The sequence below is a fragment of the Arthrobacter sp. NPDC058127 genome (assembly GCF_042884555.1).
Taxonomy (GTDB): domain Bacteria; phylum Actinomycetota; class Actinomycetes; order Actinomycetales; family Micrococcaceae; genus Arthrobacter.
In genome coordinates this window covers 55,749-159,845 of the sequence record NZ_JBHVTT010000012.1, presented here as the reverse complement: position 1 = coordinate 159,845, position 104,097 = coordinate 55,749, and the positions used below count along the sequence as shown (strand labels likewise).

Sequence of the window (104,097 nt, the reverse complement as noted above, 5' to 3'; positions counted from 1 at the left end):
TTCGAATCCGGACTCACGTCCTGGACCACCGGCGGGGTCAGGGCGCCCGTGGCCTCCACCGTCGCCCACACCGGCACCGGCTCCGCGCTCCTGGGCCTGGCCTCCGGCGCCGAACCCCTCGGGGACAGCAACCTCTCCCAGACCATCACCGTGCCCGCCGCCGGGACCTCCACCCTGTCCTTCTGGTACCAGCCGCACACCGCCGACGACACCTGCACCGGCACCACCTGCCGCTACGACTGGATGGAAGCCCAGGCCCGCACCACCAGCGGCACCACCCTGGCCAGCCTGTTCAAACTCAGCAGCAACTCCGGCACCTGGACCCAGCTCAGCGCGAACCTCTCCGCCTACAACGGCCAGACCATCGTGCTCTGGTTCAACGTCCACCTCGACGGCGCCAACCCGGCCGACGACACCTGGATGTACCTCGACGACGTCACCCTCACCAACACCCAGACCACCCCGACAGCGCCCGCCGCCCCCACCGGGGTCACCGCGACGGCCGGGAACGCCTCCGCGGTGGTGTCCTGGACCGCCCCGGCCAACGGCGGCTCCGGCATCACCTCCTACGCCGTCACCCCGCACGCCGGCACCACCACCCTGGCCCCGGTCACCGTCACCGGCAACCCGCCCGCCACCAGCACCAACGTCACCGGGCTGGCCAACGGCACCGCCTACACCTTCACCGTCACCGCGACCAACGCCGTCGGCACCTCCCCGGCATCGGCCGCCTCGGCAGCTGTGACCCCGACCGGAACAACCACCTCGACGATCACCAACGGCGGCTTCGAATCCGGGCTCACCGCCTGGACCACCGGCGGGGTCAGGGCACCCGCGGCCTCCACCACCGCCCACACCGGCACCGGCTCCGCGCTCCTGGGCCTCGCGTCGGGGACCGAGCCGCTCGGTGACAGCAGCCTGTCCCAGACCATCACCGTCCCCGCCACCGGGACCACCACCCTGTCCTTCTGGTACCAGCCCCACAGCGCGGAAGACCCCTGCACCGGCAATGCCTGCCCGTACGACTGGATGGAAGCCCAGGTCCGCAGCACCAGCGGCACCACCCTGGCCAGCCTGCTCAAACTCTGCAACAACAACGGCACCTGGACCCAGTTCACCGCCGACCTCACCGCCTACAAAGGCCAGACCATCACCCTCTGGTTCAACGTCCACCTCGACGGCTCCACCCCCGCCGACGACACCTGGATGTACCTCGACGACATCACCCTCACTAACGGCTGAGGCCGCCGGCATGGACGTGGTCGCGGTCGTGCCCTAGCTCTTAACGCGAGCGGCGGCCGCGGACTTGGTTCGCAGCCGCCGCTTCCCGGTGAGTCTTAGGAGTTCCTGGTGGCGGCGAACATGCGGCGGAGCGTGAAGAAGCAACCCAAGGCGCCGAATAGCAGCGCCATCAGGAAATCGCCCATGTAACTCTTCACGAAATCCGGGTTGTTCGCCAGGTTGTAGTTCATCAGGTCCCACGGCTCGGAGCTGGTGATCAAGGACAAGGGCTGGCTATTGATGTACTTGGCGGCGTCCAGCCAGACTCCAGCGACGAAAGACAAAAGCGCGGTGGCAGCGGTGATAGCCGCTATCACCCACACACCCTTTCGGCTCAGCCCGCCAGCTCCCATCACATAGAAACGGGCCGCCATCGCGGCAGCGGCGAAGGTGACGAGCGAGGACATCCAGCCAAAATTCCAGATGACGAGCCACAGAACGACGCCGATCGGGAGGGCCGGGAGGGCGAACAGGGCGCCTCGGCCCACGTTCTCGGCGGTTCGAATCGGGCGAGCGGGCGGCCACACTGTTGCCTGAGTCTGGTTGGCTTCCGGATGCCAAGGGGGAATCTGCGGGCCGGGGGCATTCGGGCAGCTCATTCCGAACTCAGGCTCGGGACGCTGTGATGCGCCGTATTCGTTGCTGCCGGGCTGGGTGTTTTCCGGCAGGTTGGTGCTCTCGGTCATGGTTCCCCCAAAATTTGGACCGGTGCGATCGTATGGGTCATCCTTGCACGCAACAGAGGAAATTCGCCAGCAACTCACGGCAAACTGCGAGAAGCGTCCGGATGCCCGGCCTCTCCGGCGTGGGGTTCAATCTCTACGTAGTAGATCGCCCCAGCGCCAGGAGCATGGAGGCGGTGTGTTGTATGACGGATCGGCCGGTATTCGTGTCCGAAGGGGTCTCGCACAGTCACTCGTTCAAGATGATCCAGCCGCGCGAGGAGGCCATCGACGTCCCTGAGCGTTGCGGGGCGGGCCTCTTCTCCCGATACATCCAATACCCAGGGCGAACCGGTGGCGCTGCTGGCGAGTTCCAGGCTCAGGGTTTCAAATATTCCAGCCAGAAGGGCATCGAGCGTTGTGGGGTAGAGACGGAGCAATCGATGCGCTTTCGGTTCGCGGCGTCGATCGTTGATCCAGGTCTGGCGGAGCCACGTGAATTCGACTCGGCCGAACGAGGACCCCAGGGTCAGTTTCCGGCCCTCCTCCAAAGTCAAGTGGAAGTTGTTGCCCGCCCGGTCAAGAATGCTGGCTGCTTCGTCAACGTACTCAAGGTCTTCGAGCATGGCAGTTTTGGACGGATAGTACGTGAAATCACCGAGCTCATCGACAACGACGTAGTCTTCCGGATCCGCGCCGGCAAGCTCGTTATCGTGTGCCGTTCCTTTGCTGGGGGCGGTGCGTTTCATGGTGAATTCAGCTCCTACGAAGGGTCAGCCCGAATAGGCGGTGCGTCCTGTCTTCATCAGACCACCAAACGGAGCGGCCGTCGTCGCTCCTTAATGGTTTCCTTACGCCAGCAGGAGCAGATTTAACGCCCGGCGTTCCCGGCCGTAACAGTCGATCTCGGCCCGCTCAGAATTACGCAACAGTGGCATGTTGTTATTACAGTAAGGATTGCCTTGCCTATCTCGTGACCGTTTCCCCCGACTCGTCGGGCCGCTCTGCATGAAGGGTAGGGCTACCCCCAACCATTCCGGTCCCGGCCGGAACCCCTGAAAGGCCCCCCATGAAATTCGGCATCAAACCCGCTACGGCCCTTGCCGCCGCCACGGCCACGCTGCTGGCACTTTCTGCGTGTAGCGGCGCACCAAGCGGTACCGCAAGCGGTGGTTCAACGGCCGGCGCGGCATCCGGCGGCGACGGCATCGTCGTATACAACGCGCAGCATGAAAACCTTACTGGCGCATGGGTGGACGCCTTCACCAAGGAGACGGGAATCAAAGTTACGCTCCGCAACGGTGATGACCTTGAAATGAGCAACCAGCTCAGTGAGGAAGGCAAGAACTCCCCGGCGGACGTCTTCCTCACGGAAAACTCCCCGGCCATGGTCCGCATCGCGAGTGCCGGCTTGCTCGCACCGGTGGACCAGGCAACCCTCAGCCAGGTCCCTGCGCAGTACCGTCCCTCTACCGGCGACTGGACGGGCATCGCGGCCCGCTCCACCGTGCTGGCCTACAACAAGACCAAGCTCAGCGCGGGCCAGCTTCCCAAGTCCTTGATGGACCTCGCGGACCCTTCGTGGAAGGGACGCATCGGCGCGTCCACGGGAGGAGCTGATTTCCAGGCCATTGTCAGCGCGATGCTTGCGCTCAAGGGAGAAGATGCCACCCAGAAATGGCTGGAGGCGGCCAAAACCAACTTCAAGTCTTACAAGGACGACACTCCGGTGCTCGCAGCGGTGAACGCCGGCGAGGTCGACGCGGGAGTTTTGTACCACTACTACTCCTTCGTGGACCAGGCCCAGACCGGCGAAAACAGCAAGAACGTTGATCTCCACTACTTCAAGAACCAGGACCCGGGTGCGTTCGTCAGCGTCTCCGGCGGCGCTGTTCTGGCGTCCAGCAAGAAGCAGGCCCAAGCCCAGGAGTTCCTGAAGTTCATCACGGGCAAAGCGGGTCAGCAGGTTCTCCAGAACGGCGACTCCTTTGAGTACACCGTTGGCTCCGACGTGCCGGCCAACTCCAAGCTTGTGCCGCTCAAGGACCTCCAGGCACCTTCGGTGGACCCCGCCAAGCTCAACAGCGAGAAGGTCACCGAGCTGATGACGAAGGTCGGGCTCCTCTAGGCCGAGGACTGCCTAGCCGCCGCAGACCGCCACCCCTGTCCCGTCGAGGGCGGGGGTGGCGGTCCGTCAGTGCCCGCTCAGGGTGTCAGCCGGCGGCTGATCGCCTCGAACATCGCGGCGGCTGCAGGGCCCGCAGCAGGATCAACCGGCAGCGCTGTTGAAGAGAATTTGACCCCCACTACCCCTGACCTCCGGTTGATGTAGACCATCTGCCCGTGGATGCCGAGGCAGTATGCCGTATCCGCATCGTCCGAGAGGAACCAGAACTGGCTGCGGTACTTGCCTCCCGGCATCCCTTCCGCATGATCGCCAGCCGCGAAGGCCGTTGCGGAATCGGGGCCGCCGGTGAAGATGTCGTCAACCCAGTCAGACTCGAGGATCCGCTCATCGTTCAGTGAGACCCCGCCGTCGCGGATCATGGCTCCGAACAGGACCATGTCCCCAAGCGTGGCGCAGATGCCGCCGTCGAACATGCCCGTACCGGCCGCATCGAGGGAGATGAAGGCGTCGTGGCGGGCACCCATCCGGGACCAGAGGACCTCAGAGGCGAGTTCTGCGAACTGCTTCCCGCTCGCGGCTTCGCAAAGCCAACCGAGCACATCCGTCTCGCAACTGCGGTATTCGAAATGGCCGCCGTGTTCACGGACCTGTTCCAAGGTCAGCAGGAACTCCTTGAGCGTGCCTGCTCCGCCGTTACGGGGCGCCCAGCCCACGGCCTCGTCCAGCTTCCGGACCTCGGAGCTGGCGTCGAGGTATTCCTCCGAGAACTTGATGCCACTGCGCATGTCCAAAATGTCCCGCACTGTGGCGCCGCCGTAGCCGCTGGCGCGGAGCTCGGGAACATAGTGCTCTATCGGCTGGGCGGTGTCGATTTTCCCTTGCGCCACTAGGACGCCGAGCACCGAGGAAACGATGGATTTGCTGACGGACATCAGCAGGTGCCTGGTATCGTGGCTCATCGCCCCGAAGTACTCCTCGACGAGAACTTCATTGCCGTGCAGGACCATCCAGGCATCAGTGCTGGTGGCCGCCAGGACTTCCTCGACGGTTCTGTCCGAGCCGTCCGGCAGGCGGACAACCACGCCCCGGAGCCCGAGGGGATCCTCAGGCATCGCCCGCTGCAGTGGGCTGGCAGAGTCCTTGGCCACGGCGCGAATCGCGGCGTTCGCGAACAGCTCATCCATGTGAAGGAAGGACCACGGCAGATTCGCTGGCTCCTGCCAGTTGTCAACGGTGACCCTGCTTTGGCCGGTGGTAATGCGTGACATGGTGTTCCTCCATCGGATCCGGCCCGGGGCCGGGTTTAGTGTGGGCCGCAGCAACTTTGGTGCGGATCGGGCATAATCATGAAAGCGAATGGCATTCTCTTTCATGATTATGCACTACAACAACAGGATGGAATTTGCGTGAGTCGCGTACTCCTTGTTATCGACGTTCAAAACGACTACTTTCCCGGAGGCGCATACCCTCTTGCCGGTTCAGATATGGCGGTTGCCGCTGCCGCATCTGTTATTGAGATCTTCCGGCAGAGCGGCGAGCCAGTGGTGCACGTCCAGCATGTGTGGGACGAACGGGAGGCGAGCTTCATGCGACCGGGGACCGCCGGCGTCGAGATCCACAACGCGGTGCGCCCGCTCCCAGAGGAAGTTGTGATCACCAAGGCGTCGCCAAATGCCTTTATTGGCACTGAACTTGGCGCCGTGCTCAAGCGGCTAGAAGCAAGTGAGCTGGTGGTGGTCGGAATGATGACAAGCATGTGCGTGGACTCCAGTGTTCGGGCAGCCGCGGAACAGGGGTTCGACGTTGTTCTGGTCCATGACGCATGCGCCGCCCCGGATCTTGAGTTTGGCGGGGTCCGGGTCCCGGGCGAGATGGTTCACTCAGCATTCGTCGCAGCCCTTGGAGACGGTTTTGCCCGGGTGGTCTCATCCCGAGACGTCATCGCCTAGCAGCAAGGACCCCCGCTCAGCCGACCTTGAAGCCCCCGTTGCTGTAAAGAATCTGGCCATTCATCCACGAGCCCTGGCCGGAAAACAGGAATCTCACCAGGTCTGCCGTGTCCTCGGCCGTGCCGAGCCGACCGGCGGGCGTCGCGCCGATGCACCGGCTGCGCGTCGCTTCGTCCATCCATCCGGTGTCGATCGGGCCCGGGTTCACCACGTTCGCACGAACGCCCCGGTCTGCCAGCTCGACGGCGGCTGCTGTGACGATCCGGTCGAGGGCTCCCTTGCTTGCACCATATGGCAGATTGTGAGCAGTGTGATCGCTCGTCAGTGCGACAATCCGGCCGCCGACGGCGCCTGGGACAGCGGGTTCCCTTAGTTGCTCCGCGAACGACTTGATGAGGAGCCAGTCGCCCGGGCGTTGACTGCGAAGTGGCGGTCCCAGCTCTCAAGGTCGGTCGTCAGGATCGAGCTGTCCACTGATTCGCAGTGCGACATGACCAAACCTGTCACCGGACCAAGGGCGCCTGCAGCCCTGATGATGAGCTCAGCCGGCACCTCTGGATCGCTCAAGACGCCCGGGACGAGTTCGACGGCGGCCCCCAACGCGCGGCATTCGCTGGCGATGGACTCGGGGTCGTCGGCATTGCCCTCCAGTCCGACGCGATCGTCGTACGGTCGCCAATAGTTGAGGGCGAGATCCCAGCCGTCGCGCGCCAAACCGACCGCGAGGCTCGCCCCGATCGAGCGCCGTCGACCGACCCCCGTCACAACCGCGACTTTCGAACGGCTCTGCATCGTCATGGTTCGATTCTAGGAAGCGGCCTTGGCCACGCGGGGAGGCACAGCCGTCACTGATCAGGAAGCAACCAGCCATCGGCGATCAGAAGCTCCCGGAGCGCGGGCCGGCTGAGCGGTTCCGGTCCGTCGTGGGCTTTGCGGCGGACCGAGACGAGCAGCTTCTTCACGCCGTCGGCGCTGATCCCCAGGCTCGCGCCGACATCGGCCATTGTCCCGCCCGAGCCGCCCAAGTACAGCGTGACGGCTTCGTGTTCGCGCGGGGTGAGGCGGATCCGCGGCCCCGGGACGTCAAAGACGCCGGCAAGCTCGGGCAGGACGAACTGCTCGCCGCGCGCCGCGGCGAGCACGGCTGTGGTGAGTACTTCGGCCCCCGCCGTCTTGGGTATGTAGGCCATGGCGCCGGCGTCGAACGCTTGACGGATCACCAGTGGCGTCGTGAGGCAACTGCACACCACCACTTGTGATCCGGTAGAGAGAATGGCCTGGATTTTGGAGCGCAACGGGATTCGGTCACCAAGGATGATGTCCAACAGGACAACATCTGACAACTGTCCCAATGAGGCTGCGAGCTCGGCCCAGGAGCCGAACCGGCCCACCACCTTCACGGTTGTGGCGTTGGCCTCAAGCCAAGAAGCCAGACTCTCCCGGAGCAGTGCGTGGTCTTCGAGGATGTCGACGTGGATCTTTGGCGCTGCCGCCTCGAACCGCCGCCGGAACAACCCCATTGGTGTTCTCCTTTATGGCCGACGACGCTAATCGTCAACCACTTTGCCGCCCCAGTTTCAAGATCCCGCCATACAGAGGAGCAAGAAATCCTCAAGATTCGGACACCTGGAAAGAAAGCAGCGGCCTGCCCTCCGGAGATCCTTGCGCCCCCGAACCCCGCACCGTAGGTTTGAGGAAGCGGACGTATACGTTCGGGGGCATCGGGTTTGAAACCGGTGGTCAGTCAGATTCAGAGAAGGAACACGGCCGTGGCAACAGGTATTGTCAAATGGTTCAACGCCGAGAAGGGTTTCGGCTTCATTGCCCCCGACGACGGTTCGGCGGACGTCTTTGCCCACTACTCGGCGATCGCCTCGAGTGGGTACCGATCACTGGACGAGAATCAGCGGGTCCAGTTTGACGTCGTGCAGGGCCCGAAAGGCCCCCAGGCGGAGAACATCCATCCCCTGTGACGTTAGGGCACTATTCCTAGGGCAGTTCTGCAAGCAGCCGGCCCCACTTGGGAGACAGTAACGGCGCTCCGGCAAGCTTGAGGCAATGCCACAGCGTCACCGCTACGGAATCCAGCACCGGCACCCCGGTGGTTTCCTCCACTTCCGCGGTGATGTTGGCGCCGTAAAGGTTCGTGCACAAGTAAATGAGCGCGTCCGGGTTCGAGGCGGCAAGTTCCAAGGACCCGGGCAGCATTTCCGCGTCCGTGACCCGGGCGAAGGATTCGTTGTTGCTGAGATCCATGTGGCGGTGGTCCACCGTTTTGATTCCTTCGCGCTCATATGACTCGATGACGGCTTGGTTCACGTCCCCGGTATAGGGCGTGAACATGCCGATCCTTTCCGTGCCGAACGTCTTGAAGGCCTCAAGGTAGGCCAACGTGGAGGTCGTGGCCGGGATCCCGGTGGCCTCCATTATTTCCCGGACCACGGCCTCGTCATGCGCGGCACCGAGCCAGGAGCCCGAGGTTCCGTTCCACGCGATGACGTCCACGTCCGCCGTCGCGAGCAATGCCGCGGTCTCCCTCATCACGGCCGAATCAAATTGTTTGTCCGAGGAATCATCCAGTGCAATGCGCGTGACCGGAATGCGCGTGAAGTGGATGGTGACGTCCTCGCGGTCACCCAGAATCCGGTAGCTCTGCGGCTCAAGGCAGGTGTTGGACGACGGCACGATCATGCCAATGCGGGTGGGGCGGTGTTCGGAAGGCATGGTTCTCCTAAGCAGAAACGGTGGCAGGAACGGACGGCGATTTTCGAGCGGACTGGGCGTCGCGGTGTGCGGCGAAGCCGTTTCGGGCAACGAAACGGCCCACGGGGCCGGGATCGTGGAAACCGCCGTCGTCGACCACCACGCGTCCGGCGGAGACGACGACGGCGGGCCAGCCGTTCAGCGTCTTCCCCTCGAAAGGCGAGAAGTCGGTTCCCATGTGGAGCGCGCCGCCGTCGACCTCGCGTTCTTCGGCGGGATCAAAGATGACCAGATCGGCGTCGAACCCTGCCGCGATGGTGCCCTTGCCGGGCACGGCGTTGATCCGCGCGGGACCGGCCGAGAAGACCTCGACGAAGTCCTCCACTGTGCTGTTGGGCGCCATCGCGGTGAACGTGACGGGCATTCGGGTCTCGACGCCGGGCAGCCCGTGCGGCATGAAGCGGACATCGTCGGTGCGCTCGCGCTTTTGTGAGAGGTCGTAGCAGGAGTGGTCCGAGGACACCGTGTGGATTGCTCCGGCCGCGAGACGTTCCTTCAGCGCGGCGACGGTTTCAGCACTGCGCATGGGCGGGCAGCAGGCATACCACTCGGGGAATTTTGAGCCGTAGACGGTGTCATCCAGCGTCAAGTAGTGCGGGCACGTCTCGGAGTAGGCCTCCTGGCCGCGTTCGCGGGCCTCAGCGACCAGATCCACCGCGCCGGGCGTCGACTGATGCACAAAGTAGACCGGCGCTCCCGTGTACTCCGCCATGGCGAGGGTCTCTTTGACGGAAGTTTCCTCGGCGAGCTCGGGCCGAGTGGAATGCAAGTGCTCAATGCCGATCCGGCCGTCCGCGGCGTGCTGTTCGGTGCAGTCGGCGATGATGGGATCGTGCTCCGCGTGGATGTATGTGAGTCCGTCCAGACGCACCATTTCGCGCATGACTTTCAGGATGGTGTCGCCGTCGGCCATGGTGGAACCGCGGTTGGTGGTGTACATCTTCACCGAACGGATGCCCTCGGCGGCGAGTTGCTCCAGCTGCCAGGGCACGGTCTCGTCCCAACTGACCACGGAGCCGTGCAGCGCGACGTCGCAGCGGGATTCGGCGGCCAAGCGCTTCTTGTTCAGGACGGCGTCCAGCGGGGATTCCTGGGCGTCACGCGGAATACCAAAGTCGATGATGGTTGTGGTGCCGCCCCACAGGGCTGCGGTTGAGGTGGTGCGGTAGTCGTCGAGGGTGCGGAAGCGCCCGGTCACCTGGGCCACATGGCAATGGCCGTCCACACCGCCGGGGATGACCAACTTACCGGACGCGTCGATGGTACGCGCGGCTGCGGGGACCGGTTCTGTGGCGTCGATGAGCTGGGTGATGCGGCCGTCGTCGACCACGACGTGTGCGGCCTGCCGGCCAAAGCTGTTGACTACGGTGCCGTGGGCGATGACGAGATCGGGGATGTTCACGGTGATCCCTACTTTCCGGCTGGAACGGCCGCTGCGACAGCATTGGCGGTAACTGAGGTGCTGGCGGCGGACTGGATGGCGGTCAGGGCGGCGTCGAGGGTTTCGGACAACCCCCGGCGGTGCTTGACGGGCGGCGGGGCAAAAGCGCCTTGGCGGTGGAAACCGGATTGCAGCGCCACAACCGCTTCGGTCATGCGGATCCCGGCGGAGATCCCGTCCACCACGGGCACGGGGATCTGTCCTTCAAGCTCGCGTGCGAGTCCCGCAAGCGGGGCACCTGCCAGAATGACGACGTCGGCGCCGTCCTCCGCGACCGCCTGGCGGCTCAGCGCCAGGAGGGTTTCCTTGAAATCCTGTTGCACCGTGCCGATGCCGTTGAGGCTCTGGTTGATGGAACGGATTGAAGCAAGCCGGCTGCCGAGCCCGAAATGCTCCACGCAGTCCCGGTACCAAGCGGTGATGCGGTCCGAAATGGCGATGATGGAGAAGCGTTGGCCCTGCAGGGCCGCGGCGCAGAGGGCGGCTTCCGTGATCCCGATGACGGGCACGTCGGTGAGCTCCTTGAGGGCGGGCATCCCGGGGTCGCCGAAGGCGGCCACGACGACACCGTCTATGCGGTCCGCCGCCGGATCGCCCCCGCAGTGCTCGGCGATGATTTCGGCGACGGCCCCGGCTGCGATGAGGGCTTCGAAGCGGGTCTCGATGTATTCGACGCCATGTCCGGCGGTCCGGACGATCAGCTCGGTGTCAGCCCCCGCCGAGCGGCGGGCTTCGGCGTCGATCAGCGCGGTGACATCCGCGCTGATGTTGGGATTGATGACTAGCAATTTCATGGTCGTTTGCCTTGCAGCTTGAGTTCTGTGGCGGGCTCGTTCTGGGGGAACTGCTCGCGGTACTTTCCAATGTGCGACGCCGATTGGGTAGCGGCGCGCTCCGCATCGCCGCTGGCGATGGCGGCGTAGAGATCGCGGTGCTCCTGGATCAGTTCCGGCAGGTCGTCCACGTGGCGGAAAAGCCAGTGCATACGGCCTTGGAGCGGTTCCAACGCGGTGCGGAGAAAATCGTTGTTGGCGATGGCCGTGATGGCATCGTGGAATTCACTGTTGGCGCGGTGCGCCTCGAGGATTGAGCCTTTCGCAAGGAAGCGATCGGCTTCATCGAGGAGCCCGGCCAGGTGCTTGAGGTCCTTGTCCGTGGCGCGGGCCGCTGCCAGGCGGCAGGCGAGGACTTCGAGTGACTGGCGGACGTCGAAGAGGTCCTCGACGTCTTTGGGGCTCAAGCCTGCCACTTCGGAACCGCGGGAGGCCCGGTCCTGGATGAGGCCTTCCTGCCGCAGCATGCGGAGGGCTTCGCGGATGGGGAGTCGCGACACGTTGAATTCGGCTGCGAGGTCCCTCTCCACCAGCCGGGTGCCGGGCGCGTAGTGACCCTCGAAGATTCGCGAACGGATGGCGTCCCGCACGGATTCCCGGAGGGGACGGTCCGTGGTGGGGGTTTCTTCTGCAATCAGCATCTTTGCTCCATTCGTGTTCTTTTGGGTCCTTGCGCCCGGCAACCCGGAGGCGTCCGGCCGTGCGGCGGTTCAGGACCGCACGGCCGGCCCGGTCAGGCGAGTTAGACCGGAAGCCGTTTGTTGTAGTTCAGGGTCAGGACGGAGACGCCCATGATCACGGCGGATCCTACAAAGTACAGCAGTGCCCAGGTGTAGGAGCCGGTGGCCCCGACAATCAGGCCTACCACAATCGGGGTGACGAACCCTGCGATGTTGCCACTGAAGTTCATGGCACCGCCCAGGACGCCAGCGTTGGTGCGGCCGCCGAGGATGGCCGGGATGGACCAGAAGAGGCCCACCCAGCGCAGGAAGAACAGGACCACCGAGAGGAGCACGACGGCGGTGATCGGGTCTGCGACGACCGTCACGCCAACCAGGCCGCCGACCACCACGACGCTGGAGATGCCCAGCAGCGTGCGCATGACCAGGTTGGCCGAGGCGCCGGCTGCGCGCCACTTGTCAGCGATGGCGCCGCCGAGGATTTCGCCGACGAAGCCTGCACCGAAGATCACGAAGGTGGACCAGCCGATGGTGTTCAGGTTGAAGTGCTTGGCCTGGGCCAGGTAGAGGGGGCCCCACGTCAGCAGCCCGTAGAACACGCCGTTGAATCCGAGCCAGCCAAAGCACATGGCCCAGAAAGAGCGGAACTTCAGGTAGGGGAGAAGTGCGCGCTTGCCCTGGACGCCGTCCTTCGTGGCCTCGGCGTCCTCCTCGGCGTGGGAGGCCTCGATGTAGTCGGCCTCGGCAGCGTTGACGGCTTTGTGGTTGCGCGGATTGTCCCGGACGTACCACCAGACCGCCAGGCCCATGAGGACGGTGGCCGCGCCGGCGATGATGAACGAGTAGCGCCAGCTGCCGGTTGAGGCGATGAGCCAGGTGATGAGGATGCCGCCCAGGCCGGCGCCGAGCGGGGCGCCTGCGTCGAGGATCGTGGCGCCGCGGCCGCGTTCCTTCTTGTGCATCCAGATGGCGTTGAGCTTGCCGCCGGCCGGCATGACGCCCGCTTCAGCGACGCCGATCCCCAGGCGGGCGATGAACATGCTGAGGAAGCCGCCGGCCAGGCCGGATGCTGCCGTTGCGGCACCCCAGCCGATGCACGACGCCGTGACGACCTTGCGGGGGCCGAACTTGTCGATGAGCAAGCCGACCGGGATCTGCATGAGGGCATAGGTCCAGAAGAATGCCGAAAGCAGGAGCCCGACGAGCTCCGGTGCGAGGTTGAATTCCTTTTGGATGATGGGCAATGCCACGGAAATGGAGCCGCGGTCGATGTAGTTGACGGCTACCAGGATCAGCAGCAGGACGAAGAGCCTCCAACGGACGCTCGTGCGTCGCTGCACGCCGTCCTTTTCTTCTGCTTTTCCTTCGACGGCATGCGCTTCTGTTTCGGTGTTTTGGAGAGACACAGTTTCTCCTTCAGGGGGAGTTTGAGGAGCGGGGAAAGTCTTGACTTGTTGAGCTGGGTGCGGGTTGCCGCGGCAGCCGGACTCGCGCCGGCGGCAACTGTAGCGGCCGGTCCTCTTTCTGGGAGGAGGGACGCTGCCGGTTCGTTGGGTCCATTTGGGATCCCGCTTTGGGATCCCAAAATCAAAATTAGATGTGACCCGGCGCACTGTCAAGAGTTTTGGTATACAAAGCGAAGAAACAGAATGTGACCGGGCGTGAAGTATGGCGGAATGTAGGCTCACTCACCCGAGCGGCGCAGGGAATGGGATACCGACACGATCCCTAGGCTTGCCCGGGTGGGGCATGGGATACCGGGGTGTTCGCGCGCGTTCCTGCCTGCCGACACGCTGTCTACCCCACGACGCGCTGTCTACCCCACGACGCGCTCCAGACCCCACGACGCGCAACTGGTTAAGCGACGAGGAGAAAGTCTGGCGACGCGGGAATACCGGTGTCGATAGGGATATCCCGGGTCACGAGGCGTTTAGGGCGTCGAGAGGCGCCCAGGATTGGGAGGGCCTAGCTCGGGTTGAGGTCGGCGAGAGCGGTCAGCGCCCGCTCGGGATGTTCCGCGATGCGGTTGAGGACGTACAGCCACCACTCGCCACCGAAGATGACGTACTCGCGCGTCCTGTAGCCGTCCCTGTGGAGCCGGTCCAGTAGATCGGTCCCCAGCCCGAGGAGCATCTCGAATTCAATCGCGTCGGTCTTCAGTGCCTCGCCGTGCCTGGCGATGAGCGTGTTGACGAGTTCGTCGTCGTGTGTCGCGAGCGAGAGTGAGTGGCCGGAGAGGATGAGCTGGCTCGCCAGGTCGAGGTAGGCGGCAGTGAGTTCGACGCTGTTGCGAGGGTAGGCGACGGACTCGGGTTCAAGGAACGCGCCTTTGACCAGCCGGACCGTACCCGGGTAACGAAGGACCCGCTCGAGGTCTCCGGGGGTGCGGTGCAGGCGGGCTTGGAGCGTGATGCCGACGCGGGGGATCTCGGCCGCGAGCTCTTCGTACAGGTCGAGGACCAAATCGGTCCGATCCGAACCTTCGGCTGAGATCATCAGCCCCGTTCCGTACGGTTCAGTGATCGCGGCAAGCTGGCGTACATGGTGGAGGGCCAGATCGCGGTCCACGAGAGCGCCGAGGTGGGACAGATCAAAAGAGATGGTGCTCGGTACGCCGCTCTTCCCGAGGGCAGCGCCCAGCTCAAGGAACACCCCTGCTTCCGAGCGTGCGAGCTCGGCGTTGCGCACGCTCTCGCCGGCGTATTCGATACTCGCGGCATGCCCGCGGGCCACCGCCGCCGCAGCTACCTCGATGGCGTCAGTCGCGGAGTCCCCGGCCGAGTATCGCCTTGCCACGCGTGAAGCCATTGTCGCCAAGGCCGGGGTGGACATGACACGTTGCTTCAGGTCTTCATCCAATGCCCACGTCCGGAGGGTATTGGCAGCACGCTCAAGATCAATCTTCGTAGTCACCCGACAAACTGTACCTGCGGAAATTGCCGGCACCTGCCTCGGGTTCACGATGCGAAATCCGGGTGCCCCTGGGTCCTCGCTACTCCTCCGGGAAACACCAGACCGTGATGCGTACGCCGTCCGGATCCGTCGTGATGCGGAGCCATAGATCCCGGCCTACGAGGGCTTCATGCCCGTCCTCGCTTGCCAACTGGTCCGCGAGTTTGCTGATGGCAACGGCCATCGCCCGGCCCCAGTGGTGGGGATCCCGGCTCGTGGCCACCGCCTCGGCGCCGTGCTGGCCGGGAACGGACACCCCTGCGGAATCCAGCTCCCTCATCTCCATGGCGCTCATCCCGCCACCACCTTCCAGTTGTCGGCCGCGTTTAGTCCCGGTCTTTGGCGTCGGCGCTCCGGGTGTGCGCCAGGATTTCCGCCAACTCGGCGAGCCGATGTGCGCGTGCCGATTCCGCCGGCGTGAACGGCTCGCCCGGCCGGGAGAACAGGAGCGGTCCGTGCCAGGCGGTCGGAATCTTGAGGAGCGTCGTGGAGGGCCCGACGGCGGCGCCCGCCTCAGCGGCCGACCCAACAGGTTCCTGGGTGACGATTTTCGCCGAGAGGAGTTCCGCAACCGCCAGCGGCAGTTCGTCGGGGTTGTCGGCGATCCGGGCAGCCAGGCTCAGGGCCTTGGTCTGGCCGTCCGCCATAGCGAGTGCCGTGGTAGGCCACACGTGCGAATCCCGGCCGCCGCCGTCGTCGAGCGCTCTCAGCAGCTCCTGCTCGCCGAGGTGGCCCGGGGCGGACAACACGAATTCGTCCAGGACGGCGCCATCCACGGGGTGGACATGGATGCTGAGGATGTTGATGTCAGTCCGAGCGAGCGATTGGGTGATGCGTTGGAGGGACCCCGGCCGGTCACGGAGCACGGTCCTCGCCCGCCAAAGCGCCGGGGCCGAATGGAGCTTCCTGCGGTGGCGGAGGGCCGGCGCGTGGATCCAGCGCCGCAGAATCCTGGCCGCGGAGGGCTCGGCGACCCAGATGACCAGGACCGTCGCGGTCACCGTCAGGAGGAGCACCTTGGCCAGGTAAGGAAGTTGCGTTTCAACCACGGCGGCGTGCACGAGAAGTTCGATGGGCAGCATCACGGCGATTTGGGCCACGGTGACCCGGGCCTTCGGAGCCTCGGGCATCTGGCCACACACTTCGCAGGAGAGCTCGGCTGTAGCGGAAGTCCTCGTGTTCGGCTTCATGGCACTATCGTGCCCGAGCCCTGTTTCAGGTGGGTTGCGTCTGCGTCACGATCTTGGGCAGCACCCATGTGGGCCAGTTCGGCGCCGACCGGACGCGCCGAACTGGCCGTAGCGCCCGAAAATTAGCGGGCGTTCTCGTTGCTCTTGTTCGCGGCGGCGAGCTCGGTCAGGAGGTCGCGGATTTCAACAAGCAGGGCGGTGTCGGCCGGCAGCGGTTCGTCCTCCGGTTCTTCGATGGAGGCGCGGCGCTTGGTCAGTTCGTTGATCTTGTTCATGGGCGCCACGAAGATGAAGTACACCACGGCGGCCGTGATCAGGAAGGTTACGAACGCCGTGATGACGGCGCCGAAGTTGACGAATGTCTTCGCGTTGTCCGGCCAGATCGAAAAGCCCAGGCCCTCGGCGTTGACCCCGCCGGCGGCGGCGATGACCGGGTTGACGATGTTGGTGGTGAAAGCCGCCACCAAGGCTGTGAACGCGGTGCCGATGACGACGGCAATGGACAGTTCGATGATGTTGCCGCGAAGAACGAAGTCCTTGAAACCTTTGAGCATGGAATATCCTCCGGTGGGTACGAGTCTCTGGCTAAATCAGAGATCAAACTACCATTCCAAAGTTTCAAACGGGTGTATCGGACCCAATTTCGCTCGGTCAGCCTAGAAGGGCACGGGTGTGGTCGTTGAGGAATATTCCGCGCGGATCGAACTCCCTCCGTACTTGGATAAAGGTGTCCAACTCCGGGTAGAGGCGTTCCAAACGGCTCCTGGTCATGAAATGGATCTTTCCCCAGTGTGCACGTGGCTCGAATTCCTGCAGCACCGCATCGGCATCACGGAAGAACTGCCAGTAGTCGGTCCCGGGTTCGGTAGTCAGGGTGATGACGGTGGTGTCGCGTCCCTGGAACTGGGACATGTAGCCCTCGTCGGCCTTCACCCAGCGAACCTCCACGGGGTATTTCTGGTCAGAGTGCTTGGTTCGGATCAGGTCCTGGACGGCCTCGACAGCGGCCAGTCCAACGTCGCTCGGCACAAAGTACTCGAGTTCATGGAACGGCGTGGTGAATCCGCCCGGGTAAATACGGTACGAACGGTCCAGCCGGGCACCTTCCGTACCCGAAATTTGCTCGTCCTGGATCTGCGCGATGTTGTACCGCTTGGTGTAGCTGCGGTTTGCCATGCTCAGGCCTGGCGCTCCAGGGAGGTCCAGGAGCTCGCACGAGCCTTCTTCCGGGCACCAGAGGAACGAGTAATGCCTGTTCGCGTCGATGTCGGACTGCCACGTTGCGGTGGTCTCGGCCCAAGTGGGGTACGTGATTTGTTCTTGCAGGTAGTAGCGGTCCTCAACCGCCAACTCCACCTCGAGGAAGATCCCGAGCGTACCCAAAGCTACCTGAGCGGCCTTGAGTTCGCGGAGCTGCCCCTCGCCGATTTCGACGATCTCGCCGTAACCATTGATCAGCTTCACCCAACGGAGGCTTGACGAGAAGCTCCCCAGATCCTTCCCGGAGCCGTGGGTGCTGGTTGAGAGTGCCCCCGCGATCTGCTGCTTATCAATGTCGCCTTGGTTGGCCAGCGCGAGGCCTTGCTCCCACAACGGATCGCCGAAGGCATTGATGGTGGTGCCGGCAAGGGCTCTGGCACGACGCCGGACAGGGTCGCTTCCGGTGATCCCCGATAGTGCGGACATGTCCATCAGGACGCCCCCCGTCTGAACCAGTGGCGAGGACGAATGCCCCGAGCCGACCGCCCGCACGGGCAAGCCTTCGCGGATCGCGAAACGAACGGCGTCGAGCGCTTCTTGTTCAGTCCTCGGCCGGACGGTGAAGGCTGGCGTGGCGCTCTGGTTCCCGCCCCAGTTGGTCCAGGTGACGTCTGTTCCGAAAGGGGCCGGCGGGGTGGCTGCGCGTGCCGAGGATGATGTGTGGGGAAGGTCCGCGGTGGTCATTGCTAAGCTCCGTTGCTTGTTTGAACGCTCATGCGCCGTGGTTGATCATGACGTGCTTGGTGCGGGAGTAATCGTCCAGGGCGTAAAGCGAGAGGTCCCTGCCGTAGCCGGATCCCTTGAATCCGCCCCACGGTACCTCGCAAGCCAACACCAAGTGCGAATTGACCCAGACGGTGCCGAAGTCGAGTTGCTTTGGGACGCTCAACGAGAGGCTTGAATCCCGTGTCCACACCGAGGCAGATAGTCCATAAGGGCTCTCATTCGCCCGTGTGATGGCCTCTTCGGTGGAACTGAAAGTCTCGACCGTGACCACTGGCCCAAAGATCTCGTGGGTGGCAACATGCGCCCCGGCCGGGACGTTGCTGATGACCGTGGGTTCGATGAAGTAACCCGGGCCTTCCAACGCAGAACCGCCGACGGCCATGTGCAGGCCAGCAGCTTTTGCCTCGACCAGCGATTCCTTGACGCGTTCGAAGTGTGGGCGGGAAATCATGGGTCCGATTTCCACGTCGTCCCCTGCCCCTGGAGCCCCGACCACCAGGGTGCTGACTTCGCGCACCAGGTGTTCCGTGAACTCGGCAGCCACCGACTCGTGCACAAGTACGCGGCATGCGGCGCCACAGTCCTGGCCGGCATTCCAGTAGCCGGCATTGCGCACCCCAGCGGCGGCCGCGCGGAGGTCGGCGTCAGGAAAGACAACAACCGGAGCCTTGCCGCCGAGTTCCAGATGGACGCGTTTGACCGACTTGGCCGCGGTTTCAGCGACGGCCTGTCCGCTGACAACGCTCCCCGTCAAGGCGACGAGGGCAACGTCAGGGTGTTCGGAAATCCGCTGTCCGACGGTCCGGCCCTGTCCCGTCACGACATTGAGGATTCCGTCCGGAATGCGTCCGGCCAGAAGCTCTGCAAGCTTGAGGGTCGAGAGCGGCGTCTGCTCGGACGGCTTGAGGACGATGCTGTTTCCGGCGGCCAGGATGGGCGCGATCTTCCAGGCAGCCATCAGGAGCGGGTAGTTCCACGGGGTGATGACGCCGACCACGCCCACGGGCTCCCTGAGGATCACCGAGGTGTGCCCGGTTGCATAGTCGCCGCCAGCCATGGACGTCAGCGTGCGGGACGCTCCGGCCATGAAACGGAAAGTGTCAATGGTGCTGGAGACATCGTCCTCCGCAACGGTTCGCGGCTTGCCGGTGTTGGCGGACTCGATGATTTCGAAGGCTTCACGATTGGCGTCAATGATGTTGGCGATCAGGTTCAGGACCTCGGACCGCTCCTTCGGTGTGGTGGCGCCCCAGGATTTCTGCGCCGCCACGGCTGCTTCAACAGCAACGTCGACGTCGGCGGCTGTGCCGGCCTTTACGGAGGCGATGACCTGTTCAGTGGTGGGGTCAACGACATCGATGAAGTGGGTGGAAGAGCCCGGAACAAACGATCCGCCAATGAAGTGCCCGCCGGGAGGCAGAGGCAGTGGCAAGATGCCTGGGACGTTGTGGGCCGCAGGGGAGTTGTTGTCTTCGCTGACGCGGCGGACGGTGAACTGTTCGGTGTCAATGAGTGTCATGATTTTTGCCTTTGTTTTCTGGCGCCGGTCGCGGCGTCGGTATGGGGAGTGCGGGCCTGGGCCCGCGGTGTGTCAGACCAAATCGCTTGCGAGTGCGCGGGCCTGAAGGGGTGCGGCCGCGGCCTTCTTCCGGAAGGTGCGTGCCGCGACATAGTAGAGCGGAGCAACCACGACGAGGCCGATAATCCAGGAGAGGTCCACGCCGCCCATGGTCGCCGCGACGGGCCCGGTGTAGATCGCTGTTGCCGAGAATGGGAGCTGGACCAGGGCACCTGCCACGTAGGAACCGATCGCTACCCAGTTGAAGCGGCCGTACACTCCGCCGTCGCGCTTGAAGAAGTCCTCAACCCTGTAATCGCCGTGCCGGAGGAGGTAGTAGTCCACCAGGTTGATGGCCGTCCAGGGAACCAGCACGTACATCAGGAAGGAGAGGAAGTTGGTGTAAAAGAGGATGAAATTGTCGCGTGCGAACAGCGAGATCAGGAGTGCGAGTGTAAAGAGGATGATTGCCGCAACGCTTCGGGTCTTGGCGCGAGGCAACCAGTTCGGCTTGAACGTCTGCCCAATAGTGAGGCTGCACAGGACGCCGCAGTAGAGATTCATGGCGTTCGACGCTGCAACGCCGAGGCAGAAGATTCCCACGACTGCCAGTGTCCATGGCTGGAGCAACGCTCCCATGCTGCCGACGATTTCGACGTTGCCAGCGTCTGCGCCCATCGTGACCGCGAGGGTTCCCACCAAGGCACCCAGGAGCATCGGGAAGAGCGTGCCTAGGACGCAGCCTGAGTAGGAGGCCCAAAACGCCGGGGCCGATCCGGTGCCTTGAGGCATGTAGCGGGAGTAGTCCGAGACGTAGGGAGCGTAGGCGAGTTGCCACAAGGCGGATACGGAGACGGTGGCCATGAAGCCAACCCAGTTGAAGTTTCCCTGGTACAGGAAGGTGGCGGGCAGCCCGTGGACGAACATGATCCAGACGAAGGCGAGCAGCAGCGCCAAACCAGCCACGATGCTTAGGAAGCGTGCGTAGGCGTGGATGAGCCGGTAGCCGAAAATCGTGGCAACAACGCTCACGACGCCGATGATGATGATTCCTGCGTCAACACTGATGTCCGGGCTGACCGCGGCCATTGCTTCGCCGCCAAAGACAAGGTTCGCGGCGAAGAATCCGACGTACATGATCACCACGATGACCACGATCAGCAGCGCCCCGAAGGAGCCGAATTGGCCGCGGGTCTGGATCATCTGCGCCACGCCCAATTGCGGTCCCTGGGCGGAGTGGAGCGCCATGAAGATGCCACCGATGACGTTTCCAAGGATGATTCCCACGATGGCGGGCACAAAGCTGAGCCCGAACACCGTTGTTGCGAGTCCGCCGGTGACGATAGTCATGATCATGATGTTGGAACCGAACCAGATAGTGAAGAGGTCCCGGGCTTTCCCGTGGCGTTCATTCAACGGGATGGGCTGAATGGTCTTGTCTTCGAGCCGGGGCACTTCGGTGGCCGCGGCGGGATTGCTTCGGGTGCTCATGATGCGGTCCAGGAGGCTGCTTGCAATTCGCGGACGGCGTTCGTCTCGGCCTTGCCGCGATTCACCATCAGCGCGAGAAGGTCGAAGACGAGGGTCGCCGCGGCTACCGTGGTGATGTCTGCGTGGTCGTAGGCCGGAGCGACCTCGACGACGTCTGCTCCGACGATGTTGATGCCGTTCAGGCCGCGGAGCAGTGCCAGAAGTTCGCGCGAGTGGAGCCCGCCCATCTCGGGAGTGCCGGTGCCCGGCGCGTAGGACGGGTCCAGGACGTCGATGTCGATGGAGACGTAGACCGGGGTGTCGCCGAGTCGCTCCTTGACCCGTTGGATGGCTGCTGGAACACCGATGACATCCAGATCCGAGCAGCGGATGATTTGGAATCCGAATTCGTGGTCGCGGAGGAAATCGTTGCGATCGTAGACCGGCCCGCGGATGCCGACGTGCATGGACCTATCTTCCACAAGGAGGCCTTCTTCAAAAGCCCGCCGGAAGATGGTTCCGTGGGTGACCGGCTGGTCGAAGTAAGTGTCCCAGGTGTCCAGATGGGCGTCGAAGTGCAGCAACGCGACCGGCCCGTGGACCTTGTTCAAGGCCCTGAGCATCGGGAGGGCGATAGTGTGGTCGCCACCGATCGAGATGAGCTTCTTGTCCTCGCCGATCAGGGGGAGTGCCTGCTCTTCGATTTCGCGGACGGCCCGGGTGATGTCGTAAGGCGTGCAGGCGATGTCGCCAGCGTCGACAACCTGGACTTCGTATACAGGCTCGACGTCCAGTTCGGGGTGGTAGCCGGGGCGCAGCAGCCGGGAGGCTTCGCGGACTGCGGCAGGACCGAACCGGGCGCCTGGCCGGTAGGACGTTCCGCCGTCGAACGGCACGCCGACAATCGCAATGTCGTAGTCCGGAACGCGGTCGATTTGGGGGAGCCTGGCGAAGGTGCCGAGGCCTGCATACCGGGGGACTTTTGTTGCGTCGACGGGACCGATGGGCTTGTGCGTTGTCATTCCGGGATCCTTTGTGCAGTGCTGCCGAGCTGCGATGCCCGCAGCGTTTCGGTGTTGGGAGGGGTGCTCGCCTTTGAGCGGGAAGTAGGTAATCCAATTCTTAGTGACGTGTATCACGGCGTATAGCGGTAGATTGACTACAAATGGCCGAGGCCCTTATACGTTTGTCTAAGGGCCTCTGAGTTGGCCGGAAACCAAGGCGCTGGGAGCATATTTCATGGCGATCACTGTGGCTGAGCTCGTGGCGGAACCCCAGCTCGGGCTCACACTTTTGGCCGGATATACAGGCAGGGACAACCGAATCACCTGGGCACACACTTCTGACCTGCCGAGGCTGTGGGAATGGGTCACCGGCGGCGAACTGATGATGACCAACGGCCTGTCCATCCCGGCCGACGCCCAAGGCCAGGTTGCGCTCGCCGAGGCGCTCGTCGATGCAGGTGCCAGCGCCCTGGCCATCGGGGAAAAGATGCATGCCCCGGATTTGTTGCCCGAGTTTCTGGCGGCATGCGAACTGCTGCCGCTGCCGCTGATTAGCATTCCGTATCCGTTGCCCTTCATCGCCATCGCGCGAACGGTAGCTGAGGCTTCCTTGCTGGAGGAATCGCGGCGCCTGCGGCAGACGGCCCGGGTTTATGACCTGCTCCGTACGGCGGGAACATCCGAGGACCATTGGCAGGGCCTTATCCAAGGCCTTGAGGCCGAGCTCGATGCGGATCTGTTCGTCGTGGACCGGCGCTGCCTTCATCCCTGGCATCCGGATGCTGAGCCGCTGCCGGACTTCCTGAAGGCGGAACTGGCGCCCTTGACAGGGCATATACCCATGACCGGGAAGAAGTTCCAATGGCATCGGCTGCGGGACCGGCATGTGTTGATGATGGACATCCCCACTCACTCCAATGCGGTGCTAGTGGTGCTGCCGAAAAGCGATCCGCACCCTGACGCCGTCGTGCTTCTGCATGCGGCGACGGTGCTGGGGTTGGAACTCTCACGGTCGGCCCTGTCCCTGGAAAGCCGGCATCGCCTGGCGGGCGAATTCCTCCTGCAGGCGTTCGATGGACGTCTCGGGATCGCGGAACTGGAGATCAGGCTCACTGCTTTTGATATTTCGGCGCAGAGTTTTGTGGTGGTTTCGATGGGGGCCGACGACGGCGGGCGGCTGGCGGATATTCACGTCGAACTGTGGCGCCACGGACTTCAAGCCGCTTGCCTGAGGCGTTTCAATACACTTCATGTGGCGATATCAGCAGCGGTGGCCGATGACGTTTTGATCCACTGCGCGGGGCCCGGGGTTCGGATTGGTGTCAGCTCGCCTACGTCTGCCGGGGGCGTCCAACGTGCGCTCCAGGAATCGTTGTGGGCGCTCGGTTCAGCGAAAGGCAATGCCGTAAACCTGTCCCGTTACGCCGAGGGGCCCTCGTGGCTGGGGCTTACCAGTTTCGAGGAGGGGACGGCGTTGGTTCAGCAGCTGCTCGGCCCGATCTTCACGTATGAACAGAGCCAGGAAGGCGATCTCATCGTGACTTTGAAGACCTACCTGGACACCCAGAGGTCGTGGCAAAAGACTGCCGCTGCGCTTTTCGCCCATCGCCAAACCATCATTTACCGCATCCGGAAAATCAGCGAGTTGACGGGGCTCGACATGACCGAAACGTCCACGCTGGCCCAGCTTTGGTTTGCGCTCCAGATTCATGAGGCCATGCACAAGTAAGCCCCGCCCCGGAGAGGACGACGCCCTCGCTCGCTGGGTGAAGCGAGCGACGGCGGCCTTCTCCTTTAGTCCATCGGGCACGGCCAGGGTGCCTTGCTGTTGATTTGCGAGGTGGCTGTTATTGTCCGCTCCGGGCACCCGCGCGGATGGACACGTCTGCGGCATACTGGTCCGACTGGAGCTCGTCCTGGAACCTCGCGTAACGGGCCAGGTGGGCTGGACGGCGGCGCAGGAAGAACCACGCGACGCCGAGCATGATGAACCAGGCCGGCGTGAAGAGCAATGCCGTCAGCGTGTCCGGCTGGGTGGTCAGCGTCCAGAGCACAAAGGCGAAGAACGCGAAGACCACCCACACCATGGGCAGTCCGCCGGGCATCTTGAACGTGGACGCGACGTGCAGCTGCGGGCGACGACGACGGAATGCGATGTAGCTGGCAAGGATGATGGACCAGACGAAGACGAAGCAGACGGCGGACACGGTGGTGACCATGTCGAAGGCCTTGCCGACGTCCTGTCCCGCGTACATCAGGACGACGCCGGAGAGCAGCAGCACGCAGGAGAGGAACAGGGCGTTGCGGGGAACCTTCCGTCGGGACAGGCCGCTGAACAGGGCCGGGGCGTCGCCCTCCTGGGCCAGGCCGTACACCATGCGCGAGGTGGAATAGATACCGGAGTTGGCCGAGGACATGGCCGAGCTCAGCACCACCAAGTTGACCACGGTGGCGGCTGCGCCGAGGCCGGCCAAGGAGAACATGGCGATGAATGGGCTGTGGCCGGCGGCGAACTGGGTCCAAGGAGTGACGGACATCAGGATGATGAGGGCGCCCACGTAGAAGAGGAGCACGCGCACCGGGATAGAGTTGATCGCCCTGGGCAGGTTCTTCTCCGGGTCTTTGGCTTCTGCCGCAGTGGTGCCGACAAGCTCAATGCCCACGAACGCGAAGACCGCGATCTGGAAGCCGGCCACGAAGCCCATGAATTCGTGTGGGAAGAAGCCGCCGTGGCTCCAGAGGTTGGTGAGGCTTGCTGGTCCGGCCTCGGACTGGAACCCGCTGAAAATCATGAACAGTCCCACAACGATCAGTGCCGCAATCGCGATGATTTTGATGAGAGCGAACCAGAATTCTGTCTCGCCGAAGGCCTTCACCGTGGTCAGGTTCAACAGCAGCAGGATCGCGATGGTGGCCAGGCCCGGAATCCACAGCGGGAGGCTCGGCCAGAGTTCCTTTGAGTAGCCCGCGATCGCAATGACGTCCGCGATACCGGTGATTACCCAGCAGAACCAGTATGTCCAACCCGTGAAGAAACCTGCCCACGGACCGAGGAGGTCAGCGGCAAAGTCGCTGAAGGATTTGTAGTGCAAGTTGGACAGCAGCAGTTCGCCCATGGCGCGCATGACGAAGAACAGCATGAAGCCGATGATCATGTACACGAAGATCACGGACGGCCCGGCTGCGGAGATGGTCTTTCCGGAGCCCATGAACAGGCCTGTGCCGATGGCCCCGCCGATTGCAATCAGCTGGATGTGCCGGTTGCTGAGCTGCCGATCAAGATGCGGTGTTTCACTAGCTATGGCGGGCGGTTGATGAATCGTCATGAGGAACTCCATCGTTCAAGTGGCATCACGGTGCCACGATGATTCGGGGTTCCTCCCCGCTCTGTATGGGACCTGAGAGATTCCGCGGCCTCGTGCTTTCGCATGGTTCCGCTTTGCACCGTCGGTGAGCCCGGGTTCCCGGACTGCTTTCCAGAGTTGCCTTGCCGCGGCGGTACATGGGCCTGAGAGTTTCCTGGGGAGGATTTGCTCCTACGGCGACTGCAGAATGTACTGGCAGGACTCTCCCGCCGCAGATCATCAGCGTATTCAGTTTGGGTGAATCGCGGTCTTGGGGCCGGCTTGTACCGTCCGTGGCCGGCTCCTTCAGGGCGGCCACCCGACCCAGTGTGGGATAGCTCACTAAGGAATGTCAACTCCGGCTTTGCTTCGTTTGTCCCCGCTTGATGCCGTTTGTCGATCACTATTTCCGATACCGGATGCGATGTTGCCCCGGCGCTGGCGTTGTGTGTATGGTGTGAGCCGAATCACCCAAATCTGAATATGCCTTTCGAACCGTGGCGGGAGAGTCCTCCCAGTCATCAACCGGGCAGGCGCCGTAGGAGCAAATCCTCCCCAGGAATCTCTCAGGCCCCCGTACCGCCGCGGCGAGGCAACTCTGGAAAGCAGCCTGGCTTCGGTCCGGCTCACCGACGGTGCAAGCGGAACACAACGTGACAATGCGTTCTGCGGAATCTCTCAGGTCCGATACAGAGCGGGGAGGAACCCAAATCGAAGCCGTGCCATTGTGGCCGGCCCTACCTTGGAGTTCCCTTTGACTATTCATTCAACCCCCACCGCTTTTGCAGACCGGCATATCGGCTCACGACGGCAAACCGATGTTGACATCATGCTCAAGGCCGTCGGCTACGACTCCGTTGATGGCCTGGTAGACACCGCGGTTCCCAATGACATCCGCCAGGACAAGCCCCTCACCTTGGCCAACGCCCTGAGCGAGGTGGAGGTCCTGGCCGAGCTGCGCAAGCTGGCGGCCAAGAACAAAACGGCCGTGCAGATGATCGGGCAGGGCTACTACGACACCGTCACTCCGCCGGTGATCCGCCGCAACATCCTCGAATCCCCGGCCTGGTACACGGCCTACACCCCGTACCAGCCGGAAATTTCCCAGGGCCGCCTCGAGGCGCTGCTGAACTTCCAGACCATGGTCCAGGACCTCGTGGGCCTGCCCATCGCCAACGCCTCCCTGCTGGACGAAGCGACCGCCGTCGCCGAAGCGGTCCTGATGATGCGCCGCGCGAACAAGAACAAGACGGCCCATGACGGCAAGACCGTCCTCGACGCCGATTGCCTGCCGCAGACCATCGCGATCGTGAAGGGCCGCGCCGAGGCGCTGGGCTTCGAGGTGGAGATAGCGGACCTGTCCGCCGGCCTGCCCGAGGGCGAGATCAACGGCATCGTGCTGCAGCAGCCGGGCGTTTCCGGCCGGGTGTTCGACCACTCCGCCGTGATCGCCGCCGCCAAGGAACGCGGCGCGCTCGTCACCGTCGCAGCCGACCTCCTGGCCCTGACGCTGATCACGCCTCCGGGGGAGCAGGGTGCCGACATCGCTGTCGGTTCCACCCAGCGTTTCGGTGTTCCGTTGTTCTTCGGCGGCCCGCACGCCGCGTACATGGCGGTCCAGAAGGGCCTCGAGCGTTCCATGCCGGGCCGCTTGGTGGGCGTTTCCAAGGACGACGCCGGCACTCCCGCCTACCGCCTCGCCCTCCAGACCCGCGAGCAGCACATCCGCCGCGAGAAGGCGACGTCCAACATCTGCACCGCGCAGGCACTGTTGGCCATCGTGTCCTCGATGTACGCCGTCTACCACGGCCCCGACGGCCTGAAGGCGATTGCCGAGACCGCCCACCACCACGCCCGCACCCTGGCAGCGTCCCTCAAGGCCGCGGGCCTTGAGGTCCTGCACGGCAGCTTCTTCGACACCGTCACCGTGCGAGTTCCCGGGCAAGCTAAACAGGTCCTTGCCGCCGCCGCGGCCAAAGGGATAAATCTGCGTGCTATCGACCGCGATTTGGTCGGTGTGTCAGTCGATGAAACGACTACTGACCGGACTATCGCTGATGTCATGTACTGCTTTTCGATAGTGGCCGCTTATGGCGCGGAAATAGCCGGCACGACTGAGGGTTTCGCGCTGGAGGCCGCCGTCGGGCGTTCTTCGGACTACCTGCAGCACCCGGTGTTCAACACGCACCGTTCCGAAACCCAGCTGCTGCGCTACATCCGCAGGCTTTCGGACCGTGACCTGGCTCTGGACCGCACCATGATCCCGCTGGGTTCGTGCACCATGAAGCTGAACGCGACCGCCGAGATGGAGGCCATCTCCTGGCCGGAATTCGCCTCGATCCACCCCTTCGCCCCGGATTCCCAGACCGAGGGCTGGCGCGAACTGATCGAAGATCTGGAAGCCGACCTGACGGAGATCACCGGTTACGACCAGGTCTCCATCCAGCCCAACGCCGGTTCCCAGGGCGAGCTCGCGGGCCTGCTGGCCATCCGCGGCTACCACCACTCCCGCGGCGAGGCCCAGCGCAACGTCTGCCTCATCCCGGCGTCCGCCCACGGCACCAACGCGGCCTCGGCGGTGCTGGCCGGCATGAAGGTGGTCGTGGTGGCCACCGCGGCGGACGGCACGATCGACCACGCGGACCTGCAGGCCAAGATCGACGCCAACAAGGATGTCCTTTCGGCGATCATGATCACCTACCCGTCCACGCACGGCGTGTACGACGCCGACGTGCGCGAGATCTGCGACTCGGTGCACGCGGCCGGAGGCCAGGTGTACGTTGACGGCGCGAACCTCAACGCGCTCGTGGGCCTGGCCCAGCCGGGCAAGTTCGGAGGCGACGTGTCGCACCTGAACCTGCACAAGACCTTCTGCATCCCGCACGGCGGCGGCGGACCCGGTGTCGGCCCGGTCGCGGCCAAGGCACACCTGGCACCCTTCATGCCGGGCGACGCCAACAAGGCGGCCCATGAAGACGGCGCTTCTTTGCCAGGGACTGGCGTTGCGATTTCAGCTTCGCGGTACGGTTCGGCCGGTGTGTTGCCGATTTCCTGGGCCTATGTGAAGCTCATGGGCGGCGAAGGCCTGACCGAGGCCACCAAGTCCGCGCTGCTTGCCGCGAACTACATCGCCTCGCGCCTGAACGAGTACTTCCCGGTCCTTTACACGGGTGAGGGCGGACTCGTGGCCCACGAGTGCATCCTGGACCTGCGCGAACTGACCGCCCGGACCGGCGTCACCGCGGAGGATGTGGCCAAGCGCCTCATCGACTACGGCTTCCACGCTCCCACCCTGGCGTTCCCGGTCGCGGGCACCCTGATGGTGGAGCCCACGGAGTCCGAGGACCTCGGGGAGATCGATCGCTTCATCGAAGCCATGATCACCATCCGCAAGGAAATCGACCAGGTCGCGCACGGCGACTTCACGGTGGAGAACAGCCCGCTGCGCCACGCACCGCACACCGCGGCCGCCGTCGTGAGCTCCGATTGGGACCGTGAGTACTCCCGCGAGCAGGCCGTCTTCCCGGTCCACCACCTCAAGCAGGACAAGTACTTCCCGCCCGTCGGCCGCATCGACGGCGCCGCAGGCGACCGGAACCTGATCTGCTCCTGCCCTCCCCTCGAAGAGTTCGAGGAAACCACCGAAACGTTCGAAATCTAAGGACTGACGCAATGACTGAGAACTACACAGCTCTTTACGAGCAGCACAAAATCGCCGGGGCGTCCTTCACTGACTTCGGTGGCTGGCAGATGCCCCTGAAATACGACTCGGAACTCGCCGAACACCACGCCGTCCGCAACGCCGCCGGCCTGTTCGACCTTTCCCACATGGGCGAAGTCTGGGTCACCGGCCCGGAAGCCGCGGCCTTCCTGGACTACGCGCTGGTGGGCAAGATCTCCGCCATGTCTGTGGGCAAGGCCAAGTACTCGCTGATCTGCCAGGAAGACGGCGGCATCATCGATGACCTCATCACCTACCGCCGCCCGTCTTCCGAAGACGGCAGCGACAGGTTCCTCGTGGTCCCGAACGCCGGCAACGCCAAGGTCGTTGCCGAGGCGCTGGCGCAGCGTGCAGCCAACTTCGATGTCGTCGTCGAGGACGCCTCCGCGGCAACCTCGCTGATCGCCGTCCAGGGCCCCAAAGCGGAAGACATCCTCCTGCGTTTGGTTCCGGCCGGACAGCACGCGCTGGTCACCGGGCTCAAGTACTACGCCGCGGTCGAGGTGCCCTTCACCTTTGCCGGGAACACGACCGATCTGCTGCTCGCCCGCACCGGTTACACGGGCGAGGACGGCTTCGAAATCTTCGTGGACAACGACGCCGCTGCCGCCCTGTGGCAGGCAATCGCTGAAGTCGCCGAGGACGGCGAGCTGATCCCCGCCGGCCTGGCCTCGCGTGACTCCCTGCGCCTCGAAGCCGGGATGCCGCTCTACGGCAACGAGCTCTCCCGCGAAGGCAACCCCTTCTCGGCAGGGCTGGGCCCCGTTGTGTCGCTCGCCAAGGAAAGCGACTTCGTAGGCAAGGAGGCGCTGACGGTGATCAAGGCGGCCGGCGTCGGAACGACACTCGGCCAAAAACTCGTGGGACTCAAAGGACTTGGCCGCCGCGCCGCCCGCGCCCACTATTCGGTGCTCAAGAACGGGACGCTGATCGGCGAAGTCACCTCAGGCCAGCCAAGCCCCACGCTCGGCTACCCGATCGCCCTGGCGTATGTGGACGTCGAACACGCCGAACCAGGCACAATCGTCGACATCGACCTGCGAGGGAAGCCGGAAACCTTTGAAGTCGTTGCACTGCCTTTCTACAACCGCGCCAAGTAGTCCACCCGGAAATCCCCAACCGAACACCAAGTTTTGTGAACTAGAAGAGAGAAGGAAATGAGATGAGCAAAGTAGCTGCCGAGTTGAAGTATTCGGCTGAACACGAGTGGGTTGCCTCGGATGGGGCTGGGCCTGAGGGGATTGGAATTTCAGCGGTTGCTGCGGATGCCCTCGGCGACATCGTGTATGTTGATCTGCCGGAGGTCGGTTCCGCTCTGACTGCGGGGGAGACCTGCGGCGAGGTCGAGTCCACCAAGTCCGTCTCGGACCTGTACTCCCCGGTGACGGGCGAGGTCACGGAAGTAAACTCCGCCGTCGTCGACGATCCTGCGCTGATCAACAACGATCCGTACGGTGCGGGCTGGCTCTTCAAAGTGGCCGTGATCGAACATGGCCCGCTGCTTTCCGCGGAGGAATACGCTTCCAAGAACGGTGGCGAGCTGTGAGCGCCGCGAACGGAACGGCTGTGTTCGAGCAGGTCGTTTCGCCGTCCCTGGACGCGGTGTTGTCCGAGCTGGATCCGGAGATCGCGGCGAAGATCGACGACGAGCTGAACCGTCAGCGTTCGGGCCTGGAAATGATCGCGTCCGAGAACCACACTGCCGTGGCCGTGATGCAGGCCCAGGGCTCGGTGCTGACCAACAAGTATGCCGAGGGCTACCCGGGCAAGCGCTACTACGGCGGCTGCGAGCATGTGGACGTCATCGAGCAGCTCGCGATCGACCGCGTGAAGGCCCTGTTCGGTGCCGGGTACGCGAACGTGCAGCCGCACTCCGGTGCCCAGGCGAACGCTTCGGTGATGCACGCCCTCATCAAGCCGGGCGACACGATCATGGGCCTGAACCTGGCCCACGGCGGGCACCTGACCCACGGCATGCGGATCAACTTCTCCGGCCGCCTGTACAACGTCATCCCGTACCAGGTCCGCGAAGAGGACCACCGGATCGACATGGCCGAGGTGGAGCGCCTGGCCCTGGAGCACAAGCCGGCGCTGATCGTGGCCGGCTGGTCCGCCTATGCGCGGCAGCTGGACTTCGCCGGGTTCCGCCGCATCGCCGACCTTGTGGGCGCGTACCTCATGGTGGACATGGCGCACTTCGCCGGCCTCGTGGCCGCCGGCCTGCACCCGTCCCCGGTCCCGCACGCGCACGTCACGACGTCCACGACGCACAAGACCCTCGCCGGTCCGCGCGGCGGCATCATCCTCTCCAACGACGCTGACATCGCCAAGAAGATCAACTCCGCGGTCTTCCCGGGCCAGCAGGGTGGACCGTTGGAGCACGTGATCGCCGGCAAGGCCGTGGCGTTCAAGATCGCCGGTTCGGAAGAGTTCAAGGAACGCCAGGAGCGCGTGCTGGCCGGTGCCCGGATCCTCGCCGAGCGCCTCGTCCAGCCCGACGTCACCGCCAAGGGCATCAACGTGATCTCCGGCGGCACCGACGTGCACCTGGTGCTCGTGGACCTGCGCAACTGCGAACTCAACGGCCAGGAAGCCGAGGACCGCCTCGCTGCGATCGAGATCACCGTCAACCGCAACGCGGTCCCGTTCGACCCGCGCCCGCCGATGGTGACCTCCGGTCTGCGGATCGGCACCCCGGCACTGGCCACGCGCGGTTTCGGTGAAGCGGCGTTCCGTGAAGTTGCGGACATCATCGCCGAGGCACTGATCGCCGACGCCGACGCCGACCTCTCCGGCCTGCGGCACCGCGTCGACGCCCTGGCCGCCGCGCACCCGCTCTACCCGGGCGTCGCGAACCTCGCGTAGTCCGGGATCGGATCGGCAACGCCCGTCGGGTCCGACCTCCTCGGCATGCTCGGTCGCGTAGACGCCCGCTGAGCGGACGTTTTCGCGACCGAATGGGCCCACGCCGTCCGGGTTCCCTGACCGAGCTTGCGAGGTTAGGGGGACGGCGGGGACGCACGCTTCCGGATACCGGGCCCGAAGGGGCCGTGTCCCTCACCTTCTCCACGGAACGCAACACGATTGACAGTTCGCTCTGGTGACGGCTACATGGCGGGTGAGTGGGTTCCGGAAGCGTGCGTCAAAGCGACGAAGGAGCAGCACGCGGAGGAATGCGGTCACCCGCCACCCATCCCCAACCACAACTAACTAAGGAAACCGCCATGGGCGGCCTCGCCGTCAACGTCGTCGAATGCTCACGCCCAAGGTCTACCATTCAACGGAAGGCGATCGGGCTGCCTGGAGCCTCCCGGCGTAGGCTCGTAGCGGATGCCAGTGCCGCCGTCGGGCAGTATTAGTTGAGCAGTACGGCGCTCAAGAGAAGCAAAGAGGCAGGCAATCCATTGAACGCCCTGGCAGAGATGTTCAGGATCGGTCCCGGCAACAAGGACCATCACCCGGCTGTGCGCTGCGCCGTGGGCGTCTTCCTGCCATTGATCACCCTCGTGTTGTTCGGACGACTGGACCTTGTGGTCTTCGCCAGCTTTGCGGCGTTCACGAATATCTATGGCCGTAACGAGCCCCACAGCCACCGTTTTCGAAGCCAACTCAGGGCCGGTTCGCTGCTGCTGGGCATCATCCTGCTCGCCACCCTGACGGCCAGGGCCGCGCAGGGCTTGGACGCGTACGTGTGGATCCTTACGCTCGGCACCACGTTGGTTGCTGCTCTTTGCTCCGTGGTGACTGCGCTGTGGAGGCTTCGCCCGGCAGGTTCCCTCTTCCATATTTTTGCTTTCGCCGCGATCGCCTCCGTTCCCCAGCAGCCGCCGCTTTGGGAAGGGATGCTGGCCGCCGTCTTGACTGCGGTGTTGGCGTTGCTGATCGGAATGTCGGCACGGGTGGTCCCGAGCCACCGGACGCCCTGGAAGCGACCGCCGGCGCAACGCTTGTTGCCTCAGGAAGTCCGGGCGGCCTGGCTGGAAGGCTTGGGCTACTTCGTGGCTGCCGGGCTGGCTGGAACGCTTGCTACCTTGGCCGGGCAGTGGCTCGGGTTCGGACACGGCTATTGGGCCATGGTGGCGGCAGTGGTTCCCTTGGTGGGGCGCAGTACAAGGCATCGGGTGCAACGGGGAATCCAGAGGATCGTGGGGACCCTGCTGGGGTTGCTGGTGTTGGCCGGAATCCTCTGGCTCGGCCCGGCGCCATGGCAGATGGTGTTGGTGATTGCCGTATGCCAGTTCGGGGCTGAGCTCTTCATTGCGCGCCAATATCTCGTGGCACAGATATTCGTCACCCCGCTCGCGCTCATTTCCACTCTGCTGGTTGCCAACGTCCCGCCCGGGCTCTTGCTGCGGGACCGCATCGTCGAGACGGTGATCGGGGCCGCCGTCGGCGTCGCGGTGGTTCTGGCGCCTGCGGCATGGTCCCGGGTCAGGGAACGGGGCGCCTGGAGCTAAGCGAACGACGGCGCTCGTTGTGGTTCAACCCGACGATGTCACCGGGTGCCGATCGTCAGAATGACCAATTGGCATGCATCCGAAACCTGCCAAGCTGGCTCAATGCGCACACTTCTAAAGGGCGGCCGGGTCATCGACCCCGGCACCGGACACGACAACATCAGCGATCTCCTCATCGAGGACGGCCGCATAGCCGCGGCAGGGGCCCAGCTGTCCCGCGCCGAGACCGAAAGGGCCACGGTCATCGACGTCAGCGGATGCATTGTCGGTCCGGGCTTCGTCGACCTCCACAGCCATGTTCATTCCGTCGCCGGGCAGCGCCTGCAGGCGATGGACGGAGTCACGACGGCACTTGACCTCGAAGCTGGGCTGGCCCCGGTCGCTGCGGCGATGGCCAATGCCGCGCGCGAGGGCCGCCCCCTCAACTACGGCTTTTCGGCCTCCTGGGCGCAGGCGCGCGCCTTTGCTCATCTAGGCGAGGCACCGGTCGCCGATGTGCACAACGCCCTCGGCTTACTCGCCAAACCAGAGTGGCAGCGCAGTTCGACCCCGCGTGAGTTGAGCACCTGGCTCGCGCAGCTCGAGACAGAGATCGCAGACGGCGCTCTCGGAATCGGCATCCTGCTCGGCTATGCGCCGCGCACCGATCCGGCGGAGTTCCTTGCGGTCGCCCGTCTCGCCGCCGCAGCGAAGGCTCCCACATTCACCCATGTGCGTGAATTGATCGAGGCGGACCCGACGACACCGATCGACGGCTCTGCGGAGATCATGATTGCCGCCGCCGAAACCGGCGCGGCCATGCACCACTGTCACGTCAACAGCACCTCCCGCCGCCACATTGACCGTGTGCTCGGCATGCTCGAACGCTCTCAGGCCGAGGGAAACCGCGTCACCGTGGAGACCTACCCCTACGGTGCGGGCAGCACCGCGATCGGCGCATTCTTCCTCGATCCGCAGCGCCTCGGCGCCTGGGGCATCAAGCCGAGCGACATCACGATCGTCACCACCGGTGAACGGGTCGCGGATGCCGCGCGCCTGAGAGAGATTCGCCGCACCGACCCGGCCGCCGCGTGCGTAGTCGCGTTCCTCGACGAAGAGGATCCGAGCGACCGGGCCCTCCTTCAGAGCGCCCTCGCCTTTCCCGATGCCATCGTCGCGAGCGATGCCATGCCCGTCACGTGGGCCCGCGAAGTTCGCGAATCACTCCAGTGGCCGCTACCGGCCGGGGGCGCCACCCACCCCCGCACGGCAGGAACGTTTGCCCGGTCGATTCGCATGATGGTGCGTGAGACCGGCGCCTGGAGCTGGCTGGAGGCATTCCGGCGCTGTTCCTACTTGCCGGCGCGCGTTCTCGATGATGCAGCGTCCGGCGCACGGGCCAAGGGCCACATTGGTATCGGTGCGGACGCCGACATCGTCGTGATCGAGCCGGAGCGCTTCTCCGACACCGCAAGTTACTTCGATTCCACCCGTCCCTCCGTCGGTGTGCGCCATCTCTTCGTCGGCGGTACAGCCGTCGTGCGGGGCGGCCTCATGCTGACGGACGCGTTCCCCGGCCGCGCACTCAAGGGAGACCCCCGATGACCGGAACCTACTTTGCTCGGGATGCACGCGACCCGACGCATCTTGCGGCGAGCAGGCCACTTTGTGCGATCGAACCAAGCTGCACACAAGTCTCGTCGTTTGCTACCAGTTTTTAGTGCGGCGGCAGCGAATAGGCTCAGCGAATTCGCATTCTCAACGAGGAGGAACTTTCATGGTGGAATCACTGTCACAGATCGGTGCTTGGGTCGAGGAAAAGCTGCCCGACCTCATCGCCAAATACCAAGTGCCCGCCGCATCCGTGGCGATTCTCAGTGATGGCGACGTGGTCCGGACCGCGGCAGGCATCTTGAACAAAGCGAGCGGCGTAGAGGCCACCACCGACTCGGTCTTCCAGATCGGTTCCATCACCAAGGTCTGGACCACCTCGCTTGTCATGCAGCTTGTCGACGAGGGACTCGTCGACCTCGACGCACCTGTCCGCCGCTACGTCAAGGACTTCGTCATCGCCGACGAGGCCGCCGCGGCGAAGATCACCGTTCGTCAGCTCCTAAGCCACCTCTCCGGTTTTGAGGGCGACATCTTCACCGCCACGACCGAGGGCGAAGACGCCGTCGAGAAGTTCATGCCGATCCTCGCCGACGTGCCACAGCTCTTCGAACCCGGCGAAATGTTCTCCTACAACAACGCAGCCTTCTCGGTTCTCGGCCGCATCGTCGAGGTTGTTCGTGGTAAGCACTATGAGGCTTGCCTGCGCGAACACCTCATCGACCCGCTGCAGCTCAAGCACGCGGCCACGGGGGCAGGCGAGGCAATCATGTTCCGTGCCGCGCTTGGTCACATCAGCCCGACCGAGGGCGCCGCCCCGGAGCCGGCACAGGTCTGGTCACTCGTGCGTTCGAACGCTCCGGCCGGATCCGTTTTCGCTATGAGCGCGAGCAACCTCATCGCCTTCGCAAAGATGCACATCGACGGCGGAGTTGGCCCGGATGGCAAACGGATCCTGAGCGCCGAAAGCGTTGCAGCAATGCAGGAGCAGCAGGTCAAGCTTCCGGAGCTCGGTCTCATGGGCGACAGCTGGGGTCTTGGCTGGGAGCTCTTCAATTGGGAGGGCGGTCCCGTCATCGGCCACGACGGAGGAACAATCGGCCAGAGCGCTTTCCTCCGCGTGATCCCCGGGCAGAAGGCCGCGATTGCGGTGCTGACAAACGGCGGCGACGTTCTTGGCCTTTACAAGGAGCTCATCTCCCCGGTCATCAACCGTCTCACTGGCATTGTCGTGCCGGAGCTTCCCACCCCCGCGAACGACGTCCACGCCATCGATGCCTCGCGCTACGTCGGCACCTACAGCTCACAGGTCGCGGACTCCCACGTCACCCAGGACACAGAGGGGCGGATCTGGATCGAACAGAAGATGAAGGGAATCTTCGCCGAGCTTGCCCTGGAGCGGCCCCCGGTCGAGCTGGTGCCTTGGAAGGGCGACACCCTGATCGCACGCAAAGCCCGTAACGGATTACACACACCGCACGCCTTCGTTGGCGACGACGGCAACGGCAACGCGCTGTACCTGCACACCGGTCGCGCCGACCGCCGGGTGTCGGCATGACCGCCGCCATCTCGGATGTCTTCACGCGGGTTGGAGCCACCGGCTTTCTGCACGCCCGCGAAATCGGAGCGGCTTGCGACCACGAGGTCTCCGTCCGCTCCGACGAGCGCGTCATTCTCGCATCCGTGTTCAAGATCTTCGTCCTGGTCGCCTTTGTCCGCGCGGTCGATGCCGGCCGGCTGGATCCAAGCGGGCGGACAACTGTCACTGCGCGCTACCGCACCGGCGGAGTCGGGACCGCGGGATTCGCCGACGATGTCGAGGCCAGCTGGCGTGACCTCGCCCACAACATGATGGTGATGAGCGATAACGCCGCAACCGACGTCCTCTACCACCGACTCGGTCGGGAGGCAGTCGACCAGGTCGTGAGCGACCTCGGGCTCAGCCAAACGCGTCTGATCGGCTGCTGCGAAGACTTGTTCGCTTCGGTCGTCGAGGACCTTGGCGGCGCGGCGGACTGCGACCTCGAGGAGCTGCTGGAAGCGGCGACGGCCGAGCAGATCTGGGGCCTCTCGATCCTTGATCCGCTGCGTACTGCCGCGTCGACTCCGCGGGACATCACGACACTCCTGAATGCAATCTGGACTGACACCGCAGCGTCTCCAGCGGCCTGCAAGACCGCCAGGGACATCATGGCGCAGCAGATCTGGCCGCACCGGCTGTCATCGGGATTCCCGAGTGATGTACTGATTGCCGCGAAGACGGGAACCGTGCCCGCAGTGCGCAATGAGGCGGGCGTCGTCACCTACCCGGACGGACGGCAGTATGCGGTCGCCGTCTTCACCAGAGCCGACTCGCTGGCAGACCGCCTGCCCGCCGTCGACGCCTCCATCGGCGTGGCCGGTCACCTCGCGGTTGAGCACCTCCGGGAGCTCTCTTCGTAACTCCACCCGCACACATCCCATCCCGCACACGACCAGCTGGAGGCATCTCATGCGTTCCATTACCCCACTCGTCGCCCTCGTTGGGGCGGCAGCACTTGCTCTCACGGCCTGCGCCGCGCCCGGCGCTTCCGGCAACCACTCCGGCAACGAGCTTGCGACCGACGGCACATTCACCATGGCAATCGGCGCCGACCCGGGAAACCTCAACCCCATGATCACCGCGATGAATGTCGCGCGCACCATCGACCGCTTCCTCTACTCGCGCCTCGTCGAGGTAGGGAGTGACGGCACCATCCTTTCCGGACTCGCGAACAAGTGGAAGGCCGACACCACCAACGCCACCTTCACCCTCCGCAAGGACGCCACCTGCGCTGACGGCACCCCGATCACCGCGTCAATGCTCGCGGACAACATCAACTTCATTGCGGACCCGAAGAACGGCTCACCCCTCGTCGGGCTTAACGTACAAGCCGGCACCGTCGCGACAGGCGACGACGCCACCGGCGTGCTGAGCGTAAAGAGCGGCGCGCCCGACGCCTTCCTACTCGAAAACGTCGGCAGCGTGCACATGGTGTGCGGGCCGGCTCTTGCCCACGCGGACGCGCTCGCCAAGGGTGAAGGCGCGACCGGCATGTACACGATGACCAAGATCGCCCCGAACTCGCAGTACACACTGACCAGGCGCAAGGAGTTCGTTTGGGGCCCCGGCGACTGGGACCCGAAGCAGGCCGGCATCCCCGCCACGGTCATCTTCAAAGTCCTGCCCAACGAGACCACTGCGGCAAATCTGTTGCTTTCCGGCGAACTGAACGCCGCACAGGTTGTGGGGCCCGATTCCGATCGGCTGCGCACCAATAAGCTCTTCTCCAATGATGTTCAGGTTGGCTTGGGACAGATCCAGTTCAACAAGAACCCAAAGAAACTGCTTTCTGATAGGGCACTTCGCCTTGCCCTCACCCAGGACCTGAACCTCGAAAAGCTGCGCGCGGTTCTCTCGAACGGCAAGGGCACCGTGCCGACCAGCCTCGTCAACGCGGCGCCAAACCCTTGCCATGCCGACGTGGCGAAGGCCAACATCCCGGCCTTCGATGTGAAGGCCGCAGCCGACGCACTCGATTCCGCCGGCTGGAAACCCGGATCGGACGGCGTACGGGAGAAGAACGGGGTGAAGCTCTCACTCACCGTCATCTACCCCTCGTATATTTCCGACTCCTTCGGCTCGACCGCGGAGCTGCTGCAGTCGATGTGGAAAGAGCTCGGCGTTGAGGCGACCCCCAAGGGTGTCGATGCCAACGGCGTGAGCCAGACGCTCTTCGGTACCGGCGACTGGGACGTTGCACTCATCTCAGTCGGCGTTGGCCTGCCCAGCCAGATCGTGCCGTTCTTCGCCGGCTCAACCCCGCCGAAAGGCTCAAACTTCGGCTACACCGATAACGCCGAGTACATCGCCGCCACGACCTCTGCCGCGACGAAGCCGGGCAAGGAAGGCTGTGACGACTGGTCGCACGCCGAGGCAGCACTCATCGCCGCCGCAGACGTCATTCCGTTCGCGAACTCGGTTGTGTCAGTGTTCGGCAGCAAGGCGGAGTTCGTCCAGAGCGACAGCCTCGAGCCCGCGTCAATTCGTCTGTTCAAGTAACTCGGGAAGTTTGGTAGCCCCATGACCAGCACCATGACCGAAACGGTGGCGGCACCGACTGCCGCATCACGCGCAGGAATCAGCCCCTGGCTGACCTTCGCGGTGCGACGCGGCGGACAATTCATCCTCTCGCTGTGGGTGCTGATCACGGCGGCCTTCCTCATGATCCACCTCGTGCCCGGCGATCCCGTACGTGCGGCACTCGGCATGAACGCACCAGCCGAGTTGGTCGAGGCCCGGCGCGCCGCGCTCGGTCTCGACCAACCACTGATCGTGCAATACGTGAACTATTTCGCCAAGCTCTTCACCGGCAACCTCGGAGTTTCCACCATCACCAACGAGCCGGTCGCCCACGTTATCGCGACACGGTTACCTGCCACCCTGCAGCTCGCCCTGCTCGCCTGCCTCCTCGTTCTACTCATCGCCCTTCCGCTCGGCGTCACAATGGCCGTGGCGACCCGCGGCAGCCGCAGACGCGGGCTCGAACTCACTTTCGCCATCGTCTGTGTGGTGTTCGCCGCGATCCCCGAGTTCCTCCTCGGCGTCGGGCTCGTCTACATCTTCGCGGTCAACCTCGAGTGGTTCCCGATCGCGGGCAATGACAGCCCGCTAGGGCTGGTCTTACCCGTCATCGCTCTGGCCATCGGGCCAATCGCTGTCTTCTCACGCATCATCCGCGTCGAGGTCCTCAGCGTCCTCGGCCAAGACTTCGTTCGCACCGCCCGCGCCAAGCGCCTGGCGCCCCGCAAAATCTATATCCGCCACGCCCTCCCCAATGCCATGACGGCGACGCTCACGCTCACCGGTCTCCTCCTCAGCGGCATGGTCGCGGGCACCGTACTTGTCGAGAACATCTTCGCTTGGCCCGGCCTCGGCACCATGATCGTGCAGTCCATCCTGTCCAAGGACTACCCGGTGGTGCAGTCCGTCGTGCTCATCTATGGAATCGGCGTACTTCTCGTCAACCTCGTAATCGATATCGTGCTTGCACTTCTCGACCCGCGCTCTACAATCCGGGAGTCCTGATGCCCACTCGTCTGAAATGGCTTTCCATCGTCCGTAGCCCGGTCGGTGCCACCGCCACGGTTCTCGTCCTTATCGTTGCCCTGCTTGCGATCTTTGCCCCACTGCTCTGGGGCGCACAGGCCGAGGCCATCGACACCGCTGGCACACAGCAGGGTCCAAGCGCGGAGCACCTCCTTGGAACGGATGCGCTGGGTCGCGACGTTCTCGCCCGCGTGTTGATCGCTACCCAGCTCTCGGTCGCACTCGCGGTCATCGCCGTCGTCATCGGCGTCACTGTCGGAACCCTGCTCGGTACGGCCCCATCAGTACTCCCGCGTTGGGCCGCACGCCTCGTCGTCGGCATCGTCAACATTGCCGTCGCGTTCCCTGGCCTCCTGCTCGCGCTGTTCTTGGCCGCGGTCTTCGGTGTCGGCGCGACCGGGGCCGTGTTCGCGATCGGTTTGGCCATGGCCCCGAGCTTTGCCCGCCTCACTCAGACTATGTCTGCCGCGATCGCGGGCCGTGACTTCATCTCTGCCGCGCGCGCCGCCGGGGTCTCGCGGCTGCGCGTGCTCATCCGGCACGTACTGCCAAACATTGCCGAGCCTCTCATCGTCAACGCGACCGTTGCAGCCGGCGGCGCGCTACTGGCCTTCGCCGGCCTGTCTTTTCTCGGCATCGGCGTACAGGTTCCCGCCTACGACTGGGGAAAGCTGCTCAGCGAGGGACTCAACCGCATCTACATCAACCCCGCCGCAGCCTTCGGCCCGGCCGTCGCCGTCGTCGTTGCCGGCCTCGCGTTCAACCTGCTCGGAGAGACCGCCGCATCCGTTGCCGGCGGCCGCGTGGCCCCCGGTCGTTGGACGCTCCCGCCGCTGCCACAGCCCGCAACTCGTACGGCTCCCGCCTTTCCTAACGTTTCCGTCGGCACGATTCTCAGCATCGAGAACCTTCGCGTCTCGTACCCAACCCCCAACGGTCTGGTGCACCCCGTTCGCGGGGTGAGCTTCGAGGTCAGGGAGGGTGAGGCGCTGGGGGTGGTCGGCGAATCCGGCTCGGGCAAGAGCCTGACCGCGCTGGCCGCCTCACGGCTCATCGAACCGCCGGGTGTCGTGGACGCCGATCGACTCGAGTTCAATGGCATCCAGATGCTCACCGCGCCGGAGAAGACCATTCGTGGGCTGCTCGGCACATCACTCGCAATGGTGTTTCAGGATCCAATGACCTCGTTCAATCCCACCCGGCGCATCGGCAGCCAACTCGCCGAAGCCGCACAGGAACACCAGGGCATGAGCAAGAAGGACGCCATGAAACGCGCCGTCAAGCAGCTTCAGGCGGTGCGCGTGCCCGCGGCCACCCGGCGCGCCGAACAGTACCCTCACGAATTCTCCGGCGGGATGCGACAGCGCGCGATGATCGCGATGGGCCTCATGAACAGCCCCAAACTGATCATCGCCGACGAACCGACCACCGCCCTGGATGTCACGGTGCAGCGCCAGGTTCTTCGGCTCCTCGAACGGGTGCGCACCGACACGAACGCGGCGATCCTGCTGATCAGCCACGACATCGCAGTCGTCTCGCAAAGCTGCGAACGCGTGCTTGTCATGTACGCCGGCCGCGTCGTCGAAGATCTTCCGACGGCGGAACTCTACACGGGCGCACGCCATCCCTATACCCGCGCCTTGCTTGAGGTCGTGCCCGATCTCGACACCGACCGCGAACAGCCCCTCGGTGTGATTCCCGGCCGCCCGCCGGCACCCGGCGAGGTACCGCTCGGATGCGCCTTCGCGGCTCGTTGCCCGCTGGCCACGGCACAGTGTCGCGAGTCCGACCCCGAGCTGGAGACCCACAGAGACAAGCACCGGGTCGCCTGCTGGAACCCCGTAGGAGGCGATACTCGCGTGACACTGCCGGAACTCAGCACCGCCGCACCGCGCACGGAAGCTACGCCCGTCGCAACCGTGGGAGGCGCGCAGTGAGCGAGCTACGTTTTGATCATGTCAGCGTGAGATATGGATCCCGCAGCACAGGCCTGACCGCCGTCGATGACGTCTCGCTGACCATACCCTCCGGTTCGGTCGTCGGCCTCGTCGGCGAATCAGGCTCGGGCAAGTCGACGCTCGCCCGCGCCGCCATCGGACTCGCCCCTGTCACGGGCGGCGCGATCACGCTCGACGGCGTCGACGTCGCGAAACTGCGGCGCCGGCACCCAATTCAGATGGTCTTTCAGGACCCGTTCTCCTCGCTCGATCCACGGATGGCGATCGGCGAGTCCATCGCCGAGATGATTCCGCGTGGCACGTTCTCCTCAGCCGCGGCCAAGCGGGCCGAGGTCGGGCGCTTGCTTAAGCTTGTGAACCTTGACCCCGACCGTGCGGGTTCACTCCCTGGCGCTCTCTCGGGCGGCCAACGTCAGCGCATTGGCCTCGCTAGGGCGCTCGCCGCACGACCCGAGGTCATCATCGCCGATGAGATCACCTCGGCGCTTGACGTCTCGGTGCAGGGCTCGGTCCTGAACCTGGTGCGCAATGTCTGCGCCGAGCTGGAACTCACGATGCTGTTCATCTCGCACAACCTTTCGGTCGTGCGCTATCTGAGCGACTACATCGCAGTGATGTACCTCGGCCACATCGTCGAGCTCGGACCGGTCGATGAGGTGTTGAACAACGCCAAGCACCCGTATACCCGCGAGCTGCTCGCATCCGTGCCGACCCGCAACGGCAACCTTCTTGCCGTTGATCCGGCCGCTCCGATGGACGTCGAACCCGCAGACCCACATCACCCGCCGAGCGGTTGCCGATTCAACCCCCGTTGCCCGATCGGGCCGCTCGTCCACCCCGAGCGTCAGATCTGCGTGCAGAGCGCGCCACAGCTTTCTACGACGCCGGGGCACGCCACGGCCTGCCACTTCGCCGACCCCACGAGGGACCGTGTACCCCAACCTTTCGAACCCTCTTGGTAACAGCATCCGCTCCAGCCAAACCCCGCACCGCGTAACTCATTGATCAGGAGACCCACACGATGGCACAACAACGTGTAATTGACGACCTCATTGCCACGCAGCTTCCAGAGCAGCCCGCTCTGTCGCCGGACGGCAGCAGCATCGCTTACGTTCTCAAGACCACCAACCGCGCCGAAGACCGCGACGAACGCTCGCTGTGGCTCGTGGCCGCTGAGGGCGGCGAACCGCGCCGGTTGACCCGGGGGACCGGCGACTCGACGCCGATATGGAGCCCGGATGGAACACGTCTAGCCTTCCTGCGCGCCCAGGACGGGCCGCCCCAGATTTGGGTTCTGCCGATCGGCGGCGGCGAAGCCGAGCAGGTCACGACGCAGACTCTCGGCGCTGGCGCCCCCGTGTGGAGCGGCGACGGCACACGCATCGCGTTCTCCGGCCCCATCGACTCCGCCGCCCTGCCCGGCGAAGGCAGCGAAGACTTCGCGAAGCGCCGCTCGGCACCAATCGTCGCAAACAGGCTCGGCTACAAGGCCGACGGCGCCGGTCTCCTTGGCACTCTGCGCAAGCACATCCATGTCCTGAGCCTCGGCAGCGGCGAAATCACCCAGCTGACCCGTGGCGACTGGCACGCTGGCGATCCGGTCTGGTCGCCGGACGGCGAAAGGATCGCCTTCTCCACCGGCAAAGAGGCCGATTCAGACCTCACCTTCGAGACGGCCGCCTACGTGATTTCCTCGAGCGATGGCAATGCCAGGCCACGCCTCGTGGGTGCCGCCGACGTGCAGCTCTCCGTCACCGGCTGGACGCCTGATGCCGCCAAGCTCATCGCCGTCGGTCGCACCGATGCCGAGGTGGGAAACGCGAGCGTGCTGCTCCTTCCCCTCGACGGCGAAGCGCCACGAGACATCTCTTCGGCTCTCGACCGAAATGTCATGCCGGGTGGCGCAGGCTACCCCGGGGCTCTCCCGCAGCTGAGTGGGGATGGCCAGACAGTCATCTTCTGCCTGCGCGACGGTGGTTACACCCACCTCTACGCTACGAGCATCGACGGTGAGGTGCAGCGCGTCATCGTCGGCGGAGCGGCCAATGTGTCCGGCGTCTCCGTCGTCGGCGACACCGCCGCGATCGTGCTCGCGACGGAAACGTCCTTCGGTGAAGTCGCCACGGTCGATCTGTGCTCTGGCACCGTTTCGGTGCTCACGAGCTACTCGCCAGAGGAGACCGGCGTCATCGTCGCCGAGCCGCGGAGCTTCACGATCTCGGATGGCTCAGTCGTGCACGGCTGGCTGCGCCGCGACCCGCAACGCACCGGCCCCCTCCCGCTCCTGCTCGATGTGCATGGCGGGCCGCACAATGCGTGGAACGGAGCCGCCGACCCCTTCCACGCCTACCACCACGAACTCGTTGCCCGCGGATGGGCTGTGCTCACGGTCAACCCACGCGGGAGCGACGGCTACGGCAACGACTTCTTCCGCGGAGCTCTCGGCGGCTGGGGCACGAGTGATGCCAAGGACTTCCTCGAGCCGATCGACGATCTCGTCGCCGAGGGTGTTGCCGACCCCGCACGCCTCGCCGTCACCGGCTACAGCTACGGCGGCTTCATGACCTGCTATCTGACCTCGCGCGACAACCGCTTCGCCGCTGCCGTCGCCGGCGGTGTTGTCGCCGATCTCACGAGCGTCGCGGGCACATCGGATGCCGGCCACTTCCTGTCGCGCCTCGAGAGCGGTGCCCTGCCGTGGAAGAACCCGGAACTCCTCGCCCCGCAATCGCCCTACAGCCAGGTGGGCCAGGTTCGCACTCCGACCCTCATCGTGCAGGGCGGCGAGGACGACCGCTGCCCCGTCGGCCAAGCCGAGCAGTGGTTCACCGCCCTCCGCGAACAGGATGTGCCGAGCGAGCTCGTGCTCTACCCGGGCGGCTCGCACCTATTTATTCTCGGCGGGGCACCCTCGCACCGCGCCGACTGGAACGAGCGCATCGTCGACTGGGTGGAGCGCTATGCCCCGGCCGCCGGCACCCCCGTTCGCAAGAAGGCTCTCAACGCCGCGCACTGGCAGCAGCGCCTGAGCGAACTGGCGGCCGCCCACAAAGTTCCTGGGGCCACGCTCGGCATCCTGCGCCTCGGCGAGGAACCTGTCCTCGCGAGCCACGGCGTTCTCAACATCAATACCGGTGTCGAAACCACCAACGACTCAGTCTTCCAGATTGGCTCGATCTCGAAGGTGTGGACGGCGACCGTCATCATGCAGCTCGTCGACGAGGGCAAGCTCAACCTCGATGCCCCGATCCTCGACGTGGTCCCCGAGTTCCGGGTTGCCGACGCCGAGGTGAGCAACTCGGTGACGATGCGCCACCTGCTCACCCACACCAGCGGCATTGATGGTGACGTTTTCACCGACACCGGACGTGGCGACGACTGCCTCGAAAAGTACGTCGATGCCCTCTCGGAGGTCAAGCAGAACCACCCCATCGGGGCGACCTTCTCGTACTGCAACTCCGGCTACGCACTCATGGGCCGCGTGATCGAGAAGCTCACAGGTCTCAGCTGGGATGACGCCCTTCGCGATCGCCTGTTCACACCGCTCGGTCTCAAGCACACCGTGACGCTGCCAGAGGAGGCTCTGCTTCACCGTGCCGCCGCCGGCCATGTGGGCGCCGATGAGAACGGCCCAATTCTCGCTCCGATGTGGTCACTCCCCCGTTCGCTTGGCCCTGCCGGCCTCATCGATGCCAGCGCGGCGGATGTGCTCGAGTTCGCCCGCATGCATCTCAAGTCCGGGCTCGCGGCCGACGGTACCCGCATTCTCTCGGCGGAGAGCGCCGAGCTCATGACCACACACCAGACCGACGTTCCCGACCCGTACGTGCTTGGCGACTCCTGGGGCCTCGGCTGGATCCGCTTCGACTGGGGCGGAAAGCGCCTCTACGGTCACGATGGCAACACGATCGGCCAGGCCGCCTTCCTGCGCATCCTGCCAGAAGATGGCATCGCCGTGACGCTGCTCACCAACGGCGGCAACACGCACGATCTGTACACCGAGCTCTACAACGAGATTTTCGGCGAGCTGGCCGATATCTCGATTACGGGATCGTTCGGCCCGCCAGCCGAGCCGTACACGGGCGACATGTCGCGGTATCTCGGTACTTACGAGCGCTCCAGCGTCGTCATGGAGGTCTTTATGGAGGAGGAGGCCGTGCGTATGCGCACGACCGTGAGCGGCGTCGTCGCCGAATCCAGGCCGAATCCCGTCGAAGAGTACGCCCTCACTCCGGTGAGCGATGGCCAATTCGCGTTGCGGGCGCCCGGCACTCAGGGGTGGCTCTCGCTGGTTTTCTACTCACTGCCGACGGGCGAGCAGTACGTGCATTTCGGTGCACGGGCAATGCCCAAGGTGGCGCAGTGAGCTTCGACACCAAGCAGATGCTCGAAGACCTGCGTGCGGTCGTCGAACGCGAGTCGCCCTCGACAGACCTGGCTGCCGTCGCCCGCAGCGCGGACACGATCACGGAGCTCGGGGAACGGCTGCTCGGCTGTTCCCCCGAGCGGATCGTGATCGAGGGACGTACCCACCTGCGCTGGCGCTTCGGTACCCCCCGGGTTCTCGTACTCTGCCACCACGACACGGTCTGGCCGATCGGATCGCTCATCGAGCATCCGTTCGAGATCAACGGCGACGTGCTGCGCGGGCCGGGCTGCTTCGACATGAAGGTGGGACTCGTGATGGCGCTCCACGCCATTGCGGCACTTCCAAACCGCGATGGCGTGAGCCTCCTGGTAACCGGCGACGAGGAGCTCGGTTCGCCCAGCTCCCGGCAGCTCATCGAAGACGAGGCCATTGGATGCGCCGCTGCCCTCGTTCTCGAGGCATCGGCCGACGGTGGTGCCCTCAAGGTTGCCCGCAAGGGCGTCTCACTCTACGAGGTCGCAGTGCAAGGGCGGGCGGCGCATGCCGGTCTCGAGCCCGAGCGGGGTGTCAACGCTTCGATCGAGGCCGCGCACCAGATCCTTGCCGTCGCAAGCCTCGGCGACGCGGAACTCGGCACGACGGTCACCCCGACATTGCTATGCTCCGGTACGACCACGAACACCGTCCCAGCCGCATCCAGCTTCGCCGTGGACGTGCGCGTGCGCACGCTCGCCGAGCAAGACAGGGTGGACACCGCAATGCGCGCGCTCGCAGCGACGTTACCCGATGCCGTGCTGAACGTCACCGGTGGGGCGAACCGTCCGCCACTCGAGGAATCGGCCGCGCTGGATCTGTTCGCCCGCGCCAGCCGCTTGGCTGTGGAGCTCGGGCTCGGCCGCCTTGAGGGCGCCTCAGTCGGCGGAGCCTCCGATGGCAACTTCACGGCCGGGATCGGCGTCCCAACGCTCGACGGGCTCGGCGCAGTGGGCGGTGGTGCGCACGCTAGCAATGAACACGCGCTCGTTGGCGCATGGATCGAACGTACTGGCCTTGTCCACGCGCTCATCGCCGAGCTCATCCACGAGTTTTCACAGACGGATCCCGCCCTGGTCGTCCGCGGAAGAGAGCCGGACTACATTCCGTAGCGCACGACGAAAGCGGGGTACGATTTCGTCGTGCGCAACAATGTCGAGTCGTACCGTCTGCCCGTAGTGTCGGAGGCGTGCTCATACCAGTGACGACGCAGCCGCGCTCAAGCCTTGGCCGGGTTCTCGAAGACCTCGGAACGACCCTTCTTGAGCTCGTCTGCGGAAACGCGGAGGGTCAAAAGCAGATCGAGACGGTCATCATCCACGACTCCCTCGACGATGCGGTCCCCTCACACGGCGCGCTCGTTCTCGGCGTTGGGATGCGCGAGACCGAGGAGATCGTCGAGCTGCTCACAACACTCGCCACGCAAGACGCCGCCGGCCTCGTGCTCCGGGCGCCTGTGATTGCAGACCCGGCGATCATACGCGCGTCCGAGGAGTCCGGCATTCCCGTGCTCGCGTTGACCCGCGGTGCATCCTGGGCCCAACTCACTTCGATGCTGCGCTCGCTCATCGCGGAAGGCGATGTCGGTGAGAGCGGACCGCAAGGCCTCGGTGGAATGCCTGCCGGTGACCTCTTCTCGCTCGCCAATGCAATTTCGACACTTCTCAATGCGCCCGTCACGATCGAGGACCGCAACTCCCGAGTCGTCGCCTTCTCCGGCAAGCAAGACGAAGCCGATCCCGCCCGCGTGGAGACAATTCTCGGCCGTCAGGTTCCCGAGCGCTACATGCGCCAGTTGGAACAGCGCGGCGTGTTCCGCGAGCTGTATCGCAGTACGGACCCCATCGAGGTCGCTCCCGTCGATGTCGACGCCCAAGTGGCCTCGTACCCTCGTGTGGCGCTCGCTGTGCGTGCGGGCGACGAGATTCTCGGCTCCATCTGGGTTGCGGTGCGCGAACCAATGCCGAAAGATCGGATCGGGGCGCTCAAGGATGCCGCGAAGCTGGTCGCGCTGCATATGTTGCGAATACGCGCCGGCGCCGACGTTGAGCGCAGGCTGCGGGCCGATTTACTTGCCACGCTGCTTGAGGGCGGCTCGGGCGCGGCCGACGCCGCGTCACAGTTGCGCCTCACCGGTCACCACTGCATTGTACTTGCGCTCGCTGCCGCGGATTCCGAAGAGGACGAGGAAGGCGGGGGCGCACATGCGCGTCTTCTCGCCGCACGGCAACGCATCGCGGACGCCCTCTCGATGCACCTGGGCGCGGTATACCCCCGCTCCGCCGCCGCCCTGATCGGCAACATCGTCTACGGTGTCGTCAGCGTTCGTCCGGATCAAGCGGATGCCGGCCGACGCACCGCACGAGTTGCCAACGAATTCCTCGCGCGCATCGGCGGCGACCGGCGCCTGCTGCTCGGTATCGGCACAATCGCGGACGACCATGCGGCACTCCCCACTTCCCGCGTCAGCGCGGATCGCGCCCTGCGCGTTCTTCAACTCGGTAAGTCGCATGCGCAGGTCGTGATCTTCGACGACGTGCAGGTTGAGGCGCTTCTCGTTGAACTCGGAGACCTTGCCGCCGCTCGCGGCGACCGCCCGAGCGGCCCGGTCGCGCGGCTGCTTGAGTACGACCGGGTACGCAACGCACAACTTGTTGAGACTCTCCGCGCTTGGCTAGATGCCTTTGGCGACGTTGCCGCGGCGTCCGCGCTCGTGTATACCCACCCGAACACCTTCCGCTATCGCCTACGCCGGCTCTCCGCCATTGGAGGGATCGACCTGAACGACCCGGAAGCGCGCTTCGCAGCCATGATCCAGTTGCGCCTACTTACCGACGGCGATCGCTCGCCGTAGCGTCTGAGCTCGCCGCGGGGCGACCGTCACGGTCCGTGTCGTCGCCTCGGCGAGCACCGCAGGGATCGGCTCGACGCCAATGCCCGCGCCGCTCGGGATCCGGATCTGGCCGTCTTCGATGCGGAAGGGCTCGGTGATATCCTGCTTGTAGAAGCGGTCGGATGCCGAGATGTCTCCGGGCAAGGTGAATCCGGGCAGGCCGGCGAGTGCCGCATTTGCCGCGCGGCCGAGGCCGGTCTCAAGCATCCCGCCGCACCACACAGCGACCCCATTGGCAACGGCGATGTCGTGAATGCGTTTGGCTTCGAGGTATCCGCCAACGCGTCCGGGCTTAATGTTGATAATTGCGGCGGCTCCCATGGCGATGGCGTCGGCGGCAGAGGCGGCCGAGACAATCGACTCGTCCAGGCACATCGGTGTCGAGATCTCTCGGGCGAGGAGGGCATGCTGGCGCAGATCGTCCTCAGCAAGCGGCTGCTCGATCAGCAGCAAGTTGAAAGGATCGAGCTTGCGCAAGTGCGGGGCGTCGACGAGCCGGTAGGCGGTATTCGCGTCAACCTGCAACGGGATATCGCCAAAGCGCTCGCGCACTGCACGGACGGGCTCGATGTCCCAGCCCTGCTGGATCTTGAGCTTGATGCGCACGTAACCCTGGTCGACATAGTCGCCTACCGCAGAGAGCAGATCCGGGATTGACTTCTGGATTCCGACCGAAACGCCGGACGGGACCGCGTCGACAGTGGCGCCGAAATAGGAGGCGAAGGAGACATCCGTCGCCCGCAGCTGGGCATCGAGGATCGCCATCTCAAGTGCGGCCTTCGCCATGCGGTGGCCAACGAGGTGCTCAAGCACGTGGCCGACAAGCTCGGCGGTGAGCGCCTTGCCAGCATCCTGCCAGGCGTAGAGCGCCGGAATCAGGAAGCGCTGCAAGACCTCGCGCGCGCCATCGAGGTACTCAGGCGAGTAAACGGGCTCGTCGAGAACCACACACTCGCCCCAGCCGGTCACCTCACGGCCATTGTGCTCGGCCGTCACCTTGACGAGCAGCGGTGCGCGCGAGGTTTGGGTGCTGAACGAGGTGGTGAATGGCGAGACAAGGGGCAGGGTGATATCGATGAGGTCAATGCTGAGAATGCGCACGTGTGGGGGTCCTTTCGAGACTGTAGTGGCCTCGGCGGGCGAAGTCGGTGACCTGCCAACCGTCGTTCATGAGTGTTGCGAGGGCGTCGCGGAGCGCTGGGCGCCAGCGAGCGGCTCGATCGGGATGCTCGATGCGCATCGTTTCGATGTCGGAGGGGATCTCGACCCGGACGCGCTGCGCTGAGCCCAGGGAGTCGAGGGAGAGACGCGGCACGCCGTCCTCGTTGTAGAGGACACAGGCCTCCGGTTCCGAGGTGCCGGCCGCTATGCGGGCACCGGGCTCCCGCAGCAGATCCCAGACGAGTAGCATCCGGTCACTGTCCTGGCCGCGGTTTATGCTGTCCGTCATCTCTCCATAGAAATTGGGCAAGTATTCCATTGCGGCTGTCCCGAGCCGGTGAATGTTGAAGTAGGCGTTGCGCGCGATGAGCGGATCAAAGGTCCACGTCATGGTGTTGGTCCCGCGGCGAAGGCACCAGGCCCGCTCATGGTGTTTGAGCGCTTTGCCGACCCCGGCCCCGTCGCTCCCGCCGACGACGCCCGCGATGTGTGAATGCAGCGCCCGGTCGGGCGGCGGGTGGAAGAACCCGACGCACACGGCAACAAGGTCCGCGCCGCGGTAAGCGCCGGCCACGTAGTTGTGGGCGTGGGCGAGCGCGACAAGAAGGCCCGGGTCGATGTGTGGCTCATTTCCTTCGGCCTTCCAGATTGTCGCGAGAAGGGCAGAGGCCAGCTCCATCTCGGCCGGGCCGTGCAGGGTGCGAACGCTGACCCCGCTGGCCACGGCCAGGGCGTCAGCCTCGGCCTCGGCAAGTGAGGCGATCTTGTCGCGACTGGCCTCGCTCGTGAGGAGACCACTGATCACGAGGCATCACCATGCGGCATATAGCGGTAACCGAGATAGGCGCCCTTCTCAAGCGGACGGAATTGTGCCCAGCCCGCGGAGTCGGGCGCGGTGAAGAGCAAGACCCCGGGCTGGGTAGCGGGCACAAGGTTGAGAGTGGTTGCTGTGGGCTCCTCGCCGTCCTGCAGGACGTCCGTGAGTTCCCGCATTGTGAGTTGCGGACCATTCTCGCCGTTCTCAAAAGTGAGCGCCGCTCCGCCCGACGCGTAGCTAAGCGGTTTCCGGGCAGTCCCTCCGGCAAGTCCGGCAATCGCGGCAAGCGCGGCGGACGCGCCGCTCGAGTCCATCTGCAGGGCATCCGGAATCCTCGCCGTCGAGATGGCACTAGCGGCATCGCCGAACAATTCTCGGTAGAGACCGTCCGGTTGGCCTCCCGTGGTCAGCAGCGCGAGCGCGAAACCGTCCTCCGGGAAGACCCGCAGATAGGCGCGTTGGCCGATGGTACCCCCATCGTGTCCGTAGACGAATGTTCCCTTCCAGTCTTCGAGGAACCAACCGAGCCCCCAGCCAACGGTCGCGGGCGACACTGCGCGCAGGCTCACCTGCTCTTCGAGCATGGCCCTGGCCGATTCGGCGGAGAGTATGCGGGTGCCGTTGGGAGCGACACCACCACGGAGCGCGGTCTGGGCGAAGCTGAGCAGGTCGCCGATGCTCGCCGTGATCAGGCCGGCTGGCCCCATGGAGCGCGTGATCGACCAGCTCGGAACCGGCTGGGCCGCATCGCCGAAACCAGAGTGCCCGGTTGCGGTGGCGAAGCGTGGGGCGTCCGAGGTCAGGGTGATCGTGTGTTCGAGTCCCATGGGAGCGATGATGTGCTTTCGTAGCGCGGCGTCCCAGGTGCAGCCTCGCAGCACCTCGATGATCCGTCCCGCGACGACGAAGCCTGCGTTGCAGTACGAGAAACGCTCGTCGATCGGGTGCACCTGCTTGGCACTCTTCAGTGACTCGACGTAGCGCTCGACGCAGTCGTCGCCCGGGCCGGTGTCTGTGAAGAGGTCTCCGTCGATGCCGCTCGTGTGAATCAGCAGGTGCCGCACGGTGACGGCGGCAGCGGTGGAGTGATCCGCGAGGGCGAAATCGGGCAGAATGCTCTGCACCGGTGCATCCAGGTCCAGGCGCCCTTCGTCGACGAGTTGCATGATGAGGACCGTTGTCCAGACCTTGGTGATCGAGCCAATCTGGAAAAGCGCGTCGTCCGTCGTGGATACACCGGAGCCGATGTCGAGTACTCCCGAGCTCGCCGTCGTGCACTCGATCGGGGTGCCATTCTCGTTGAGCCGCACGATGCCGAACTGCGCAGCCGTGACACCGTAGCGCGTGCGAAGAACGCCTAGGCGACGGCGCCAGAAGCCGGCACCTTGACCGGCGGCCGTGAGACCGCGCGGCCGCGCGCGGGAGACGGGCCGCGCGTAGCTTTCGAGCCACTCGATAAGACGGCGGTTATAGTCGATGCGATGCTCGATCGGGCCGTCCAGGATGAACAGATGGCTCCCGCCCGGGTAGACAACAAGGCGAGCTGGCACCTCGGCGAGGCGTAGGGCCTTGAACCATTCCTCTGCCTGTCCGACGGGGCAGGATGCGTCCTCGGCTCCGTGCAGCATGAGGGTCGGCGTTGTGACATTGGTGACCCGGGCGATCGGCGAGGCGTCGAGAAGCTCGCGGTAGTGGCCGAGCGGCGCAACCCCGGTGCTCATCTCAGAGAAGTACGCGGCGTGCTCGCCATCGGCGGCCATGCTGGAGAAGTTGCAGATCAGGCCGCCTGCGACGGCCGCGGCAAACCGGGTGGTCGCTGCCGTGAGCGCACAGGTGCCGAAGCCTCCGTAGCTGTAACCAGTCACGGCGAGGCGATCTGGGTCGGCGAGGCCCTCGGCAACGAGCGTGTCGATCGGCTCGAGGAAGTCGCGTTCATCGGCGGTACCCCAGCCCCCGTTTACGGCCCGGTAGAAGGCGTCCCCGTAGCCATCCGAGCCGCGTGGGTTCACCATAAGGATGCGCCAGCCCTTCGCCGCCAAGACCTGGTGGTAAAGATGAACACCTTCAGCGACACCACTCCAGGCGTTGTGTGGGCCGCCGTGAATGTCGAGCAGCAGGGGTGCCGCTCCATCCGTCTCAGGGGCCGAGAGCAACCAACCATGAACGCGTGTGCCATCCGAGATTGTGAACTCGCGTTCTTCGGCCTCGAACAGCTCGATGCCGGCGAGGGTGCTCTCGCGCAATCTCGTGAGCACGGTGAGGACGCCCGTCGCCAGGTCTAGCGTCGCGACCTCACCCAGGCTCTGCTGGGTGGTGAGCACGAAGGCGACACGTGCGGATGCAGACGCAACGGACAGGGCAGAGACCACCTGGTGGGGCCCCGCGACCAATGCCCGTGAGCTCGTGCCATCGGGGGTGACCGCGTGCAGCTGCGTCCAGCCGCGGTCTCGTAGGCAGTAGAGGATCTCGGAGCCGTCGGCGCGAAACGTTGGGCGCCCGCCTGGGTAGCCCGGGAAGCCAGCCATGACATTGCGGTCGAGCTGGGCAGTTAACGACGCGTCGGTCTCATCCGTGCCGACGTAAAGACGAAGGAGCTCGGCATTCCCGGTGCGCGGGGCGGTGTTCCCGACTGCGATCACGGAGCCACCGTCCGGTGACCATGCGAGTGCCCCGCTGAGGCTGCTGGCTTGGCCGATTCGGCGCGGCAGCGGCATTTTGGCGTCGACGTCGATCACGTAGGCGCCGCTCGTCCAATCAACGTCACTGCCAGGTTCGATGGCGGCTGTGAAGGCGATCAGCAGGCTGTCGGGCGACCAGTTCGCCTCGCTCGCGTTCCAGTCCCCGTCGCTGAGGCGTCGCGCTCGGCCGGATGCGATTTCACTTACAAAGAGGTGCAGTCGAACCGCTGCGTTCCAACCGACCCCATCGGTCTTGAAGCCGAGCCTGTCGATCACGATCGGCTCTTCCACCGCGGACCCCGTGACGTTGCGTGAAACTGGTGCGGTGATGGCGAGGCGGAGGCCGTCGGGGCTGATGCGCGCGGCCGTAACACCCAGGGGGAAATCGGCGGTCCGGCTAAGTGCCCGCGCTTCACCTCCTCCGATTGGCAGTAGATACACCTGGGCTGGTCCAGCGGATGCCCGGAGGAAGAGAACCGCGGAGCCATCGGGAACGAATTGCGGCGCGGAATCGGCCGGGCCGCTCGTCAGAGGGCGGGCCTCGGAGCCGTCGCTGACCGCCCAGAGTGAGCTGTGCGCCCTGCCGTTCAAGGTTTCCGTGCGTGTGAAGACCACGAGCTTGCCATCGGGCGAGATGGCGGTCTCGGCTGGCACAACGAAGCGCGCGATATCTTCGAGCTCAAGCGGGCGGTTCGTAAAGGTGTTGCTCGTCACGGTGATTCCCCTTCTCGTGGCGCTGAGTCCATTGATGTCTTGTCCCTCTACAATCGACGTTCCACAGCCCCCGTACTTCGTCCGATCGCACAATGCTGAAGCTTTGTTTGGTTGCTCTGACTCAGGTGCGGCTAGGGGTGTCGCCGCAATACTGGGGTTCTATGAGCGCAGTCCCGTCTGCGCGCCCCAGATTCGAAGGAGAACTTGTGAGCATCAAGACATTCATCTCGATCGACATGGAGGGCGTCGCCGGCGTCGCGACGTTCGACCAGGTCGTTCGCGGCGGCTATGGCTATCCACGTGCGCAAGAATTGATGACGCTCGAGGCGAACGCCGCAATCGCGGGTGCCTTCGATGGGGGTGCGGACGAGGTGGTCATCAACGATTCGCACGGCACGATGGACAACCTGATTCACGAGCTTCTTGACCCCCGGGCCATCGTCGTGTTCGGCAGTCCGAAGGCACAGTGCATGGCCGAGGGGCTCACGGCGGATTGCGACGTCGCCCTGTTCATCGGCTATCACGCCCCCGCAGGGGAACACGGGGTGCTTGCGCACACCTTTTCGAGCCACTTCACGGAGGTGCGGGTGAACGGCGCGGTGGTCTCGGAGGCCGAGGTCAACGCCATGTACGCGAGCTCGCTCGGCGTCCCCGTCGGGCTCGTCAGCGGCGATGACGTGATCTGCCGTATCGCTCGGAAGCAGTTCGCGGGCGTCGAGGTAGTCGAGGTCAAAGTCGCGCACGGTTACACTTCCACCGCATCGGTTGCGCCTTCCGTGGCTCGCGACGCCATTCGCGAAGCCGCGGCGCGCGTCGTGCGTAACGCGGCGGCTCTCACAGTTTCGGAACTGCCGGAGCAGTTCACGGTTGCTGTGGACATGCCGACGGCAAACGCCGCCGAGCTTGCAATGTCGATTCCGGGTGCGCGACGCACGAGCGACCGCTCGGTCGAATGCACTGTAACGGATGCTGGCCAAGTGCTCGGACTGATCGTCGTGTTCTATGAACTCGCGGCGAGTGCCATGTACGCCAAGACAGCACTCGTCATGCGGCGCTAGCTAGAGCTGAAGGTGCTGGAACCCGAAGGCGCCTATTGGGAGAATCGGCCTGGGTGTTTCTCAATTGCCAGCCGTGTGGGACCTTATGTAAAGGGACTTATTGTTTCCACATGCCCCAATCAGAATATTCACCAGGAGAACGCGCCATGCTTCCTGCAGATACCAGTTTGACTACCATCGACCGAATCCAGAACCTGATCCTGGAGAGTGCCGACTTCGAGGACTTCCTCAATGAGCTGGCTCGGTTTTCTGCCCACCAGATGGCGGGCGACGGCGATGATGCGCTCTGCGGGATCACGCTGCTACGCGAGCGGAAGGCGCTCACGATTGGTTGGAGCAGTGATGCGGCCCGCGAAGTGGACGAGATCCAATATTCCTTGGCCCAGGGTCCATGTTTGACGGCTGCCGAAGAGGATCGGGAAGTCCACGTCCCGGATCTTCTTGAGGAGAACCGTTGGGGCCCCGACTATGCGGCCGCGGTTGCGTCGCACGGCCTGAGGTCGGTGTTGTCGTTGCCATTCAACCTTGAGGGAGAGGCAAAAGCGGCGCTCAACCTGTACTCCGAAGCGCCTTACAAATTCGACCAAAGGGCCGCAGACCGGGCCCGCGGATACACCCGTGAGGTATCGCAGGCCTTGCGTCTCGCCATCAGGTTCGCCCTCCATGCGGACAGCGCAAAGAACCTTCGGGCGGCGATGGAGTCCCGCACGGTCATAGACATCGCGGTAGGAATTGTCATGGCACAGAGCCGCTGCAGCCAGGAGGACGCTGTCCGGATCCTGACGGAAGCCTCAAGCAATCGCAATGTGAAATTGCGCGATATCGCCAAGTCCCTGGTGGATTCTGTTGACGCAGCGGGCACCCTGACCCACTTCGAAGAACCGACCCAGGAGCCGGGCCGCAGCCGGGCAGGGTGAGCCGGGCCCGCCGCGGGTCAACTCGTGGGGTGTACAACGAGGGGGCGAGGCGATAACCTTCTTGAGGTTGAGCCGTCGGCCATAGACACCCTTATTTGGAGTACCTATGGACCGTAGATTGCACGCCCTTGTGAAATTCGATGTCTCCACGGACGCCGTCGAAATCGACGTACGGGGAAGCCTCAATCAAGATTCGAGGCCCGCACTCGTTCACATCGTTCGCCGGATTCGTCGAATGGGCATCACCTCCCACATCAGAGTTGGCTTTTCCCGCGCCGCGATTGTCGAATCGCAGGCTTTGGCGGGACTCCGCAACGACCTCAACGCGATCGACGGCGGAACGACGGAAGTGGGCCTTGGCGCTGGCTACGGAGTTTCGCTGGAATTCACGGAGAAGCCTGCGAGCCTCGCGCAAACCGCAACGGGATCGAAATCGATCGAGATCACGGGCGAATTCGCAGCCTCGATCGATGCGGCGGGACTCCAACCGCTGGACAAGTGCACCGATGAAGAACTCCTTGCCGCCAGTGATTTCGCTTTTGGCTTGCTGGACCAGCCCAGTACGTCTGCCTCGCCGGTAGTCCTGGCGCACTACGACGCGATTGGCTTGGAGATTTCGCGGCGGGAAACCAGGGATGACACAGCGGATCCCTCCGCGCCGATGTAAACTGATGCCCCCATTCAATGGAATCAGCGGGAAGTGGTGAAGGCGCAGTGGCCAACTCGGCATCCGGCGATTCGGTGGTGGATCGCATCGTCCGGATCATCGAGGCGTTCCCCGAAGGATCCACGTCACTGCGGCTTTCCGAACTCGCGGAGACTGCCGGCTTGCCCCTCACAAGCGCCCATCGCCTGGTCCGGCAACTCGCCGACCACGGGCTCCTGGAGCTGGCCGTCGGCGGAGATGTCCGCCTGGGCCTGCGTTTGTGGGAACTCGTCAACCGGAATTCACCCACCTTGGCCCTCCGGCAAGCGGCTCTACCGTTCATGGAGGATATCCAGCAGGTCCTGAACCAGAACGTGAACCTTGCCGTGCTCGACGGCTGGGAGGCATTGTTCGTCGAGCGGCTGTCCCGCCGGGGATCCGTGGCCAACCGCGCCCGGGTTGCCGGCCGCATGCCGGTTCATATCTCTTCGGCTGGGCTGGCGTTGATGGCTAGCCAGCCGCGGGAACAGCAGGCCGAGTACCTCAAGCACTTCAGCGACCCCGCCGGAAAGGTGACGGCCGACGTCGTCCGTCACCTTTTGGCCGAAACCGCCCAGCAGGGGTACGCGCAGCTCGCGGGCGTAGTGGATCCGGACACATGGGGAATCGCGGTGCCGGTCGCGGACGGCAAGCGGCGCACGGTAGCCGCGCTCGGCGTCGTGGTTCCCCTCGCTGAAATGCGCCTGCAGGCCTTGGTACCCGCGCTGCAGACGGCGGCCCGCGGAATCGGGCGCCAGCTCGGGGAGCAGCGGAACGCTTAAGGATTTTCCGTTGAACGGAATTCGTATAACACCGACCATGCGGTGGGGGTCACACTGATCAGCAGAACCACCGCAGCCTTCAGGCGCGGTTCCGCAATGAAGCGAGGAACACCATGGCACGTAAGATCATCACCACCCAAGTGGCCATTATGGGCGCGGGCCCGGCCGGCCTCATGCTCTCCCACCTGCTCGCGAAGTCGGGGATTGAATCCACCGTCATCGAGGTCCGCAGCCACCAACAGATAGCCGAGACCGTCCGCGCGGGCATCTTGGAGCACGGCTCCGTGAACCTGCTCGTGGAAAGCGGCGTTTCCGACCGCGTGCTGCGCGAGGGCGACAGGCACGACGGTATCGAACTGCGCTTCAACGGCGAAAGCCACCGGATCGACTTCAAGGAGCTCGTGGGGGAATCGGTCTGGCTCTACCCGCAGACGGACATCTTCCTTGACCTCGCTGCACGGCGCAATGACGACGGCGGCGACGTCCGGTACAGCGTCACGGACACCACCATCCACGACCTCGAAGGCAAACCGAAAGTCTGGTTCACCGACGCCGAGGGCCAGGAATTCGAGATCCAGGCGGATTTCCTGGTGGGCGCCGATGGTTCCCGCAGCCATTGCCGCTTCCAGATCCCCGAGGCCAACCGCAAGTGGTACTTCCACGAATACCCCTTCGCCTGGTTCGGCATCCTCGCCCAGGCCCCGCGCAGCTCGGACGAACTGATTTACGCCAACTCCGAGAACGGTTTCGCCCTGATCAGCCAGCGCACGGAGAACGTGCAGCGCATGTATTTCCAGTGCGATCCCAAGGAAAACGTGGCCGATTGGGACGACGAGCGTATTTGGTCCGAATTCCGCAAGCGCGTCAACGGAAACGGTTTTGAACTCAAGGAGGGGCCGGGCCTCGAGAAGATGGTCCTGCCGTTCCGCAGCTTCGTCCACACGCCGATGCGCTACGGAAACCTGTTCCTAGCAGGCGACGCCGCCCACACGGTTCCACCGACGGGTGCCAAGGGGCTGAACCTGGCCCTCCACGACGTCAAAGTTCTCTTCGAAGGCCTCGATTCGTTCTACGCAAATGGCTCCGGCGAGCTGCTTGAGTCCTACAGCGACCGCGCCCTGGAACGCGTCTGGAAGGCCCAGCACTTCTCGTACTGGATGACGTCCATGCTGCACACCGTTCCCGGCTCGGACGACTTCGGCCGTGCCCGCCAGCTCGGCGAGCTCCACTCCGTGGTCTCCTCCCGGCACGCGCGGGCGTACCTTGCCGAGTCGTACACTGGGTGGCCGACGGGGAAGTAGCATTTCGACGGCGGCACCCGGCGTGGGTGCCGCCGACGCGTCGAAGGCCTGATGACGCAGAAAATCCCTGGCGCGGCCTATATTCGCGAGTCGTCAGGCCTTTTCCGTATCAGCCGGCTATTTGCGCGTCGCGAAGGGGCCGCCCGGTTTATCCGGGTGGCCCCTTGGTCTTCTGCACGAGGGTTTCGCATTTTGGCGTTATAGGTGAGCGAGGGTTGGGGTTTGCGGCCATATAGCTGAGCGAGCGTCCGGCCTGACACGCAGACCGGACGCTCGCTCACCTTTGTGCTTGTTTTTACGGACGCTCGCTCAGGTTTGTGCGTGTTCTTGCGGACGCTCACTCACTAAAGCTGGGCGGGCCTTGCCGTCCATACAGGTTCGATCCGATAGTGGAGGCCCAGCCAGGGTGCGGACATGAATTCCTCGCTGCCGGCGTCCTGCTCAGGGTTTCCTTGCCAATTCAACGTTGGGTGGTCCAATTCTGCGGACACGTCGGCTCCTTCCTGGTGGTCCATGGAAAATCCCTAAGACGCGAAATCCGCCAGCGCGAAATCCACTGACAGTATCTGCTCGCTGTTGGGGAACGAATACGACTTGAGCGGTTCGTGGAGCGGGTGCGTGTTGTAGACCGCGATGTCCTCGACCTTTTCGAAATCAGCCACAATGGCGTAATCGAACGAGCGCTCTTGCTTGAGGACGTCCGGGCCATGGGTCAGGCTCACCATGCCGGGGATGTTGCCCCTCATGGCGTTGAGGCCATCAATCCAGCTCTGCTTGTCCTCAGGCGGGAAGCCGGGCTTGAATTTGAAGAGTACGGTATGTCGGATCATGTCAGGCTCCCACCGTTTCCGGGACGGCCTCTGACACGACGGGCGCATATTCCAGGTCCTCGCCTGCAATCGTCCGCCCCGCAATGTAGCCCATGGTCATGATCGGTCCGAGGGTAGCACCGGCGCCCGGGTACCCGGCGGCGTAGGCGTTCTCGGTGGTGTTGCCCGCTGCGAACAAACCGGGAATGGGCTGGTTGTCGACGTCGAGGACCCTGGCGAGCCCGTCCGTGGCGACGCCTCCGTTGGTTCCGAAGGCTCCGTTGACCACTTCCATCGCGTAGAACGGCCCGGTCTGCAGCGGTCCCAACGATGGGTTGGGCCACGGACTGTCGTCGTCGCCCCAGTACTTGTCGTAGGCGCTTTCGCCCCGGCCGAAGTCCGGATCCTCGCCTTTGACGGCGAACTCGTTGAAACGGGCCACCGTTGCCGTCAGGTTCTCGGCGGGAACGTTGATCTTCGCAGCGAGCTCCTCCAGGGTCGGTGCCTCGATGAGGTAGCTGGGCGTAGGCTGGCCGACCCGGTGGGACAGGATGCCGTAGGACTCCATGTAGGTGTGGTCGACCATCACGTGCGCGGGAGTGTTCAGGGTCTGGTTCCTGGGGGAGTCCCACGACTGGAGGCAGCGGGCAAGGTCGTTGTAGTTCTGTGATTCGTTGGCGAAGCGTCGGCCGTGGCGGTTCACCATGATGGATCCCGGGCCTTGCCGCTCGAAGCGAAGAAGGGTCCCTATGGGCTGTCCGTCGCGGGTGTCGCCGGTGATCGACATCGGCGCCCACCATGCTTCGCGGGTGCCTCGGGTCTGGCTGCCGATGCGCTGGGCCATTCGCAGGCCATCGCCCGTGTTCGAAGGGGGCGAGCACATCGTGTACAGCCGCGATGCGAGCATCGAGTCCGCCAGCGCCTTGTCCCATTCGAAACCGCCCGTGGCGAGGACCACGGCGTCGTTCGCGTGGATCTGCTCTCCGGATTCGAGCTCGACGCCGGTCACCCGGCTTTCGTCCGTAAGGAGCCGGTGCCCTCGCGCGCCGGTGGCGAGAGCGGCGCCGTCGCGCACTAGGCTGGCGAGCAGCATCGACACGAGAGCCTGACCCTTGGCGACCAGTCCGTCACCTTGGCGGCGGTTCAGCTCCTCCCAAGGAAACTTGGTGAAGGCGCCCCAGGTTTCATATTCCTGCATCGTGAAGGGCGCGCGCCCATCGGTGCGGACGTGGTCGCTCAAAGTGCCGAGCGCGTCGCGCTTGTTGAACAACTGCGGCTCCACGGTGCGGCCGCCTTCCACGGCGCCGGGCAGGTCCTGGCGGTAGTCCGGGAAGTTGTCGAGGAAGATGAAGCGAAGTCCGCACTGCTCCTCGACAAAGCGGAGCATCTGGTCACCGTAGTTCAGGGCGGCATCGAGGAGTTCGGCGCGGCCGCGGCCGCGTGCTACGGCTCGCACATACTCGGCCGCGGTCTCTTTCGAATCGGTGATTCCGGCGTCGCGGGCGTGATGGTTGTCTGCTACCCACAGCATTCCGCCGGACACCGCGGAGGTACCGCCCAGCAGGCCGCTTTTTTCGAGGACGACGACGGACTTCCCAGCGCGCGCGGCCGTGGCCGCCGCGGTAAGGGCCCCGGCGCCGGAGCCGACAACGACGACGTCGTAGTTGTCCGACTCGGTCCCATGGACGAATTTCATTTTGTTACCTTTCGAAGAGGTTCTGTTCGAGGTGTCGCCGCGACGATCAGACGGCGGTGTAGCCGCCGTCGATCACGAGTTCCGAACCCGTGGTGAATCGGGATTCGTCCGAGGCCAGGTACAGCACGCCGTAGGCGATCTCATTGGGCTCGCCTTGCCGGGGCAGGGGATTGGAGCCCACCAACTGCTTGTAGTAGGCCTCGGGCCCTATGTCGGATTGCTCGGCGGAGCGGCGGCTCATGCGGGTGTTCATCGAGCCCGGATGGATGGAGTTCACCCGGATTCCGTACGCGCCGTAGGCCGCTGCGTCGGATTTGCTGAGGAGCCGGACCGCGCCCTTGGTTGCGTGGTAGAGCGGCACGTTCCTGCCGCCGGTGATGCCGTGGATGGACGAGAAGTTGATGATGCTGCCGGCCCCCTTGCCGATCATTCCCGGGACCACGTGCTTGGTCATGAGCCAGACGCCCTTGACGTTGACGTTGAAAATGAGGTCGAAATCCGGCACCGAGGCAGTGTGGGATGCCCCGGCCGGGCCGATGATTCCGGCGGCATTGACCAGGATGTCGGGAGCGCCGAGGTCGTCGCTTACCCGCCGGATCGCTTCGGCAACGCTGTCCTCGCTAGTGACATCGACGTCGTACTCTTTGATGCTTTGATGACTGACCGCGGCAGGAATTCCCGCCACGTCAAGGCTCGCGACCTTTGCCCCGTGCTGGGCGAGGAGCGCCGCGGTGGCGCTTCCGAGGTCCCCGCGTCCCCCGGTTACGACGGCGGTCTTCCCGCCCACGCGATGTGGTGTCTGGTTCATTGTGGTGCTCCTCCTGCCGCGACAGTGCGGCCTCTTGCTGCGTCTTAGCAGAGTCGCAGGGGAGCTGTGACGGGAACCACGGGATTGCCGATGAACGGAAAATCTATCCTTAGTGGCTTTGCCGGAGAGTGCCCTTGAGTTTGCCGCGCCAGCCCAAGGCCCGGGAGATACCGCGGGCGGCGGTCATGAGGACGGGCACGCGGGCGGCGGTGTTTTCCTCGTCCCGCGGCACCACCACGCTGAGGGCGGCCACCACCGTACTGTCCGAGCCATAGACGGGGACGGCTATGCCGCTGGATTCGGGCACGATCACCCCGGGCATGGCTGCGAAACCGCGTTGCCTGATCTCGGCCAAGTGGCGGCGCAGGGCAGCGGGGTCGGTGAGGGTTGTTTCGGTGTACTTGGTGAGGGGGCGGGACAGGATCATGTCCTGGTAGGCGGAGGGAGAATGAGCTAGGAGCACCATTCCGGACGACGTCGCATGCACGGGAAGGCGGCCCGCGATCTTGGTGATGTCCACGATGGTGGAGGTGCTGCCGAGCCGTTCGATATACAGGACCTCGTCCGCATCCAACACGCCGAGGGTGGTGCTGTGCTGGACCACCGATTGCACATCCTCCATGAATGGCAGTGCCGCTTCCCGCAGGCCGAGCGTCTTGGATCCTCGGGACGCGAGCTCCCACATCCGGGTTCCGAGCTGGATGTTCCCCTTCGGGTCGCGCTCAAGGAGCCGCTCGAGCAGAAGTTCGTCGACCAGCCGGTACGTTGTGGTGACGGGAAGCCCGGTACGGCGGCCAAGTTCGGCCACGCTCATGGATGTGTGTTTGTCGTCGAAGGCGCTGATGATCGTGATGAACCGCCTGATGATCGATTCGCCCGATGCCGAGTTGGCCACAGTTCCTCCTGAAGGATTCCCACTCAATGGTAATCATGCTCCCCGTCCGAGCGTCCAAGGTGTGTCCTGAAGCCTGGCAATCTGCCGGCTGGCCGCACCGAAGCGGGCAGCGGGCAGCCGATGGAATGGAGCAAGAACCGTGAGTAAGACCGTTGTATGTGATGTCCTGGTTATTGGCTCGGGCGTAGCCGGAATGGCCGCGGCGCTGAAGGCCGCTGCCCAAGGGCTGAACGTGATTGTTGCCGAGAAGGACCGGTACTTCGGCGGCACCACTGCTATTTCCGCCGGTTGGGCCTGGGTCCCGGGAAACAAGCAGGGCCTGGAGCAAGGAGATACCCGCGAGGATGCGGAAACCTACTTGAGGAACCTCGCCCCGGAGACCTTCAACGAAGCAGGGGTCCGCGACTTCCTGGATACCGTTCCCGAAGCGGTCTCCTTCTTCGAGAATGAGACCGAGGTGAAATTCACCTACCCGGAGAAGGCCCCGGACTACCAGATGGACCTGCCCGGAGCGAAGCTTTCGGGCCGTGCGATCCTTCCGCGGGACGTTGACGCGAGGGTTCTAGGGGACAAGCGGCTCCTGATGCAGCCGTACATGAGTTCCTACACCGTGTTCGGCTACATGCCGCAGGTTGGGCCGGACATCAACGAGTTCTTCCACGTCAACCAATCGATCAAGTCCTTCGTCTATGTCGCGAAGAAGCTGTTGCGCACGTGGTTCGACGCGGCCCGCTACAAGCGTCCCATCCTGCGGTCCAACGGGAACGCCCTGATGACGCGGATGGTCAAGAGCGCCGATGATTTGGGAGTGCGTTTGTGGAATGCCTCGCCCGCGCTTTCACTCACCCGTGGCGACGACGGCGCCATCACCGGGGCGGTCATCGGCGGTGAACATGCCGCTACCGTGACAGCCCGGATGGGGGGTCGTCCTGGCTGCGGGCGGATTCTCGGGCAATAAGAAGTTGCGGCAAGAGTACTTCCCTCACGACGTCGACGGCGACGACCACTTCACGCCGACCCTCGGCCACGGCGGAGATGCTGCAAACCTGGCGATCAGCGCCGGCGGCCGCATCGACGACTCCGTGTTCAGCGTGGGATCCTGGGCGCCGGTGACGGTTTTCAAGTACCTCAATGGCGCCCAGCGACTTTTCCCGCACCTGCGCGCCATCGGGCTCCCGGGCCTGATCGCCGTCGACCGCCATGGCAAGCGCTTCGGAAACGAGGCGCTGAGCTATCACGACTTCGGCGGGGCGATGATCGCGCATAACAAGGACGAGGACAAGACGCTCGGCTACGTGATCGGCGATGCCAAGACGATGCACAAGTACGGCATCGGGTACGCCAAGCCCTGGCCCATGCCGCGCGGCTATTTCTACCGGACCGGATATTTGGTCAAGGGGAACACCCTTGAGGAGCTCGCGGGCAAGCTCGGCATCGACGCCGAGGGCCTAAAGGCGACCGTAGCCGAATTCAACCCCGCGGCAGAGCGTGGCGAGGATCCGGCCTTTGGCCGCGGCTCCACCCTGTACAACCATTTCCGGGGCGACATGGAACACCTACCGAACCCGAACCTCGCTCCGGTCGGCCAGGGGCCGTACTACGCCGCGAAGATCCAGATGGGTGACCTGGGTACTTTTGCCGGAATCGGTGTCAATGAACGCTCCGAGGTGGTGACGGCCGAAGGCGCCCCTGTTCCCGGCCTGATCGCCGTCGGAGCGGCGGCGGTCAGCGTTTTCGGCGGCGGTTACCCGGGCTACGGTTCGCACATCGGCCCGGCCCTGGTGTTCGGATACAGGGCTGGCCGCGACATTGCCAAGCTCGCTGCGGAGCGTGGGATATCCCGGATCGCTGCGAGCTGAGGACACGGCCGCCCGCGGGCGCTGCGGTCCTGGCGCTGCCGCCCGCGGGCGCCACGTAGGAGAATTTCACTATGGCGAATTCCCCAACAGGTGAATCCGTGATCAGCCGGGTGGTGCGTCTTTTGAGTGCGTTTGACCGGGATTTGCCGAGCATGACGCTGTCCGGCCTTGCGCGCCGGGCGGACCTGCCGCTGACCACCACCCGCCGGCTGCTTGAAGACTTGGTCCTGCACGGCCTCATTGAAAGGCTTCCCGACGGCGATTTGCGGCCGGGGCTGCGGATGTGGGAGCTCGCTGCGCGCGCTTCACGGGCCCTGAACCTCCAGGAGTTGGCACTTCCGTTCATGGAGGATGTCCAGGCGACGGTCCACCAGCACACCACCCTGGCGGTGTTGAACCAAGGCGCCGTGCTGTACGTTGAGCGTCTGTCATCGCCGGATTCCAAGCTCAACGCGGCGCACATCGCCCAAAGAATGCCCATTCACGCGGCATCCTCCGGCCTGGTTTTGCTCGCGTATTCTCCGCCAGCCTTCCAGGACGAGGTACTCTCTGCCCCACTGGCGAAGGTGACTCCTGAGACGATCACGGATCCCTTGCTGATCCGGAAGCATCTGGCGGAGATCCGGCAGCGCGGCTACGTTGCCCTCCCCGGAATCGGCGTCACCGAATGGACAGGCATCGCCGTGCCGGTCTTCGGGGCCAACAACGAAATTGCCGCGGCATTGAACGCGATTGTTCCGCGGGACGAAGCGGACATTCCATACACGGTTCCTGCGCTGCTGACGGCTGCGCATGGCATTTCCCGCGCCCTGAAATCCGCCACGTCTTCGCCGCGCCGCTGACGGTTTTCGGCAACTTGGGCCGATGAACGGAAGTCCTGTGGCCGGGGGCGGGCCGCCGTCGTCATTGTGTATGAGACACGGATCACTATCCCCGGAAAGAAGGACGATGATGTCTGCTCCCATCACAGAAAAAACCAGCGGACCAACTGTGCTGCCTCCGTATTCCCATGAATTGGACTGGCCGGAAGGAATGGCCCCGTTCAAAGTGGTCGACGACGGATCGCAAGGAGATCCCTACGCGCACTATGAATGGATGCGGGAGAACGCTCCCGTCCTTCGGGCTTACTCGCCGGTCTCCGACGTCTGGTTCATCTCCCGGTACGACGACGTCCGCAAAGCGATGCGGGCACCCAAGGTCTTCTCCTCCCAAGTGGTGGACCCGGTTCCGTTGACCTTCTTGACCCTGTTCGATGCTCCGAACCACACCCGCCTACGCCAAGTAGTGGCGCAGGCCTTCACTCCGAAAGCCATTGCCCGCTTCGAGGAGCGGGTCCGGGAAAATGCGCACAAATACCTCGATCCCATGATCGCTGCCGGAGGCGGGGACGCCGTGGACGACTACGCCATTCCACTGAGCATGTCCACCATCAGTGCCCTCCTTGATGTGCCCGCCGCGGACTTCGAGAAGATGAAGTTCTGGTCCGACGAGACGTTCAGCTACTTCGGCAGGCTCGCCCGCAATGCGGAGGGGACCGGCACGGATGAACAAAGCACCTTCGAGTTCTTCGCCTACCTGAAGGACACCATGGAACGCCTCTACCGCGAGGAGAGCGAGTCCGTGGGCGGCCACATCGCGAGGATATGGAAGGAAGGACTACTCAGCGAGAAGGAGGCCAAGGAATTGTGCGCGTTCGTCTTCGTTGCTGGACACGACACGACGACGATCCTGCTCGCGAACGCCTTCAGGCTCTTCAGCGAACATCCTGAATTGCTGGACCGGATCCGCGAGCGTCCCGAGGACGCAAACCTCTTCCTCGAGGAGTTGGCCCGCTACCGGGGGACAGTGCAGCGCGTCAGCCGCATCACCACTGAGGAAGTCGAAGTCGCCGGGATAACCCTGCCTGCCGGAGCCATCGTCCGACTCCTGCCGGCCGCGGCCAACCGGGACAGCGCCAAGTATCCCGACGGCGAGACGTTCGACATCGACCGAAACAACGACGGCCACTTGGGCTTCGGCCACGGCGTGCACAGCTGCCTCGGAGCCTCTTTGGCCCGGCTGGAAACCCTAGTGACGATCGAAATCCTGGCGCAGAAACTGGGTGCCCTGATCCTCGATCAGGACAAGCCGATTGAGTACGTTCGCGGAAACAACCTCACGAACTCGGGCCCGGAACACCTGCACGTGAAACTGGAGAAGTTCAATGCCTGAGCAGCAGATCCCGAATGAGCACCAGCAGCCCGTGGTCATCATCGGTGCCGGCCATTCCGGCGTCGCGGTTGCGGCGGGACTCCGCACCCGGGGGTGGCGCGGCCGCATCCTGCTGCTCGACGCCGAAAAGGAGACGCCGTACGAGCGCCCACCGCTGTCGAAGGAACTCCTGAAGTCTGGCGCCCCTGACGAATCCACGTTACTGCGCAAGGAAAAGTTCTTCCTGGACAAGGGCATTGAACGGCTGGGAGGACTCAGTGTCGAGTCCATCGACCGTTCTGGCAAAGCTGTCATCCTCTCCGACGGCAGCCGCCACGCCTACCACCGCCTCGTGATTGCCACCGGTTCACGGGCCCGGGCCTTGACCGTTCCCGGCGCCGATCTCCCAGGTGTCTTGGCTTTGAGGACCAAGGACGACGCGCTCGAACTCAAGCGCGTCCTGGTCGCAGACGCCCGCGTTGCGATCATCGGTGCCGGCTACATCGGCCTGGAAGTCGCAGCCGCCGCGGCTGCGCGGGGCTGCCAAGTCACGGTCCTCGAGTTCCAGGACCGGGTCATGAGCAGGGTTACCTCGGCTCCCGTTTCCTGCTTCTTCGAGAATATCCACCGAGAAAAGGGTGTCCGCTTCGTCTTCGGCGCCGCGGTCACCGCCATCGAGGGAGCAGGCCGGGCCGAGCACGTACAGACGGCCGACGGCGCCCGGTTCCCCGCCGACGTCGTCCTCGCCGGAATCGGCGTGGTCCCCAACCAGGAGATCGCCGAAGCTGCCGGGCTGAACTGCATGGACGGAATCTTGGTGGACGACCACGGCCGCACCTCAGAGCCGGAAATCTACGCCGCTGGCGACGTCACCCGCTTCACGAGCAGAATCGACGGCCAAAGCCAGCGGCTTGAGTGCATCCAGAACGCGATGGCCCAAGCGGACAGCGTGGCCGCGCACATCACCGGCCAAACGCCCTCGGAGCCCGAGATTCCCTGGTTCTGGACCGTTCAGCACGGCGTCCGCCTGCAGACCGCGGGTGTGCGGCACCCCGACGACGACATCATCGTGCGGGGAACGCCCGCGGACGGAAAGTTCTCGGTGGTCTATCTGCGGAAGGGGCGGCTTTCCGCCGTCGACACCGTGGGAGGCCTCAGTGACTTCCGCCCGGCCAAGAAACTCATCGCCCAGGCGGCGGCAATCGATCCCGCGCTCGCCGCGGACCCCAGCATTCCATTGACTGGCGCTGCATTGCAGCCCTCGTATTAAAGGACCCACCATGAGCAACAACAAAGTAACCGTCGTCGACCGTGAAGGCGCCACCCACGACCTTGAATGGGAGCCGGACCAGACCCTCATGGAGGCCCTCCGGGACAACGACCTTCCGGTCCTGGCCTCCTGCGGCGGCACCGCATCCTGCGCAACTTGCCACGTCTTCCTGGAAAAGGACGTCTTCGAAAATTTGTCTGAACGCAGCGAGGATGAACTCGAACTGCTCGTCGAAGCCGAGGGCTACCAGGAATGCGGCTCCAGGCTCTCCTGCCAGGTCGACTTCAGCCAGAATCTCGACGGCGTCACGGTCACGCTGGCGCCTGAGGGGTAGGCGCTAGGAGCGCTGGCCCTGTCCGGGCTGCTTGTACCGGATTCCCCAGCTGGCTTCCCAGGCCTCCCCGGGTTCGAGCCAGCGCAGGCCTTCGCCACTGTTGAAGGCATCGGCGGGCGCCGTCATGGGTTCAACCGCGACGGCAGTCACCATGCCGCCGTCGGTGGCGAAGTCCGTGGTGGTGAAGGCCTGGACGTAGCCGAAGGAGGCATCCATGGACATTTGCACTTGGCTGCCGTCTGGCGCTTCGAGATAGTGCAGCGAGCTTCCGTCCTCCTCACGGCGGACGTCGCTCCAGGCGTCGTCGAGGTCAACTGAGCCAACCAGCTGGCCCATGCGGAAGTCGTTCCTGGTTCCGGCGACGTCCGTGGTGATTCCGCTTGGGTTGAGGCGTTCGTCCACCTCGATGTGGGTATCGGCGTTGATGTAGAGGGTGAGTTCTTCCGTGGGCACGCTGCCCAGTTTGAGGAAAGGATGCGTGCCAAGCGCGACGGGTGCGGACCGGGTTCCGGTATTTTCCAAGCGGTGTGTGACAAATAGGCCGTCCTCAACGAGTCGGTAGCGGACGGACGTCGACAGTTCGAAGGGGTACCCCGGCTGTGGCGAGATCCCGGCGTCGAGCGTGATGCTGTCCGTGGTGTGGGCGCTGACCCCGTAGGGAGAGTGCGTCAGCAATCCGTGCAAGGCATTGCCGTTTTCCGGCTCGGTGATGTCGAGTTGCTGGACGACGCCGTCGTAGCTCCATGTGCCGCCAGCCACCCGGTTGGGCCACGGGACCAGGACCCAGCCCGCGCACCACGGTGGTTTGGCGCCGGCGGGATAGTCCTGGATGAGGGCGACGCCGTCGACGTCGAGCTCCCGCAGGCTGGCGGCGATTTCCGTGACGACGGCGCGCTGGATGCGCCCGCCAATGCTTGCAGTGAGTTCAAAGTGTTCGCCCATGGGCGAACTGTCAGTGGACATAGTCGACCTTACTAAGGGGAAGCGCAGCTAAGGCGCCGGCGGGATCCGCGAGGAATTGCGTGAAGGCCAGTTCGGCGGCTCCAATCATCATCAGATCCGAGCCGAGGGCAGCCCGGTAGATCTTTACCTGACCGGCCGGGCCGTCCATCGCTTGGGATTGGAGCGAGCTGTCCAGCGTCCCGGGAGACAGCGCGTGCAAGATGCCGAGGAAGCCATCCAGGACGATCGCTTCCGGGTTGAAAGTGTTCACCGCATTCCGCAATGCGATGCCAAGATACTCGAGTTGGCGTGCAACTTCCGTGTCCACGGCCTCGCTGCTGTTCTGGCGAAGCGCTTGCTCAAGTTCACCGGCATCCCCGCCACCGATCCCGGCGAGCTCAAAAAGCGGTGACTGGGAGACTTCGGTTTCAAGGCAGCCCGTGGCCCCGCAATGGCAAGGTTTGCCGGACGAGCGGACAAAGGTATGTCCAAGTTCCCCGGCGTAGCCGGATGTTCCGCGAAGCAACTCCCCATCAGCGATGATTCCGCCGCCGATACCGCTGGCGCCACCGTTGAGGAAGATCAGGTTCTTCTGCCCCGCACCTGCCCCGAAGAGGAGCTCGCCTTCGGCGCCCAGCGATGCGTCGTTGGCCGCGTGGCATGGGTAGCCGGTGGCCTCGCCGAGCATGCGGGCCACCGGCTCATCGCGCCAGCCCAGATGCGGGGCATGCCGGACTACGCCGTCGTCGCGGTTGACGAGCCCGGGCACCGCGATACCCACGCCCATCACCCGGTACGAGGTATCGAGCTCGGACCGCATTCCCTCGATCACTGCGGCGGCGATGTTCACGGCTTCCTTGGCCGTCGGGATCCGCTCGGTGTCGAAACGGATCTTCTTCTGGACCTTCCCGCCGAGGCCGACAAGGCCGATGGTGACCGCATCGATCTCCGGGTTGACAGCAAGGGCAGCTATCGAGGGCCGCGGGTGGACGATCGGGCTGGGCCTGCCGACCTGCGCTTCACCGGAGGGCGCCGCCTCATACACCACTTCCAAGTTCACGAGTTGCCCTATCAACGCCCCTACCGTGGACCGGTTCAGGCCCGTGCGTTTCGTCAGCTGCGCACGGCTGAGTACGCCGTTGTGATGGACAAGGGAGGTCAGCAGCGCCAGGTTGTTCCGCCGCGAAGGATCGGGCTCGCTGGCGGTGACGGGATTTCGGGTGGGGGAGGGCATCATCGCGACAATATCAGCTCCCAAACACCGTTCGGTCCAGGAAGTCGTTGCGGAACTTTCCGGAAGGATCCAGGCGCTCAGCCAGGGCGATGAAGTCGTTGAAGCGAGGGTACAAGGGCGCGACGGCGGCAGCACCGGCGTCGAACAGCTTGCCCCAGTGCGGCCTCGCCGCGAACGGAGCCAGTTCCGCCTCAAGCAGCGGCAGGATTGCTTCGACCGCCGGCTGGTCCTGGCGCCAGGTGAAGTGCAAACCGATGCCGTCGCGGCCGCAGTTGGCGCTCAGCCAGAGCTGGTCCGCCGCCACCGTGCGGATTTCGCCGACCAGCAGCAGGGGAGTCACGACGTCGGAGAGCCTGCGCATCGTGCGGAGGGCGTCCACTGCGTGCTCGCGGGGGATGAGGTACTCGCTTTGCAGCTCGTCACCTTGGCTGGGAGTGAATTCCATCCTGAAATGGGCCAGCCTGTCGGACCACGGCCCGGCAATGCCGAGCTGCTGCGTGCAGTTGCTGCCCGATACGCCGGGAAGGGGGTGCCGGGCTTCCGTTGCCGGGGTGCCACCGAAGAAATCCGAGATTGCCGGTGCCGGATCGCCGCTGCGCCTCTTGAGCCACGCTTGGCCCACTGTCTCCCCGCTCCAATCAGTGAACAGGCTGACGCTATAGGCCGAGGAGGTTATCTGGTCGAAGTTTTCCAGGACGAGATCCCAGTTGAGGTTTTCGAAGACGCTCTGGGCGACGTCGAAGCTTGGCTGGATGTCCAGGGTCAGTTTGGTGACGATGCCGAGTGCGCCGAGTCCCACCACCATCCCATCGAAATCCTTGTCGCCGCGGCGCACACTGAGGATACTGCCGTCCGCCGTGACGAGTTCCAGACCGGCGACGGCGGTGGCCAGGTTGCCGTTGGCGTCACCGGAGCCGTGCGTGGCGGTGGCGACAGCCCCTGCCACCGAAATGTGCGGGAGCGATGCGAGGTTGTGAAGGGCGAAGCCTTGGCGCTGGAGTTCTGCCGCCAGGGTTCCGTAACGCGTGCCGCCGCTCACGGTGACGGTCATGTTCGCCGGATCCACAGTGATGCCGGGTTCCAGCTGGTCCAGCACCACGAGCGTGCCGTCCGTGTCCGCGATGGAGTTGAAGGAATGCCGGGAGCCCAGCGCGCGGATCTTCTTGGCGCCTGCCACGAGTCCCTGGAGCTCCTCCACGCTGGCGGGATGGGCGAGCTGCGGTGCCTGGTAGCTGTAGTTTTCTGCCCAGTTGCGTTCCGCCACCAGCTGATCAGTCACGGTTGAATCCTTCGTTCGAGGCTCTACGGCCTTATTTGATGTCCACCCAAACATAACGGCTGGGTCGGCCGGGCGCTAGATCTTTTAGGACTTTTTCGCCGGTGGGATGAAAAATCTTGCTTGCTCCAAGTGGTTGACATCACGGAGATTCGTAATATGTTGGATAGCGAAACAAACTCCACATCGACTACCCGGAGCACTCAATGACGATTCAGCCCACCCGTGAAGACAAGTTCTCGTTCGGCCTTTGGACCGTGGGTTGGGAGGCGCAGGACCAATTCGGTTCCGCCACCCGCCCTCCCTTGGACACCGTGGAAGCCGTCAACCGGCTTAGCGACCTTGGCGCCTACGGCATCACTTTTCACGACAACGACCTGTTCCCCTTCGGCTGCTCGGCTGCCGATCGCCAGCGCGAGATCGACCGGTTGCAGGGAGCGCTCAAGGCCACGGGGATGATTGTTCCCATGGTCACCACCAACCTGTTCAGCCACCCCGTCTTCAAGGACGGCGGCTTCACGAGCAACGATCGCGGCGTCCGCCGCTTCGCCCTGCGCAAGGTGCTGGACAACATCGATCTCGCCGCTGAACTCGGCGCCGAAACTTTCGTCATGTGGGGCGGACGCGAAGGCAGCGAGTACGACGCCGCCAAGGACATCCGCGGGGCCCTCGAGCGCTACCGCGAGGCCGTCAACCTGCTGGGCGACTACGTCACGGACAAGGGCTACAACATCCGCTTCGCGATCGAACCGAAGCCGAACGAACCCCGCGGCGACATCCTCCTCCCCACCCTGGGCCACGCCCTTGCCTTCATCGAAACCCTGGAACGTCCCGAACTCGTAGGCATCAACCCCGAGACCGGCCACGAGCAGATGGCCGGGCTGAACTTCACGCACGGCATCGCCCAGGCCCTGTACCAGGGCAAGCTCTTCCACATCGACCTCAACGGCCAGCGCAGCATCAAGTTCGACCAGGACCTGGTGTTCGGCCACGGTGACCTGCAGAACGCTTTCTCCCTGGTGGACTTGCTCGAAAACGGCGGTCCCGACGGCGGCCCCTCCTACCAGGGCCCGCGCCACTTCGACTACAAGCCCAGCCGCACCGAGGACATCGATGGCGTGTGGGACTCTGCGGCCGCGAACATGCAGACCTACTTGCTGCTCAAGGAGCGCGCCAAGGCATTCCGTGCCGACCCTGAGGTCCAGGAAGCCCTCCAGGCGTCACGGGTGGCTGAAATCAACGAGCCCACCCTGAATCCGGGCGAAGGCTACGAGCAGTTGCGTGCGGACAAGTCCGCGTACGAGGACTTCGACGTCGACGCCTACTTCGGCGGCAAGGGCTTCGGATTCGTGAAGCTCCAGCAGCTCTTCATCGAGCACCTTCTCGGAGCACGCTGATCCCGTGGCCACTGCTTCCTTGAACCTTGTTGCCGGGGTTGATTCCTCTACTCAAAGCTGCAAAGTGGTGGTCCTGGACGCGGAAAGCGGTGAGCTTGTCCGTTCGGGGCGAGCGAGCCACCCGGACGGGACGGAGGTCCATCCGGACGAGTGGTGGCGGGCGCTGTCTGAAGCGTTCGACGACGCCGGCGGCCTGGCCAATGTCAGCGCACTGTCCGTAGGGGGCCAGCAGCACGGCATGGTGCTGCTGGACCGCGAGGGCAATGTGGTGCGGCCGGCGTTGTTGTGGAACGACACCCGCTCCGCCGGATCCGCGGAGGATCTCACCGCAGAAGTAGGGGCGGAGGACTTCGCCCAGCGGACCGGGCTGGTGCCGGTGGCTTCATTTACGATCACGAAGATCCGCTGGATCAGGGACCACGAGCCCGAAAGCATGGCCAAGGTGGCCGCCGTCGCGCTCCCCCACGACTGGCTCACGTGGCGTCTCCGCGGTTACGGTCCAGCGGGCTCAAGCCCGCTGGGGCCAGACCTGGACGAACTCACCACTGACCGTTCGGATGCCAGCGGCACCGGCTACTGGAGCCCGCTGACCGGACGCTACGATCTGGACTTGTTCAAGCTGGCGTTCGGCCAGGACGCCCGGGAAGCCTCGGGCGGGTCAGCGACGGCGGCGCCCGGCGTCGTCGTCGTGCCCCGCGTGCTGGGCCCGGGCGAAACCGCGGGGCGTGTGCACCCGGCGTGTTTCGGGGGTACTAGCGCAAGCAGTGCTGTCGAGGGCGGGATCGTGCTCGGCGTCGGGGCGGGGGACAACGCCGCAGCGGCGCTTGGGCTCGGAGCCAAACCCGGCGACGTCGTGGTGTCCGTGGGTACCAGCGGTACAGTGTTCGCCGTCGACTCTTCACCCGGGCACGATGCGAGCGGGACCGTGGCGGGCTTCGCCGATGCGAGCGGTGAGTATTTGCCCATCGCGGTGACCCTGAACGCCGCCCGAGTGCTCAGTTCGGTTGCCGCAGTGCTCGACGTCGACTTCGACGAGCTGTCCAGGCTCGCCCTTGAAGCTGAGCCTGGCTCGGGAGGCGTGGTGCTGGTGCCGTATTTCGAAGGGGAACGGACTCCCAACCTGCCTCACGCGAAGGCCAGTTTCCACGGCCTCAGCATCGCCTCCACCACCCGGCCGAATATCGCCCGGGCCGCCATCGAAGGCATGCTGTGTGGACTCGCCGGAGGGCTGGATGCGCTGCGTGACCAGGGTGTCCGTGCGGAACGATTGCTGCTGATTGGCGGTGCCGTACAGAATCCTGCCGTGCAACGGATTGCGGCCCAGGTGTTCGACCTCCCCGTGGTCGTTCCGAGTCCCGGTGAATACGTGGCCCGAGGGGCGGCTGTGCAGGCAGCGTGGGCGCTCGCAGGGTTCCGCCCGGACTGGCCTGTGGCCGTGGACGCCACACCTGAGCCGGATTTCCGAGCTTCGATCGGCCAGAACTACCGGAAAGCCAGTGTGCGCGTTGACACCGACGCCTGAACCGCTGCTCGTCAGGACGCCGCTTCTTGGTTTCGTGGACCAAGATCCGGTGCCTGCATCGGGCGATCCCGTCCGGTGGGGAATCATCTCCACCGGACGGATCGCGTCCACGGTCGTCAGCGACCTCGCGCTCCTTCCCGACGCCGTCCTGCAGTCCGTGAGTTCCCGGACCCAGGAAAACGCGGAGGCGTTTGCTTCCGAGCACGGCTTCCAGAGCGCCTACGGCGACGACGGCGGGCTTCCGGGGTACCAGCGACTACTCCGGGATCCTGCGGTGGACGTGGTCTACGTGGCCACGCCGCACACGAGCCACTACTTGGTGGCGAAGGCGGCACTCAAAGCCGGAAAGCACGTGCTGTGCGAGAAGCCGTTGACCATCAACGCCCGTGAAGCAGAAGATCTGGTCAGCCTGGCCCGGGAGAAAAGCCTGTTCCTGATGGAGGCCGTACGGACCCGGTTCCTGCCCAGCGTGCAACGGGCAGCTGAAATCATCGCATCCGGTGAACTCGGCGAGGTCCGGTGGTTGCAGGCTGATCTCGGATTTCCGGCGCCTGATCGGCCCGATTCCCGGCTATGGAGGCGCGAAGACGGGGGAGGCGCCCTGATGGACGTTGGGGTGTATCCCCTGACCTGGGCGCTTTTTAGCCTCGGCCGCCCCCAGTCCATCACGGCCACGGCACATCTCACCGATGGCGGAGTGGATTCCGAGACCGCACTGACGTTGTCCTACTCGTCCGGGGCGCAGGTCCAGGCCATGACGTCATTGACCGCGGCCACCCCGCAGACGGCCACCGTATGCGGCACGAAGGGGATGCTGCGCTGCAACGCCCCGCTGTTCAATCCAAGCGAGCTAACCATCACCTCCGGCTCCGGCGAGCAACGTGTGGAGAAATTCGCTACGGTCGGCCATGGCTATACGTACCAGTTGCGCGAAGTGATTCGCTGCCTGCAGGAGGGCCTGCTCGAGAGCCCCACGATGCCGTTGGCGGATACCCTGACCACCATGTCCCTGCTGGATGAAGCACGTAGCCAAGCGGGAATCAGCTACCCGGGGGACTAAGGGACTAACGGCGGCGGGGCTTCGCGTGACTTTTTGTCAGAGCCAGCCGATACGGTTTGTCGCATTAAATGTTGTGTTCCATGTTGACGGGAAGCTAGCCCCGAACGAGTTCACGGGCGTCCGGACCGGACGGTTCTCAAAGAAGACCTCTTACCTGATCGTCCAGGTGGACCAACTGCGCTGACACGACCAAACGGGAACGTTCCGAAGTAGCCTGAGACTGCCTCGTTGCGTTTGGGGGCGACTCGCGTCCCCGGCCGCGTCCCCGCGCAGGACTGTTACCGGGCCGCGCGGCACGGTCCAAATGGCCAGCAACCTCGGGTCCCTGAATGATGATGAAGATCACCTTGTCAAAACAGGATCCTGGAGGAAACATGCCCGCCACGCCGTCGCCCGGGAGAGTGGGCGATGTCCGCAGGCAGAACCTGGCACTCGTGCTCGACGGGATCCAGGGGAACGGCGGGGCCACGCGCGCGCAGCTTGCCGCGGAAAGCGGCCTGACGAAGGCCTCCGTTTCGAGCCTGGTAGCCGATCTGCTTGAGTCCGGCCTGGTGCTGGAAACAAGTGTCACCCGCGACGGCGAACGGGGACGGCCCGGAACCGGTCTTGTCCTCAATCCGGCTCGCGGCGCTTTGGCCGCGGAAATCAATGTGGACTACCTCGCGGTGGGAGTCCTGGACTTCGCAGGGAAACTGGTCTTCCACGAAACCCTTGAACGGCACAACCGTGGGAGCCGGCCTTCCGACATCCTGCCGCTCCTCGTCGCGATGGCTCAGCGGGCAGCGGCAAAGGCGGCGGACGCGGGCGTCGAGCTTCTTGGCGGGGAACTGACGGTGCCCGGATTGGTGGATACGGAACACAACGTGGTGGTGGCCGCACCGAACCTGGGGTGGGCCGACGTCGGGCTGTCCGAAGAGCTGCCCCGGCTCCTGCCCGAAGCCCCCTTCGGAGTGACCCTCTCGAACGAGGCCAATAGCGCCGCGCTCGCGGAACTCTGGTTTGGCCACGGCGCAGATCACGGTACAAGGGATCGGTTCCGGGACTTCCTGTACATTTCCGGCGAAGTGGGCGTTGGTGGCGGCCTGGTCATGGCTTCCCAGCTCTTCGACGGCCCCCAGGGTCATGCCGGTGAGATCGGGCATGTGGTGGTGCATCCCGACGGCCCGCTGTGCGCCTGCGGCGGCCACGGCTGCCTTGAAACGTTCGCGGGCCAGGACGCCATATATTCCGCTGCTGGAATGGATCGGGATTCGACCACGCGGCATACGGCCCACTTGCTGCAACTTGCCCACGATGGCGATGAACTCGCGGGTTCAGCGGTGGAACAGGCCGGACGGTATCTCGGAATCGCGGTGGCCTCCACAGCGCGGGTGGCGAACATTTCCGCCGTCGTGCTGGGCGGTCATTTCGCCGTACTCGAGGAGTGGATCGCTCCCGCGCTGCGCCGGAGCTTGGACCACCACGCACCGGGACTGATCCCGGAAGGAAACCTGGCGTTCTCCGGACTGGGGCAGACGGGGGCCCTCAGGGGCGCCGCAGCAACCTCAGTCCGGAGAATTTTGAGCCAGGCCTACGAACTGATTCCCTGAACCTCCGCGAGCGGGGCCGCCAGCGCGGTCAGCTCCACGAGGTCCGGCCGTGCCACCGTGCTTTCGATCGACACCGCTGAGCCATTGTGGGCGGATGCGAGCACCGATTCCATGACCTCGAGCGCGTGGAACGCCAGTTGGCCGCCCGCGCGCGGCTCGGCGCCGGCCGGGGTGGCGGCGAGGTCGGCGATGCCGAAGCCCCTGCCCGAATCGATGTAGCCGGCCGAGACCGGAAGGGTCTGCCACGAGTCGGTGCCAAGGGTGAAGAGCTGGACGTCGCCGTCGAAGTGGTTCGGATCGGGAACCACCAGGGACCCTGCCGCGCCGTGGATCTCGATGTTGGCCGACTTGGTTTTCACCGCGTCGAAGCTCATCACCAGCGTGGACAGGGCGCCGGAGGCGTGGACCAGGACCCCGGTCACGTGCGAATCGATGGTCACCGGAATCACCTCGCCCTCGCGCGGGCCAGAACCAATGGTGCGCGTATTCCGTGTGTGGCTTGCGGCCCCAATGACCGAGACCACCGGGCCCAGCAGCGTGACCAGGGCGCTCACGTAGTAGGGACCCATGTCCAGCAGCGGTCCGCCGCCGGGCTGGTAGTAGAAGTCCGGGTTGGGGTGCCACCGCTCATGTCCCGGGGTCACCATGGTCGCCGTGGCCGAGATCGGCGTCCCGATCAGGCCGTCGTCGATCGCCTTCCGGGCGGTCTGGATCCCGGTGCCGAGCACCGTATCCGGCGCGCAGCCGACCACGACGCCGGCCTCCCGCGCCGCGTCCAGCACTTGCCGTGCCTCGGCGGTCGTCGCAGCGAGCGGCTTCTCACCATAGACACTCTTGCCGGCGGCGATCGCCTTCAAAGCGATCGGCGCATGCGCGGCCGGAATCGTGAGGTTCAGGACGAGCTCGACGTCGTCTGCCGCCAGGAGCTCGTCGACCGTCACCGCGCGGACGCCGTCGTAAGAATCCGCGACCGCCTGCGCCCGTGCGGGATCGAGGTCCGCGACGGCTACCAGGTCAATCGCTTCGAGTCGTCGGAAATTTGCCAGGTACTGGGCAATGATGGCTCCGCAGCCAATGATTCCGACCTTCAGCGGCTTGCCCACAGCATGCCCCTTTCGATGATCGCGCGGACGTTGCTGTCCTGAAGGATTTCCACGCGGTGGCCCGGGGTGCAGACGAAGATCCGTCCTTCGGCCCACTGCCGGGTCCAGATGGCGGGAGAGGTGACCTCCCGGTTCCACTGGTCCCATTCGCGGACCTTCTGGGTGGTGGTGGCGAGGACGTCGATGTAGTCGTCAGACAGGACCCAGTACTGCTCGGTGACCAAATCGAAGTCGCCGATTCCCTGCGTGATGGGGTGGCTGTCGGCGGCAGGCAGCATGTTCACTGTGTACGGCACGTAATTGTCCGACTGCTCGCCGATACGTTCGTCCGGATGTTTGCCCGGGTGACAGGCGAACTGGCCGCCGATCATATGCAGGTAGTCAGAGTTGTTCCGGTAGGAATCAGCGATGCCGCCGTGCCAGCCGGCAAGTCCCGTGCCGTTTTCGACGGCGGTGCGGAGCCCCTCGAACTCGTCTTTCTCGATGGTGGACATGGTCATGCACTGCACGATCAGGTCCACGCCGGCCATATATGCCGAATCGGCATATACCTTCGGGGATTCCTCCACCCGGACGTCGTAGCCGTTGTCCTTGAGGAACGGGATGAAGAGTTCCGTGGCTTCGAATGGCTGGTGGCCATCCCAGCCGCCACGGACCACCAGGGCGGTCTTCTTGTCAGTCATGGTTTCCTTTGCATAGAAATACGGCCGTACAGCCGAAAGACGAAATGGTCAGCGGCTTGAGAATGCGGCGTCGAAAGCGGCGACAGGCGGGGCGATGGCGGCGAGTTCCCGGACCATGGCCAGGGATTGCGGCGCTCCCACGAGGCGGTCCATGCCGGCGTCTTCCCACTCGACGCTGGTTGGACCCTCGTAGCCGATCGCATTGAGCGTCCGGAAGATCGGCTCCCATTTCACGTCGCCATGGCCTGCGGTGACGAAGTCCCAGCCCCGGCGCGGGTCCGCCCATGGAAGGTGGGATCCGAGCCGGCCGTTGCGGCCATTGAGCTGGCGGATGGATTCCTTGACGTGCACGTGGAAGATCTTCGGCGCGAAATCCTGGAGGAACATCACCGGGTCCAGGTCCTGCCAGATGAAGTGGGATGGATCGAAGTTCAACCCGAAGCTCTCTCTGTGCCCCACGGCGTCCAGGGTACGTTTCGTCGTCCAGTAGTCGTAGGCGATCTCGGAGGGGTGCACTTCCAGGGCGAAGCGGACCCCCACCTCGTCGAACACGTCGAGGATCGGGTTCCAGCGGTCCGCGAAATCCTGGTAGCCGCGCTCGATCATCGACTCCGAGGCGGGCGGGAACATGGCCACGGCCTTCCAGATGGAGGAGCCCGTGAATCCCGTGACGGTCTTGACGCCGAGGCGTGCCGCGGCCCGTGCCGTCGCCTTCATGGCCTCGGCAGCGCGTTGGCGTACCCCTTCAGGATCGCCATTGCCCCAAACCTCGTCGGAGAGGATGTCCCGGTGGCGCTCATCGATGGGGTCGTCGCACACGGCCTGGCCCGTGAGGTGGTTGGCAATCGCGAAGACCTTCAGGCCGTTCTTCTCGAGGATGTCGAGGCGTTCCTGGACATAGCCGTCGTCCACGGAAGCGCGGTAGGGATCGAGGTGGTCGCCCCAGCAGGCGATTTCGAGCCCGTCGAAGCCCCACTCGCCGGCAAGGCGGGCGACCTCTTCGAACGGCAGATCGGCCCATTGGCCGGTGAACAGTGTGATGGGTCTTGTCATCGGTGTTTCCTCCTAGACTTTCTGCCAGCGGCTGGACTCTGCGGCGCTGCCTTCCACGGCGGCCAGGACTTTTTGCACCTGCAGGGCATCAGCGAACGACGGCGAGGGCTGCTCGCCTGCGCCGATCGCCGTCACGAGGTCCACCACTTGGTGCGTGAAGCCGTGCTCGTATCCGAGGCCATGGCCGGTGGGCCACCAGTTGCCGACATAGGGGTGTTCGGGTTCCGTCACGAAGATCCGGCGGAATCCGGCGTCGGGCGATTCGGCGGCGTCGTAGAAGGACAAGACGTTCATGTCTTCGAAGTCGAACGCGAGCGACGCCTTGGTGCCGTTGACCTCCAGGCGCATGGCGTTCTTGCGTCCCAGCGCGAAACGCGTGGCCTCGAAAACGCCGACGGCGCCCGCGGAAGTAGCGCCGCCGTCAAACCTCGCGGTGAAAATGGCGGCGTCATCGACGGTAACCGTGCCGCGCGGCGCATCCGCGCCGACGTCGCCGTGGCCGCCGAGGCCCACGAGGTCACCGGCCAGCGGGCGCTCGTGGACGAACGTTTCCAGGAGCGCGGAAACGCCCGTGATCTTCCGCCCTGTGACCCACTGCGCGGCGTCGATGCTGTGCGCTCCGATGTCGCCCAAGGATCCCGATCCGGACTTGGACTTGTCCAGCCGCCAAGTCATGGGCGCGTTTTCGTCGCTGAGCCAGTCCTGCAGGTACTGTGCCCGCACGTGCCGGATGGTTCCCAGCCGGCCCTCTTCGACCATCCGCTTGGCCAACGCCAACGCTGGCGTGCGGCGGTAGCTGAAGCCGCACATCGAGAACACCCCGCGTTCTGCCGCGGCCTGGGCGGCTTCGGTCATGCGCTCCGCCTCCGCCACGGAATTGGCGAGGGGTTTCTCGCAGAGCACGTGCTTGCCCGCTTCAAGGGCAGCGATCGCGATCTCGGCGTGCGTGTTGCCCGGGGTGCAGATGTCGATCAGGTCGATGTCGTCCCGCTCGATGAGCCGGCGCCAATCCGTCTCCACGGATCCCCAGCCGAGCTTGCCCGCGGCCGCCCGGACGCCGTCGTCGTTCCGGCCGCACAGGGCGGTGAGCTGGGGGTCCAGCGGGAGATCGAAGAACCGCGGCGCTGTCCGCCAGGCGTGGGAGTGGGCGGCGCCCATGAATGCGTAGCCGACCATGCCGACGCGCAAGGGCTTTGCGGTAGTCATTGTGTTTCCTTTCGTGCTTTTCAAGAAGCGTTGGCTATTTGCTGAATCCTGCGGTCAGTCCGCTGAGCAGCTGGCGGCGGGCCACCACATAGATGACCAGCAGCGGCAAGGTGGCGAGCACCACGGACGCCAGTATGGCGGGGATGTTGACACTGAATTCGCCCTGGAAAGTCCACAAGGACAGCGGAAGAACGCGGGTGGACGGGCTCTGGGTCAGGATCAGCGGGAACAGGAACCCGTTCCAGACTCCCAGCGCGTTGTAGATGCCAACAGTCACGACGGCGGGGCGCGTCATGGGCAGCGCGAGTCGCCACATCATGGCCCAGTCCGAGCATCCGTCGAGCCGCATGGACTCGAACAACTCGTTGGGAACATCGCGCATGAAGTTGCTCAGGATGAGGACGGAAATAGGAATGGCGAACGCGATGGAGGGGAGGATCAGCGCCAACAAGGTGTCATAGAGATGCGCCTTGGTGATCATCCAGTAGATCGGGATGATCGTGGCGTGCAATGGAATCGCCAGGCCCAGGAGGAACGTGTTGTTCGTCCACGTCAGGAACCGGCCCTTGCCCCGGACGATCGCGTAGGCGGCCATGAACGAGACCAGGAGCGCCGGCACGACGCTGCCGACTGTGACCACCAGGCTGTTGAAGAAGTACATGGCGAAGTCGTTGTCCAGGACCAGCTTGTAGTTGTCCAGGGTCGGCTCGGTGGGCGGCATCATCGGGTTCGAGGTGAAGAACCCGGCCTGGTTCTTCAGGCTGGTCACCACCACGTAGTAGATGGGAACGATGATGATCGCCAACCAAAGCCAGCCGCCCAGGCCGCCCAGATAGTTGGGGCGGAGCCGTCCGGGGCCTTTGGCGCCTTTTGATCGCTGGCCATGATTGTGGCCTTGCTTGTTGCTTAGCGCGGCGCGCCTTGCCGGCGGTGCGGGAATCTGGGTTGTGGAAGCCATCAGGCACCTTCCAATTGGCTTGCGTTGCGGTTCTTGCCACCGAGTCTTTGCAGGAGGAGGGCCAGGGCAAGGCCGATCACCACGAGGATGACGCCCAGGGCGCTCGCCGCTCCCATGTCATTGGCCTTGAAGCCGGTCAGATACATGTGGAGCGGTAGCAGCCGCGTGGAATAGCCCGGGCCTCCTCCGGTGAGGACAAAGACGAGGTCGAAGTAGGCCAGTGAGCCGACCACCATGAGGGTGGAGGACGTGATGATGGTGTACTTCAACTGGGGCAGGGTGATGGCGAAGAACTGCTGGACGCGCCCGGCGCCGTCGATTTGGGCCGCTTCGTAGAGCGACGCCGGGATCTGGCGTACGCCGCCTTGGTAGATGAGCGTGTGGAACGGGACAAACTGCCAAGCGATGACGAACACGACGACGAACAGCACCAGATCCGAGTTGCCGAGCCAGTCCTGGGCGAGGAATGGAAGACCCAAGCCCGGACCGAGGCCGAAGTTCGGGTCCAAGAGGGCCTTGTAAGCGATGGCGACGGCCGCGGAGGACAGCAGCAGCGGCACGAAGTAGAGGACGGCGAGGGCCGCGCGGTATTTCTGGGATGCGGAAGTGAAGACTCCGAGGAGCAAACTGATGGGAGCCTGGACGATGAACGAGAAGAACATGATCTTGGCGGTGACCCACAGGGCATTGCCGGTGACGGGATCAGTCAGGACCGTGGTCCAGCTGGACAAGCCGTCCAGCTTGATTTCGCCCAGCCCGTCCCATTTGGTGAAGCTGAGGAAGAGCACACCGAAGAGCGGGATGATGGCGAAGAGGAGGAAGAAGACGAGGGCTGGTGAGGCCAGCCACCCCGACGGGCCCCTTTCAAGGACCCGCCGGGAAGAACCGGTTGAGGTAGACACTGGTTATTTTCCGATCGTTGCGTTCATGGTCGAGACGAACTGATCGGGGCTGATCTTCTTCAGGAAGATCTGGTCCAGGTTCGCCAACATGGCGTCTCCCTGGGCGGGGCTGAGGGCCTGGTCCCAGGAGAGGGTGAAGCTCGGGGCGTTCTTGGCCATGCCGTACACGTAGCTCAGGAAGTCCTTGTCCGGCGATGCGGCCAGCTTGCTTTCGATGCCCGTGGTCACGGGAACGGCTCCGGAGTCAATCAAGGCCTGCGTGTCGGCGTCGGTGAACATTCCGCTCTTGAAGTAGTCGAGGGCTGCCTTCTTCTGGCTGTCAGTGGCCTTGGAAGAGATCGACCAGAAGTTGGACGGGTTGCCCACGACGTTGGCCGGATCGCCCTTGCCGCCGGAAACGGTGGGGAAGGTGACGTAGCCCAGCTTGCCGTTCTTGACGAAGTCCGCGGCGTCCTTCTTCATGCTCTGGTAGATCCAGCCACCCTGCAGGATCATGGCGGCCTTGCCGGTGTAGAGGAGGGCCTGGTCTGCGTTGCTGTCGGCGGCGATGGAGGAGAAGCCGTTGGCGAATCCGCCGGCGTCCACCAGGTCCTGGATCTTGCTCAGGGCTTCCTTGACGGCAGGATCGGACCAGGCGCCGGGCTTGTTGGCGGCGATGTTCGCGAAGACATCGGGTCCGCCTATGCGCTCCACGAGGTATTCGAGCCACATCAAGTCAGGCCACTTGGATTGGCCGCCGAGGGAGAAGGGAGCGATTCCCGCGGCCTTGAACTTCGGCACCAGGGCCATCAGTTCATCCCAGGTCTTGGGGGCTTGGGCGCCGATTTTATCGAAGACTTCCTTGTTGTAGTACAGGACCACGGGCTGCACGTTGTTGTTGGGCAGGGCATAGGTCTTGCCGGCGATCACGCCGTTCTTGAGCACGGACGGCAGGTAGCGGTTCTTGACATCGGGGTTTGACGCTACGAAGTCCGACAGGTCGGCCACTTGGCCGGCGTCGACATAGGACTTCAGCACGCCGCCGCCCCAACCGTAAATGAAGGTGGGTCCTTGACCGGCGCCGACGGCGGTGCGCACCTTGGTCTTGTACGCGTCGTTCGCGAAGAAATCGAGCTTGACGGTCTCGTCCGGGTGGGCTTTGTTCCACGCATCGATGGACTTCTGGAGTACGGGCTGGTTACCGCCCGTGAGGCCCCACATGGTGGCCGAATCGGCGTTGCCTGCCGAACTTGCCGGTCCACTGGATCCGCAAGCTGCGAGGGAGATCGATACGGCCGCAGCAGTAACGGCGATCGCTGCTGAACGCAACGTGAGTTTTACCATTTGCAATTCCATTCGTCCTCCGGGCTCGACGTTGATTGCCCGGCTTTGCTTTCGGGAGTCCGGCCGTCAGGGGAGAGGCTGCACTGCCGCTGAATATGCTTGATCCGAATCTTCGAAATATTTCGACAATATTTTCGGTCCGTTAGGCAAATTTAGCTGTGGCATGGGTCACCGTCAAGGCAAATCACGCATAAAGTTCAACTCTTTTACGAAATAGCGGTTGACTCTGCTTGCCCAACCACCCAGACTTGTGTCGACGAAATATTTCGAAAGAGTTGAGGATCCATGGTCAGCAATGAACGTCCCGGCAAGGTGACATTGGCCGCCATCGCCCGGGAGGCGGGCGTCTCGATGCCGACAGTCTCGAAGGTCGTCAATGGGCGCGAGGACGTTGCCGCCGGCACGCGTGCCAAAGTCCTGACCGCGCTGGAGCGGACGGGATACAAGTCACCGCTTCAGCGAAAGAACATCGCCGGCCGTCCGCCAGTTGTGGAGGTTGTCTTCGACACCTTGAATTCGGCGTATGGAGTGGAAGTCCTCAACGGCGTGCTGGAGCACGCGGCCGTCTCCGACGTCGAAGTCCTGCTCAACATCACCGGGCAGCAATCGGCGTCGAAGTTGAGCCTCGAGCAGCGGGCGCAGCGAATCGTCGATGAAGGCCGCAGCGGCATGATCGTGGTGACCTCGGCGTTCAGTTCGGCCCAGTTGGATCCATTTCGACGGCGGCAGATACCTATCGTTGTCATCGACCCGCTCAACCCGCCACCAGGTGACGTGGTCAGCGTCGGCGCCAGCAACTGGGCCGGGGGCAAGGCTGCCACGGCGCACCTGCTGGATCTAGGGCACCGCAGGATCGCCTATCTGGGTGGACCGGAAGCTGCCGAGTGCAACCAGGCCCGGTTACACGGCTACATGGCCGCGCTGATGGCGAAAGGGGTGCCCGTCGAGGAGCGCTACATCATGTCGGGACCCTTCCGCTCCGAGAATGGTGTTGCGGGAATGAAGGCCCTGCTTCAACTCGAAGAGCGCCCAACGGCAATTTTCGCCGCAAGCGACAGCATCGCTTTGGGCGTGCTCGCCGAGGCCCGTCGGCAAAAGATCCGCATCCCGGAGGACATCAGCGTGGTGGGATTCGACGGAACCTACCAAGCGGAGGAATCGGTCCCTCCGCTGACGTCCGTATCCCAGCCACTCCAGGAGATGGGCCGCGCCGCGCTGCGATTCGTCCTGCGCCAAATGCGGGGTGACGCGTTGGACTCGCGGCGAGTGGAACTCGCTACGCACCTTGTGGTCCGCGAATCCACGGCGCCGCCGGCGTAGGCATAGGGAAGGGGTGCCTAGATCGGTTTCAACTCCCGTAGGGAGGCAACACTTCCACGAGTTTCCTTGCTCCGTCCAGCACCAACTGAGCTTCGATTATCTGTTCGAGGGCTTCCTCTACAGCCATAGCGTCCTCAGGCTGCTGCGGGTATTCATTATCGTTCCGAATTCGTCGCATCACTGAGAACTTGCCTACGATCTCTCGGCCCGTTTTGCCCAGCTGAGCTTTTAGGCATTCCTCGATGACATAGTGCCCCCCGCTCGAGGTTGGCCTTAGCCCTTGGATTTGAAGAACCGCGGAAAGTGCCTTTCGTGCTCCGTCGTAGCTCATCTGGTAGCTCCCCATGGGGTCACTTTCTGCAATCAGGCTGGCAGATTCAATGTGCTTGGCGGCAACACTGAGCAAGTACTCGGCCATTTCCTCTGAGGCAGATACCTGTTCTAACTTCCTTGCTCTCAATAACTCATCGACTGCGGCTCGTCCTTCATCCCACCGGAGCACCCTCATGCCGTTGCCAATCTGTCGTGCAGGTGTAGGTCAACTGTGGGCCTTCGTGCAATTTCGCGCAGCAACCCATCGCTCTTGGTTCGCCAATCCTCGCGCGAGCTCACCCGAATGTTCACTTCTTTACCAATGAGGTCGGTCGCTTCGTTGGCCAGAACGGCGGCTGCTCGCGGCCTCATCGTACCGATCACGAGGACATCAACATCGTTCGGATCGTGCCCCGGGATCCCTGAGGCACGCTCTGCCCATGACCCGAAAATAAGCGCCTGGTCAATGTCGGGCTGAGACTCTAGCAACCTTTGCAGGATGGGGACGGGGCCATAGGAATATCGGATGATTTCCTGAAGTGGTTTGTATAGGGGGTGTTGGGTATCGGCGATAACCAAGCGGGCCCGTCCAACGTGTCTGTCAATCACGTAACCCGCCGCGACCAAACGGTCGACCTCGCGCATCACTGTCGCTGGGGAAGTTCCCGCCGCCTTGGCGAGAGAGCTGATCGTGTGTTCTCCGTGGCCCATGAATATCTCCGCGAGGATCACTCCCTGCGTCTCCGAGCGCAGGAAGGGGGCTAATGCCGATGGCATTGTTTTCATATAGTGAAGGTTATCGTTCGGTTATTGAAAAGGTCAATGGGGGTGTTTGGGAGATTTCGGGCTAAGCACCGCGAGAGCCGTGCCTCAGTGATGGACGCCTGATCCTACGAGGAGCCCATCGATGTCCCTTAGCGTGGCCGCGTGCGCTTCTTCCCCGCCTACCCCTAGCACCCATGGCGTCCCGTTGGCACTGCGTGCGCGCTCGAGGGTTGGGGTTTCAAAGAGTTCGGCCACGAGGGCATCCCGGGTTGTCGGGAAGAAGCGCTGCAAACGATGCGCCAGCACACCGCGCGGAGGGCGAAGAATTAGCACTCCCTTAACGGGCAGGCTCGAGGATTGCGGGCAGGCGTGGCAGACTTCGGCCATGAGTATCGAGCACTGGTGGCCGAAGCTGAAGCCGTCCACCCAGAAATGGCTGATCGACAACAATGGCGACGCGGTGTCCCCGGAAGTGGTCGCCGAGATCACCCAAGTTGGAGGCGTTATTACTTCCGATGCTTGGTGGGTTGGTGAGAGTGGGCCTTCGGGGTTCTATTTCTCGGACGAGGCGGTCGACTGGATCGAAGCGGTAGGGAACGGCGAGGTTCCCGAGCGGCCCTGACGGCATCGCGGCCTGGGCGCCGTGTATCAACGCTCAGCCCACGTGGACCCACGGGCGGCGGCTGACATCGGGTTCGGCTTCACGCAGGACTTCACGGGTGACAGGGGCGATTTCCCCCTCGCCGAGGAATAGGAAGCGAAGAAGGTTGATGACCGGGTTCCCTTCGGTCCAGCGGAAGTAGATGTGCGGCATGAGGCCCGTCACGTCGCGGATGTGCAGCAGCACCGAGGCGATGGTGTTGGGGACAACGGGGCCGTGGACTTCGAGGATCTGGTGTCCGTGCCGAACCACCCCGTGGACTTCGAGTGCGGTTTCGAAATCGGAGGAATCGTCAACGATCACCTCCAGGAAGAGCGCCTGGTAATCCACCGGTATGTGGCTGACCTCGATCGCCGAGGTGAGTTTGTCCCGGTAGGCCTCAGCCGTGAGGCGGAGGGGTTCGTGGGCGATGAGCGCAATCGGGCCGCTCAAGTTGGTGGACATGAATTCCAGCGCCTGGCGGTCCAGATGGACGTGGGTGGCGTGCAGCTCGAAGGAGCGCCGGATCCTGGAGAGCAGGGAAATCACGATGATTCCCACGATAAAGATCGCGGCGATCCGGATGCCTTCGGGACGTTCGAAGATGTTGGCAATGGTGGTGTAGGTGAAGACGATGGCGATGATGCCGAACGCGACAGTGCGCTTGCTCTGCCTCAAGCGGCGCGCGGAAAGGGTCACGGCAACGGCAGCCGATGTCATGAGCACCAACACGCCGGTCGCGTACGCACCACCTTGGGCGTCGACGTCGGCGTTGAAAAGGAAAGTGATCAGGAACCCGATGAGGGTGAACACCAACACCAGTGGGCGCACCGCCCGTGCCCATCCCGGTGCCATTCCATAGCGCGGCAGATACCGTGGGACCAGGTTCAGCAGCCCGGCCATGGCGGAGGCGCCTGCGAACCACAGGATGGCGATGGTGCTGAGGTCGTAGACGGTGCCGAAGCCCACACCGAGGTATTGGTGCGCCAGGAATGCCAGCGCGCGTCCATTGGCCTGGCCGCCGGGCTGGAATTCCTGATCCGGAATGAGCACGACCGTGGTGAAGCTGGTAGCGATCAGGAATGAACTCATGATGACTGCCGCAGTGGTCAGGAGGCGGCGGGTTCCTTTGATCCGTCCGGCCGGGTTGTCCTCGGTGTCCGAGGCACGTCCACGGATCTGGGGCATCACGGCGACGCCGGTCTCGAAACCGGACAGGCCCAGTGCGAGTTTGGGAAACACGAGTAGGGCGATGCCGATCACCATGAACGGGTTTCCGTGGGAGGTAGACAGTGCATGCCACCAGTCGCCCACTGCGACCGGATGGTCGAACACCTCCACGAACGTTGAGAAGACGACGACGACGTTGAGGCCCAGGTAGATCACGACGAGAACCACGGCCACGCCAATGGCTTCCTTGAATCCGCGCAGGAATACGGCGGCAAGCAGGGCCAACAGGAACAAGGTCACCAGGATGTTCTGTCCCTGCAGCCAAGCGGGGGCGAGCGGATTTTGGATCGCGTGCGCGGTGGCGTCCGCGGCCGAGAGGGTCATGGTGATCATGAAGTCCGTTGCCGCGAACCCGAGGAGAACGAGGACGAGGAGCTTCCCTCCCCAGCGTGGCAAGAGGCGCTCAAGCATCGCTATGGATCCCTCGCCGCGGTGGCTTTCCCCTGCTACGCGGTGGTACACAGGCAGGGCGCCTAGCAAGGTGACGGCCACGAGGACGATGGTGGCCAAGGGGGAGATCACTCCCGCAGCCAGGGCTGCGATGGCCGGCTGGTAGCCGAGGGTGGAGAAATAATCGACGCCGGTGAGGCACATGACCTGCCACCACGAATGCTTCTTCAGATGGGGATCACCCACCGCGCCTGGGCCTTGGTGCGATCCTTTGGAGTCCTGCAGTCCGAACAGCAGCCATGTCCGCAAGGAGGCCATGCCCCCGGGCCGTGGTGCCGAAGGATCAGCCGGCGGCCTGCTCAAGGTAGTCATGGTGTCCTTTCCGCGCGACGCGCAGGCACCGCGATCATGCTGAAGATAACACCGACTACCGGTCTTTTCGCTGGTTGAAGGCGATCTTGATGAATCCTTAACGGTGGTGCCCCGGAAGCTGCAGCGCGCCCGTCAAGAAGCCGCACCTGTTAAGAAGCCGTCAAGATTCGGCCCTGCGGTGTTAAGGAACCATCAGGAACCGATTTTCGCCGCCGACCAAGGAGTTGACTGGCATCAGCCCCGCAAACGGGGCGCGGATGAAAGGACGTTCCAATGGCCGACGTGGCTGTTGTGGGGATCTTCGTGGCGTCCATGGGGATCGTGATGTGGGTTGCCCACCTTCTGGGCAAAATCGTCGACGGCGATGGGCCGGTGAGCGGGCAGTGAGCGCGGACGCCGTGATGTGGTTGGTCCTGTTCATTGCAGGCCTGTGCCTGTTCGGCTACCTTCTGGCCGTCTTGATCCACCCGGAAAAGTGGTGATCCCGGATGGTTTTCAGCATTGCCTCCTTCGTCACCCAGGTGGCCGTCCTGCTCTTGCTGCTGGTCTTGGTGCACAAGCCGCTGGGCAGCTATCTTGTCCGCGTCTTTGAGGGCAAGAAGTCAACCCGTGTGGAGAGGCTGTTCTACAGGCTGTCCGGGGTTGACCCGGAAACTGAGCAGAGCTGGTCGATCTACCTGCGCAGTGTCCTGGTCTTCTCTGCCGTGTCCATCCTGGTGGTGTTCTTGCTCCAACGGCTCCAAGGCGTCCTGCCCGGGAACAATTCCCTCCCCGGTGTAGACCCTTGGACGGCCATGAACACGGCCATCTCCTTCGCCACGAACACCAACTGGCAGACCTACGTCCCTGAGTCCACCGTGGGCATCTTCGTACAGATGTGCCTGCTGGCCGTGCAGAACTTCCTCTCTGCCGCCGTCGGAATCGTGGTGGTGGTCGCCCTGATCCGCGGTATCGCGCGAACCCGGACGGACAGGCTCGGAAATTTCTGGGTGGATCTGGCACGCACCTCCTTCCGTGTGCTGCTGCCGATGGCCGCGCTCGCGGCCATCGTGATGGTGATCGGCGGTGTGGTGCAGAATTTCTGGGCCACCGACGTCGTCAACCAGGCAGCAGGTGTCACCCAGACCATCCCCGGTGGGCCGGTAGCCTCCCAGGAAGCCATCAAGATCCTGGGCACCAACGGCGGCGGCTATTTCAATGCCAATTCCTCGCACCCCTTCGAGAACCCGAACGTCTTCATCAGCATGTTCGAGGTCTTCCTGATCTTGCTGATCCCTTCCGCCCTGCCATATGCCTATGGCCGCATGGTGGGGGACCAGCGGCAAGGGTACACGGTAGTGGGTGTCATGGGCGCACTCTGGCTGGCGTCCACCGTGCTGATGGGCTGGGCTTTTGCCGGAGCCCAGGGGACCGCGACGGCGGCCGCCGGCGGTTTGGGGGAAGGGTTCGAGCAGCGCTTCGGCGCGGCCCAGAGCTCAATCTTCGCCACGGCCACCACGTTGACTTCAACTGGAGCTATCAACGTCGCCCACGATTCCTTACCGCCCCTGGCAGGCGGGATCGCCATGGTGAACATGATGCTCGGTGAAGTTGCCCCCGGCGGCACGGGATCAGGGCTCTATGGCCTGCTCATCCTCGCCATTGTCTCGGTGTTCATTGCCGGCTTGATGGTGGGCCGCACTCCGGAATTCCTGGGCAAGAAGATAGGACCCCGGGAAATGAAGCTCACCGCGATGTACATCCTCGTGACGCCGGTGGTGGTCCTGGCGCTCGCCGGGATCACGGTCCTGCTCCCGTACGCCATGGCCAACGCACCGGCCTCCGGCCCGCACCAATTCAGCGAAGTGCTCTACGCCTTCACCTCCGGAGCCAACAACAACGGCTCGGCCTTCGGCGGAATCACCAGCTCCGGGCCGTACCTGTCCACCATGATCGGCCTCGCCATGCTGTTTGGCCGATTCCTGCCCATCGTGTTGGTCCTTGCCTTGGCCGGTTCCTTGGCCAAACAGCCCCGGATCCCGGCGTCGTCCGGTACTGTCCCCACCCACGGCTGGCTTTTCGGTTCCCTCTTGCTCGGCGTCACGGTGATCATGACCGCCTTGAGCTACTTCCCGGCCCTCTCCCTGGGCCCCCTCGCAGAAGGACTCCTCAAATGACCCGGTCCAACACGGCATTAGCCTCGGACACCGCCGCCCAGACTTACGCAGACGGAAATCCCCTGGGCACTCCGGGGGAACACAAGCACCACACCAAGGCGCCGGCCAAGCTCGACCTTGCCAGCATCCGGACCGCCCTGCCGGTTGCAGTACGGAAGCTGGGGCCACGCCAGATGATCCACTCTCCCGTGATGTTCACCGTGCTGGTCGGGGCGGCTCTCTGCACGGCCATCTGCATCCTCAAGCCGGCAGTGTTCAGCATCTCGGTGACAATCTGGCTTTGGCTGACGGTGCTCTTCGGCACGTTGTCAGAGGCCATCGCAGAGGGCCGTGGCAAGGCCCAGGCAGACAGTCTCCGGGCCAGCAGGAAAGGTGTCGTTGCCCGGCTTCGGCTGGAGGATGGCACCCTCAAGGAAGTGCCGGGAACAGAGCTGCGGAAGAACGACGTCGTCATGTGCGAAGCCGGGGACGTTATCCCCTCCGATGGCGAGATCATCGAAGGCTTGGCGAGCGTGGACGAATCCACCATCACCGGGGAATCGGCGCCCGTCATCCGCGAATCCGGTGGTGACCGTTCCTCGGTGACCGGCGGCACCAAGGTCCTCTCGGATCGCATCGCCGTTCGAATCACGGCGGTAGCCGGCGAAACGTTCATTGACCGGATGATCAAGCTCGTGGAAGGCGCCGTCCGGCAAAAGACGCCCAACGAAATCGCCCTCCACGTCCTCCTTGTCTCGCTGACTATCGTCTTCCTGGTGGTCACGATGAGCCTGGCGCCGTTCGCTTCCCTGCCGGGGGCAACGCCATCGCCGATCGTGCTGGTGGCGCTGCTTGTCTGCCTGATCCCGACGACGATCGGCGCGCTCGTGCCGGCCATCGGCATCGCCGGCATGGACCGCTTGGTGCAGCACAATGTCCTGGCCACGTCCGGCCGCGCCGTGGAAACCGCGGGAGACATCACCACGCTCCTGCTCGACAAGACCGGGACCATCACGTATGGCAACCGCCGCGCGGTCAACTTCTTCCCCGCCCACGACGTCGAGCGGACCGAACTCATTGAAGCGGCCCGCCTCTGCAGCCTGGCCGATGAGACGCCGGAGGGCCGTTCAATCGTGGATCTCGCGGCGGAAAAGGGCGTCAGCGGCCCGGACCTTGCCGCTCTCTTGAGGGGCTCGGAAGAGTTCGCAGTTGTCGAGTTCAGCGCCAGCACGCGTATGAGCGGCCTGGATCTCGACGGACGGAAGATCCGCAAGGGCGCCGCAACCGCCGTCGCGAAGTTCGTGGCGGATGCCGGCGGCCAGACTCCCGCCGAAGTGGACCGCACGGTGCGGGAAATCTCCGCCCAGGGCGGCACCCCGCTCTTGGTGGCCGGCGTCGGGCACGACGGCGGAGCCCGGGTCCTGGGCACTATCCACCTCGCCGATGTGGTCAAGCCGGGCATGCACGCCCGCTTTGCCGAACTGCGCCGGATGGGCATCCGGACGGTGATGATCACGGGCGACAACCCCATCACGGCCAAGGCGATCGCGGCCGAGTCCGGCGTTGACGATTTCGTTGCCGAGGCCACACCCGAAGACAAGCTGGCCGTCATCAAGGACGAACAGGCCCACGGCCGGCTGGTGGCCATGACCGGCGACGGTACCAACGACGCCCCCGCCCTGGCCGCGGCGGATGTTGGAGTCGCCATGAACTCGGGCACTCCGGCCGCCAAGGAGGCCGCCAATATGGTGGATCTGGACTCGGATCCCACCAAGCTCATCAACATTGTGGGCATCGGCAAGCAGTTGCTCATCACCCGTGGCGCCCTGACCACGTTCTCGGTCGCCAACGACGTGGCGAAGTACTTCGCGATCGTTCCAGCCCTGTTCACGGGCGCTTTTCCTGGACTCGGGCTCTTGAACATCATGGGCTTGGCCTCGCCGTCGTCGGCCATCCTGTCCGCGGTGATCTTCAATGCCTTGATCATCATCGCGCTGGTTCCACTCGCCTTGCGCGGCGTCAAGTACCGCGCTGTCTCGGCGAACCAGGCGCTGGCCAGGAACCTGGTCATCTACGGCCTCGGCGGGCTTGTGGCTCCCTTCATCGGGATCAAGCTCATCGACCTGCTCATTTCCCTCATCCCCGGCATCGGCTAGGAGACAACCATGAACACCCTTTTCGGCTATCTTCGGCAAGCAGGAACGGCCCTGCGGTTTCTGTTCCTGGCCACCGTGGTCCTTGGATTGATCTACCCGCTGGCGATTTTCGGTATCGGCCAGGCCGTTGCGCCCTTCCAAGCCAATGGCTCCATCGTGAGGGACGCGGCCGGAAGGCCTGCCGCTTCCGCCCTCATTGCCCAAGTATCTGCCAACGACGCCGGCACCCAGAGCCCGCTGTGGTTCCACGCCCGTCCCTCGGCGGCCAAGTGGGACCCGGGGGCATCCACTGCCAGCAACCTGGGACCCAACGATCCCAAACTGCTCGACGCCGTCAAAACCGACCGTGCCGCCGTCGCCGCCGCAGAGGGGGTCAAAGAGTCCGACGTCCCCGCCGATGCCGTGACGGCCAGCGGTTCAGGGCTGGACCCGCAGATCTCGGTCGCCTATGCCCGGCTCCAGGTGCCGAGGGTGGCCAAGGCACACGGGCTGAGCCCTGAAACCGTGCAGGCCATGGTGGACCGCCGCACGGTCACGGGACTCGAGGCCTTCCTGGGCCAGCCGTCCGTCAATGTCACGGAACTGAACCTGGACATAGCCGCAGCGGTGCCAGCCAAGTGATTGCGGCCAAATCCGAGCAAGGAACCGGCGCGTTCAACAAGTGAAAGAATGACCACATGGCACGGGCAACGCTGCGCATTTTCCTCGGGGCAGCCCCGGGGGTAGGGAAGACCTACGCCATGCTCGAGGAGGCTCACCGGCTGCGCGGCCGCGGTGAAGACGTGGTGGTGGCCTTCGCCATGGACCATGGGCGCAGCGACACCCGTGCCTTGATGGACGGATTGGAAGTCATCCCGCCGCACACGATTGCGTACCGGGACACCAGCTTTGAAGAGATGGACGTCGACGCAGTCTTGGCACGCAAGCCGCGCACCGCCGTCGTCGATGAATACGCCCACTCGAACATCCCCGGAAGCCGCAACTCCAAGCGCTGGCAAGACGTTGAGGAGCTGCTCGACGCCGGCATCAACGTCCTGTCCACGGTCAACGTGCAGCATCTGGCTTCCCTCGGTGACGTCGTGAGTGCCATCACTGACGTCCGGCAGGCGGAGACGGTGCCCGACGACGTCGTGCGGCGCGCCGATCAAATCCACCTTGTGGACATCTCACCGGAGCTGTTGCGGCAACGGCTGGGCGACGGCAAGATCTATTCGGCCGACAAGATCGACGCCGCGCTGTCGAACTATTTCCGGATGGGCAACCTGACGGCCTTGCGGGAATTGGCACTGCTGTGGCTCGCCGACCGTGTGGACGAAGGCCTTGCGAAGTACCGTTCGGAACAGGGGATCGAGGCGAGCTGGCCAGCCCGGGAACGCATCGTCATCGGCCTCACCGGCGGGCCCGAAGGGGAAGTCCTCGTCCGCCGGGCTGCCCGGATCCTCAAGCGGGTCAACGGCGGCGACTTGCTCGCGGTGCACGTCCGCGCCGCCGATGGTGTGGCCTCGGAATCTCCGCAGGCGTTGGAAGCCCAGCGCCTTTTGGTCCGGGATTTGGGCGGCAGTTACCACACGGTGGCCGGGGAGGATCCGGCCAAGGCCTTGCTTGACTTCGCCCGAAGCGTCAACGCGACGCAGATCGTCGTCGGGATTTCGCGACGCCGGAGCCTCGTTGGCAGGCTGACTGGCCGGGGGATCGGCAACCGGGTGGTGCGGGACTCCGGCGATATTGACGTGCACATGGTTTCGCATCCCTTGGGTGGCCGGGGCGTGGACCGTCCGCGGCAGCGGGACCTCGGCCGCACCAGGGTGACTGTCGGCTTTGCCATGGCCGTAGTCCTTCCGGTTCTTTTGCAGCTCCTGCTGGCCGCGAGTCCTTCGCACAGCATCGCGACGGCGGTGCTTCTCCAGCTGACGGGCTCGGTTGCCGTTGCCTTGGTCGGCGGGTTGTGGCCCGCCCTGCTCGGTGCCTTGTGGAGCAGCCTGTTGGTGAACTTCTTCTCCATACCGCCTGTGGGGACCCTGACCATCAGCGACCCCGAAAATATCCTGGCATTGCTGGTTTTCGTGGGCGTTTCAGCCGCTGTTGCGGCCGTGGTGGACGTCTCGGCCAGGCGCTCCAAGGAAGCCGCCCGTGCCCGTGCCGAGGCCACCACCCTGGGTGACCTCACGCGTGGGGCGTCGAGCGCCGAGGACACCGTCGAAGGACTCTTGAACCAGGCGCTGGACGTATTCCAGATGCGCGGGGCGGCTCTGTACAGGGCCGCGGGCCCGGCTGGCGGGGCTGCCGACGGCTGGCGCCTCGTCGCGCAAGCCGGAGAGGCCGCACCCCTCCCTGCCGACGGCGGCGAAAACACCGAACAGATCGACGCCGGAACCCGCCTGGTCCTGTCGGGCCGCATCCTGCCGGCCAGCGACCGCCGCTTGCTCAGCGCCTTCGGCGCGCACCTTTCGGCCCAACTCGAGAGGCGGCAATTGGCGGCGAGCCGACGGGAGGTCAGGCGCCTGGCCGAGAGCAACACCATGCGCACTTCCATCCTGCGCGCCGTCTCCCATGACTTGCGGACTCCGCTGGCCGGCATCAAATTGGCCGTGGGCGGCTTGCGGCAAAGCAACGTCCACTACACACCCGAGGAGGAACAGGAACTGCTGGCAACCATCGAGGAATGCTCGGACAGGCTCGACGTCCTTGTGGGGAACCTCCTGGACATGTCCCGCATTACCTCGGACTCCGTGAACGCACTGATTCGCCCGGTGCGCTGGTACGAAGTGATCCCGACCGCCCTCCATGGCTTACCGCCGGGGCGGGTGCGGGTCGACCTGCCCGGAAACATGCCGGAGATCGACGCCGACGCCGGGATGCTGGAACGCGTCATTGCAAACATCGTGGAGAATGCCATCAAATACGCTCCGGATTCCGATGTTGTGCTGGTGGGAGCCGCGGGTGGCTTCAGCTCGTCCACCCTGGATGGGAAGCCGTCCGGAGAACTGCGCATCATCGACCACGGCCAAGGAGTGCCCGCCGAAAGCGTGGTCAGGATGTTCCAGCCATTCCAGCGGCTCAACGACGTCCCTTCCACCACCGGGGTTGGCTTGGGGCTTGCCGTGGCCAAGGGATTCACGGAAGCGATGGGAGGCACGCTCACTGCGGAAGAGACTCCCGGTGGCGGCCTGACCATGGTCATCCGGCTTCCGCTGTCCACCGGGGTGACGTTCCCGCATGACTCAGCGCAAGCTCCCTTGGAGGCGCAATCGGTTCTCTTGCAGCGCCGTCATGTGCCGCCGTCGGGCAGTCCCGATAGCGCCTCCAGGGAGGCGAGATGAGCAACGTCCTGGTGGTGGACGACGATCCCCATATCGTCAAGGCCTTGCGGATCACGCTCCAAGCCCATGGTTACAGCGTGGCCACCGCGTCCGACGGCGAATCGGCCTTGCGCTCTGCCGCCCAGCACCCGGTGGGCGTCTTGATCCTCGACCTGGGCTTGCCGGACATCGACGGAACCACGGTCATCACCCGCTTGCGGGAATGGAGCAGCGTGCCCATCCTGGTCCTCTCCGCACGGCACGGCTCCGACGACAAGGTGGAAGCCTTGGACGCCGGCGCGGACGACTACATCACCAAACCGTTCGGGCTCGACGAGCTGCTCGCGCGCCTCCGGGCGATCCTGCGGCGCACCTCTGACCCGGGCGAAGAAGCGCCGGTGCTGGTCACTGAATCGTTCACTGCGGACCTTGCCATGAGACGCGTAACGCGCGACGGCGAAGACGTCCGCCTCACGCCGACGGAGTGGAGGATCCTGGATCTTTTCGTGCGCAATCCCGAGAAGCTGATCACCCAACAGCAGCTCCTCAGCGAGGTGTGGGGCCCGGCCTACGCCAAGGAGGCCAATTACCTGCGCGTGTACATGGCCCAGCTCCGCCGGAAACTGGAACCGGAGCCCGGGAACCCGCGCCACCTGATCACCGAGGTAGGGATCGGGTACCGGTTCATGCCGTGAGGCGGGCTTTAGGCTGTCATGGCGTGATTTTCGAACTCGACAGTCCCTCCGGCATCGACGAGCCGCGCATACGCGCCGCCTGAATCGCGAAGTTGTCCGGGCGTTCCGAACTCCACGATCGCACCGCCAGAGAGGACCGCCAGCTGGTCCGCTTTCTCCACGGTGGAGAGCCTGTGGGCGATGGTCAGCGTAGTCCGGCCAACGGCCAGCCGGTCGAGTGCCGCCTGGACGTGGGCCTCGGTGGCGTTGTCCAGGGCGGACGTGGCTTCGTCGAGGACCAGTACTTTGGGATTCCGCAGGATGGTCCGGGCAATGGCCAGGCGCTGCTGCTCTCCTCCGGAGAACCGGTGGCCCCGGGCGCCGACCATCGTGTCCAGGCCGTCGGGCAAGCTTGCAATCAGGTCCGCGATCTGTGCCGAGGCCAGGGCCCTCCACAGGACGGCGTCGTCCGCGCCGGGTGCGGCCAGCAGGAGGTTTTCCCGAATGGTGTCGTGAATCAAGTACGTCTCCTGGGACACCACGCCCACAATTTTCGTCAGGTCCTCCGGGGCGATGTCGCGCACGTCCACGCCGTCAATGGTGATCCGCCCGGCGGTGGCGTCATGCAGGCGCGGGACCAGCGAGCCCAGCGTCGATTTACCGGAGCCCGTGGGGCCCACGATTGCGGTGCTGGTGCCGGCCGGAAGCGTAAGGTCGACGTCGAGCAGAACGTCAGTGCCGCCGTCGTACGCGAAACGGACGGCCTCAAAGCGGACCTCGCCGCGCACTGCGGCCGGGTCCAGGGGGGCGGGCCGCGCCGGGGGAGTGATCTCGGGAGCCAGATCCAGGTACTCGAAGATGCGGCTGAACAGGGCCATCGCCGTGACCCATTGGACGCCGAGATCCAGCAAGCTCATGACGGGGCGGAAGATGGCGCCCTGCAATGCGGTGAACGCCACGAGCGTGCCGATGGTCATGCCTCCGCTAGTGACGGGCAGCCCGGCGGCGAGGTAGATCAGCGCCGGAATAGCCGAGAAGATGATGCCCATGGTGGACATCCGCCAGCGGCCGGCCAATTGGGAGCGCATCTCCAGGCCGATCAGCCGTTTGGAGCTTTCCGTATAGCGGTGGGCGTCGCGCTTGGTGGTTCCTAGGGTTTTCGAGAGCCGGACGCCGGAGACTGACAGCCCTTCCTCGACCTGTGTGTTCATGGTGGCCAGTTCGCTCTGCAGCGTTGACGTGATGTTGCGCCGGAGCAGGGCCACCCGGCGGGTGAACCAGACAGCCGGCGGGATCACTATCAGGGACAGGAGTGAGAGCCCGGGAGAAATGGCCACCATCGCGATGGCAGTGGCAATGGCGGTGGTCAGGTTGGAGGCAACGCCGGTCGCGGTGGAGGTGATGACTTGCTGTAGGCCGGAAATATCGTTGTTCAACCGCGACTGTACCTCGCCGCTGCGGGTCCGGGTAAAGAATCCGAGTGATTGCTTCTGCAAGTGGGTGAACAGGCGCGTGCGCAGGGTATGCATGATCTTCTGGCCCATGCCGGTGGTCATCCAGGTTTGCAGCACGCCAATAAGCGCGGTTGCGGCGGCCACGGCGATCAATCCGGCGGCCAGCCATGCGAGAAGCGGCAGATTCTTGCTGGGCAGCGCGACGTCGATGATGTGGCGGACCAGGAACGGCTGCGCCAGGCCTATGATGCTGGAAGCGCTGATGAGAAGCACGACGACGGCGATGGTCGCCTTGTGCGGGGTGAACAGCCCGGCGATCCGTTTGAGGCTCACGGGGTGCTGTTTCAACTGGGTACGGTCCGCGGGATTGAGGCGGGCGGGGCCGCGGCCGGGACTTCGGGCTCCGACGCCCGGTCGATGGGGATTTTGGGTGAGGATGTTCTCCGTCATAAGCACCACCTCCAGTGGCGAGCGGGGAGCGGGAATCGCGCCTACTAATACAGAGGTTACCTCACTATGTGGCTACAGGTCAAATTGCTAGACTGACAGAATGCAGTCACAGCCCTCAGATTCTGCCGACCTTGGCGATCTCTTCCATGCCGCCTTCCGGGGGCTGCGCCGGACCTGGGCCGAGCAGCTGTCTCCGTGGGAGCTGACGCCGCACCAATGGCGGGCGCTCATGACTCTTATGCGCCCGGCGCCAGGGGACCCGATTCGGCTGAAAGACTTGGCGGAACGGCTGCGCATTGCGCCACGATCGGCCACGGAAGTGGTGGACCAGCTCGAGGTCAAAGGCCTCGTCCGCCGCGATCCGGACCCCACGGACCGGCGCGCCACCCTCGTCGCCGCCACCAGGGACGGGCAGCAACTCTTTGCGAAGATCAGCGCTGAAAGGCGTGGCAAGTCCTCCGAGTACTTTGCCCGGCTCAGCGCAGAAGATCGCGCCGAATTGGCCCGGATTCTGGGTCAGCTCGGGGACTGAAGCGAACGCCGCCCGCCTGCCAAGTTGCCGCAGAGTAGGTAGAGTCGAAGCCATGACTCGCCGGAAGGTTCCAGTTGCCCTCGTCGCGCTCCCTTTCGCGTTGTGCCTGATCGCACTTGCGCCAGCAGAGAGAGCGGGGGCCGCAAACTGCGATTCGCAAGGGCTTCTGGGGGTGGTTGGCATGTGCTCTCCCGCCAACTACCCATCTCCCCGGCCATCGGAAAAACCCACTCCGTCGGCCACGGCTATCCCGCCTGTACAACCGCAACCCCAGCCGGATCCCGGCGTCGCGGTTCCGTCCGGTGGCGCCTCAACGCCTTCGACGGCGGTGACCGTGCGGGCGGACCCAACTCAGGCCGCGCCACCGGCGGCAACCACAGCTACAGTGCCTTCGCCGATCGTTTCCAGCCTGAGCCCCTCGACGCAAAATTCAACCTCTGCGGCGACCGCTACCCGGATTGACCCGGGCGCCCCCGCCCAGAGTGACCATCCCATTACTCCAACCGTCTCAGTGGCTGGAATCCTGGTGGCCTTCGGCGGAACCCTGATTGCCGCGGGCGGAGTGGTAGGCCTCAGAAGATATCCGCCGCTTTAATCCCGGCCCCGAAATTCCACCGGAAACAGGTAATAGCGGACCCTGCCTCATTCCGGTGTGCGTTCCTAGGATTGAAAGCAAGCAGACAAGCTTTCACCAACAAGGAGAACCCCATGACCGAGCCATCCCGTGCCCAGCAACTCGTCGGAGACATCTCGCCCAAACTTGCCTCCCTTACCGACGACGTTCTCTTCGCTGACGTCTGGGAACGCCCCGAGTTGGCCAAGCGGGACCGGAGCCTCATTACCGTTGCCTGTCTCGTGACAAGCGGCAGCACTGAACAGCTTTTCGGGCACCTGCGCCTCGCGAAGGCAAACGGACTCAGCGAAGCCGAATTGAGCGAGGCTATTACGCACCTGGCGTTCTATGCGGGCTGGCCCAAGGCGATGTCCGCCATGGCGGTCGCCAAGCAGGTGTTTGCCGAGTAGCCAAGTCCGCGCGAGTAGCCAAGTCCGCGTCAGGGGCGCTTAGCGACCCCTTTCCCGGTTGCTGTTCCGGAAGTCATGCCTGCGGGGTTTGCCCTTGGAGGGAGGCAATCTGTGCGCGCGCGGCTGCGATGAGCTCCTCATTCGTGTTGGCGTGCCCGTTGAGGCCCCAGCCGCCGTCGGGCGCTTCCGTGAGAAGGACCCAGGTTCGATCAGGCAGTGTCGGGTCCGCAGCCGCCGTCGCGACGAGCGCGGTGAGCTGTTCGACCAAGGCCAGCTGTTTGTCGCGGTCCAAGGCGCCCGCGTTCGTGAGGACCTGGACGCGCACGTAGTTGCTGTCGCCGTCGACATTCGACAGATCCCCCGCCGGGAGTTCGTGGATGAATGCCGCCGTGTTCTTGCGGAACATCGGGATATCCGGCACCTGCTCCACACGCATCACCGTCGACGCCAGATCAACGGCGAGCTGATGCTTGTCGGTAAAGGTCCCTGTCGTGGCGAACACGTCGATCATGGGCATGATGCTTCTCCTCTTCGAGGCAGTTCAACGGTCATTTGTCGTGCCATCCTTGCACCTTGATGTCACCGTGTCTTCCTCTGGGCAATCATTTGCGGGTCGTCTGGCTTGACGTCCTTGGAAGTGCGGTTCTTCGGCCGGTGCGGCATGATCGGTTCGGACGCGAAGCGTCGTGGGCCGCTCCACATTGATGGCGGGGCGTCGATCGCGTAGGCGAGGGCGTATGCGACCCTTTCATAGTTGACGCGCCAGCCCCTGAAATGGGGCCAGGCTTGCTCCGCCGTCACCTCAATCGGGTAATCGACAGTCCTCATGAGTTCCACGGCCGCTTGAAAATCTTCAAAAGTCACATCGAGTTCGGAATCGGGATCGGGGTCTTCCTCGACAGGGATACGAATAGCCCGGGCCACTTGATTCAGGCAGGTGAACCCCATCCGAATGACCAGCCGCGCCCGGGTGCTCGGGGCAGAACCCGGACTCAGGGAAAGCTGCAACGCGGCCGCGTCCATGACGCTGAGGAGGGAATTGAGCCAGTTCGATTGCGGTGAAGGCGAACGGAACCATACCAAAGTGAGGTAGGTGCTGTGTGATTCGGCTACGTCCGCGGCCCATCGTTCCCACCTTTGGTAAAGCTCGCTGAGCTCGCTGGTGCTGGTTTGAGCGGCCATCCCGAACCGCGTGCGCACCAGGAGCTCCGGTCCCCATGAGGGTGAGCCCGCCCTCGATACCAGGAGCGTTACTTCCGCCTCCCGCCTGTTGAAGGCCGCATAGAGCGTTGGGAGGTAACCGATCTGCAAAGCAATCACGATCAACCCGGTATAAGCGGCTACGTAAACCAACACCGTGTTGCCGACATTCCATGGAGCAGCGTAGCCAAGCGTGAACATCGCGGAGCCGGCCTCGCTTGCGGCTTGCCAGAGGTCACCGTCGACGAATGGAAGAAGCAGGAGACTGAACGACAAGTCGAACACGATCACCCAAACCAGCAGGCGGACGAACAGCGCCATGGGAGACTGCCAGGCAAGGATCCGATCACGTACTTCGTACGAGGTGAGGGGCTTTGTGATGACAAAGAAGATTTTCGCAGTGACCAAATGGGTCACCCGCGAAAGGTTGCTGTGCAGCGGTCGCGGCACGATCAGCGTTCCGATCACACTCATCCAGTTCAGGAGCAACCCAAGCAACCCGACTGAAAAACACGCCCACATTAGTACTGTCA

General features: G+C 64.3%; 88 protein-coding genes, 1 pseudogene and 2 riboswitches. Of the genes and pseudogenes, 46 read left to right on the top strand and 43 right to left on the bottom strand.

Going from position 1 to position 104,097, the window contains the following annotated elements; genetic code table 11:
• A partial coding sequence (locus tag ACFVTG_RS16430) for a fibronectin type III domain-containing protein (protein WP_390281976.1) occupies nucleotides 1-1,242 on the top strand: 1,242 nt, incomplete at its 5' end.
• Between the two features lie 95 nt (nucleotides 1,243-1,337).
• Here ACFVTG_RS16430 and ACFVTG_RS16425 read toward each other — a convergent pair.
• Nucleotides 1,338-1,967, bottom strand: a complete 630-nt coding sequence (locus ACFVTG_RS16425; RefSeq protein ID WP_390281975.1) for a hypothetical protein — start codon at nucleotides 1,965-1,967, stop codon at nucleotides 1,338-1,340.
• A gap of 74 nt (nucleotides 1,968-2,041) precedes the next feature.
• Complete coding sequence (locus ACFVTG_RS16420; protein WP_390281974.1) at nucleotides 2,042-2,692, bottom strand: hypothetical protein; 651 nt, start codon at nucleotides 2,690-2,692, stop codon at nucleotides 2,042-2,044.
• 320 nt (nucleotides 2,693-3,012) lie between these two features.
• Between ACFVTG_RS16420 and ACFVTG_RS16415 the strand changes: the two genes are divergently transcribed.
• Nucleotides 3,013-4,071 (top strand): iron ABC transporter substrate-binding protein, encoded by a 1,059-nt coding sequence (locus ACFVTG_RS16415; protein ID WP_390281973.1) that lies wholly within the window; start codon nucleotides 3,013-3,015, stop codon nucleotides 4,069-4,071.
• Between the two features lie 77 nt (nucleotides 4,072-4,148).
• Here the strand turns inward: ACFVTG_RS16415 and ACFVTG_RS16410 are convergent, their stop codons facing one another.
• Nucleotides 4,149-5,339, bottom strand: a complete 1,191-nt coding sequence (locus ACFVTG_RS16410) for a serine hydrolase domain-containing protein (RefSeq protein WP_390281972.1) — start codon at nucleotides 5,337-5,339, stop codon at nucleotides 4,149-4,151.
• Between the two features lie 138 nt (nucleotides 5,340-5,477).
• Between ACFVTG_RS16410 and ACFVTG_RS16405 the strand changes: the two genes are divergently transcribed.
• Nucleotides 5,478-6,020, top strand: a complete 543-nt coding sequence (locus tag ACFVTG_RS16405; RefSeq protein WP_390281971.1) for a cysteine hydrolase family protein — start codon at nucleotides 5,478-5,480, stop codon at nucleotides 6,018-6,020.
• A gap of 16 nt (nucleotides 6,021-6,036) precedes the next feature.
• Here the strand turns inward: ACFVTG_RS16405 and ACFVTG_RS16400 are convergent.
• Nucleotides 6,037-6,812 (bottom strand): annotated as a pseudogene (locus tag ACFVTG_RS16400) (SDR family oxidoreductase).
• A gap of 53 nt (nucleotides 6,813-6,865) precedes the next feature.
• Entirely contained in the window at nucleotides 6,866-7,540 is a 675-nt protein-coding gene (locus ACFVTG_RS16395; RefSeq protein ID WP_390281970.1) for a hypothetical protein, read from the bottom strand.
• A 249-nt stretch (nucleotides 7,541-7,789) separates the two neighbouring features.
• On the opposite strand from ACFVTG_RS16395, the gene ACFVTG_RS16390 reads away from it, so the two are divergent.
• Entirely contained in the window at nucleotides 7,790-7,993 is a 204-nt protein-coding gene (locus tag ACFVTG_RS16390) for a cold-shock protein (protein WP_078107248.1), read from the top strand.
• A 16-nt stretch (nucleotides 7,994-8,009) separates the two neighbouring features.
• Here ACFVTG_RS16390 and ACFVTG_RS16385 read toward each other — a convergent pair whose 3' ends face one another.
• The 13 genes from ACFVTG_RS16385 to speB form a co-directional block, all read right to left on the bottom strand.
• The gene (locus tag ACFVTG_RS16385; protein ID WP_390281969.1) at nucleotides 8,010-8,744 is read right to left on the bottom strand and encodes an aspartate/glutamate racemase family protein; all 735 of its coding nucleotides are present in this window, start codon (nucleotides 8,742-8,744) and stop codon (nucleotides 8,010-8,012) included.
• A gap of 7 nt (nucleotides 8,745-8,751) precedes the next feature.
• Complete coding sequence (locus tag ACFVTG_RS16380) at nucleotides 8,752-10,185, bottom strand: amidohydrolase family protein (RefSeq protein ID WP_390281968.1); 1,434 nt, start codon at nucleotides 10,183-10,185, stop codon at nucleotides 8,752-8,754.
• An 8-nt stretch (nucleotides 10,186-10,193) separates the two neighbouring features.
• On the bottom strand, nucleotides 10,194-11,018 hold the full coding sequence (locus ACFVTG_RS16375) for an aspartate/glutamate racemase family protein (protein WP_390281967.1): 825 nt from the start codon (nucleotides 11,016-11,018) through the stop codon (nucleotides 10,194-10,196).
• Entirely contained in the window at nucleotides 11,015-11,698 is a 684-nt protein-coding gene (locus ACFVTG_RS16370; RefSeq protein WP_306964555.1) for a GntR family transcriptional regulator, read from the bottom strand. Before ACFVTG_RS16370 ends, ACFVTG_RS16375 begins: the two co-directional genes overlap by 4 nt.
• Nucleotides 11,699-11,799: 101 nt before the next feature.
• Complete coding sequence (locus ACFVTG_RS16365; RefSeq protein WP_284756133.1) at nucleotides 11,800-13,143, bottom strand: MFS transporter; 1,344 nt, start codon at nucleotides 13,141-13,143, stop codon at nucleotides 11,800-11,802.
• Nucleotides 13,144-13,702: 559 nt separating this feature from the next.
• Nucleotides 13,703-14,650 carry a proline dehydrogenase family protein gene (locus ACFVTG_RS16360; protein ID WP_390281965.1) on the bottom strand — a complete coding sequence of 316 codons (948 nt, stop codon included), beginning with the start codon at nucleotides 14,648-14,650 and terminating at the stop codon, nucleotides 13,703-13,705.
• A gap of 79 nt (nucleotides 14,651-14,729) precedes the next feature.
• Complete coding sequence (locus tag ACFVTG_RS16355) at nucleotides 14,730-14,984, bottom strand: hypothetical protein (RefSeq protein ID WP_390281964.1); 255 nt, start codon at nucleotides 14,982-14,984, stop codon at nucleotides 14,730-14,732.
• Nucleotides 14,985-15,015: 31 nt separating this feature from the next.
• Nucleotides 15,016-15,879, bottom strand: coding sequence for an ACT domain-containing protein (locus ACFVTG_RS16350; protein ID WP_390281963.1), 864 nt, complete (start codon nucleotides 15,877-15,879; stop codon nucleotides 15,016-15,018).
• Nucleotides 15,880-16,001: 122 nt separating this feature from the next.
• Entirely contained in the window at nucleotides 16,002-16,433 is a 432-nt protein-coding gene (gene mscL, locus ACFVTG_RS16345; protein ID WP_284756127.1) for a large conductance mechanosensitive channel protein MscL, read from the bottom strand.
• 97 nt (nucleotides 16,434-16,530) lie between these two features.
• Nucleotides 16,531-17,823, bottom strand: a complete 1,293-nt coding sequence (locus ACFVTG_RS16340; protein WP_390281962.1) for a D-arabinono-1,4-lactone oxidase — start codon at nucleotides 17,821-17,823, stop codon at nucleotides 16,531-16,533.
• A 28-nt stretch (nucleotides 17,824-17,851) separates the two neighbouring features.
• Complete coding sequence (locus tag ACFVTG_RS16335) at nucleotides 17,852-19,384, bottom strand: aldehyde dehydrogenase family protein (RefSeq protein WP_390281960.1); 1,533 nt, start codon at nucleotides 19,382-19,384, stop codon at nucleotides 17,852-17,854.
• A 72-nt stretch (nucleotides 19,385-19,456) separates the two neighbouring features.
• Nucleotides 19,457-20,914 (bottom strand): purine-cytosine permease family protein, encoded by a 1,458-nt coding sequence (locus ACFVTG_RS16330; RefSeq protein WP_390281959.1) that lies wholly within the window; start codon nucleotides 20,912-20,914, stop codon nucleotides 19,457-19,459.
• Nucleotides 20,911-21,915, bottom strand: a complete 1,005-nt coding sequence (speB, locus tag ACFVTG_RS16325; protein WP_284756123.1) for an agmatinase — start codon at nucleotides 21,913-21,915, stop codon at nucleotides 20,911-20,913. Before speB ends, ACFVTG_RS16330 begins: the two co-directional genes overlap by 4 nt.
• Before the next feature lie 217 nt (nucleotides 21,916-22,132).
• Between speB and ACFVTG_RS16320 the strand changes: the two genes are divergently transcribed.
• Nucleotides 22,133-23,626 carry a PucR family transcriptional regulator gene (locus ACFVTG_RS16320; RefSeq protein WP_390281958.1) on the top strand — a complete coding sequence of 498 codons (1,494 nt, stop codon included), beginning with the start codon at nucleotides 22,133-22,135 and terminating at the stop codon, nucleotides 23,624-23,626.
• A 118-nt stretch (nucleotides 23,627-23,744) separates the two neighbouring features.
• On the opposite strand, the gene ACFVTG_RS16315 is transcribed toward ACFVTG_RS16320, so the two are convergent.
• On the bottom strand, nucleotides 23,745-25,223 hold the full coding sequence (locus ACFVTG_RS16315) for an amino acid permease (protein WP_390281957.1): 1,479 nt from the start codon (nucleotides 25,221-25,223) through the stop codon (nucleotides 23,745-23,747).
• 160 nt (nucleotides 25,224-25,383) lie between these two features.
• Nucleotides 25,384-25,481, bottom strand: a riboswitch (glycine riboswitch).
• Nucleotides 25,482-25,732: 251 nt separating this feature from the next.
• A riboswitch (glycine riboswitch) is annotated at nucleotides 25,733-25,833 on the top strand.
• 237 nt (nucleotides 25,834-26,070) lie between these two features.
• Between ACFVTG_RS16315 and gcvP the strand changes: the two genes are divergently transcribed.
• From gcvP to ACFVTG_RS16240, 15 genes are all read left to right on the top strand, one after another.
• Nucleotides 26,071-28,902 (top strand): aminomethyl-transferring glycine dehydrogenase, encoded by a 2,832-nt coding sequence (gene gcvP, locus ACFVTG_RS16310; protein WP_390281982.1) that lies wholly within the window; start codon nucleotides 26,071-26,073, stop codon nucleotides 28,900-28,902.
• A gap of 11 nt (nucleotides 28,903-28,913) precedes the next feature.
• Entirely contained in the window at nucleotides 28,914-30,062 is a 1,149-nt protein-coding gene (gene gcvT / locus ACFVTG_RS16305) for a glycine cleavage system aminomethyltransferase GcvT (protein WP_390281955.1), read from the top strand.
• A gap of 62 nt (nucleotides 30,063-30,124) precedes the next feature.
• On the top strand, nucleotides 30,125-30,508 hold the full coding sequence (gene gcvH / locus ACFVTG_RS16300) for a glycine cleavage system protein GcvH (protein ID WP_390281953.1): 384 nt from the start codon (nucleotides 30,125-30,127) through the stop codon (nucleotides 30,506-30,508).
• A complete protein-coding gene (gene glyA, locus ACFVTG_RS16295) occupies nucleotides 30,505-31,827 on the top strand; it encodes a serine hydroxymethyltransferase (RefSeq protein ID WP_390281952.1) in 1,323 nt (440 codons plus the stop codon). The genes gcvH and glyA overlap by 4 nt, the downstream gene beginning before the upstream one ends.
• A gap of 539 nt (nucleotides 31,828-32,366) precedes the next feature.
• Nucleotides 32,367-33,419 (top strand): FUSC family protein, encoded by a 1,053-nt coding sequence (locus tag ACFVTG_RS16290; protein ID WP_390281951.1) that lies wholly within the window; start codon nucleotides 32,367-32,369, stop codon nucleotides 33,417-33,419.
• A gap of 60 nt (nucleotides 33,420-33,479) precedes the next feature.
• A complete protein-coding gene (locus tag ACFVTG_RS16285) occupies nucleotides 33,480-35,003 on the top strand; it encodes an amidohydrolase family protein (protein WP_390281950.1) in 1,524 nt (507 codons plus the stop codon).
• A 172-nt stretch (nucleotides 35,004-35,175) separates the two neighbouring features.
• Nucleotides 35,176-36,567, top strand: a complete 1,392-nt coding sequence (locus ACFVTG_RS16280) for a serine hydrolase domain-containing protein (RefSeq protein ID WP_390281948.1) — start codon at nucleotides 35,176-35,178, stop codon at nucleotides 36,565-36,567.
• The gene (locus ACFVTG_RS16275; protein ID WP_390281947.1) at nucleotides 36,564-37,451 is read left to right on the top strand and encodes a serine hydrolase; all 888 of its coding nucleotides are present in this window, start codon (nucleotides 36,564-36,566) and stop codon (nucleotides 37,449-37,451) included. Before ACFVTG_RS16280 ends, ACFVTG_RS16275 begins: the two co-directional genes overlap by 4 nt.
• A 49-nt stretch (nucleotides 37,452-37,500) precedes the next feature.
• Nucleotides 37,501-39,090, top strand: a complete 1,590-nt coding sequence (locus ACFVTG_RS16270; protein ID WP_390281946.1) for an ABC transporter substrate-binding protein — start codon at nucleotides 37,501-37,503, stop codon at nucleotides 39,088-39,090.
• A gap of 21 nt (nucleotides 39,091-39,111) precedes the next feature.
• Entirely contained in the window at nucleotides 39,112-40,116 is a 1,005-nt protein-coding gene (locus ACFVTG_RS16265) for an ABC transporter permease (RefSeq protein ID WP_284751563.1), read from the top strand.
• The gene (locus ACFVTG_RS16260) at nucleotides 40,116-42,074 is read left to right on the top strand and encodes a dipeptide/oligopeptide/nickel ABC transporter permease/ATP-binding protein (RefSeq protein ID WP_390281945.1); all 1,959 of its coding nucleotides are present in this window, start codon (nucleotides 40,116-40,118) and stop codon (nucleotides 42,072-42,074) included. The genes ACFVTG_RS16265 and ACFVTG_RS16260 overlap by 1 nt, the downstream gene beginning before the upstream one ends.
• 26 nt (nucleotides 42,075-42,100) lie before the next feature.
• Nucleotides 42,101-43,057, top strand: coding sequence for an ABC transporter ATP-binding protein (locus tag ACFVTG_RS16255; RefSeq protein ID WP_390281944.1), 957 nt, complete (start codon nucleotides 42,101-42,103; stop codon nucleotides 43,055-43,057).
• A gap of 59 nt (nucleotides 43,058-43,116) precedes the next feature.
• On the top strand, nucleotides 43,117-46,461 hold the full coding sequence (locus tag ACFVTG_RS16250) for a serine hydrolase (RefSeq protein WP_390281942.1): 3,345 nt from the start codon (nucleotides 43,117-43,119) through the stop codon (nucleotides 46,459-46,461).
• A complete protein-coding gene (locus ACFVTG_RS16245; protein ID WP_390281941.1) occupies nucleotides 46,458-47,609 on the top strand; it encodes a M20 family metallopeptidase in 1,152 nt (383 codons plus the stop codon). The genes ACFVTG_RS16250 and ACFVTG_RS16245 overlap by 4 nt, the downstream gene beginning before the upstream one ends.
• Before the next feature lie 77 nt (nucleotides 47,610-47,686).
• Nucleotides 47,687-49,351 (top strand): PucR family transcriptional regulator, encoded by a 1,665-nt coding sequence (locus ACFVTG_RS16240; protein WP_390281940.1) that lies wholly within the window; start codon nucleotides 47,687-47,689, stop codon nucleotides 49,349-49,351.
• Here ACFVTG_RS16240 and menC read toward each other — a convergent pair.
• The 3 genes from menC to ACFVTG_RS16225 are packed head-to-tail and all read right to left on the bottom strand — an operon-like array spanning nucleotide 49,322 to nucleotide 54,760.
• On the bottom strand, nucleotides 49,322-50,491 hold the full coding sequence (gene menC, locus ACFVTG_RS16235; protein ID WP_390281939.1) for an o-succinylbenzoate synthase: 1,170 nt from the start codon (nucleotides 50,489-50,491) through the stop codon (nucleotides 49,322-49,324). The genes ACFVTG_RS16240 and menC overlap by 30 nt on opposite strands.
• On the bottom strand, nucleotides 50,472-51,356 hold the full coding sequence (locus ACFVTG_RS16230) for a hypothetical protein (protein ID WP_390281937.1): 885 nt from the start codon (nucleotides 51,354-51,356) through the stop codon (nucleotides 50,472-50,474). Before ACFVTG_RS16230 ends, menC begins: the two co-directional genes overlap by 20 nt.
• Nucleotides 51,353-54,760 (bottom strand): serine hydrolase, encoded by a 3,408-nt coding sequence (locus tag ACFVTG_RS16225; protein ID WP_390281935.1) that lies wholly within the window; start codon nucleotides 54,758-54,760, stop codon nucleotides 51,353-51,355. The genes ACFVTG_RS16230 and ACFVTG_RS16225 overlap by 4 nt, the downstream gene beginning before the upstream one ends.
• 206 nt (nucleotides 54,761-54,966) lie before the next feature.
• On the opposite strand from ACFVTG_RS16225, the gene ACFVTG_RS16220 reads away from it, so the two are divergent.
• The 5 genes from ACFVTG_RS16220 (at nucleotide 54,967) to ACFVTG_RS16200 (ending at nucleotide 59,503) form a co-directional block, all read left to right on the top strand.
• Nucleotides 54,967-55,818: a M55 family metallopeptidase gene (locus ACFVTG_RS16220; RefSeq protein ID WP_241707541.1), complete on the top strand. Its 852-nt coding sequence runs from the start codon at nucleotides 54,967-54,969 to the stop codon at nucleotides 55,816-55,818.
• Nucleotides 55,819-55,964: 146 nt separating this feature from the next.
• Nucleotides 55,965-56,735 carry a GAF and ANTAR domain-containing protein gene (locus ACFVTG_RS16215; RefSeq protein ID WP_284751571.1) on the top strand — a complete coding sequence of 257 codons (771 nt, stop codon included), beginning with the start codon at nucleotides 55,965-55,967 and terminating at the stop codon, nucleotides 56,733-56,735.
• A gap of 106 nt (nucleotides 56,736-56,841) precedes the next feature.
• Nucleotides 56,842-57,402, top strand: a complete 561-nt coding sequence (locus ACFVTG_RS16210; RefSeq protein WP_390281934.1) for a hypothetical protein — start codon at nucleotides 56,842-56,844, stop codon at nucleotides 57,400-57,402.
• Between the two features lie 47 nt (nucleotides 57,403-57,449).
• Entirely contained in the window at nucleotides 57,450-58,202 is a 753-nt protein-coding gene (locus tag ACFVTG_RS16205; RefSeq protein ID WP_390281933.1) for an IclR family transcriptional regulator, read from the top strand.
• A gap of 113 nt (nucleotides 58,203-58,315) precedes the next feature.
• Entirely contained in the window at nucleotides 58,316-59,503 is a 1,188-nt protein-coding gene (locus tag ACFVTG_RS16200) for a 4-hydroxybenzoate 3-monooxygenase (RefSeq protein ID WP_390281932.1), read from the top strand.
• 344 nt (nucleotides 59,504-59,847) lie between these two features.
• Here ACFVTG_RS16200 and ACFVTG_RS16195 read toward each other — a convergent pair whose 3' ends face one another.
• The 5 genes from ACFVTG_RS16195 to ACFVTG_RS16175 all read right to left on the bottom strand — a co-directional run bounded on the left by ACFVTG_RS16195 (nucleotide 59,848) and on the right by ACFVTG_RS16175 (nucleotide 63,711).
• Complete coding sequence (locus tag ACFVTG_RS16195; RefSeq protein ID WP_390281931.1) at nucleotides 59,848-60,018, bottom strand: hypothetical protein; 171 nt, start codon at nucleotides 60,016-60,018, stop codon at nucleotides 59,848-59,850.
• A 9-nt stretch (nucleotides 60,019-60,027) separates the two neighbouring features.
• Nucleotides 60,028-60,333 (bottom strand): Dabb family protein, encoded by a 306-nt coding sequence (locus tag ACFVTG_RS16190; protein ID WP_284751550.1) that lies wholly within the window; start codon nucleotides 60,331-60,333, stop codon nucleotides 60,028-60,030.
• Between the two features lies 1 nt (nucleotide 60,334).
• Entirely contained in the window at nucleotides 60,335-62,008 is a 1,674-nt protein-coding gene (locus tag ACFVTG_RS16185) for an FAD-dependent oxidoreductase (protein WP_390281929.1), read from the bottom strand.
• Nucleotides 62,009-62,054: 46 nt separating this feature from the next.
• Nucleotides 62,055-62,816: an SDR family NAD(P)-dependent oxidoreductase gene (locus ACFVTG_RS16180; RefSeq protein ID WP_390281928.1), complete on the bottom strand. Its 762-nt coding sequence runs from the start codon at nucleotides 62,814-62,816 to the stop codon at nucleotides 62,055-62,057.
• A gap of 109 nt (nucleotides 62,817-62,925) precedes the next feature.
• Nucleotides 62,926-63,711: an IclR family transcriptional regulator gene (locus ACFVTG_RS16175; protein ID WP_390281927.1), complete on the bottom strand. Its 786-nt coding sequence runs from the start codon at nucleotides 63,709-63,711 to the stop codon at nucleotides 62,926-62,928.
• A 139-nt stretch (nucleotides 63,712-63,850) separates the two neighbouring features.
• Here ACFVTG_RS16175 and ACFVTG_RS16170 point away from each other — a divergent pair, with 139 nt between their 5' ends.
• The 6 genes from ACFVTG_RS16170 to ACFVTG_RS16145 all read left to right on the top strand — a co-directional run bounded on the left by ACFVTG_RS16170 (nucleotide 63,851) and on the right by ACFVTG_RS16145 (nucleotide 69,364).
• Nucleotides 63,851-64,669: an FAD-dependent oxidoreductase gene (locus ACFVTG_RS16170; protein ID WP_390281926.1), complete on the top strand. Its 819-nt coding sequence runs from the start codon at nucleotides 63,851-63,853 to the stop codon at nucleotides 64,667-64,669.
• A gap of 4 nt (nucleotides 64,670-64,673) precedes the next feature.
• The gene (locus ACFVTG_RS16165) at nucleotides 64,674-65,570 is read left to right on the top strand and encodes an FAD-binding protein (RefSeq protein ID WP_390281925.1); all 897 of its coding nucleotides are present in this window, start codon (nucleotides 64,674-64,676) and stop codon (nucleotides 65,568-65,570) included.
• Nucleotides 65,571-65,641: 71 nt separating this feature from the next.
• The gene (locus tag ACFVTG_RS16160) at nucleotides 65,642-66,412 is read left to right on the top strand and encodes an IclR family transcriptional regulator (RefSeq protein WP_390281924.1); all 771 of its coding nucleotides are present in this window, start codon (nucleotides 65,642-65,644) and stop codon (nucleotides 66,410-66,412) included.
• Between the two features lie 109 nt (nucleotides 66,413-66,521).
• Nucleotides 66,522-67,781, top strand: coding sequence for a cytochrome P450 (locus ACFVTG_RS16155; RefSeq protein ID WP_390281923.1), 1,260 nt, complete (start codon nucleotides 66,522-66,524; stop codon nucleotides 67,779-67,781).
• Complete coding sequence (locus tag ACFVTG_RS16150) at nucleotides 67,774-69,030, top strand: NAD(P)/FAD-dependent oxidoreductase (RefSeq protein WP_390281922.1); 1,257 nt, start codon at nucleotides 67,774-67,776, stop codon at nucleotides 69,028-69,030. Before ACFVTG_RS16155 ends, ACFVTG_RS16150 begins: the two co-directional genes overlap by 8 nt.
• Nucleotides 69,031-69,040: 10 nt before the next feature.
• Complete coding sequence (locus tag ACFVTG_RS16145) at nucleotides 69,041-69,364, top strand: 2Fe-2S iron-sulfur cluster-binding protein (protein WP_390281921.1); 324 nt, start codon at nucleotides 69,041-69,043, stop codon at nucleotides 69,362-69,364.
• Nucleotides 69,365-69,367: 3 nt separating this feature from the next.
• Here the strand turns inward: ACFVTG_RS16145 and ACFVTG_RS16140 are convergent, their stop codons facing one another.
• The 3 genes from ACFVTG_RS16140 to ACFVTG_RS16130 are packed head-to-tail and all read right to left on the bottom strand — an operon-like array spanning nucleotide 69,368 to nucleotide 72,819.
• Nucleotides 69,368-70,306, bottom strand: coding sequence for an aldose 1-epimerase family protein (locus ACFVTG_RS16140; RefSeq protein WP_390281920.1), 939 nt, complete (start codon nucleotides 70,304-70,306; stop codon nucleotides 69,368-69,370).
• Nucleotides 70,307-70,316: 10 nt separating this feature from the next.
• The gene (locus tag ACFVTG_RS16135; RefSeq protein ID WP_390281919.1) at nucleotides 70,317-71,540 is read right to left on the bottom strand and encodes an ROK family protein; all 1,224 of its coding nucleotides are present in this window, start codon (nucleotides 71,538-71,540) and stop codon (nucleotides 70,317-70,319) included.
• 13 nt (nucleotides 71,541-71,553) lie between these two features.
• The gene (locus tag ACFVTG_RS16130) at nucleotides 71,554-72,819 is read right to left on the bottom strand and encodes an FAD-binding protein (protein ID WP_390281918.1); all 1,266 of its coding nucleotides are present in this window, start codon (nucleotides 72,817-72,819) and stop codon (nucleotides 71,554-71,556) included.
• A 203-nt stretch (nucleotides 72,820-73,022) separates the two neighbouring features.
• Between ACFVTG_RS16130 and xylA the strand changes: the two genes are divergently transcribed.
• The 4 genes from xylA (at nucleotide 73,023) to ACFVTG_RS16110 (ending at nucleotide 78,384) form a co-directional block, all read left to right on the top strand.
• Nucleotides 73,023-74,213 (top strand): xylose isomerase, encoded by a 1,191-nt coding sequence (xylA, locus tag ACFVTG_RS16125; RefSeq protein WP_284751538.1) that lies wholly within the window; start codon nucleotides 73,023-73,025, stop codon nucleotides 74,211-74,213.
• 19 nt (nucleotides 74,214-74,232) lie between these two features.
• Complete coding sequence (gene xylB, locus ACFVTG_RS16120) at nucleotides 74,233-75,735, top strand: xylulokinase (RefSeq protein ID WP_390281980.1); 1,503 nt, start codon at nucleotides 74,233-74,235, stop codon at nucleotides 75,733-75,735.
• The gene (locus ACFVTG_RS16115) at nucleotides 75,710-76,795 is read left to right on the top strand and encodes a Gfo/Idh/MocA family protein (protein WP_390281917.1); all 1,086 of its coding nucleotides are present in this window, start codon (nucleotides 75,710-75,712) and stop codon (nucleotides 76,793-76,795) included. Before xylB ends, ACFVTG_RS16115 begins: the two co-directional genes overlap by 26 nt.
• Nucleotides 76,796-77,169: 374 nt before the next feature.
• Nucleotides 77,170-78,384 (top strand): ROK family protein, encoded by a 1,215-nt coding sequence (locus tag ACFVTG_RS16110; protein ID WP_390281916.1) that lies wholly within the window; start codon nucleotides 77,170-77,172, stop codon nucleotides 78,382-78,384.
• Here ACFVTG_RS16110 and ACFVTG_RS16105 read toward each other — a convergent pair.
• From ACFVTG_RS16105 to ACFVTG_RS16075, 7 genes are read right to left on the bottom strand one after another with little or no spacing between them, the layout of a single operon-like run.
• A complete protein-coding gene (locus tag ACFVTG_RS16105; protein WP_390281915.1) occupies nucleotides 78,366-79,487 on the bottom strand; it encodes a Gfo/Idh/MocA family protein in 1,122 nt (373 codons plus the stop codon). The two genes, ACFVTG_RS16110 and ACFVTG_RS16105, sit on opposite strands and share 19 nt — an antisense overlap.
• On the bottom strand, nucleotides 79,472-80,170 hold the full coding sequence (locus tag ACFVTG_RS16100) for a ThuA domain-containing protein (protein ID WP_284751530.1): 699 nt from the start codon (nucleotides 80,168-80,170) through the stop codon (nucleotides 79,472-79,474). The genes ACFVTG_RS16105 and ACFVTG_RS16100 overlap by 16 nt, the downstream gene beginning before the upstream one ends.
• A gap of 48 nt (nucleotides 80,171-80,218) precedes the next feature.
• Nucleotides 80,219-81,223, bottom strand: a complete 1,005-nt coding sequence (locus ACFVTG_RS16095) for a sugar phosphate isomerase/epimerase family protein (protein WP_390281914.1) — start codon at nucleotides 81,221-81,223, stop codon at nucleotides 80,219-80,221.
• A 12-nt stretch (nucleotides 81,224-81,235) separates the two neighbouring features.
• On the bottom strand, nucleotides 81,236-82,429 hold the full coding sequence (locus ACFVTG_RS16090) for a Gfo/Idh/MocA family protein (RefSeq protein ID WP_390281913.1): 1,194 nt from the start codon (nucleotides 82,427-82,429) through the stop codon (nucleotides 81,236-81,238).
• A gap of 34 nt (nucleotides 82,430-82,463) precedes the next feature.
• Complete coding sequence (locus ACFVTG_RS16085) at nucleotides 82,464-83,387, bottom strand: carbohydrate ABC transporter permease (protein WP_390281912.1); 924 nt, start codon at nucleotides 83,385-83,387, stop codon at nucleotides 82,464-82,466.
• The gene (locus ACFVTG_RS16080; RefSeq protein ID WP_390281911.1) at nucleotides 83,387-84,289 is read right to left on the bottom strand and encodes a carbohydrate ABC transporter permease; all 903 of its coding nucleotides are present in this window, start codon (nucleotides 84,287-84,289) and stop codon (nucleotides 83,387-83,389) included. The genes ACFVTG_RS16085 and ACFVTG_RS16080 overlap by 1 nt, the downstream gene beginning before the upstream one ends.
• A gap of 3 nt (nucleotides 84,290-84,292) precedes the next feature.
• Nucleotides 84,293-85,612 (bottom strand): extracellular solute-binding protein, encoded by a 1,320-nt coding sequence (locus ACFVTG_RS16075; protein ID WP_390281909.1) that lies wholly within the window; start codon nucleotides 85,610-85,612, stop codon nucleotides 84,293-84,295.
• A 285-nt stretch (nucleotides 85,613-85,897) separates the two neighbouring features.
• On the opposite strand from ACFVTG_RS16075, the gene ACFVTG_RS16070 reads away from it, so the two are divergent.
• Nucleotides 85,898-86,932, top strand: a complete 1,035-nt coding sequence (locus tag ACFVTG_RS16070) for a LacI family DNA-binding transcriptional regulator (protein ID WP_390281908.1) — start codon at nucleotides 85,898-85,900, stop codon at nucleotides 86,930-86,932.
• Nucleotides 86,933-86,960: 28 nt separating this feature from the next.
• Here ACFVTG_RS16070 and ACFVTG_RS16065 read toward each other — a convergent pair whose 3' ends face one another.
• The gene (locus ACFVTG_RS16065; protein ID WP_390281907.1) at nucleotides 86,961-87,440 is read right to left on the bottom strand and encodes a hypothetical protein; all 480 of its coding nucleotides are present in this window, start codon (nucleotides 87,438-87,440) and stop codon (nucleotides 86,961-86,963) included.
• Entirely contained in the window at nucleotides 87,437-88,030 is a 594-nt protein-coding gene (locus tag ACFVTG_RS16060; protein WP_390281905.1) for a MarR family transcriptional regulator, read from the bottom strand. The genes ACFVTG_RS16065 and ACFVTG_RS16060 overlap by 4 nt, the downstream gene beginning before the upstream one ends.
• Before the next feature lie 364 nt (nucleotides 88,031-88,394).
• On the opposite strand from ACFVTG_RS16060, the gene ACFVTG_RS16055 reads away from it, so the two are divergent.
• Nucleotides 88,395-88,631 (top strand): hypothetical protein, encoded by a 237-nt coding sequence (locus ACFVTG_RS16055; protein WP_390281904.1) that lies wholly within the window; start codon nucleotides 88,395-88,397, stop codon nucleotides 88,629-88,631.
• 33 nt (nucleotides 88,632-88,664) lie between these two features.
• On the opposite strand, the gene ACFVTG_RS16050 is transcribed toward ACFVTG_RS16055, so the two are convergent.
• Nucleotides 88,665-90,641, bottom strand: coding sequence for an amino acid transporter (locus ACFVTG_RS16050; RefSeq protein WP_390281903.1), 1,977 nt, complete (start codon nucleotides 90,639-90,641; stop codon nucleotides 88,665-88,667).
• A 383-nt stretch (nucleotides 90,642-91,024) separates the two neighbouring features.
• On the opposite strand from ACFVTG_RS16050, the gene ACFVTG_RS16045 reads away from it, so the two are divergent.
• Genes ACFVTG_RS16045 through ACFVTG_RS16020 form a run of 6 tightly spaced genes read left to right on the top strand, consistent with a single transcriptional unit; the run spans nucleotide 91,025 to nucleotide 98,926 of the window.
• On the top strand, nucleotides 91,025-91,123 hold the full coding sequence (locus tag ACFVTG_RS16045; protein ID WP_078107172.1) for a potassium-transporting ATPase subunit F: 99 nt from the start codon (nucleotides 91,025-91,027) through the stop codon (nucleotides 91,121-91,123).
• A 6-nt stretch (nucleotides 91,124-91,129) separates the two neighbouring features.
• Nucleotides 91,130-92,797, top strand: coding sequence for a potassium-transporting ATPase subunit KdpA (gene kdpA / locus ACFVTG_RS16040; RefSeq protein WP_390281902.1), 1,668 nt, complete (start codon nucleotides 91,130-91,132; stop codon nucleotides 92,795-92,797).
• Complete coding sequence (gene kdpB, locus ACFVTG_RS16035) at nucleotides 92,794-94,932, top strand: potassium-transporting ATPase subunit KdpB (protein WP_390281901.1); 2,139 nt, start codon at nucleotides 92,794-92,796, stop codon at nucleotides 94,930-94,932. Before kdpA ends, kdpB begins: the two co-directional genes overlap by 4 nt.
• A gap of 9 nt (nucleotides 94,933-94,941) precedes the next feature.
• Nucleotides 94,942-95,553 carry a K(+)-transporting ATPase subunit C gene (kdpC, locus tag ACFVTG_RS16030; RefSeq protein WP_390281899.1) on the top strand — a complete coding sequence of 204 codons (612 nt, stop codon included), beginning with the start codon at nucleotides 94,942-94,944 and terminating at the stop codon, nucleotides 95,551-95,553.
• 56 nt (nucleotides 95,554-95,609) lie between these two features.
• Nucleotides 95,610-98,252 carry an ATP-binding protein gene (locus ACFVTG_RS16025; protein ID WP_390281898.1) on the top strand — a complete coding sequence of 881 codons (2,643 nt, stop codon included), beginning with the start codon at nucleotides 95,610-95,612 and terminating at the stop codon, nucleotides 98,250-98,252.
• Complete coding sequence (locus tag ACFVTG_RS16020; protein WP_390281897.1) at nucleotides 98,249-98,926, top strand: response regulator; 678 nt, start codon at nucleotides 98,249-98,251, stop codon at nucleotides 98,924-98,926. The genes ACFVTG_RS16025 and ACFVTG_RS16020 overlap by 4 nt, the downstream gene beginning before the upstream one ends.
• An 8-nt stretch (nucleotides 98,927-98,934) precedes the next feature.
• Here the strand turns inward: ACFVTG_RS16020 and ACFVTG_RS16015 are convergent, their stop codons facing one another.
• Entirely contained in the window at nucleotides 98,935-100,809 is a 1,875-nt protein-coding gene (locus tag ACFVTG_RS16015) for an ABC transporter ATP-binding protein (RefSeq protein ID WP_284751513.1), read from the bottom strand.
• A gap of 100 nt (nucleotides 100,810-100,909) precedes the next feature.
• Between ACFVTG_RS16015 and ACFVTG_RS16010 the strand changes: the two genes are divergently transcribed.
• The 3 genes from ACFVTG_RS16010 (at nucleotide 100,910) to ACFVTG_RS16000 (ending at nucleotide 102,364) form a co-directional block, all read left to right on the top strand.
• Nucleotides 100,910-101,341: a MarR family winged helix-turn-helix transcriptional regulator gene (locus tag ACFVTG_RS16010; RefSeq protein WP_284988925.1), complete on the top strand. Its 432-nt coding sequence runs from the start codon at nucleotides 100,910-100,912 to the stop codon at nucleotides 101,339-101,341.
• A 183-nt stretch (nucleotides 101,342-101,524) separates the two neighbouring features.
• The gene (locus ACFVTG_RS16005; protein WP_390281896.1) at nucleotides 101,525-101,803 is read left to right on the top strand and encodes a hypothetical protein; all 279 of its coding nucleotides are present in this window, start codon (nucleotides 101,525-101,527) and stop codon (nucleotides 101,801-101,803) included.
• 246 nt (nucleotides 101,804-102,049) lie between these two features.
• On the top strand, nucleotides 102,050-102,364 hold the full coding sequence (locus tag ACFVTG_RS16000) for a carboxymuconolactone decarboxylase family protein (RefSeq protein ID WP_390281895.1): 315 nt from the start codon (nucleotides 102,050-102,052) through the stop codon (nucleotides 102,362-102,364).
• A 73-nt stretch (nucleotides 102,365-102,437) separates the two neighbouring features.
• Here ACFVTG_RS16000 and ACFVTG_RS15995 read toward each other — a convergent pair whose 3' ends face one another.
• Nucleotides 102,438-102,881 carry a hypothetical protein gene (locus ACFVTG_RS15995; protein ID WP_284751510.1) on the bottom strand — a complete coding sequence of 148 codons (444 nt, stop codon included), beginning with the start codon at nucleotides 102,879-102,881 and terminating at the stop codon, nucleotides 102,438-102,440.
• Between the two features lie 62 nt (nucleotides 102,882-102,943).
• Complete coding sequence (locus ACFVTG_RS15990) at nucleotides 102,944-104,038, bottom strand: hypothetical protein (protein WP_284751509.1); 1,095 nt, start codon at nucleotides 104,036-104,038, stop codon at nucleotides 102,944-102,946.
• Nucleotides 104,039-104,097: the final 59 nt, after the last annotated feature.

What these genes read in the sequence shown, in the direction of transcription:
- gcvP (WP_390281982.1), top strand. Translation starts at nt 26,071, where the DNA reads ATGCTCAAGGCCGTCGGCTACGACTCCGTTGATGGCCTGGTAGACACC.
- ACFVTG_RS16090 (WP_390281913.1), bottom strand. Translation starts at nt 82,429, where the DNA reads ATGACTACCGCAAAGCCCTTGCGCGTCGGCATGGTCGGCTACGCATTC.
- ACFVTG_RS16085 (WP_390281912.1), bottom strand. Translation starts at nt 83,387, where the DNA reads ATGGCTTCCACAACCCAGATTCCCGCACCGCCGGCAAGGCGCGCCGCG.
- ACFVTG_RS16350 (WP_390281963.1), bottom strand. Translation starts at nt 15,879, where the DNA reads ATGAAGCCGAACACGAGGACTTCCGCTACAGCCGAGCTCTCCTGCGAA.
- ACFVTG_RS16375 (WP_390281967.1), bottom strand. Translation starts at nt 11,018, where the DNA reads ATGAAATTGCTAGTCATCAATCCCAACATCAGCGCGGATGTCACCGCG.
- gcvH (WP_390281953.1), top strand. Translation starts at nt 30,125, where the DNA reads ATGAGCAAAGTAGCTGCCGAGTTGAAGTATTCGGCTGAACACGAGTGG.
- ACFVTG_RS16160 (WP_390281924.1), top strand. Translation starts at nt 65,642, where the DNA reads ATGGCGAATTCCCCAACAGGTGAATCCGTGATCAGCCGGGTGGTGCGT.
- ACFVTG_RS16065 (WP_390281907.1), bottom strand. Translation starts at nt 87,440, where the DNA reads ATGAGGGTGCTCCGGTGGGATGAAGGACGAGCCGCAGTCGATGAGTTA.
- ACFVTG_RS16055 (WP_390281904.1), top strand. Translation starts at nt 88,395, where the DNA reads ATGAGTATCGAGCACTGGTGGCCGAAGCTGAAGCCGTCCACCCAGAAA.
- kdpC (WP_390281899.1), top strand. Translation starts at nt 94,942, where the DNA reads ATGAACACCCTTTTCGGCTATCTTCGGCAAGCAGGAACGGCCCTGCGG.
- ACFVTG_RS16420 (WP_390281974.1), bottom strand. Translation starts at nt 2,692, where the DNA reads ATGAAACGCACCGCCCCCAGCAAAGGAACGGCACACGATAACGAGCTT.
- ACFVTG_RS16025 (WP_390281898.1), top strand. Translation starts at nt 95,610, where the DNA reads ATGGCACGGGCAACGCTGCGCATTTTCCTCGGGGCAGCCCCGGGGGTA.
- ACFVTG_RS16095 (WP_390281914.1), bottom strand. Translation starts at nt 81,223, where the DNA reads ATGACAAGACCCATCACACTGTTCACCGGCCAATGGGCCGATCTGCCG.
- ACFVTG_RS16195 (WP_390281931.1), bottom strand. Translation starts at nt 60,018, where the DNA reads ATGGACCACCAGGAAGGAGCCGACGTGTCCGCAGAATTGGACCACCCA.
- ACFVTG_RS16410 (WP_390281972.1), bottom strand. Translation starts at nt 5,339, where the DNA reads ATGTCACGCATTACCACCGGCCAAAGCAGGGTCACCGTTGACAACTGG.
- ACFVTG_RS16415 (WP_390281973.1), top strand. Translation starts at nt 3,013, where the DNA reads ATGAAATTCGGCATCAAACCCGCTACGGCCCTTGCCGCCGCCACGGCC.
- ACFVTG_RS16060 (WP_390281905.1), bottom strand. Translation starts at nt 88,030, where the DNA reads ATGAAAACAATGCCATCGGCATTAGCCCCCTTCCTGCGCTCGGAGACG.
- ACFVTG_RS16215 (WP_284751571.1), top strand. Translation starts at nt 55,965, where the DNA reads ATGCTTCCTGCAGATACCAGTTTGACTACCATCGACCGAATCCAGAAC.
- ACFVTG_RS16270 (WP_390281946.1), top strand. Translation starts at nt 37,501, where the DNA reads ATGCGTTCCATTACCCCACTCGTCGCCCTCGTTGGGGCGGCAGCACTT.
- ACFVTG_RS16020 (WP_390281897.1), top strand. Translation starts at nt 98,249, where the DNA reads ATGAGCAACGTCCTGGTGGTGGACGACGATCCCCATATCGTCAAGGCC.
- ACFVTG_RS16370 (WP_306964555.1), bottom strand. Translation starts at nt 11,698, where the DNA reads ATGCTGATTGCAGAAGAAACCCCCACCACGGACCGTCCCCTCCGGGAA.
- ACFVTG_RS16340 (WP_390281962.1), bottom strand. Translation starts at nt 17,823, where the DNA reads ATGACCACCGCGGACCTTCCCCACACATCATCCTCGGCACGCGCAGCC.
- ACFVTG_RS16280 (WP_390281948.1), top strand. Translation starts at nt 35,176, where the DNA reads ATGGTGGAATCACTGTCACAGATCGGTGCTTGGGTCGAGGAAAAGCTG.
- ACFVTG_RS16180 (WP_390281928.1), bottom strand. Translation starts at nt 62,816, where the DNA reads ATGAACCAGACACCACATCGCGTGGGCGGGAAGACCGCCGTCGTAACC.
- kdpB (WP_390281901.1), top strand. Translation starts at nt 92,794, where the DNA reads ATGACCCGGTCCAACACGGCATTAGCCTCGGACACCGCCGCCCAGACT.
- ACFVTG_RS16135 (WP_390281919.1), bottom strand. Translation starts at nt 71,540, where the DNA reads ATGCCCTCCCCCACCCGAAATCCCGTCACCGCCAGCGAGCCCGATCCT.
- ACFVTG_RS16330 (WP_390281959.1), bottom strand. Translation starts at nt 20,914, where the DNA reads ATGAGCACCCGAAGCAATCCCGCCGCGGCCACCGAAGTGCCCCGGCTC.
- ACFVTG_RS16155 (WP_390281923.1), top strand. Translation starts at nt 66,522, where the DNA reads ATGTCTGCTCCCATCACAGAAAAAACCAGCGGACCAACTGTGCTGCCT.
- ACFVTG_RS16335 (WP_390281960.1), bottom strand. Translation starts at nt 19,384, where the DNA reads ATGACACTCATTGACACCGAACAGTTCACCGTCCGCCGCGTCAGCGAA.
- ACFVTG_RS16425 (WP_390281975.1), bottom strand. Translation starts at nt 1,967, where the DNA reads ATGACCGAGAGCACCAACCTGCCGGAAAACACCCAGCCCGGCAGCAAC.
- ACFVTG_RS16010 (WP_284988925.1), top strand. Translation starts at nt 100,910, where the DNA reads ATGCAGTCACAGCCCTCAGATTCTGCCGACCTTGGCGATCTCTTCCAT.
- ACFVTG_RS16285 (WP_390281950.1), top strand. Translation starts at nt 33,480, where the DNA reads ATGACCAATTGGCATGCATCCGAAACCTGCCAAGCTGGCTCAATGCGC.
- ACFVTG_RS16100 (WP_284751530.1), bottom strand. Translation starts at nt 80,170, where the DNA reads ATGACTGACAAGAAGACCGCCCTGGTGGTCCGTGGCGGCTGGGATGGC.
- ACFVTG_RS16355 (WP_390281964.1), bottom strand. Translation starts at nt 14,984, where the DNA reads ATGAGCGCCATGGAGATGAGGGAGCTGGATTCCGCAGGGGTGTCCGTT.
- mscL (WP_284756127.1), bottom strand. Translation starts at nt 16,433, where the DNA reads ATGCTCAAAGGTTTCAAGGACTTCGTTCTTCGCGGCAACATCATCGAA.
- ACFVTG_RS16150 (WP_390281922.1), top strand. Translation starts at nt 67,774, where the DNA reads ATGCCTGAGCAGCAGATCCCGAATGAGCACCAGCAGCCCGTGGTCATC.
- ACFVTG_RS16145 (WP_390281921.1), top strand. Translation starts at nt 69,041, where the DNA reads ATGAGCAACAACAAAGTAACCGTCGTCGACCGTGAAGGCGCCACCCAC.
- xylA (WP_284751538.1), top strand. Translation starts at nt 73,023, where the DNA reads ATGACGATTCAGCCCACCCGTGAAGACAAGTTCTCGTTCGGCCTTTGG.
- ACFVTG_RS16275 (WP_390281947.1), top strand. Translation starts at nt 36,564, where the DNA reads ATGACCGCCGCCATCTCGGATGTCTTCACGCGGGTTGGAGCCACCGGC.
- ACFVTG_RS16140 (WP_390281920.1), bottom strand. Translation starts at nt 70,306, where the DNA reads ATGGGCGAACACTTTGAACTCACTGCAAGCATTGGCGGGCGCATCCAG.
- ACFVTG_RS15995 (WP_284751510.1), bottom strand. Translation starts at nt 102,881, where the DNA reads ATGCCCATGATCGACGTGTTCGCCACGACAGGGACCTTTACCGACAAG.
- gcvT (WP_390281955.1), top strand. Translation starts at nt 28,914, where the DNA reads ATGACTGAGAACTACACAGCTCTTTACGAGCAGCACAAAATCGCCGGG.
- ACFVTG_RS16265 (WP_284751563.1), top strand. Translation starts at nt 39,112, where the DNA reads ATGACCAGCACCATGACCGAAACGGTGGCGGCACCGACTGCCGCATCA.
- ACFVTG_RS16190 (WP_284751550.1), bottom strand. Translation starts at nt 60,333, where the DNA reads ATGATCCGACATACCGTACTCTTCAAATTCAAGCCCGGCTTCCCGCCT.
- ACFVTG_RS15990 (WP_284751509.1), bottom strand. Translation starts at nt 104,038, where the DNA reads ATGAGTGTGATCGGAACGCTGATCGTGCCGCGACCGCTGCACAGCAAC.
- ACFVTG_RS16070 (WP_390281908.1), top strand. Translation starts at nt 85,898, where the DNA reads ATGGTCAGCAATGAACGTCCCGGCAAGGTGACATTGGCCGCCATCGCC.
- ACFVTG_RS16050 (WP_390281903.1), bottom strand. Translation starts at nt 90,641, where the DNA reads ATGACTACCTTGAGCAGGCCGCCGGCTGATCCTTCGGCACCACGGCCC.
- ACFVTG_RS16320 (WP_390281958.1), top strand. Translation starts at nt 22,133, where the DNA reads ATGGCGATCACTGTGGCTGAGCTCGTGGCGGAACCCCAGCTCGGGCTC.
- ACFVTG_RS16395 (WP_390281970.1), bottom strand. Translation starts at nt 7,540, where the DNA reads ATGGGGTTGTTCCGGCGGCGGTTCGAGGCGGCAGCGCCAAAGATCCAC.
- speB (WP_284756123.1), bottom strand. Translation starts at nt 21,915, where the DNA reads ATGACAACGCACAAGCCCATCGGTCCCGTCGACGCAACAAAAGTCCCC.
- ACFVTG_RS16075 (WP_390281909.1), bottom strand. Translation starts at nt 85,612, where the DNA reads ATGGTAAAACTCACGTTGCGTTCAGCAGCGATCGCCGTTACTGCTGCG.
- ACFVTG_RS16250 (WP_390281942.1), top strand. Translation starts at nt 43,117, where the DNA reads ATGGCACAACAACGTGTAATTGACGACCTCATTGCCACGCAGCTTCCA.
- ACFVTG_RS16110 (WP_390281916.1), top strand. Translation starts at nt 77,170, where the DNA reads ATGCCCGCCACGCCGTCGCCCGGGAGAGTGGGCGATGTCCGCAGGCAG.
- ACFVTG_RS16200 (WP_390281932.1), top strand. Translation starts at nt 58,316, where the DNA reads ATGGCACGTAAGATCATCACCACCCAAGTGGCCATTATGGGCGCGGGC.
- kdpA (WP_390281902.1), top strand. Translation starts at nt 91,130, where the DNA reads ATGGTTTTCAGCATTGCCTCCTTCGTCACCCAGGTGGCCGTCCTGCTC.
- ACFVTG_RS16015 (WP_284751513.1), bottom strand. Translation starts at nt 100,809, where the DNA reads ATGACGGAGAACATCCTCACCCAAAATCCCCATCGACCGGGCGTCGGA.
- ACFVTG_RS16000 (WP_390281895.1), top strand. Translation starts at nt 102,050, where the DNA reads ATGACCGAGCCATCCCGTGCCCAGCAACTCGTCGGAGACATCTCGCCC.
- ACFVTG_RS16185 (WP_390281929.1), bottom strand. Translation starts at nt 62,008, where the DNA reads ATGAAATTCGTCCATGGGACCGAGTCGGACAACTACGACGTCGTCGTT.
- ACFVTG_RS16260 (WP_390281945.1), top strand. Translation starts at nt 40,116, where the DNA reads ATGCCCACTCGTCTGAAATGGCTTTCCATCGTCCGTAGCCCGGTCGGT.
- ACFVTG_RS16210 (WP_390281934.1), top strand. Translation starts at nt 56,842, where the DNA reads ATGGACCGTAGATTGCACGCCCTTGTGAAATTCGATGTCTCCACGGAC.
- ACFVTG_RS16385 (WP_390281969.1), bottom strand. Translation starts at nt 8,744, where the DNA reads ATGCCTTCCGAACACCGCCCCACCCGCATTGGCATGATCGTGCCGTCG.
- ACFVTG_RS16315 (WP_390281957.1), bottom strand. Translation starts at nt 25,223, where the DNA reads ATGACGATTCATCAACCGCCCGCCATAGCTAGTGAAACACCGCATCTT.